This is a genomic window from Paenibacillus sp. JJ1683, from assembly GCF_053006485.1.
On record NZ_CM129820.1, the window covers coordinates 3,748,083 to 3,863,425 of the forward strand.

Below are 115,343 nucleotides of genomic sequence, written 5' to 3' on the forward strand. Positions count from 1 at the left end.
TCGTCCGACCAGTACGGAACCAAGCCGCAACCAAGTCGCTCCTTCTTCAACCGCCACTTCAAAATCATTGGACATCCCCATAGACAAGTGAACGATAGGTTCTCTAGTCAAAGCTTGTCCATTTAACCGATCACGCAGTTCACGTAATCCCCGAAACACAGGTCGAGTATGTTCTGGGTTTTCCTCATGAGGAGCCATGGTCATCAGGCCGATTACATCCACATGTTCCAACTCGCGAATTTGTTCCAGGAAAGGGGCAACTGCCTCGGAGGATAAGCCGTATTTTGAAATTTCCCCAGAAATATTGACTTGCACAAAAGCTTTGACTCGCAGTCCCAAAGCGGCTGCCTTCTTGTCCAATTCCTGAGCAAGCGATAAGCGATCAAGCGAATGTATAAATCTAAATTTTCCAATTACATCTTTAACCTTATTCGTTTGGAGATGACCAATAAAATGCCACGTTCCCCGATCACCCAACTTGCTCCATTTATCCGCAGCATCCTGCCAGCGATTTTCGCCCACATGCTCCAAGTCGTTATCCAATACGGATGCCATTGCCGCCGCCGAAACATATTTCGTGACAGCGATCACATTTACTTCATCACGCGAACGTCCGCTACGGGCACATGCCGCTTCGATACGGGCGTTAACTTCTTTAATTCGTTCCTCCAAAGACACGGGAGGACTCACCTCTCTTCCAGACCAATCCAACTCGCCATTCTTCCTGTAACGCCGCCTTCCTTGCGATATGAAAAAAATAAATCGCTGCGGCTACTCGTGCACAAGGTAGTACATTCGATATGGCTCGGCAATATTCCTGCTTTCATCATAATGTGTCGATTGCATTGTTTCAAGTCGAGTAGTGTTTTTCCACCAGTTAAGGGGAAATAAACAGAACCTTCCCATTTATCATTACCCGGGCAATCATGCTCTAAAACCCGGATTTGATTCATCACATGCTCATCTACCTCATAGGATTCAGGACCAATAGAAGGACCAATAGCTGCTAGTATATCGGACGGCTGAGATCCATATTCAGTTTGCATGGTCTGTACCATTTTCAACACAATCTCCGCAACTGTTCCCTTCCAGCCTGCATGCGCCAATCCAATCACACGATGCACGGGATCACAAAAATATAAGGGTACACAGTCCGCATAAAAGGACGTCAGCAAAATGCCTGGTATATTCGTCACAAGTCCATCTGTGTCCTGAAAAGCTGAGGCACGATCCATAAAGCCTCGCCCACGATCGGTAGCCTGGACAGCAGCAACATGATTACCGTGGACCTGCTCGCCGCACGTCCACGCTTCAGCAGCAAAACCAAGCTGCTCAGCAATCAGTCGGCGATTGCGAATGACTTTCACGGGGTCATCGCCTACATGAAACGCACAGTTCAAACTGTCGTATGGCGCTTCGCTGACACCGCCATGACGCCCTGTAAACCCCACTGTTAATCCCTGAACCTGCCGCTCCCAAGATTGGATATATAACAACTCTGGCACGGGACGTCCGCCATCTTGCATGGGCGTAGTCCCTCTAGCCTCGGTATTCACTATAAACGGTTCCATTTCGTTCTCACCTCTACTGCCCAGTGTACCAAAAAGCCGCCGCTGTGTCTTCACAACATACTAAATTACGTGTACCTGCTGTTCAAAAGCCCCGTCGGTCATTCCGTTCCTGACGTTCGATATAAGACTTTTCCTCCCTCTCATCCGGCGGCTCATGCAATCCCTCCAGTCGAACAAGCACAACATCCGAACCAATTTTCACAATGTTGCGCCACGGAATAACCAATTCGCTTCCCCCTCCAAACCAACCCATGAATCGGCTGCTGCCCGGAACCACAATAGCTTCAATTTTCCCTTGTCGTACGTCAATCTCCAGATCACTGATTTGTCCTAGACGTCGTCCATCTACAATGTTAATGACATCCTTGGTTTGAAACTCGGAAATTTTCATGGCTCTTACTGACGTTTCCGGTGCATTCACACGCATCACATCCTTTATTTCACTATATGAGTGGGAGAGCCCAAAAAATGTCCTGCAAACGCAAAAACGATCCGCACGGGATCGTTTTTATCACTGAATCATTCAAGCATTCATTTCATTAGGACTTTACATGTTTTTGCATTTGCTGTATAGCCGACTTCTCTAATCTCGAAACCTGGGCTTGAGAGATACCGATTTCGTCGGCAACCTCCATTTGCGTCTTTCCTTCATAAAAACGCATAGACAATATCATCTTTTCACGCTGGCCCAGGCGATGCATCGCTTCCCGGAGAGCGATTTCCTCAATCCATGAGACGTCTTTATTTCTGTCATCACTGATCTGATCCATCACATAGATTGGGTCGCCCCCGTCGTGATATATCGGCTCGAACAGCGAAACTGGATCCTGAATCGCATCCAATGCGAACACAACATCTTCTTTAGGCACGTTCAGCACCTCTGATATTTCAAAAATCGTTGGTTCCCGCGAGTTCAGATTTGTCAGACTGTCCCGCACCTGAAGCGCCTTATATGCAATATCCCGCAACGAACGGGACACACGGATCGGATTGTTATCCCGCAAATAACGGCGGATCTCTCCGATGATCATCGGCACCGCATAAGTGGAGAACTTTACGTTTTGCGAAAGGTCAAAATTATCAATCGCCTTCATCAGGCCGATGCATCCTACCTGGAACAAATCGTCCACAAACTCCCCCCGATTGTTAAAACGCTGAATCACACTCAGGACGAGCCGGAGATTGCCGTTGACCAATTTTTCTCTGGCTGATCGTTCATTATTTTGCTGAAGTGATGTGAACAGCTCGCGCATCTCTGCATTGGTTAATACCGGCAGTTTGGCGGTATCCACACCGCAAATTTCCACTTTGTTTCGGGTCATCGTGTCTTACCTCCCAAGGAGCAACATTAATGTACATTATCTCCTGAGGGCATTTTTTTATTCGCCGTTTCCATCGCTTCCGGATATCCCCAAGCATTATACCATTTTATTGAATTCTTTTCGTAAGCGCTTTATAATTCGTTTTTCCAGACGCGAAATATACGATTGCGATATACCCAGCAGGTCAGCAACATCCTTCTGTGTCTTCTCTTCTCCGTCTTGTAAGCCGAAGCGCAGTTCCATAATCAAACGCTCTCGATCCGTCAACTTATCCAGTGCCTTATGCAATAATTTACGATCTACTTGCTCCTCAATATTACGGTAAATGGTATCATTTTCCGTGCCCATCACATCGGAAAGCAACAACTCATTACCATCCCAATCGATATTCAGAGGCTCATCAAAAGAAACTTCTGTTCTCGTTTTGCTATTACGACGCAAATACATTAAAATCTCATTTTCAATGCATCGAGATGCATAGGTGGCAAGTTTGATTTTCTTCTCTGGATCAAAAGTGTTCACCGCTTTAATCAGCCCAATAGCACCGATGGATACGAGATCCTCAATGTTGATTCCCGTATTTTCAAATTTACGGGCGATATACACGACTAACCGCAAGTTTCTCTCAATTAGCATCGACCTTACTGCCGCATCTCCAGAAGAAAGCTTTCCAAGCAAATACTCTTCCTCGTCTCTTGTTAATGGAGGGGGGAGCGCCTCGCTACCGCCAATATAATAAATTTCTTCACTTTTCAGCCCGAATAAAAATAAAATACGATAATATTGCAGTTGCCATGCTAGCCTAAATTTCATCTTTAAATTCATTTGTTTCCTCATATCATTCTCCCCCTTTTGGAAATAGTACAAGTCTTACTGGCTCCGTCCAATTTCAGCATCGAATGTTTCTCCTCGTCTTTAAACCTTGTCCTGTACTCTTCTCCATTATCCTGATTCTGTAAAATGATCACTAGCATATGCTTCTCGTTTCAAGCTTGAATCGGCACCCCCCTCTTCGTGTGCCGTCACATCTGGATGGATGATGGCACGGTATTTGCCCTCTGCCGACAACTTTCCCCCGTCCAAGCCAATCAGCACTCGATGATGTACAAAATGAATCCCATTCATCACCACCTCTACTCGATCTGGTTTGAGTGCGAGCATAAAGGAATGACTTTTGTTAATTCCACGATAGGGAACGAGACGAACACGATCCTGCCAGTTGAACGGTTCCTCCCCCAGATCCATCACTAGTTGATCAGCATTACCCTCAGAACATTTTTGGAGCCAGGAAGCGGGTAAATACGATTCCCACAAAGCCGCCTCCATCACCATTACTGGGGTTCGGGTCAAAGGATCATGCAGTTGGTTACCTGTATCCAACAAGCCTGTACACTCAATATGATCCTGCCCAATCCACACCTGTACTTGCCCCAAAAAGCCACTCATCCTTTCTGTGCGCTGCTTCGAGGACTGCACAATACGAAAGAAAAGCATCACTCCGCCAAATGCGCATAAAATAAACCAGAATGCGATTTTCAATTCAAAAGACATTCCACCTGATGCGGTATACCAGATGCCATTAAACAATTCCCCCGTATTTTGGAGAAAATAATGCATCCCCAAAATGCCACCTGCTGCTACAAAATTGATCATGTAAAAGGCACCCATTGTACGAAGATACTTTTGCATGCTTCCAAAACCAAATGCCACCAGCAGCATGATGACCGATAAGGCCAGCTTGATTAGAAACGTAAATAAAAATGACAGTTCCGGCACAAACATCATGACTACATACATTGCGCCAATTCCAGCTGAAGTCATCAATCGCCACCACACTGGACGAATCTTTCTCATCCAGGCGGTGGCCATTAGCAACACAGCATCAATGAACAAATTGGCCAAGAAAATTAAATCGATATAAACAACCAAGGATTCACCCGCCCAGCATTTTGCAGGATAGGCTTAAGTATAGTAGTCATATGGTTCAAAGTCTGTCTAACGGTGGGGACGGTGTCCGACTAATTTTGTCGGAAAGAGGAGAAGCACTGGCCGTGCGGGATGCGGAGAAAACAGAAAGAAGCCCGCATCTCCAAGGAAGATGCGGGCTGTCTAGATATAAACTAGTTATCGTTATTATTATTGCGTGAACGGTTACGTAAGAATGTCGGAATATCCAATTGGTCACTGCTTTGAGTGTTACCGAATGGACGCAAGTTAGGAGAGGACTTTTCCGTTGCTTCGGAAGCCGCTGGGTTAGCTGCTGGTCTACGTCCCGGTGCTGGTTGGCTCGGCTTACCTTCAAAACCAGTGGCGATCACGGTAACCTTAATCTCTTCTTTCAAGTCTTCATCAATGATAGCACCGAAAATCATGTTCACTTCCGGATCGGAAGCTGATGTTACAATTTCAGCCGCCTCATTGACTTCGTATAGAGACAAATTGGTGCCGCCAGTGATGTTCATAATGACACCACGCGCACCTTCTATGGATGTCTCTAGCAACGGACTCATGATAGCCTTGCGCGCTGCTTCAGCCGCACGATTTTCACCCGTCGCTTCGCCAATCCCCATCAACGCGGAACCACGCTCCGTCATGATCGTTTTTACGTCAGCGAAGTCAAGATTGATCAGACCCGGTACAGCGATCAAATCCGAAATACCTTGTACGGCCTGACGCAGAACATTATCTGCTTCACGGAATGCTTCCAGCATTGGGGTTTTCTTATCCACAATCTCAAGCAAGCGATCATTCGGGATTACAATCAAGGTATCTACTTTTTCTTTCAATCCCTCAATGCCAAGTTCAGCTTGATTAGAGCGTTTACGCCCTTCAAATGTGAATGGTCGGGTTACCACGCCTACAGTCAGCGCACCGCACTCCTTAGCAATTTCAGCAATGACAGGGGCCGCTCCGGTTCCTGTACCGCCACCCATTCCCGCAGTTACGAATACCATATCCGCGCCTTTGAGCGTATTCATAATGAGCTCACGCGACTCTTCAGCCGCTTTTTTACCCACGTCAGGGTTAGCCCCGGCACCCAAACCACGAGTCAGCTTATCGCCAATTTGAAGCTTATGCTCAGACTTCGCCAAGTGAAGCGCCTGGGCATCTGTATTGACAGTAATAAACTCTACACCCTGAACTCCATTTTCGATCATTCGGTTAACTGCATTGCTGCCGCCGCCTCCGACGCCGATCACTTTAATTTGAGCCAAGCTCTCCATTTCAAAATCAAATTCCAACATACTATTCCATCTCCCCCTCAATGTGCATGGATGGCCCGTCCATGATTGGCATAATTAGCAATGAACGTTATATAAATTCACTGAACATATTTTTTAAGCGTTCAATCAACCCCTGCTTCTGCTCGCCTTCCGTAACGGGACTGCTGCTCTTGGTTCGGTTAGTCGGCTTCTTGGTACTACCGCCACTGTTGCTAACACTAGTCGATCTCCCGCGATAGTAACGAATAGCATTATGCAAGATACCAACTCCGCTCGTGTATCCCGGATCCCTTACACCGATAAAATCAGGTACAGCGATCCTTACGGAAGCGGCCAGTTCGCTTTGTGCCACCTGAAGTACACCAGGCATGGAGACGGTGCCTCCGGTAAGTATATAACCCCCCGGAAGCTCTGTGTAACCCAAGCGCTTAACTTCCGCCTGAATGAGTTGAAAAATTTCCTGTACTCTCGGCTCAATAATAGCAGCCAAATCCTGTTGGTTGAACTCCTTATCTACATTACTGCCGATACGGGTCACTTTAAAGACGACATCGGCTGCTGCATCATCATACCAAGCGCAGCCGTATTTGAGTTTAACTTTTTCGGCTTGATCGGTAAGGGTTCTCAGTCCGTAGGCAATATCATTGGTTACAAATTCTCCGCCGATTGGGAGTGTTGATGTAGCAACAATCGTTCCTTCCTGGAAAATGGCCACATTCGTAGAACCTGCACCAATATCCACCAGCACGGAACCCATCACCTTTTCATCCTTCGAAAGAGACAACTGTCCAGCTCCGAGAGGCAACAAGACGAGATCTTTAATCCTCAGGCCAGCTTTCTCAACGCAGCGCAACAGATTATGTATTGGGGTTTTGCCTCCAGTAACAATCGTAGCCTCTACTTCGAGACGAACACCGATCATACCACGAGGGTCCTGAATTCCTTCAAGGCCATCCACGACATACTGCTTGGCTACCACGTCAATGATTTCTCTCTCCGGTGGTACGGCAATTACTTCTGCTGCCTTCAGTACACGTTCAATGTCCTCCTCACCGATTTCACGGTCCTCGTTGGACACGGCTACTACGCCATGACTATTTTGCAGACCAATATGGTTGCCTGAGATCCCCACATACACTTCTGTTATTTGAATACCAACCATGCGTTCTGCGTGATCCACGGCGTTACGGATTGATTGCACGGTTTGATCAATGTCTACAATTGCACCTTTGCGAATCCCTTCCGAGTCGGCAGATCCAACTCCAATAATATTAAAGGTTCCATTATTCATTTCCCCAATAATAGCCCGAACTTTGGATGTACCGATGTCCAAACTAACAATGATGTCATTGTTGCTCAAGTCTGTGGCACCTCCTGACTCCAAAATGAATTTCGTTCTTTAAACACACTCTGTACATATTCAACATACTCCATGCTTTCCCTCTTTTTTCTACAAATTTTTTAGAAGCCAATTTATGGTTGCAGTCACATAAAAATTTGAAGAAAAAAGAAGGAGGCAAGTCTATTACCCATAAAATCAATTCTAGCATTTTTTCACATCACTGAGTAGTATCTTTTTCTTGGCCCTCTTCGCTCGTATCGGGTTTGAATGGAACGTAGGAATCCGCCTCCAGCATTGTGATCACACCAGGCTCTTCTGTTTCTAGCACTTGGTTCAGATAGCTGATTTTAGAGTTCAACAGTGAAACAGTTGTAATAACCTCAAACTGGGAACGCGTGTACATTTTTATACGGTCTGGAAAAGAAGGAATCGGCGCCGGAATGATTTCCGAAATATCAGCTGTCCATTCTCCCGGAATGCGTGATAAAGCATCACACAGCTTCGCTTTGTAGGGATCATCTGATTTCCATTTAGTCAAAATAGGCTTTTCAACCGCTATCCCACTGCTTCCTACGCCCACGCTTGTCCCATTTGCTAGAATAGCACGCAGGCTACCGTCACTTTGCAACTCGTAAGCTACTGTAGCAAACTCCTTAATGTGAATCGTAATGATGCCCGGAAACTGCTTGTCCACTGTGACTTGCTGAATCGACTGAATTTCCCGCAACTTCTCAGAGACGTCGGATGAACTGACTCCGAAATATTGATCTCCGACAGCGAGACCACTTCGATTGAGAAGTTGCTCCCGGGTCGAAAATACATTACCATCAAAACGAATTTCAGAAACCTGACTCAACGAAGAACGGAAAAAGAGAACAGCGAGCAGTACAATAAACAACAAAATGAGAAGAATAGCAATCTTCCGGCTTGTTCTTTTTTTCGTTCTGTTCTTTTTAAGAACAGGTATTTGAGCATTTGGCATAGCTTCTCTCCACAAAAGCCCTTTGTCCCCCCGTTAACGGAGGGACATTATAGGCATTAATTTACGAAATCCAGCTGCTCGGGCACCGGAGACTGACGGCTCATTCGGGCACCCAATCCCTGGAAAAGACGTTCGATCCGGTCATACCCTCTGTCAATGTGATGAACCTGCTCGACAATGGTACGTCCTTGAGCGGCTAGACCGGCTATAACCAGTGCAGCTCCTGCCCGCAGATCGGTAGCCTCTACTGTAGCCCCGTACAGACGAGAAACCCCTCTTATAAAAGCAGCATTCGCATCGACCGTAATATCAGCACCCATTACATTCAGTTCATCTACATGTTTAAATCGGCTTTCGAAGACAGTCTCTTTCATGACACTGAAGCCGTCCGCCAAAGATAATAGAACCATGACCTGAGATTGCAAATCCGTCGGAAATGACGGATAAGGTGAGGTAACGATCCTCTCCACTGCTTTGGGACGACTCATACAACTTACGGTCATTATATCATTCAAGATGCCAATTTGAACACCAGCCCGCCTGAGGACGTGAATCAGAGCAGACAAGTGGGAAGGATTGCAGTGTGTCAACGACACACTACCTCGTGTAGCTGCCGCTGCAATCATAACCGTTCCAGCTACTATGCGGTCAGGAATGACCTCATACGTACAAGGATTGAGTTGACTGACTCCCGTGATTGTAATTGTGTCTGTTCCAGCACCGATAATATGGGCTCCCATGGCATTCAGAAAGTTTTGAAGATCCTGAATCTCTGGTTCCCTCGCTGCATTGGTAATCGTTGTTCGTCCTTCGGCCAGCGCGGCAGCCATCATAATATTTTCTGTTGCGCCTACGCTCGGAAAATCCATGTGGATGTCCGAGCCGATCAGCTTGCGGGCTCGAAACGTAATTTGCTCGTCTTTCTCCTCGATCTCTGCGCCAAGAGCTTTTAAGCCCTCCAGATGAAGATCAATTTTGCGCTCGCCTATGGCGCAGCCTCCGGGCTGATAAATGGAAACTTCTCCGTATCTAGCGAGCAACGGTCCCATTAGAAAGATAGATGACCGCATTTGCTTCATCAAATCCTCAGGAATTTGGAACGTTCGGACGGACGATGTATCCACATATACCGTTTCCTCTTCATGTCGGCATGTGCAACCAAGTCTTTCTAGGATGTGCAGCATGACCTTAATGTCTAAAAGATGGGGGACATTCCGAATTTCCACCTTACCTTGTGCAAGCAAACTTGCTGCAAGAATAGGTAGTGCCGCATTTTTTGCCCCATGGATACGTATGGTGCCTGACAGGGGACGGCCTCCCTCAATCACCAATTTGTCCAATGTATCACCTCCGAGTTTACCGCTCACCCACTACGAAAACCTCCGGAATTAGCTTGATGCCGGTTTGAGATGATATTGTACTTTGAATATGCTTCATTAGGGTAAGCACGTCCTCTGCTGTCGCTTGACCGGTATTTACAATGAAATTAGCATGCTGTACTGATACCTCAGCGCCTCCCGCCTTCAAACCTTTGAGACCTGCGCTTTCAATAAGCCGGGCAGCATAGTCTCCTGGTGGATTACGGAACACGCTTCCTGCACAAGCTAACTGTAGCGGCTGGGTCAGCCTACGGCGGTCTTTAAAAGCCGCAAGCGCTGTTGAGATTTCCTCTCGGTCCCCCCGCTTCATCTGGAACACTGCCTCTGTCACCATTCCACGTTGCTCATGCAGCACGGAGTGACGATAGCTAAAGTGCATATCCTCGGCATTGTACACAGCCAATTCCCCTGTATCCAGCACAATCTCAGCGGACTGGAATATTCGTGACACATCAGACCCGTGGGCACCGGCGTTCATGTAGACAGCCCCACCGACCGATCCTGGAATACCACCAGCAAACTCAAGGCCTGACAGACCCTGCTTGCTAGCCATAACACATAGTTTAACCAGTGAAACGCCTCCACCAGCAACGATCTGTTCATCCTCAAAACGAACATAATCAAATCCTGGTCCAAGCTTGATCACCAGTCCCCGAATCCCTTTGTCAGAGACGAGCATGTTGGAGCCTCGCCCCAACTGCATCCAGGGAATTCCGTGCTCGCTAGCCAGCTTCAAAATCCTTGCCAACTGCTCTTTGGTATCCGGGATCACAAGAGCATCGGCAGGGCCTCCGATCTTCCAGGTCGTATATTTGGACAGCGGCTCATGCTCCAGCACTTTTCCGATATCATGCTCCGCTAATAATGGCATCCATTGCTGCATTGTACTGAAACCTCCTTGTTGCTTGCCCCGCATCGTTATAAGGCTCTCACCTAACAACCGGCAGCCTGGGTGATGGTCACAATCTATAGGGTATCCTATGTAAATACCGTCCAGTGTGTGACAACCGCCCAAATCTGCGCTGCGGACTACCTATTATGGGCAAGACGCTCCATTTCTTTTACTAAAATATCTGCTGAGTCAGGCTTGCCAAGCGCAGATGCCAGCTCCGCCATTCGGCTCCGCCTTGCCTCATCCTTCATAATTTCTGCTATAGATTGAAACAGAGCCGGGCCACTTAATTCCTTTTCTGTGATCATGACAGAAGCTCCTGCCTTTTCAAGTGTACGAGCATTAGCCTCCTGATGGTTATTCGTCACATTGGGTGATGGAATCAGAATGGACGGAATGCCGAGCGATGTAATCTCTGCCAAGAAGGACGCACCTGCACGATTAACAATTAAAGAGGTACAAGCCAGCACCTCAGGCATATTGTGAATATAGGGAAGCACATGTAGATGATTGGGCAATGAGCCGATCTGATTTCGTATGCTGTCCAGCGTTTGCTCATAATAAGATTCGCCGGTTACATATACAAAATGGACGTCTTTCAGTTGCGAAAGTTGCGGAACCATTGCAATCATGGCATCGTTAATGGCCTTTGCCCCTCTGCTGCCGCCAACCACCAGGACCACAGAGCTGTTCATAGGAACCCCTATAGTTGCAAATCCCCGATCCCGATTAGCCAGACGAACTGTTGTAGCACGTGGGTTCCCAGTGTATAGTACATTTTTAGCTTTGGGAAAAGCTCCTTCCGAGCCTTCAAAGCTAACAGCCACTGTATCCACATAGCGACTCAAAAATGCATTAGTCAATCCAGGAATTGCATTTTGTTCATGAATAATGCTGGGGATTCCCAACTTGGAAGCTGCATAAACGACAGGGCCGCATACATATCCCCCGGTGCCAATAACGATATCTGGCTTAAATTTCTTTAATAATGCTTTGGACCTGCGAACTCCTTTGAAAAAGCGCATGATCGTTTTTATATTTTCCACAGACAAGCTGCGACGAAATCCTGTGATATCAATAGCCTCAAATGGAATTTTTTCCTGAGGAACCAATTTACTTTCAAGTCCTCGTTGACCGCCAATGTATAAAAATTCAGCGTCCGGATCTATTTCTTCGCACTGTCTGGCTACGGCCAGTGCTGGATATATATGTCCTCCAGTACCGCCGCCGCTCAACACGACGCGCATAAACGTTCACCTCGCATAACGTGATAAATTTAATAAAATACCCAGAGCAGTTAACATTAAGGTCAGTGAAGAACCTCCATAGCTGATTAAGGGCAGTGTTATTCCTGTCACTGGCATTAAACCGATAACAACACCAATATTAATAACGACCTGTACCGCCACCATTCCGACAATACCGACTGCAAGCAAACTGCCATAGGTATCCGGGATGGTAATAGCGACACGCATCCCTCTCCAAACAAGGACCAAAAAAAGCCCCAGTACCGTCATTCCACCGATAAAACCAAGCTCCTCCGCCAGTATAGAGAAGATAAAGTCCGTCTGTGGCTCAGGAACGTAGCTGTATTTTTGCCGACTCATGCCGAGCCCCAGCCCCGCCAATCCGCCAGGACCAATAGCATATAGCGATTGAATAATTTGATAACCCGCGCCAAGCGGATCAGACCATGGGTCCAGAAACGCGGTAATACGCTGGAGTCGATAAGGGGCAGCCGCAATCAATGCAGCAAAACCCGCTGCCCCCGACAAGGCTAGTAGACCCAGATGCTTCAAACGCGCGCCTGCCGTAAATACGATAAGCATGGATGCTCCCATCATTACCGTGCCTGTGCCCAAATCGGGCTGGAGCATGATGAGCCCAAAGGCCAGTCCCATGAGCCCAAGCGGAGGCAACAGCCCGCGCGTAAAAGAGCTAATATCATAGCCAGGACGACTGAGCCATTGAGAGAGAAAAAGAATCATGCCCAGCTTCATAAACTCGGAAGGCTGAATGCCAAAAGAGCTAATACCGAGCCAGCTTCGTGCTCCTCCTCTTACTACACCAATGCCAGGAATTAAAACGGCAACCAGTAGAGCCAGACAGATCAACAATACGACCTTGGCATATTTCCGCCAAATCCGATAGTCCGTTCTGGCAGTAAAGTACATGGCTACAAGGCCGAGCCCCGCAAACAGCAATTGTCGTTTAACAAAATAGTAGGAGTCCCCGTACTCGTGAAAAGCGAGGACGGCGCCCGCGCTGTATACCATAACCATGCCGATGGCTAACAAACTTACAATACAGACGAAAAGCCATATATCTGGCGCCGGACGAGATTGCTTCATCAGGAGGCCACCCCTTGCATAAAAGTAGGGGCTTATCCAACCCCCCTACTTACAATTTATGCGCCGCCTCTTTAAAAATACGTCCACGCTCTTCATAGGATTGGAACATATCCCAACTTGCACAGGCGGGTGAGAGTAATACCACATCTCCCGTCTCAGCAAATTCAGCTGCCTTGTTTACAGCCTCCACGAGCGTAGCGGCGGCATCCTCCCCATTATCGACGACCTTGACATGCTCTATTCCAGCCTGACGGGCCCGATCTGCCAGCTTATGCCGTGTCTCACCCAAGAGCACAACGGCTTTCACACCATCCTGCAAGGACGGTACAAGCTCCGCATAATCAGAGCCACGATCCAATCCTCCGGCAATGAGTACGATGGGTTGCTTAAAGGAAGATAAGGCCATCATGGTCGCTTTGGAGTTGGTTGCTTTGGAATTGTTGTAATAAGCTACTCCACCGTGTTCTAAAACATATTCAAGCCGATGTTCTACACCGCGAAAAGAGCTTAATGGTTCCACCAATTTTGCTGGTTCTGCGCCTGCGGCTATGGCGATTGCGCAAGCAGCTAGAGCATTTTCTACGTTAAAACGACCCGGAAGCCCAATATCGGTCACGCCTATAATGGGTTGCAGTACCCCATTTCCATCACGGTATACGATGTTTCTTTCAATATCATCCGTCACATCCGGTATGTATGGCGGGTCAGCGAACACCCCTTCCTGCAAACGTTCCGTCATTGAGAAAGGAAGCAGCTTCGCTTGAATATAGGGCACAAGTTCCCGGCAGACGGGATCATCCCAGTTCACCACCGCGATATCCGATGCTGTTTGATTGGCAAATAGACGTGCCTTGGATGCAACATAGTCCTCCATGCCTCCGTGGTAGTCCAAATGGGTCTCAGCTACATTGAGCAAGCAGGCTACAGCGGGCTTGAAATCCTTTGTTCCTTTTAACTGAAAGCTGCTCAGCTCCACAACCATCCACTCGTCCGACTTGGCGTCCACAGCCGCCTCGCATAACGGCGTACCGATATTACCAGCCACGATCGGATTCATGCCGGATGCCTCCAACAACTTGCCCACCCAAGTAGTCGTGGTCGTCTTTCCGTTGGAGCCAGTAATTCCGATAATCGGAGCTTTACATAGATGGTAGGCGACCTCAACCTCGGTCACGACCTCAATGCCGAGCTCGACAGCTTTCTGTACGGGAGGGGCCGTGTAAGGAATTCCTGGATTTTTGACAACCAGTTTCACTCCAGGGTGAATCAGCCCTTCCGGGTGACCCCCGCATAAAACGGAAATTCCCAAAGCCTCTAATTCAGAAGCTTCGGGACATTGTTCCCTATCTTTTTTATCATTGACTGTGAGCTTTGCCCCGGCCTGATGTAGCACCTTGGCCACTTGTACGCCGCTTTTGGCCAGACCGATAATGACGACTTCCTGATCTCGGTATGCGTCTGGATGATTCATTTGTCTACAACCCCTTGTTGAGATAAAGTCCGAGTCCTGCCAACAGCAGTCCTACAGCCCAGAATGTGATAACTACGCGCCATTCGGACCAGCCGGACAGCTCGAAATGATGATGAATCGGGCTCATTTTGAAAATACGCTTGCCACGGGTTTTAAAGGAAGCTACCTGCAAGACCACGGACAGCATTTCAATCACGAAGACACCACCGATGATGAGGAACAAAATTTCGCTTTTCGTAACAATGGCAATGGCACCAATGGCTCCGCCGATTCCCAGCGAGCCTGTGTCTCCCATAAATACCTTGGCAGGATGAGCATTATATACGAGAAAACCAAGTACAGCACCAATCATGGCCGCTGCGCAAACGGCAGCCGGAAGCGAGGTTGCTTGAATCGCCACAATGGCATAAGCAGCAAATGCAATCGCACTTGTACCGGACAGCAGCCCGTCCAGCCCATCTGTAAAATTGACAGCGTTGCTGATCGCCAACATCATGATAATAATGAACGGATAATAGAACCAGCCGCCCCAATCAAATGACCATGAGGTGCCTGGGATACCGATCGCCGTGCTGTGATCATTGCTAATCAGAAGCCAGCACATAATCGCGCCAAACAATAACTGCCCGAACAGCTTTTGACGCGCCGTTAGACCGAGCGAGCGTTTGAATACGATTTTAATATAGTCGTCCAAAAAGCCGATCAGCCCAAAACCGAGCGTAGCAACCAGTAGAACGTAAAAGTCCGTATTTTTGATAGCTGAAAACTTAAGAAAGGTCAGCGTAAAAGCCAGCAAGATTACGATACCGCCCATTGTAGGCGTACCAATCTTTTTAAGATGGCTTTGTGGCCCGTCATCCCGGACCTGCTGGCCGAATTTCATTCGCCGCAGCAGCGGAATGAGCAGTGGAGCGGCAATGACCGCCAGTATAAACGATACGACGATCGTCAGCAGTAATAATTGAATATCCATGGGAGTCTCCCTCTCGTCAACATCAGTTCTGTAGCGGACCGTTTTTCAGCGCATCCACAATTTCTTCTAATCGCATCCCTCTGGATGCCTTAACCAACACAATATCATCGGCATGGAGATAAGACCGCAAATGCTGGATCAGCTTTTGCTTATCAGTATAAGCGTGTACGTTAGCAGTTGGCATTGTCCCTTGCGCACCCTGCGCAATCGAAGCGCCTAACGCACCATAGGTAAACAGTGCCTCTATGTTATGCTTTGCAGCAAAACGCCCAATTTCCTCATGAAATTGCTTTTCCTCAGCGCCCAGCTCCAGCATATCCCCAAGCACGGCAATTTTACGTCCACCCGTTTGATATGCAGACAACGTCTGAATAGCAGCCTTCATTGAAGCAGGACTGGCATTGTAAGCGTCATTTAGCACGGTAAGTCCATCCGAACACTTCACGACCTCAATGCGCATGCCCGTCAGCTTTAAAGACGACAATCCTTTACGTATATGGTCTGCATCCACATTGAAATGACGTGCTACCGCCAGCGCTGCCAATCCGTTTACAACATTGTGCTGTCCGAGCAAGGGAAGCCGGAAAGCCTCTTGGCCGGATTGGGCTGTTATGAATGAGCTACCTTCTTCATCCGAAGTGATTTCAATTGGATAATCATCATTGTCCGCAGCTAACCCGAACGTGAATAATTTTAATCCTTCAGGCTTGACCGTTTCAGGTTCTGCCAACACTTGTAGAAGTAGTGGTTCATCCCCATTATAAATAAGCAATCCACCAGGTTTAATCCCACTTGCAATTTCCAGCTTTGCACGAGCAATTTCAGCGCGAGAACCAAGCTGAAGTAAATGCGATTCGCCAATGTTAGTTATGACAGCTACATCTGGTTGGGCAATATTAGCCAACAGACGGATTTCCCCGCGTTCACTCATGCCCATCTCCAGAATCAGGATATCTGTATCCTGCGGCATGGACAGTACTGTTAAAGGCAACCCGATATGATTGTTATAATTTCCTTCGGTTTTGTGTACTTTAAAAGTCGTGCCCAATAGAGCATTTACAATATCTTTCGTCGTCGTCTTACCGTTGCTTCCCGTGATTCCGACGACAGAAACGTCAGTTTCGCGCAAGTATGCGGCCGCTAGATGCTGAAGGGCTTCTAACGTATCCTCGACCTCAATAGCATTTACGGACGGAGGTGTTCCATGATCCTTTTGCCATAAATATGCTGTTGCCCCTCCCTCGCTTACTATCTGCTGAACATAATGATGTCCATCAAATCGTTCACCCGCGAGTGGAACGAACAGTCCCAGACTCTGCGGCCTGCGTGAGTCTGTAAAAACGCCCTCAACCATCCGTTCAGCGTCCGCCTCTGCGTGAAGTGTTCCTCCACACATGGATGCAATCTGACCGATTGTTCTTTTCATCACTTGGATAAACCCCTTATCGCTTCTTTGGCTACGATGCGATCATCGAATTCATGCACCGTTTTTCCGATTAACTGGTAAGTCTCGTGACCTTTTCCCGCAATCAATACTACATCGTCAGGGCTTGCCATTTCAACAGCTTTATGAATTGCAGTTCTGCGATCCACGATCAGTTCATAACGTTCGGCAGGTACACCTTCATCAATCAACCCTTGTTCGATGTCTTTCAAAATCAATATCGGGTCTTCTGTTCGCGGATTGTCGGATGTAATAAACGAATGATCGCTGTATCGTGCAGCAATTTTCCCCATCAACGGACGTTTCGTACGATCCCGATCTCCGCCGCATCCAAATACACACCATACTTTACCAATCGCAAATTCCTTTACGGTACGAAGGACATTTTCCAATCCGTCTGGCGTATGGGCATAATCAACGATTACAGCAAAGGGTTGACCCGCATCAACAGGCTCTACGCGCCCATCTACGCCTGCGATAGATTCCAGACTCCGCTTGATATCCACCAACGAGATTTCTTCCAGCAAAGCAGCTGAAATGGCTGCTAGTGCGTTGTACACATTAAACTTGCCTACCATCCGAAGCTCAATATCAGTATCTCCTTTAAAAGTGGAGACATGGAAGGAGGTTCCCTTGGCACTTATAGTGATACGAGACGCTTGCACATCCGAATCCTTTTCCACGCCGTAGGTAATCACTTGGGCCGCAGTTTGAGCCTGCAAATAGGAAGAGGCCGGATCATCTGCATTCAGAACAGCATATTTACTATTGGATGCATCGCGCGAGAAGGCATTTCCCAGTCTGGAAAACAAAAGTCCCTTGGCAGCGCGGTACTCCTCCATCGTGTGGTGATAGTCCAAATGGTCCTGCGTTAGGTTTGTAAATATAGCGGTACGAAAATCTGTTCCTTTGACCCGGCCCTGCTCCAACGCATGTGAGGATACCTCCATGACACAGCATTGAACCCCTTGCTCTGCCATATTCCCGAGATAACGTTGCAGTTCTACTGCTTCAGGCGTTGTGCCGGACATAGGATAAGACTGGCCATTGTAACGCATTTGGATGGTACCAATCAGCCCGGTGTTCACCCCGGCGTCCTTCATAATTTTTTCAATCAGGTATGTTATCGTTGTTTTCCCGTTCGTTCCGGTTATGCCGATCATGCGCATGCGTCGGCTTGGTGAATCGAACATATAATCCGCCAAAACCGCCATGGCATGTCGCGCATCCTTAACAACAAGCTGCGGAACAGGCACATCCAGTTCTCTCTCTACGACCAAAGCCGCCGCCCCAGACGCAACGGCCTGCCCAGCATAGTCATGTCCGTCCACTGTAAAACCAGGCAAGCACAGAAATAAGTCTCCCGGCTGGACACGACGTGAATCCGCCCCGATTCCTCGGCAATCCACTGTACCGTCACCCACCACTCGGGAAACGGCCAGCAGTGAAGCCAATTGTTGAAGCTGCATCTTACATTCCTCCATTGCTCTCTCGTTATTCATAGTATGGTATAAAAAGAACCTATCAATCCCCCATATATATACGGATCGTTGATCCTCGTTCCAATCGAGAGCCTGGCTTCGGTGCCTGACTTACGACCGTCTTGCCTGACCCAGATTTCACGAGCATAAAGTTCATATTCATATCTTCATATAAATCAGCTGCAGTGGCACCTACCAGATCAGGTACCGTTTCAATCGGATTTTCGCCATACTTGTACTCTTTGGCAATTTGATTGGTACGAGGTGGTATTTTCAAGGCAATCAGTGCATCCTTTAAAATATTTTGCACGATTGGAGCAGCAACCACACCGCCGAATTGAATCCCTTTCGGATTATCGACAGCAGTATAGACGACGATTTGCGGATCATCCGCCGGAGCAAAACCAATAAAGGATACAATATGCTCCGAGGAAGAATAACGTCCGTTAATCACCTTTTGTGCTGTCCCCGTTTTACCTCCAACCCGGTAACCCTCAATAAAGGCAGGGCGACCTGTACCTTTAGCGACGACACTTTCCAGCGCTTCCCTTACCTGTCGAGAGGTATCCTCTGAAACAACTCTACGCACCAGTTCCGGCTCCACTTTTTCGAGAACCTTTCCAGTTCCGGGCTGAATCCAGCCTTTTGTAATGTGAGGCTTATAAAGATTGCCACCATTGATTGCTGCCGATACAGCCGTAACCTGCTGAATCGGAGTAACAGATACCCCTTGACCAAAGGCCGTAGTAGCCAGCTCTACAGGTCCGACCTGAGGTAGCTTGAACAAAATGCCATTGCCCTCACCAATCATGTCAATTCCTGTTTTGCTGCCAAAGCCGAAATTGCGAATGTACTTGAACAGTGTTTCTTTGCCCAGACGTTGTCCCAATGTTACAAAACCGGGATTGCATGAATTTTCCACCACTTGAAGAAAGGTTTGGCTGCCATGCCCGCCTTTTTTCCAACAACGCAGACGTGCTCCACCAACTTCAATATATCCCGGATCAAAGAAACGGTCATTTTTGAGATTGACCTTCTTTTCTTCCAAGGCAGCGGCAAGGGTAATAATTTTAAAAGTAGACCCAGGTTCATATGTCATCCAAATCGGCAGATTGCGATTATAAATTTCAGGCGCATATTGCTTGTAAAGCGCTGGCTCATAGCTTGGCCGTCCAGCCATGCCTAATATTTCACCCGTTTTGGGGTTCATCGCAATAGACAACGCGGACTTCGCCTGAAATTTGACCATGGCTTGGTCAAGCTCTCGTTCCATAATGGATTGCACCGATTTATCAATGGTTAATTGTAAATTCAGTCCATCCTTCGGTTCAATGTACTTTTCAGAAGAACCAGGCATCAGACGGCCACCTGCGTCTGATAAATACGCGATGCTTCCATCGATTCCCCGAAGCTTACTGTTTTGCTGCTTCTCTACGCCTGTCAGCCCTTGATTATCAATTCCGGTAAATCCAAGAATATGAGCCGCTAGATCACCATAAGGATAATAACGTTTGTTGTCTTCAGCAACAACGATACCCGGCAGCTTCAAATCACGAATTTTCTGGGCTTTCTCCATCGTAATTTTTCGTCCACCGGGCTGAAGTTTTTGGCTTGCTGTTCGTTTGGTAATCAGCTTGAGCACTTTATCCTCACTCATATCTAGCAACGGCGCCAGCCTGCGAGCCGTTTCTTCCGGCTCCTTAATCTGTACTGGTATCGCCATGACAGTCGGCGAACTGACATTATAGGTCAGCGCAGTACCCTGTCGATCCAAAATTTCGCCACGCTTGGCGGCAAAAGGAATATTGCGGCGCCACGAATCCTCAGCCTTGACTGAGAGCTCGCCTCCTTTACCCAATTGAACATAGGCGAGCCGGATCGACAAGGCCGCAAACAGTACAAACAATCCCAGTAGCCCCCATACCAGCCTACGCCGCATGGTCACGTTAGATTTTTTCAAACGCGCCCCCTCCGTTCCTCAAATACTCATGACATGTCTTACCTCATGAATATTCAAAAGAACGGACATTAGAACAAGCTATCAGTTATCTTCGCCTTTAATCGCGGCAGCACTTTTCTCATCTGCTACAGCAGATATTCCTCCCTTTGGAGTTCCCGCATTTGTTTCAGTATTCGCAGTAGTATCGGCTTTGGTTTTAGTATCGGCTTCCGTTTTCGTTGCATTGCCTGTCTCGTTAGCTGCAACTCCAGTGGTCGAGTCCTGTGTTTCCTCCGGCTTCACTCCGGTCACTGTTTCTTTGGCCGGCTGAAGCGTCACACTGACGACCCGCTTGCCATTTACCATTTGTGCCTTTTGAGAGACAACATACCCTTCCCCGCTTACCTGAACACCAACCTTCATAAGCGTCAGAACTTGAAGTGTGTCACGCAACGAGACACCTGTAAAATCGGGAATCGTCATGTTGGCACTATCCTCAGTCAGCAAATAGATGCGCTGTCCCGGTTTCATTTTGACGCCTGCTTCAGGATACTGACGAACAATTTTGGAGCCTTTACCTACCGTTTCGTAAGCAATCCCCTGTTTGAGCAATGCGTTTTGCGCATCCTTCTTCACTTGGCCTGTTAATTGTGGTACCGTTGGCAAATTCACCGTTTTCGCTGCAGCCCCACCTGATTTATTCGTTTTGGTTCCCGTTTTGGGAACCCCCATATATTGCAGCGATTGGGACACGATTTTTTTAAACACAGGTGCTGCTGCTGTACCGCCGCCTACCGATTTGTTAGGTTCATCCATAACTACCAAGACAGCTATTTTCGGATCATTTACTGGTGCAAAACCAATAAAAGACACGACATCCTTCGAATGATCGTAAACTTTTCCGACGACTTTCGTCGCTGTCCCTGTTTTACCAGCAACACGATATCCGTCAATATAAGCTAGACGTCCCGTACCAATTTCCTGGTCAGACACGACCTGCTCCAGATAGCTGCTTGTCTGAGTTGCCGATTCCTGAGTAATCACTTGGCGGACTTCCTTCGGTTGAATCGTCTGCACTTCGCCTGTATCTGGGTTTATAATTTCCTTCACCAGATGAGGCTGCATCAACTTCCCACCGTTAGCAATCGCCGAGATCGCTGCCACCTGCTGAATTGGCGTTACCTGGACCCGTCCGTGTCCATATGAAGCCGTTGCGACTTCGGATTTGTACTGGGTATGGAATGTGATAGCACCGGTAGACTCACTCGGAAGATCAATGCCTGTTTTGACACCAAACCCAAAGTTATTGATATACTTCTTCAGTCTCTCGCCACCCAGCTTATCCAGCCCCAAATGGACAAAACCGACGTTACTTGAACGCTTGACCCCTTGAAGATAGGTTAATGTTCCCCAGCTACGGCTTACGTCACGAATATCCCAGCCTCCGACACGAATCATACCAGATTGGTAGGTCTCATTCGGATTAAATACCTTTTCTTGAACCGCAGCAGCCAAGGTTACTATCTTAAACGTGGAGCCTGGTTCGTAGATAGACTGAGTAGCATTATTACGGAAATTTTCCAAAGGTGTACTCCCATATGTATTGGGATTAAAATTCGGATAAGTCGCCAAACCGAGAACATCCATCGTTTTGGGATCAGCCGCTACGACAGTCATCGTTTTGGGATTATACTTTGCGATAGCTTCCTGCATGGCATCCTCTATATAATACTGAATCGTATCATCAATCGTCAGCTTTAAATTTTTACCATTTTGTGCCGGCTCATAGACACTTTCCGATCCCTGAAGAGGAACTCCCTTTCGGTCCCGCTGATATAGAAGCTTTCCAGCCGTGCCGGAGAGCTCTTTATTGTAATAAGCTTCCAACCCCATACCTGCTGTACCATCTTTTCGCAAATAGCCAAGGACATGAGAAGCCAGCTTATTTTCTGGATAATAGCGTTTGGATTCCTGAACAGTGTCCACAGCTCCAACTACCTCATACTTATCCTTCAAATACTCTTTGAATGTATCCACCTGTGCCTTCACCTCAGGGTCTACCTTCCAGCCTCCATTACGAATCTCACGGTTTTTTAAATAGTTACCCTTTTTATCCTTTGCAGATAGATGTCTTCTCAGTTCATCCTCAGGCGTTTTGAGAAGCTGATGCAGCTTGGCTACAACCTCATTCTCCAGATCATACTCCTGTATGATGCTAGGGTTGACAACCACCGTGTAAGCCGGTGCATCCGTAGCTAGTACATTCCCTTTACGGTCCATTATAGTTCCACGCTTGGGCTGAATCACCTGGTCTCTTTCTATCTGTGCAACTACCTGATTATGCCAGTATTCCCCACTCACAACTTGAATCCAAAATACTTTAAGTAGCAGAACAAGAAAAAAGAGGGTAATACATCCCCCTATCAGCAGTGTGCGAAGCTTTATTCTTTTGACCATAGCTCAAACCTCTCTGCAAAAAAATATACGTCAGAGCATAGCTTGATGCTATGCTCTTAACTATTTGGCAGCCTGCTTTTCCACACGAATGGGCTCTCTTGTTGGTTCGATATATCCCTGTTCCTTTGCAGTAGGCACAATCTGATTCTCCAGACGTTCCTTCTGAATCTTCAATTGGGCGATATTGGTCTGTAATTTGGAAATGTCCTTGCTGGCTGTATTAATCGCATAATTAATTTGATAAATGTGCGCATATCTGCCAATCAACGTCCCCGCAATGACAATGCATGCTACAAGTGTCAATAGATACAGCAGCTTTTCTCGAATCGGCAGCTCTCTGCGGCGTGTAACGACTTTAGTGGTCTCACGATACCGTTGTTGCTGAACCTGTTCCTGACGGGCTCTTTCTTTTACAGCCAAATTACCGCGTGTATAAGCCATGTCGCCTCTCCTTCTCCATTAAATTTACAATTTTTCGGCAACTCTCAGCTTGGCTGACCGGGATCGTGGATTAAGCTCTAACTCTTCTTCTGATGCCACAATCGGCTTACGATTCACCAGCTTTAAATCGCCTACCATTTTGTCATCCAGAATCGGCAAGTCAGACGGATAGATGCTTTTCGCCAAATACTCCTTGAAAATATGCTTGCATATCCGATCCTCCAAGGAATGAAACGTAATAACCGAAATTCTGCCCCCTGGAGCCAGACATCTTACTGCCTGATGCAAAGTATCTTCCAGTGCACCCAACTCATCATTCACAGCAATCCGCAAAGCCTGAAAACTGCGTTTAGCCGGATGTCCCCCGGTTCTGCGTGCCGCAGCCGGAATTCCTTCTTTGATAATATCGACAAGTTCCCCCGTTGTGTGAATAGGCTTGTTCATTCTACGTTCAACCATGATCTTCGCGATCCGCCTGGAGAACTTCTCTTCTCCATATTGAAACAGAATACGTGCAATCTCCGCTTCCGGCCATTCATTAACAATTTCATATGCCGTAAGCGAACTGCTCTGATCCATCCGCATATCTAGCGGTGCATCATGATTGTAACTGAATCCCCGCTCCCCCTCATCGAACTGGGGCGAGGATACACCCAGGTCGAACAAAATACCCTGGACCTGCGGGACGCCGTCTTTTTCGGGCAATCCCAGTTCGGCCAGCTTGTCCTGCAAGTGGCGGAAGTTGGATTTCACTAATGAAATCTTTCCTTCATAGGCTGACAGCTTCTCTCGTGCATTGTTCAATGCCCAGTCGTCCTGATCAAAGGCAATAAGCCTCCCCTCAGGGCCAAGCTGTGATGCAATGACGGAACTGTGTCCTGCCCCTCCCAACGTGCAGTCCACATAAATCCCGTCCTGCCTGATGTTTAGTGCCTGTGTTGCTTCTTCCTTGAGTACGGTAATGTGGTGAAACAAACGGCTGACCTCCTAAATTACAATTCAAAGTTGAAATCAACCAATTTCTCAGCAATGTCGTTAAATGCTTCTTCTGATTGGTTGAAATATTGCTCCCAAGTGTGCTTACTCCAAATCTCTACCCGGGTGGACACTCCCAATACGACGCACTCTTTTGTAAGCTTGGCGTATTCGCACAAATTCCCCGGTAAATTTACCCTGCCCTGTTTGTCCAATTCGCATTCAGTCGCTCCCGAGAAAAAAAACCGGGTAAACGCACGCGCATCAGCCTTCATCAAAGGCAGTGCTTTAAGTTTTTTCTCCATGACAGCCCACTCATCCATAGGATACACGAAGAGGCATTGGTCCAGCCCGCGGGTAACCACGAACGAGGCACCGAGAAGTTCACGAAACTTGGCCGGGACAGTAAGCCGACCCTTCTCATCAATGCTATGTTGGAACTCCCCCATAAACATTGGTTTCGTCACCCCTTACCCCATTCTCCCACTTTGGCCCACTTTCCACCACCTAAGCATAATAGATTCGCTTTAAAAAATCAAAGACCTCTTTTTCATTACGAAAAAGTGATAAACCTAGAATTCGGGCATATGTCTGTTATTGTTGCCCCACGTCATAAGATGCCAAAAAGCCCCTTATCCCATGAAGTCGAACCCCCGACAATATGCATCAGGTTTCGAAACAACACGGAATAAAGGGCTTATTCTCTATCCATCATGTCAACCTATACAAGCACTTGCTTAAAAATGCACCATTTCTGCAGCGGACATCGTGACCGAAAATAGATTAGGCGTTCCAGCTGTCCAGATAGACCTTTTGGTCTTCTGTTAATGTATCAATCTTGATTCCCAGACTATCAAGCTTGAATCGAGCCACTTGCTCATCAATTTCATAAGGTACATTAATCACAGCTTTACCCAGCTCGTTGTAACGATCATTCACATATTTCAAGCCAAGTGCCTGAAGAGCAAATGTCGTATCCATAATCTCTGCTGGATGACCGTCAGCGGCAGCTAGATTCACGAGGCGCCCTTCTGCGAGCAAATACATTTTACGTCCATCTTTAAAGCGGTATTCTTCGATATTGCGACGCACTGTGCGAATGGATTCGGAGCGTTTAGCAAGCTCAGGCTTGCTAACCTCCACATCAAAATGCCCTGCGTTACACAGCACAGCTCCATCCTTCATAACATCAAAGTGTTCCCCTGTAATTACAGCTTTATTTCCAGTTACTGTAATGAAGAAGTCACCCAGTTTGGCAGCTTCCACCATTGGCAATACATGAAAACCATCCATATGGGCTTCTACAGCCTTGATTGGATCAACTTCCGTTACAACCACGTTGGCTCCCAGCCCTTTCGCACGCATTGCAACCCCCTTGCCGCACCATCCATAACCCACCACAACAACTGTACTTCCTGCCACAACCAGATTAGTCGTACGAATAATACCGTCGAAAGCTGACTGGCCTGTACCATAGCGATTGTCGAACAAATATTTACAGTAAGCATCATTTACAGCTACCATCGGAAAGTGAAGCTGCCCTTCTTTTTCCAAGGCCTTCAAACGAATAATCCCTGTAGTGGTCTCCTCTGCTCCTCCACGGATCGTAGAAATCAGATCAGGCCGTTCAGATTGCAACAGAGTAACCAGGTCACCACCGTCATCTATAATGAGATCTGGCTTAGTTTCCAGAGCCTTGATTTGCAAATTCTTGAATTCCTCTGGATCTGGATTGTATTTAGCTAATACCGTAACGCCATCTTCTACTAATGCAGCGCAAACATCATCTTGTGTCGACAAAGGATTACTACCCGTAATGGTGACCTGTGCTCCACCTGCTTGTACCACTTTAGCCAGGTAAGCAGTTTTGGCCTCCAGATGTAAACAAATCGTTACCTTCAGACCAGCAAAAGGCTGCTCTTGCTCGAATTGTTGACGTATACGGTTCAATACCGGCATATGGGCTTCTACCCAATCAATTTTCAAATGACCTTCAGGGGCCAAGTTAAGATCGTGAATAATGCTATTTTGCAGGGAATGGGAAGTCATTTGTTATTTCCTCCTAAATATTAGTTAAATTCGTTTATGATCATTATACATAAATCACACGATGCGTTCCCGACAGATCCAATGGTACGTTCATAATCATATTCATCAGGTCGAGACCATAACGATTCAGAAAATGATAGATCGTATATGCACGCTCCTGCGGCTGTCCAAATGGGAAAAGCGACCACTCGATATGATCCCAGTGGCGAAGTGCTGTTCCATTTTGCCGAAGCAGCGCTTCCTGCACCTTTGCCTCCAGATAGGAAATCTGCCCCAGAATTTTCTCACAGTTGGTTTCTCCGAGCTGTAGCAAACCTTTCTCTATCATCCCTGTCTGCTGTATAAGCGGTTTATAGATGCGGACAAAAGCATCCTTAGCCTCGGAAAACTGATCCTGCATTCCAAGCTGATCTTGAGTGGCGATCCATTGCTTTTTCCGTTCCTCAAGCCCGTCTCTAACTTGACCAAAAGTTAGCTCGTACTTAAGCATATGCTTCTCCACACCTGGCTCCATCAATGTAAAAGACATACGCGGCAGCAGTATTGGCATCTGCATCTCCAACACTTCGAAAGCATCCCGTGTAATTGCCCAGTAGGCAATTTCTCCTAGACCCAGCACAGATGCCAGTACGGGGAACAGTGAATCCTGCATGAGAGGACGGGTTAGTACATTGTTACTAAAACGTTCGGGGTGTCTATCTATCTCTTCAAGCAGTTCATCCGCTGTAAACGCCACTAAACCGCGTCGATCTGTGAATAATCCAGCTTTTTTGAAAAGCAGTAGGCGTTCCTCTTCATGAATGTAAAAAAGGTTCGCACCACCTTCATGCACATCCGCTTGTAAATGATAACCATAGTCCACGATCCGCGTAGCGGTTGTCCTATACGCTGTCTCCAACTCATCATTGTGCTGAACCAACTGTCTAAAAACGGATGTCTCTAGCTTGCGCAGCAAAGGATCTGCAGAATCCATGAGCACCAATCCATAGGTACCAAACAAACGACCCATCAGCTTGGCAAAGGCATCACTTAGTCCATATGACTCTGTCAAACCCTGCTCAATCATGTGCATAATATCGGTCTTATGTTCTGAATCTGGCAAGCATTGCTCTATATCCGCCATAGCTTGCTTCCACTCAACCGTATCGACTTTAATAGCACTAACTGAAGAACGACGTTCAGGCTGCTTATTCAGCTTGATTTTAACTGCTTGCGGGTCTTTTGCCATTACGTATGTATGATTGACCTCGTCCCAGTCATGATCTTCACCAGCAATCCAGAAAATTGGAATAACCGGACGTCCAAGCCGTTCTTCAGCTTCTCTAGCTGCTTTAATAATCGTAGCGGCTTTATAAATGACCAGCATCGGGCCTGTGAACAGGCCACTTTGCTGTCCGCCAACTACTACTAAAGCATCTGGGCTTTCCAAACGGTCCAATGAAGTATGAACCGCCTCATGCGAATTGTGTTGCTCATTGTATATACGAAGACATGCTACGACATCCTTACGGTTTAATCGCAGATGCTCCGTCTTATCCAGCCACTTCGCCCGTTGGGCATAAGCATCGGCGTGCAGAATATCATATTCATACAAATCGCTTGCGCGTCCTGTACCCTGTATATAGTCTTCTGCCAAAGCCGACCCTCCGCGAAGCGTTTCCGGAACTATTTTCATGGGTCTGCCTCCTGTCTCCACCAAAACCTTACTGCTTGATTGTACCGAAAGCCCATGTCCACGTCAAAGCTTCCTACAAAAAAACCGCCGAATAACTCGGCGGTTGGTGTATAGAACAAAATCAAGCGTAAGGTTCAGCTACAAAATGTCCTTTAGACACTTCGATAAGCGTGGCATTTTCCAGATTATAAGCCCCTGCCTTATTATCGGACGCGTTATGAATCGGTCCGCCTTGATCATCAGGCATAATAATTCGCTTTTTGTTGGCTTCAACTTCCGGATCAGGAAGTGGAATCGCCGACAAAAGCATTTTCGTATACGGATGAATCGGATTGGCATATAATTCAGAGCTTTCAGCAAGCTCCACCATTCTGCCTCTATACATTACAGCTACCCGATCACTGATGTGCTTGACCATCGACAGATCATGCGCAATGAACAGGTACGTCAGACCAAGACGTTCTTGAAGCTCTTTCAACAGGTTGACAACTTGAGCCTGAATAGATACGTCAAGCGCTGAAATCGGCTCATCACAAATGATGAACTTAGGATTAACAGCCAATGCACGGGCAATACCAATCCGCTGACGTTGACCACCAGAAAACTCATGCGGATAGCGTGTTGCATGGTCAGGGTTCAAACCAACCAGATCGAGTAATTCCTCAATCCGTTTCTTACGTTCTGCACGGCTACCTGCCATATTGTGAATATCCAGTGCCTCACCAATAATATCAGACACGGTAAAACGTGGGTTCAATGATGCATACGGATCTTGAAAGATCATCTGCATATCACGACGCATTGCTTTCATTTTCCCCGGTGATAATTTGTAAATATCTGTGCCGTTAAAACGTACGCTACCTGCTGTAGGCTCATACAAGCGCAAAATAGTACGACCCGCTGTAGACTTACCACAACCGGATTCGCCAACCATACCCAGCGTTTCACCCTCACGAATATAGAAATTCAGGTTATCCACCGCTTTGAGCACACGGTTTTTGCCAACATTAAAATACTTTTTAAGGCCTTCAACTTCAATTAAATTGTTGCTACTCACCATGATCTCACCTCCTATTTCTTCAACTTCGGATCAAGCGCATCACGCAAGCCGTCGCCAAAAAGGTTGAACGCAAGCATAATCAAACTGATCAAACCTGCTGGGAAAAGCATCCGCCAAGGGTAATACATCCACCCTGTCAGAGCTGATTCAATCATTGAACCCAGCGATGCCTGAGGAGCCTGTACCCCTAATCCAAGGAAGCTCAGGAATGCCTCGGAGAAAATAGCACTTGGAACCGTCAAGGTCAATGTGACAATGATTGGTCCTACCGCGTTAGGCAACAAGTGACGGAACAACAAACGACCTGCACCAGCACCCATTGAACGGGAAGCAAGTACGAATTCTCGGTTTTTAAGTTGCAGCATTTCACCACGTACAATCCACGACATGTTAATCCACCCTGTTACACAGAGCGCAATAATAATGGTGGTGATACTTGGCTCCAGTACAACCAGCAACAGAATTGTAACAAGCAAGTAAGGAATGGAATACAAGATTTCAGAAAATTTATTCATGATTTCATCAACGCGGCCACCAAAGTAACCCATAATTCCACCATAAATTACACCAATCATCAAGTCAATCATTGCAGCAGCCAAACCAATAATCAATGAAATCCGAGCGCCCATCCAAGTACGTACAAACATATCACGCCCCAGATCATCTGTTCCGAACCAATGTTCCGCCGATGGAGGAAGATTGGTGCTCAACAAATCATTCGTGCGGTCATCGTATGGCGACAGCATCGGACCAATAATTGAAGCAAGCACTATGAGAACCAAAACGCTTAAGCTCGTCATAGCCAATTTATTTTTACGAAGACGCTCCCAAGCATCTCGCCAAGCGGATAAGCTTTCACGCTGAATAACTTCAGACTGCTTTTCATCCGCTCCGACCCTCTGGAAATCTTCCGGTTTCACCTGAAGTTTATCCAAGTTCACAGCATTATCTTTAACAGACATAAAGTTATCCCTCCTTCCCGCCAGTAAGCTTAATCCGCGGATCAATAAATCCATATGCAATATCCGTAATAAAACGTGCCACCATCAACAAAATACCGTAAAAAATAGTAACTCCCATAATCATCGTATAATCACGGGTTGTAATACTATCTACGAACACCTTACCGATACCGCCAATCCCGAAGATTCGTTCAATAACAACCGAACCCGTAATAATATTGGCTGTCATTGGTCCTACATAGGTAACAACTGGAAGAATGGCATTACGTATAACGTGTTTGAACATAATTGTAATGGATTTCAAACCTTTAGCCTTGGCAGTCTTAATGTAATCTGCATGGAGTACTTCCAGCATGCTGGAACGCGTTAGTCGAGCGATAAACGCAATCGGTGAAGCAGATAGAGCCGCAACTGGCAAGAAGTAATCCATCGGGCCTTCAAAGCCCATAACATTAAACCAGCCTAACTGTTGAGCAAAGAAAAATTGAATTAACGATGCCAGAACGAAGCTGGGAACCGCAATCCCCATGATAGCTAATACCATAGCGACGTTATCTATGAGCCTACGATGATACAAAGCTGCTAGCATTCCTAGCAAGATACCGACAATTATCGACACGATTATGGCAACAAAACCGAGTTTGAGGGAAACCGTAAACGTTTGTCCGATAATGTCAGTTACACTTTGATTCAGCTTTTTCATAGAAATACCAAAATCACCTGAAGCAATATCACCTAAGTATTTAAAATATTGGACATATACAGGCTTATCCAGCCCATATTGCTCCATTAACCGGGCTTGAATCTCAGGAGAAGTCGCTTTTTCACTCATGAAGGGGTTACCCGGAATTGCTTTCATGAGAAAAAACGTCGCAGAGATCAGAATGAACAAAGACAGCAACATATAAAAGAATTTACTGATCAAATAACGCGTCATTGCCCGTTTACACCCCCCATAAATTATTTTCGACACCATTCGATTTTATCGAAATAGAATTGGACTGTCCAATCTACTTATTTGCATGGTTACATGATGATGGAAAAGACTAGGACACACAAAAAAAACGGGATATATATGGTTCAATCCACATATATATCCCGAAGTAACTATCAAACTTCAGAATTAAGCTTCAGTTACTGTGTAATATACGCTCTTGTGAAATCAATTGCTCCACTAAAGTCAAGTCCAATGTCTTTTACATTCTGTTTCGTTAAAGAAACATTTGAATAGTAATAGATCGGAAGCATTACCATATCATCTTGAACCAGAATTTTCTCTGCTTTCGCAAAATCTTCCATGCGTTTAGCTGGATCAGTTTCTGTTTTAGCAGCTTTAATCAATTCATCATACGCAGGGTTAGCATAACCTGAGTTGTTGTTACCATTGCCTGTTGTCCACATATCCAGGAATGTCATTGGATCATTATAGTCAGCAGACCAACCACCACGAGCGATTTGGAAATTCAGCTTGTTACGTGTTTGGATAAATACGCCCCACTCTTGGTTTTGAGTTTTAACATCTACACCAAGATTTTTCTTCCACATATCAGCTACTGCCAAAGCAATTTTTTGGTGACTTTCACTGGAGTTGTACAGCATAGTTATTGTAGGAAGCGTAGTCATGCCTTCTTCTTTCATACCTTCTTGAAGCAATTTTTTCGCTTCAGTGAAATCTTCTTTGAAGAAATCATCTTTATGCTCACTACGGAATTCTTGAGAAACTCCTTTGATACCTGGAGGTACAAAGCCGTAAGCAGGAATTTGACCGCCCATTGTTACACGTTCAACGATCGGTTGGCGTTGAATAGCCATCGCAAACGCTTTACGGATTTTAGCATTGTTAAATGGTTTTTCTGTTACATTAAACAGATAGTAGTACGTACTTGCAATTCCTTTAGCCTTAAATTCATTAGGCAATTCGTTTTTCACAGCCGTAATTTGGTCAGTAGGAATTTCACCTGTTGGCATACCTGAATAATCAAGTTGTCCACTTCTGTACGAAGCCAGTTCAGTTGCACCACTGTTTACAAGGGACATTGTGATTTTGCTCAACTTGATCTCGTCTTTACCCCAGTAGTTTTCGTTCTTGGAAACTTCGATCTTTTGACCGCTATCCCAAGTCGTCAATGTGAAAGGTCCGTTAGTAATCATGCTATCTTTCTGAACTGCCCACTTATCATTACCTTTAATAGAAGGGTTTACAGGATAGAAAGTGTAGAAAGAAGTCAATCCCAAGAAGTAAGGAGTTGGATGTTCCAGCTCTACTTGCAATGTATGGTCATCAACAGCTTTGACACCTACATCTTTAAAGTCTGTAACTTTTGTTCCTTTATAAGATTTCGAAGTGCTCAGGTTGTAGCCCTCAGCATTCTTGATATAGTACAATTGGTAAGCATATGGAGGTGCAGGAGCCGTTGAAGGATCCAATACCCGTTGCCAAGCGAATACGAAGTCGCTTGCTTTGACTGGGTCGCCATTACTCCATTTTGCAGTATCACGAAGTTTGAACGTGTAGGTTTTGCCGTCATCGGAAATTTTCCAAGATTCAGCAACGCCAGGGATTTCTTTGCCGTCAGGACCCATACGTACGAGACCTTCATACAAAGTTTTCAGAACCGCGTTGGTTTGACTATCCTGAGCTTGTGCCGGATCGAAGGTTGGCGGCTCGGAAGAAAGGTTAACGCGCAAAATTTGCTTGTCGGCCGGGGCCGGCGTAGTCGAGGTGTTTTCTTGTGCGCCCTTACCATTGGTATCATTCTTGCCGCCGCAACCTGCGAGCAGTGCGCCAACTGCAAGAACGAGTGTCAAAAGGACTAAAAAGCTTTTCCTTTTCATCTAGCGTTTTCCCCCTAGTTCTAAAGTGGTATATGTTTATAGATTATACAACCAGCGGTCAAAAAAATCTACATTACATTTCTTCAAATTGAGCTTTTTTTTCAAAAAAACATGATTAATTCATATTTTTTCATCATTTCATGTCATATTTCATCACATAGAGTTGAATATATTTTTAAATATACCAACAACAGTCAACAAAGTATACGCCAATGTCATCGCCATAAAAGTTAATCTCCAGACCGCTCTACATAATCTTTTACCATCAACCTTTCCTTTTATTCGGTTTTGAGCTCCTCCAATTAAACCCAATGCCAGTAACAAGAGCAGTAGAATCAAATAAAAACCGAATCGGGATGTAAATAGGACATTAAAGAGTGCTGCGACGGAAAATATCAGAAAAAAAGTGGTAATATCCATAGAAGTAAGCAATGATTTCTTCTTTTCCATTTTAAGAATGTAGCGACAAACCGCAAACACGATCAAAAACGGAAAAAAGGGAAGAATACTGAAAGTGATAATAGTACCTTGTATAAGACTCAACTGATCACCCCTCTTTTAGCCGCATTCCTTCAATTAATTGCCACAATACCTCATGAGTTGGCGCACTAATCCCAGCTCGCTTTGCCATCTGCACCAGTTGCCCGTTAATGGAAGCAACTTCGGTCATGGAATGTGCAAGTACATCAGCTAGCATAGACGAGTGATTCTCTGCCGTTGCCTGGCAAACATCCATAATTTGATCCCACCATGCGCTTTCCCAGCGGATACCATGAGCTTCATATACTTGAATGCCTTCATCATACAGCTTACGCATCATATGTATTCGAACAGGCTCCGATAGCAGCTCGCCATTCCGAACTCGCCATACGGCTGTCAGTGGATTGATCACAGCGTTAATCAACAACTTGCGATAAATCCCTTTCTCGATTTCTTTCGACAAGCAAACGTCAAATCCTGCTGCAAGCAGCCGATTTAGCACATATTGTTTGAAATCAGTGTTATGCTCTCCCTCTACTTCCTCCGAATATCCAATTTCAGTCACGCCCAATCCTGCATGCACAATGGATGCTGCGCCTTGTTTCTTGGCTCCTTCGGTTGTCACAGCAGGATATACTACAGCTTTAGGCCACGCCTGCCTGATGCGTTCTATATGACCGATTCCATTCTGCAAACAAATAATCCCTGTACCTGTTTCCGTTTGAGCCGCAGGCTGGATCTGCTCTAATACTTCTTCTATCGCCCCCTGTTTGGTCAAAAACATGATCCACCGTGCCGAAGTCTGTGAATTTAACCGTTGCCAATCTGCCAATGGCGCTACCTTTAATTGGTCCCCCGATACATGAACAGCTACCTGCCCCTCCTTATCAAGCACAGTAATCCCTTCACGAGCAATGATGTGTGCCTGTTCAAGTGTTCGTGTCCACAGCCTTACTGTAGCACCCGAGGCCGATAATCTCCCGGCAAACAGCAATCCCAGCGAACCCGCTCCAATAATATCAATCACTTTGTATCGTCTCGCTTCCATCTTTTTTTCTACTATATCATATGCACTCCAATGTAATAACAAAAAACGCCAACTACGGCCAAGCGATAGTTGACGTTTTATTTAGATAGCTATTGTAATCTTGCTACTCAATGCGTTCCAGATTCCCATTAGCATCCATTTTGAACCTGGATTTAAGCTCTTCCTCATCTTCAGTGATTAAAGCCAAACGCCGGGCACGGTCCATAATCTGAATCAGAGCTTTATAATCATCATTTACAACACGATAGTCGGTCTGCACATCATTCACTTCTTTGGACAGCCGGTCATTAATGGAGCGAAGCTGATTTAATTCTTCTTCCTTTTCCCGCAAATCTTTCTCCAGCATCTTAATCTGCCGATTAGTCTCCTGCACAGATCCCTTCCATTGACGCAAGAAGCGAATTACGGCATCAATAGATAACGTATCTTCACTCGTGCCATCGGTTCTGTATCCCCCTTCGACTGTATCGAGCGTGGCAAAGGCCGCTACCTGCGATACACCTACTGGGCTCTGCTTGCGAATATAACTGCGCTTCTGGCGCTGCGCTTTGGCAATGCTAATCGCTTCATCGTAACGTTTGCGCACGCAGCTATTCCAACGAAAGCCGCATGCCGCAGAGGTTCTACCTATTTTTTGTCCAACCTCCTCAAACGCAGCGAGCTGTGTTCCACCTTCCCGGATATGCCGCAATGTCACCTCCGCCAATATCAAGTCATCTTCCGCACTCCATGCATCTTGTCTTATTGCAGTCATGCCTCTAGCCCTCCTAACAACATCCTGAAATAACCGTCTTCATGAACCGATCTTGCCGGTATTTGAATAGGGTATAAAAGCTGTTTATTCATTCCTATGCCTCTCGTAGAGTTCATAGAATCTATTTGATACTAAATTGTATTTCCATTTCTGCCAGAACTCATACGTGAAGTAAACAGTTTCGGGTTTCACGCATGCTCTGACTGCTGTACAATAAAATGAATGGTTAAAGAATAAAAAAGGATCATATACATTACCATTAGTCTTTTTCTGGAATACATAAAAGGGGAAACTAAATGAATAAACGAATAAAAATCACGATCTGCACCCTGCTGGTCCTCATAATGATGCTGACTTCCATATATGTACGTCCTACTTTGGCCGCTCCCTCTCCTGAAGAAAATCAGATTTTACAAGATAGCCTGTCTATCGTGGAGATCGACCATGAAATCGAGCGGATTAGTCAGGAACAGCAGGCTCTTTTACAGCGTCAGCAGGAACTGCGTAGTAGTCTAGCTGATCAACAGGATCAAATGAACCTACAACGTAAGCGTGCAGGTTCTGTGCTGCGATCTTACTATATGGGAGAAAGGGACAAGCTGCTGAGTGTAGTGCTAGGGGCTAAAAGTATAAAGCAACTTCTCTCTTTGTACGATTATTACTTATTATTGATCAGTCACGATCAGGATGTGCTTCAGGAATACGAAGCCAATTATCAATTTATGCGAAAAACAGAGCAGCAAGTCGCCCAAGCCACGACGGAATTGGGGACGGTTAAAACAAACCTACTGGCACAACGTAAACGGATTCTCCAACTTCAGTCGCGTGTAGATGACGGCGTTAACGCCAGCGATAATCCTGATACTCTACGCAAGTTAATTGGCGAAATGACAGCTTATTGGGAGAATGTAGGGGTATACGAGGTAAATAAACACTTTAAAGCATTAGCTCAAGCAATGCAGGATTTACCCCAATTCATTCAACAACAGCAAGGTGCTATGATTACAAATGGAAAAATCATTACGATAAGCATTCGTGAAGAAGAATTTAACCGTTTTTTAAAGTCAGAGAATGAATTGTTTAATCACTTCAACTTTTCCTTCGTGCAGGATCAGATTGTGGTAGAAGGTCAGCAAGGAACGATGAAATTGAGGGTAGAAGGTCACTATACAGTAGAGAATGAACCCAAAAATGCCATTCTATTTCATGTAGATCGACTGGTATTTAACGGACTGGAATTGCCGGACACGACTCGCAACAAACTGGAAGAAGATTTTGATCTCGGCTTCTATCCACAGCAGCTTATATCATACGTCAAAGCTACAGAAGTACATGCTTTAAAAGGTATTCTTGAAGTTAAGCTCGAATTAAGTTTTAAGTAAGTTTTTGCTCACCTACATTGTTCTGATTTTTGATATGAACAAAACAAAAGACCTCGGGATGTTCCCGAGGTCTTTTGTTTTGTAACAACGATCAGGGGTTATAACAGATCAGCTGCCAACTGCGCGAGCTTGGAGCGTTCTCCTTTTTCCAACATAATATGTCCGCTAATCCCTTCTTGCTTAAACCGCTCCACCACATAGGTCAAGCCATTACTGGCTGCATCTAGGTAAGGATGATCAATTTGCTCCGGATCTCCCATCAGAATGATTTTACTTCCCTCACCTACCCGAGACACAATCGTTTTGATCTCATGTCGGGATAAATTTTGCGCCTCATCGATAATAATAAATTGCCCAGGTATCGAACGTCCGCGAATATAAGTGAGCGCCTCCACCTGAATACTGCCCAAGCCCATCAAAATTTTGTCGATATCCCCAGATTTTTTGGCATCAAACAGATACTCCAGATTGTCGTAGATTGGCTGCATCCAGGGGCGAAGCTTTTCTTCCTTTTCTCCCGGTAAATAACCGATATCCTTGCCCATAGGAACAACAGGCCGAGCAATTAACAGTTTCTTGAAGCGATGCTCATCCTCTACTTTAAGCAGCCCCGCCGCCAGTGCCAGTAGCGTTTTGCCTGTACCTGCTTTTCCAGTAATCGTCACAAGAGGGATATCATCATTAAGCAAAAGCTCCAATGCCATCCGTTGTTGAGCATTACGCGCGCTGATTCCCCACACCGATTCGTTACTTAAGTACAAAGGTTCTAATCGCTCTGCCTCCTGGTTTACTTTCAGCAATGCTGATTTTCCAGTGCCCATTTCATCTTTCAAAATAACAAATTCATGTGGATACAGTGTATAAGGTAGTTTCAGTGGTTTGATTGGTAAGAAACGGTTAGAGTAAAATTCATCTATGATGGACGGATGCACCTGTATCGCTGAGTATCCGGGGTACAACTCACTTGGATCGCCCGTTCTATCGGATAGGTAGTCTTCAGTCAGCAGCCCCAATACATCTGCCTTGATTCTGACTAATACGTCTTTACTAACCAACACCACCGAACGCGGATCAGATCGCTCCTGTTCTTCCAAATGATAATTTAAGGCAACTGCCAAAATCCGGTTATCGTTCGAAACCTCCCCGAACATCTCCTGAACTTTCAAAAAACTCCGGTGGTTTAACTCAACCTTAAGCCTTCCCCCTTGGGGAAGTGGAACTCCACTGTGAAGATGCCCCACTTCTCTCAACCCGTCCAACAATCGCGATACATTACGGGCATTCCGTCCAATCTCATCCGCGTTGCGTTTTTTGGAGTCGATTTCTTCCAGAACAACAGCTGGAATAACAACTTCATGTTCTTTGAAGGTAAAAATGGCTTTCGGATCATGCAGTAGCACATTCGTATCCAGCACAAAAATTTTCTTCATTAAATCCCCTCCAAAGCGGCGTGGACAATCTCATGTTTCATACCTATACCTATTCACTGGCTACCCAATACTTGCTGATTCCCTGAAAAAAGAACCCCAAAACAGCATAATGCAACGAAAAGTGTAGCTGAAGATAGCCTCAGAGCCTGTACATTTTTAAAATTAGACACAAAAGGCCCAGTGATTGCTCACTGGACCTAGACTGGGTTCACTTTAAATTTAGACATACCTCAACCCCCTTATGCTATATAAGAGCTTTACTCGCTGCGAGTATAACATAAGCGGGGAAAAAGATACATACTCAGGAATTGGAAGAAGCTTCAGTGCTGTCGCTTGCTTTTTTGGCTAATTCCTCTTGTAGCGCTTGTTTGGCCAAATCGAGCTGTTGCTCATCAATGTACACATAAGGGCTACGCCACGTTCCTAGTACAGGATTGTATTTTACATTTTGCTTGGAAATATTCCAATAGGTTTGTACGATATTTTTCATTTGCTGTGACTCGATATCAGTCATCATATTCTTATCAACCGATTTAATAATTGCACTAAACTTGGTCAAAGCATTAAAGGATTGCATTTGGTCAATTAGGGAATGAAGCACCTGATTTTGTCGACGATTGCGATCAAAGTCGTCAGATTCAGCCGTTCTCGGACGACAATTCGACTTGCGGTAGCGAACAAAATCAAGAGCTTGGTCACCGTTCAAATGCTTGGCCCCAGCTGTCAAGTTAATATCGGTGCCATCAGCACGGTCTCGATAACACATATTTTTATCAACCGTTACATCTACGCCACCTAGATTATCTACAACATCTCTAAAGCCCTGGAAGTTAATAACCGTTACATAATCAATATTAATGTTTAAATATTTGCCGATCATCTTCTTCATTTGCTCTTCAGCAACTTCACCAGAGTCTTTCTCTCTAGCCTTAAACACCGGATAATACTCATTCAGCTTGCGTGGTTTATACCCATCCATTTCTAGACGCGTATCACGAGGCAAGGACACAATGGTAGACGATTTTGTACTAGGGTTCAATGTAGCTACCATAATAACATCTGACAAATACGTCGGATGGTCAGGGCGATAGTCGGTTCCAAGCAATAAAATAGTCAAAGGCTTAGCCTCAGCTAATTGCGTTTTGGGCACTTCCTTGTTGATTCCAGTATCCAAAACTTCCTCTACCTGATTGTAAATATAGTAGGTATAACCACCTGCTGCCAAGATACCTATAATGAGTAGAAATAAGACAAACTTCATAAACGATCTGAAAAAGCTTTTTTTCTTTTTCGTTTTTTTCGGTTTGGCGGATTTTTTCCCGCTTTGTGTCCGGGGAGGCAATCCATTCGAAAGATTACTCATGCTTCAACACCTTTTCCTGCGTTTTGAGAAATATAGCTTTCTCCAAGTTTACAATCCTAAAACACATACAGCGGCGCATCCCATTTCCGGGCGTCGCCGCTGTGGCCAAAGACCAATCCTATGAATTAACTATTTGCTTGTGCTGTTTTACGTTGTTTCTCCGCACGCTCGCGCTCACCTTTGTTCAAGATCTTTTTACGCAAACGAATGGATTTAGGAGTGATTTCACAATACTCATCATCATTCAGGTATTCAAGCGCCTGCTCCAGAGAGAAGATAACAGGTGTTTTTAATTTAACTGTATCATCTTTTGTTGCGGAGCGAACGTTTGTCAATTGTTTTTCCTTACAGATGTTAACGACAATGTCGTTATCACGGGTATGCTCACCAACGATCATACCCTCATAAATTTCAGTCCCTGGCTCCAAGAACAAAATACCACGATCTTCTACGCCCAGCATACCATAAAATGTAGAGGTGCCGTTTTCCGTGGATACGAGTACACCTTGATGACGTCCACCTACTTGACCGCCAACAAATGGTCCATAGCTGTCAAATGCATGGTTCATTACACCGTAGCCACGAGTCAAAGTCAGGAAGTTTGTAGTGTAACCGATCAAACCACGTGCAGGGATCAGGAATTCCAAGCGAACCTGTCCAGTACCGTTATTAATCATGTTGACCATTTCGGCTTTACGGGAGCCCAAGCTTTCCATAACTGCACCCATGCTTTCTTCCGGAATATCAATGAGGAGACGTTCGATTGGCTCCATTTTTTTACCGTCAATTTCCTTAACGATAACTTCCGGTTTGGACACTTGCAGTTCGTAACCTTCACGACGCATGTTTTCAATCAGGATTCCCAAATGCAATTCACCACGTCCAGATACAATAAAGGCATCCGGGCTATCGGTTTCATCAACACGCAAGCTGACATCTGTTTCGAGTTCTTTCAGAAGACGCTCACGCAATTTACGAGATGTTACCCACTTACCATCGCGACCTGCGAATGGACTGTTGTTAACCAAGAAGGTCATTTGCAGTGTAGGTTCATCAATTTTCAGTACAGGCAACGCTTCAGGATGATTTGGATCGGCAATGGTTTCACCAATGTTGATGTCCTTAATCCCCGCGATCGCCACAATGTCACCAGCGCCTGCTTGATCGGTTTCAATCCGTTTCAGTCCTTGGAAGCCGAACAACTTCTCAATACGCGCTGATTTACTGCTGCCATCACGTTGGATAACTGTGACCGCTTGTCCCTGCTTGATGATACCGCGGTTCACCCGACCTACTGCAATTCGGCCAAGGTATTCGTTATAGTCCATCAGTGTTACGAGGAATTGAAGAGGCTCATCTACTTTCTCAGTTGGAGATGGAATATGCTCTACCACTGTTTCGTACAATGCTTGCATGTTGTCATCTTGCTTTTCAGCATCCAAGCTGGAGGTTCCGTTCAGTGCCGAAGCGTACACAACAGGGAATTCTAATTGATCGTCATTCGCACCCAGCTCGATGAACAGATCCAGTACTTCGTCAATGACTTCTGCTGGACGAGCTGCCGGACGGTCAATTTTATTGACTACAACGATAGGCGTCAGATTTTGTTCCAGCGCTTTACGCAGTACGAATTTCGTTTGCGGCATGCAGCCTTCGTAAGCATCAACGACGAGCAAAACGCCGTCAACCATTTTCATGATCCGTTCCACTTCACCACCAAAGTCGGCGTGTCCCGGTGTATCTACAATGTTAATCAGGTAATCTTTGTAAGTGATAGCTGTATTTTTAGCCAAAATCGTAATACCGCGTTCACGTTCCAGATCGTTGGAGTCCATGGCGCGCTCCTGAACAGCCTCGTGTTCTCTAAATGTTCCAGACTGTTGAAGCAACTTATCGACAAGTGTCGTTTTTCCGTGGTCGACGTGGGCAATAATCGCAATATTGCGAATGTTCTCTCTTGCATGCATGGTTTGTATCCATATCCTTTCCGTATATCAAAATAGTGTCTCTATCCTGAAGCAATGCTCATTCAAGGCTAACAATCGTTCTTTAGGCCCACTCCCTGCCAGCCTTCTATATGTTTCAGGCTTTATACAGACAGCTTCTCTCTCCGATTCGCGTGAAAACCTTAAAATAAGCGTCAGAAATCATTCCGACGCTCTTTTCATATCCATTATATTATAGTAGAAATATGTCATAAAGCAAGACATTATTGCCTGTTCCGTAATTTACCGCCATGAAATCTGCACAGCTTGTCGGTTTACCAGTTGCGTTTGCTACGGTTGTTTATGACCAACCAGATTCCAGCTCCAATCAGCAAAACGGCAATAATATACATGATGCCTGTACTTAGCAAGGTAATAATTAATAATAGCACCGATATCAAGCCTAATAGCACGCTCCCTGTGTATACATTGCGAGATAGCGAAATATCATTAATGGCATACTCCCATAATCCAATCGCCACACCTAGAAGGAACATAGGCCATAAGTAGACCATTAAATGCCATCCCCAAGTATTGCAGAGAAAAAAGAGGAAGCCGTATACCGACAAAATCCCTGCCGGCAGCAACATAAAGGGTGATACCTTGCGCATCATATACATTGCATGCAGCACGATTCCAGGTATTAAAATCAGCAAGGGCCAAAGGTTGCGTCCCAAGAAGGAGAACGTCCCCAATTTCCCCAACAAAATAATCAGTCCTACGGCAACAATGCCTACTCCGATCATACGCTCTTTTCCGGAATTCATCGTGGTCTCCTTTGTTTGCTGGATTTGTTTTTGAGTCATTAAATGTAGTTATTTTTAAGTACACTTTTATGAATATAGAGTTTTTACAAAAACCGAGCAAACTCCCCGGCATCTGCAAAACCCTATGTCTAGTTTAGCCGATGTTTTCCAAAAAAACCACGTTCAAATATGACGGGGCCGTAGCTGTCGATATATTCCTGCAATGACAACTGCTACGGCCAGCAAGAGCGGTAACCATGCATGTATAACCTCACCCATGACTGCTAACCATATGCCCAATTTGGGATCACGCAATAGCATTTCTCCTGCCGTAAAGGCCAGAATGGCAGATCCCAGCAGAACAAGGATCGGGAATCGATGAAGCCAGATTGCTATCACATTGCTGCCCCAGACGACAATCGGAATACTAATTGCGATACCAATGACTATAATAGCAATGTCCCCATTGGCTAGAGCTGCAATAGCTAATACGTTATCTAGACTCATCACAAAGTCTGCTACTAATATCACTTGTATTGCCTTCCAAATGGTTGTTTCCGCTCTTACTCCTACATGATCATCATTCTCATACAGCAACTTGAATGCAATCCATAACAGAAGTAAACCGCCCGCTGCCTGAATAAAAGGTATGCCCAGCAAAATAACAGCTACAAAAGTCAACACACAGCGCAGAAGGACCGCACCGACTGCCCCCCACCATATTGCTTGACTTCGCTGCCTTGCAGGCAAGTTTTTGCTCGCCATGGCTATAACAACTGCATTATCACCGCTTAGCACCAAATTAATCATTAATATTTTCAATAGCAAAATGATATGCTCCATATGTACAAACACCCCCATCCTACATGTATGCGAAATTGGACGAGGCTATGCTTGCAGGCATTTCAAATAAGTCATCATTTATTAATAACTGATATCCAATTTGTTGAGTATATACCTTGAATTCAATAACAAACAGCAATATAATGAATCGTATTTCCGAAAAACGGGTATTAACATAAACAACATGCAATGTTTTTGATGATGTTTAATCAGGGAGATGAGAACGATTGACATGTCTGTACTTCAGTTCTTTTGGCTATTGCTTAATGTAATATTTATTGACCTTCTACTCGCAGGAGATAACGCGATTGTAATTGGGCTTGCCGCCAGAAAGCTGCCTCCTGCAATGCAAAAAAAAGCGATTCTATACGGCACCGGGGGTGCCCTGCTCATCCGCATAGCAGCCACTATTGTGGTACTCTGGTTGCTCCAAGTACCGTGGTTGTTACTCATTGGGGGTGTGATGCTAGTCTGGATCGCGTATAAGTTGCTCGTGGACCAAGAGGATCATGCTGAAGTTAAAGCAGGCACAACGCTATGGGGTGCTATCCGCACCATTATTATCGCCGATGCGGCAATGGGTCTGGACAACGTGATTGCTGTTGCTGGCGCGGCCCAGCAGCATTTGATACTTGTAGTGCTGGGCCTGTTAATCAGTGTGCCGATCGTTGTATGGGGAAGCACTCTTTTTATCAAGCTGATCAACAAATTCCCCTGGATCATCTATTTAGGATCGGCTGTGCTTGGTTATACGGCCTCTAATATGATCACTGAAGAACGTAAGCTGGCACCATACTTTACGGAGCATCCGGCGCTGCGTATCTTGTTTATTGCCACCGTTATGGCTGGCATTTTGCTCACAGGGTATCTTCAAAATCGCAGAGCAGTATCCCGTCGAGAAAAAGCCATCTGAAAGAGGTTCAAAAGAACCTCACCCAAATAAAAACAGACCCCAACATTGTTGCGGGTCTGCCTTTTTTATTAAAACCAATCTTCCTGTATAACTTCCTCTTTACGCCCCTCTACAGCTCCACCTGCCTCAAGGACAACCGTCTCCGTTGTAGCTACAGCCTGATCGATCAAAGCATTTAAATCCCGAATAGAGGCTTCAATCTTCTGCACTACCCACAAATTCGGATTGGTCGTGGGAGATTTGGGAACAAACAATGTACAGCAATCCTCATACGGGAGAATGGATAAATCGTAGGTGCCAATTTGCTTAGCGATTTCTGTGATCTCCTGCTTATCCATCATGACGAGAGGTCGCAGCAAGGGGAGTTCCGTCGAACGACCAATCACATTCATGCTGGATAGCGTTTGACTAGCAACTTGACCCAGACTGTCGCCTGTCACGAGTGCCAATGCTCCTTCACGCTCTGCCAGCATTGTTGCAATTCGCAGCATAGACCGCCTCATTAGCGTAATAATCAAATTATCCTGCCCAGTGCGAGTAAAGACCGTCTGCACCTCTGTAAACGGCACAAGGTGGATTTTGATTCGGCCCGCGTATCCTGCTAATACTTTTGCCAAATCAATAACCTTTTCTTTCGCACGCTCACTTGTAAATGGATAGCTATAAAAATGTACACATTCGATTTCCAAGCCTCTACGCATGGATGACCATCCTGCTACCGGACTGTCAATTCCACCGGACAGCAGCAGCATAGCTTTGCCGTTCGTCCCTAACGGAAAGCCCCCTACAGCCATAATAACATCACTAAAAATATATGCCGCCTGCTCTCTTACCTCCACACGCAGCTCAATATTAGGTTGACGTACATCGACCCTCAGCGCCGGAAAATTCCGCAATATAGGAGAACCAATTAAATGATTCATCTCTTGTGAAGAATGGGGAAACTCCTTCCATACTCTGCGGGCATTTACCTTGAATGTCGTTCCCTCGTCTACGTTCAGCTCATGCATTAAAGCTACAGCCGTCTCAATGATAGCATCCAACTCAACAGGAGCCATTTTGACAGGACTAATCGTCGTGATGCCAAACACCTTTTGCAATACTTGAATGATCTGTTCATAAGGCTCTCCCCCGAGAACCACATAAATCCGTCCAAATTCCTTGCGCAAAGAGGCACCTGGAAAAGGCTTAAGCAGCAGTTTTACGTGTTTCAGTACAGCCTTTTCAAAACGAGCACGATTCTTCCCTTTTAATGTAAATTCGCCGAAGCGAAGTAACAGCATATCATAGTGCATTTTAACGTTTCCACCTTTCAAGGGATTCCAGCTTGGCTACAGCCTGTCGAAGTGCGAGTATGAGCTCGTCGATATCCTGTTCCGTATGTTCATCACCAAAGCTGATACGAATGCCGCCGGCTGCTTCTGCCTCATTGCGGCCCATCGCCAGCAGTACCCGGCTGGGCTCGGCTAATTTTGAAGAGCAAGCCGATTTGGTGGACACTGCCACACCCAATTGCTCCAGCGTATGCAGCAGTACCTCGGCCTTCATGCCCGGATACGAAAAGTGGACAATATGCGGCGCTTCTTTCCCACTGTTCAGCCGCAGTTGTGGGATTGTTTTCAATTCTGCAGCCACTCGTTCTCTCCACTCAATCATGCGCTGTGCTGTCTCTGCTTGTCGTTCGCCCGCCAGCCGTACCGCCTTGGACATACCGACAAGCGATGGTACATTTTCGGTACCCGCACGAACCCCTTGCTCCTGAGAGCCGCCACTAAGCAGTGGGAAAAGCTCTACACCTTCTCGAACGAATAGCAACCCCACACCTTTGGGTCCACGTAGCTTATGCGCTGAAAGGCTATACAGATCAGCTTGCCACCCCCGGATATCAACCGGCAGCTTTCCAAACCCCTGTACACCGTCAATATGAAATAGGACACGAGGGAACTGTTTCTTCAGCGCAGCTCCGATATCATTCAACGGTTGCACTCTTCCCGTCTCATTATTGACATGCATGATACTAACTAAAATCGTATCTTTACGAACAGCTGCACAAACCTGTTCGGCAGTCACATGACCTTCCTCATCCACAGGTAAAAAAGTAACCTCAAAACCCAAATTTGTTAGCTGTTTGCATGCTTCATACACAGACGGATGCTCTGTCGATACAGTAACGATATGTTTGCCTCTAGTCTGATACTGCAAAGCTGCTCCCTTAACGGCAAGATTATTACTTTCCGTTGCCCCGGATGTGAAGACAATCTCTGAAGGAGATACTCCCAAAGCTGCAGCGCATACTTCGCGCGAGCGCTTAATCAACTTATCCGCGTCCTCTCCATACCGATGCATGGAAGATGGATTGCCATAATGGCGTCTCATTACCTCGGCAACGGTTGTAATCACCTCTTCAAAAGGCGGAGTTGTCGCGGCATAATCAAAATATTTCATCAAACTCCCCTTTCTGCCCCACAACTGCTACAACAAAAAAAGACCAAAACAGGGAAAGGCCGCTTCATTACAGCGACACCCTTTCCCCATATTGATCCTGTCTGCGGACCTAATCGAATTGAAATTACGCACTTTTATGCTATAAGCTATAGGGCTTAGATGGTATATTTTTCACGTGCATTCTGAATTTTGGAAATATATCTTTGCGTTTCTACCGGAAGCTTGTCCAGTACAGACATCAACTGCTCATCACTACTTACTCCAAGCCGCTGCACCCGTCCGGGACCTGCATTGTACGCAGCCAGCGCCATATTTTCCTGTCCGTTAAAACGTTTAATCTGGTAAGACAAATAGCGTACGCCAGCATCAATATTTTGTGCAGGATCATAGGGGTCACTAACTCCCAGACCTTGAGCTGTAGCATCCATCAACTGCATAAGTCCTTTGGCTCCGGCCGAAGAAGTAACCGATGGATTAAATGAAGATTCCGTATCAATAACTGCTTTAATCAAAGCTACCGGAACGCCGTATTTCTGACTTGCCTCATTAATCAAACTATCATACGCTGTAGCTTTTGTAGGTCCATCCGTTGCCGCATTGGAAGAAGCCGGATAGACTGCCAATGGCGAAGCCGTTCCCCTCGAAGGTCCCAGTTGTAGCCAGAGCAAGCCGTTTTCATCTCTGGTAACATCGCCTGAATTTTCTTGGGTGACAGCATCATCTGTTTCCAGCTGACCTACTTGTTCCAGCAATCCAGAAAAAGCATCCGCTGTACCCGTCTGGGTCGTAGCACTCATATTATTTAACAGCTGCATGTCTAACATAGATTTGGACACGCGCGGATCAATTTGCATGTGGTGTTCCCAACTTTCTATAGTTGTTATATCCCAAATAGCTTGTCGTTATTGCTATGATACAACTTTTTACTATGTACTTCCATACTTTTTAATGAAAAAAAGCTCCGTTTCTGTCGAAAAGACAGCGGAGCTAAGATATCGGAACCTTTACCCAACAGGGTTAGCGCACAAACGGGATAAAAGCAAAATAACTCAAGGTTGCCAATGCGCCAAGACCAATCGACCAAATACCAGTTGTTTTACTGCCATTTACATAAGCAAAAAATCCTAAAACTGCCGCAATGGGTCCCAGCACAATAGACCACATAAACAATGATGCGATACCAGCAGCCAGCCCAATATAACCGGAAATACGACCACTATTGTTTATAACCTGCTCTTCACCCTTGTTCTCATGTTTGGTCACAACTGGCGAGCCAGGAGCAACCTCTGCGGCATATTCCTCACGATGATGGCGGCGCTTGGCAGAGCGCTCCTGAACGTGACGAGGATAATCTACACGTTCACGGCTAACATGCTCTTCATTCTTATGCTTATCGTTTTCATGATCTTCCATAATTCCTGCACCTCCAAATGGAAATGAATCGCGTAATAAATCTACAGAGACTTCGGCTTAAAGGTGTGGCAACAGGTTGCAGCAGACGTTGCAGCCTTATCACGTTCTTCTGAACTAAAGCTTTCCCCCGCATATTCTTCTTTAAATTTTTTCCCGGCCTGACCATCTACTTCAATCATGATCAAATCTGCCTTGCAAAAGTTGTTTTCTCCCCAATAATGGCAATTGGCTACACTGCACTTTACGATTGGCTTGGCCTCTTGGCTCATGATCATCACCTCGGATTCATTGTCCCCCCGCTCGTCTGCACCTATGCGTTCATGGCATATGGCAGTTGGTGACATACGAAAAAAGCCGCTTCCCTTCGTCTCCTCCAAACTGGCAGGAAACAAGTAGAAAACGGCTTGCTTGTCTTGTTTTAGTTTTTGATTAGAAATGAATTTCTGGATTGAATGCTTTAGGCATGAGTACGACGAGTCTGCATCCGGCGCTGTGTCAAATAATCACTTTCATAATAAGTCAGATCATCACGCAATTCTTCAAAATTTTTCGTAATGTCCATGATCACTTCGCGTGCGGCTGGCACTGGCGTTTTACGGAAGCGGATAGCATCTTGTCCCGTATAAGCATAGCGTCCGTCCTCTGCGTAAGATTCATTTTTGGGATAAAAAAAGCTGTTCACGCAGTCATGGTATACGTTATACAATGCCTTTTCCGCAAAATCGACGTCAAAGTTGGCACGGCGCAAAGCCACACCCAGCTTTTCATAGGATACTTCGGAAAAAACAAGGACATGGCGGAGATCCGACAAAAAACCTTTGTAAAAAAGTACGGACTCCTCATTGCCATCCACAGCCAGTTGCGGCAGAGCATGCTCATTGAGAAATGTTTCCACACGTTTTACGACAGTTTTCAGTCTCTCCTGCGCCGACTCACATAATTTTTGTACGTTGACTGCTGACATCAAGGCAGCTCCCCCTTATTTGTTGCTTGTTCATCAATTTGGTTACCCGAAAATAGTCCCTTCTAACCGAAAGAGCTGTAATTTTCAGTATTTATCCTACCACAAATAAGCATTGAAAGGTATAAAAACATGCCAACCTCCTCACGCTAAACCATAAATTTATGAATACTTAAGGAGGACGGTTCATGTCTCGGCGAAAATGGTTAAAACCCCTGCTTGGAGCAGCTGCCGGGGTGCTTCTGATCACACTGATGCTGCCTTCACGCGATCACCGCCACACACCACAGCCCGAATATACGACCAAGATGGTACCACAGCAGGAGAAGCAGCTTAAAAAAGGAATGTTGGCTTTGGACCTGTCCGCTACAGATACCCTCACACGGATGGACGCAAGACAGGATATTCAATACGTAATGCGGGAGCTGAATGGTAAAACTGGCGATCAGAAAAGACAGTTCACCCACACATTGCAGCAATCACACAGTCATCTTCATACGCTCCAGTGGATTCACATTAGGGACGGAAAGACTAACACCTATACAGGTAGCAAAGCACAGACAAGTCTGCTAAGCCATCCTCAAATTCAAAGCAGCTTGGCTGCAGCTCGTCGTTCTGTCACGCAAAATAAATCCTATGAATCGGCTGCTTTTCAGGTTGAAGGCGGTAAATATTTCGTCATGGCTGAACCATCGGCTGATGGAACATGCGGCGTTGCTGCTCTAGTCAGTCAGCAAGTATTACGTGATGTGGAGAAGCATCAGCGCAAAAATTTGCGTTTGATTCCCTATCCAAAAGAAGGTAGCTACAAAATCGAATCCGTACACCCTGACACACTGCACGATATCACTGTCAAAACGGGTCACGACAACGAAAATGCAAGCCATTATTTTGAAAACGAAATTGTCGTTCGCTTCCGTCACAATCCCGATTCACGACAACTGCAGGAAATTGCAGCAGACTTACACTGTGAGCCAGGTCGCAAGCTTGGTTATACTTATGTATTTCATTCGGATAAGATGAACTTTAAAGAGCTAAAGCAATACTTTTCACGAAAGTGGAATCCACTTTATGCTGAGCCTCACTATATGTATCTGACTAATGAGAAAGCACCTATCAAAGCGGACAGCTCTATTCCTAATGATCTGCTTTTTTCTCGCTATCAATGGAACCTGCCTGCTACCGAAACCAACAGAGGTTGGAAACTAAGCAAAGGCAGCAAGGATGTAATTGTCGCGGTTGTAGATACAGGAGTGGATTTGGATCATCCTGATCTAAAAGGTCAAATTCTTTCAGGGCATAACGTGGTCAACCCGTCCGAAAAGCCTTATGATGACGTCGGTCACGGAACGCATGTCGCGGGCATCATTTCTGCGCTCGTAAATAATGGTGAGGGAGTCGCCGGTATGACGTGGTACAACAAGGTCATGCCGATCAAGGTACTTGACCAATCTGGCTCCGGTACGACTTACTCGGTTGCAGAAGGTATTATATGGGCAGCTGATCACGGGGCCAAGGTCATCAATTTGAGTCTCGGCAACTATGCACAAGCTTCATTTTTGCATGATGCAATCAAATACGCTTATGACAAAGATGTTGTATTAGTTGCAGCCACAGGCAATGATAATACGGAGCGACCTGGTTATCCAGCAGCATACCCTGAAGTATTTGCCGTTTCTGCTACAGATTCTTCTATGCACCGCGCATCCTTTTCTAACTACGGCGATTACGTGGACGTCATGGCTCCAGGTGCAAGTATTGCCAGTACGTATCCAGGGAATCAATATGCTGCGCTGTCGGGTACTTCAATGGCCAGTCCACATGTATCAGCGCTAGCTGCTCTGATTCGATCCATTAACCCTGATCTAACCAATAAAGAGGTAATGGATTTAATGAGAGACAGCGTAATTGATTTGGGCACACCAGGACATGACAAATATTTTGGGTATGGTCAAATCGACGTGTATAAAGCATTGAAAGCAGCACAACGTCCGTATGTTCCCCTGCAATTCTATCCACAGCATTTCAGTGACAAGTTAAAATCCCTATTGAGGAAACTGGAAGCCTAGGATACCCCAGAAAAAGCAGCCATGTTGCTCCATGGCTGCTTTTTTAAGCTTTCTTAACGCTTAGAACTGGTACGGACAGGCCGCTTTCCATGACTGCGAGTATGACAGCATGGGTCACCAGGATCCTTGACAACCACCGGAAATACGTGGTGGGGCACAGGTATAACATGCGCCTGATTGATAATTTCAATCGGATGAACAACAGGCACCACCTGTGGGTAAAATTGATGATTTACAAATTGGATCGGCGGGCACACAACCGGGTCGTAATGGCAATGACTCATAATGTGCAACTCCTTTCGGTGAATTAGTACAGCATATTAAGAAGGCGTATGCTGTGCTTGGATGTTTACCCCCTAATACATTTATCCCTTATAAAATAGGCTTTCGTTCCACAATGACCGAATGATCAAGAATTTCGCCCAACATACGACATAGCTTGCGCAGACCTGATTTAAGTGTTTCCTTGTCCGCATACGAAAAAGAAATACGGATATGATTACTATCCATACCACCTGCATAGCACACCGCACCAGGCAAAAAGGAAATGCCTTCACGGTCAGCTACCCGCTCCAATTCTGAAATATCCACCATAGAGGGAAGTTTAATCCATAGATTGAGACCACCTTCAGGAGCATACCAGGCAACCTCTGGCGGAGCATAGCGCTGGAGCGTATTCAATGCGACAGTTAGACGATCACGAATTTGTTCTCGCAATGAAACAAAATGCTGATCAAGTCGATTTCTGATAAAGGGTAGCAGTGCTTTTTGCGTTAATAGAGGGCTTCCCAAATCCGTAGTTGACTTGGCAGCCACTAAACGATCCATTACGCTCCCAGTTGCCGCTACACAAGCTATACGGCAACCGGGAGCAACAGTTTTACTGAAGCTTTTGATATAGACAACATGCCCGGATTGATCATGCGCCTTGATAGAGAGTGGCGGTTTAGTTTTGTAATAGAGATCGGAAAATGGATCATCCTCAACAATGAGACAGTGATAACTTTGAGCCAGATCCAGTAATTGCGTGCGTCTGGCCACCGTCAAAGTTACGCCAGTAGGATTGTGGAAGGTAGGTATCGTATAGATCAATTTTGGGGGATGGGTATCACAGAGACGTGTCAAAATATCAATCCGCATCCCCTGCTCGTCCATCGGAATCATAATTACTTTGGCACCACGACTAGTGAACACATCAATGGCCCCAGTATAGGTAGGAGCTTCCATGTAGACCACATCTCCCGGGCCAACAAACGTACGCGCCACTAGGTCAATCCCCTGTTGAGCTCCGCTGGTCACAAGCAGTTGCTCTGCCACTGTAGGTATACCACGTTCACTCAAGTGGTCTGCAAACACTTCTCTTAGTTCTAAATCACCTTCAAAAGTCCCATATGCAGCCATTACATCGGAATTTTCAGAGGATAAACGTTGAGTATCTGCTATGATTTCGCGCGTGGGAAGAAGCTCCGGTTGTATTGCGGCTATATGAAAAGAATAGGTAGCCTTTCGGCTGTGGTTAAAGTTTCTCCATAATTGTGCGCGCGGCAAATAATCGATGAGCGACATCTGCCAAGACAAATCCTGCGCCCCCTCACGATAAATCGGGACTGAAGCTTCCGCCACATAGCAACCTTTTCCCTGTGTGCACGTAACCAAATTCATGGACTCTAGCTCGGCATACGCCTTGCTTACAGTTACAGGACTCACCGCAAGCAGACTGGACAGATGACGGATAGAGGGAAGCTTCGTACCCTGAGGTAGTAGCCCTGACTGAATGCGATCCGCTAATGTTTTGGTAATCTGTAAATATAATTTGACACTGCTGTTGCGGCTGAGATCAATATGCATCGGAACCCTTCCCTCCAAAAATCAACTGTTACATTTAGACGTTTACTGTTATACTTCATTATCGATATAATACAACAAATTTCTTAGCACAGTATAGAACACAGGAGATGATTGGATTGGAATACAAATTTTCGGGTATGGCTCGTACTCAGGGCTCGTCCATGGTAAGGGACATTTTGAAGCTGACACAGGGAACAGATGTATTATCTCTCGCAGGTGGCCTTCCGGCCGATGCCTTCTTTCCCGTCGAAGCGGTTGCTAAAGCCTATGAGCGGGTATTCCGCCTCGGCGGTACTACCGCACTTCAATACGGCCTAACCGAGGGATACATTCCTCTACGGGAACGTCTGGCAGCAATCATGTCATCCCAAGGCATCTCCGTCACCAGAGATAACATCCTCATGACAACAGGCTCGCAGCAGACCATTGATCTAGTTTCACGTGTGTTGCTTGATCCGCAGGATACTGTATTGGTGGAGTCCCCTACTTATTTAGCAGCTCTTCAGGTATTCAATTCCTATGGCGCTAACATTGTAAGTGTAAATACAGACGCTAACGGTATGCAATTAGATGATCTTGAGGCCAAAATCAAACTGCATCAGCCAAAATTTGTGTATGTCATCCCTACCTTCTCCAACCCAGCAGGAAGTGTATGGAGTATGGAACGCAGAACAGGCGTTGTTGAGCTATGCCGTAAATACGGAACTTTAATTTTTGAAGACGATCCTTACGGGCGACTCAAATTTGATGAGAACCTTAACTTCCCATCCCTATTTTCTATTGATCAACAGCTAGGTGGCGACGGTCATGTAATGTACACTTCTACATTCTCTAAAACTGTCGCTCCAGGTGTTCGCTCTGGATGGTTGGTGGCCGATCAAGCGATCGTCGTTAAGACCGCGAATGCCAAACAATCTGCTGATTTGCACTCCAGCAGTATTGACCAGCGTGCTTTGAATGAACTGTTGGACTTCTTTGATTTGGAGGGACATATACGTACCGTGTCCGCTGAGTATCACACTCGTATGCTGCGTCTTACATCGTTAATGAAAGAACGCCAATGGGAAGGAATCACTTGGAATGATGCACTTGGTGGCATGTTTATGTGGGTTACCTTACCTGAAGGCTTCCGTTCTGAGCAGTTGCTGCAACTCGCGATTCAGGAAGGAGTCGCATTTGTGCCTGGACAAGTTTTCTATGCTGACCTGAGCGGCAGCAACCATATGCGAATCAACTTCACGCATACCGATCCAAGCCTACTTCCAAAAGCAGTTGACCGATTGGATCGGGCGTTGAAGATGTATATGGAGGAAAATGTAGTAAGAAACGCGCGTTAATAGAGTGCTGATTGCAAGTCTCATCCTCGCACGTTTATACGACACAGGATTTGTAAGTCAAAAAAAACAGAATGAAGCCTCCAGTGCTATGCTGGGGGCTTTATTCTATAAATGTACGGATTTTGCGCAATCCGGCTGTACATTAAAAAGGGTGCTTCATCATTCCCACAGGAATATGACGCACCCTTTTTAATGTAATAAATACATTTGGATTAAAGATTTCTCATGCAAACAGGTCATTCATTAATAAAATAGATTCATACATTTTAAGGTGTTGCAGTGGGGAAAGTTTTCCGTAAGCCGGGTTCTGTGCTATTCGTGGTACAGACGGGAACTACCCTCCCACTAAAAGCGACAATCATCTATCTAGGCCGAACATTGCTATCCAGCTCCAGCGACCAACCTAGACACACCTCGGGCTAAGGCTGCTTCGCGAAGAAGCTGTGTCCCTTTAGGTCTTGCTCCAGATGGGGTTTACCAGGAACGAAGTCACCAGCGTTCCTCGGGGTCTCTTACACCTCGGTTCCATCCTTGCCTGTGCCGCAAGCGGCCATCGGCGGTCCATTTCTGTGGCACTATCCTTCAACTCGCGCTGACTGGACGTTATCCAGCATCCTGCCCTATGGAGCCCGGACTTTCCTCTCGTGGCTTACGCCACCAGCGATTGTCTGTTAAACTTTCCGAACAACATTACATAGTATACAGGGAACGCGTGCATGATACAACCCTGAAAATATTGTAAATTATAGAGCACTCTTTTTACTTGCTCAAATAAAACGGATGTACCTTTCTCTGTAATGAATCATCTGCCACGTAATAAGCAGATCTTCCCACGTATAACGGAATTGAAAGCTTACTAAAATCAGGAACGTCCTCATCTAGGAATAGTTCATCATCCCGGTAGGTCTGCTGTATTTCGCCGACAATCCAGTCATGATCTCCGTAGGTATGAATATCCACTACTTTACACTCATAAGCGAGATACGCTTCCAGCAATATAGGCACATCCACTGAAATTCCGTCTTCATATGCAATCCCAAACTGCTGAAACTTATCTACATCTCTACCACTAAAGGTACCTACAGCCTGAATCCATTCCGATCTGTGCGCAGGCAGAAACTGAACACCAAAGCCTCCGCTTTTCTTAATCAGTCCGTAAGAATACGTTTCCTTCCTCAATGAAATGCCATACATGCCCGGTGATGATCCGATATATGTATGCCAGCCTGAGGCCATTACATTATTTACTCCCTCATAACGGGAAGTAACAATTGCAACCATGCCTGGATAGGCATGAATCGCAGAATCGGCTATCATCTTTCGCATACAACCTCTCCCTACGAAAAAATGTAATAGTACCCCTTTATTTTCTCATAGATGTGAAGGTTTTACAAAAATTGAAAAGGTTCGGTGTCCACTTCTGATACATATACTTCCGTTGAGTATCGACCTTCTGCCAAGCGTTTGCGCATCCATTCTGCGGTTTTAGGCTTCATAATCTTTTCTGCGTTATGTCCAGGGTCAATAATAGCAATGCCTGCCATCAGGGCATCGTGAGCCGTGTGATAGTCGATATCCCCCGTCACTAATACGTCAGCGCCTTTAAAAAGCGACTTATTTACATAGCGACTGCCAGAGCCTCCAAGCACGGCTGCTTTTTTGATCCAACGGTCCAAGTCACCCACCACACGTACATGCTCAACGTTGAGACCGTTTTTAACAACATCTACAAACTCCCGCAACGTGCGGGCTTCCTTGAGCTTGCCCACTCGTCCCAATCCAAAGGTACGGCCTTTCAAATCCATAGAGTAAAGGTCATAAGCCACCTCTTCATAAGGATGAGCCTTCAGCATCGCTTGGACAACTTTATTGCGTACACCCTGCGGTACAATAGTCTCAATACGAACCTCTTCACTACGTTCCATTTTACCTGGCTCACCCAAAAACGGCTGTGTGCCTTTACCCGGTACAAAAGTTCCATAACCATCGATGTTAAAGCTGCAATGGCTGTAGTTACCGATATGTCCAGCTCCCGCATTCAGTACGGCATCCAGTACACGTTGATGATGTGTTTTGGGTACGAAAACGACAAGCTTAAATAATTGCTCGGTGTGAACATCCTCCAGCGTACCTTCACTTTGAATACCCAGTGCTTCTGCCATCCAATCATTCATGCCATCCTCTGCCGTATCCAGATTCGTATGACTGATGTAGACAGCAATATCATTCTTGATCAGCTTTTCATACAATCTGCCTGCAGGCTGGTCCGTGTTCAAAGCTTTAAGTGGGCGGAATATAATCGCATGATGCGCAATAATGAGATCAGCTTTTATGCGGATCGCCTCTTCAACAACCTCATCATTGACATCCAGGGCTACTAATATGCTTTTGATTTCCTTTTGCAGGCTACCCAGTTGAAGACCAATTTTATCGTCTGGAACTGCCAAGTATTTCGGAGCCAGCTGCTCCATATAGCTAATTACTGTCTGTCCTTTGGCAAACATGCAAGTACCTCCTTCAGCTGTTCAATTTGCTTGCGCAATTGCTCCTGCTTATGCTGCGCGGATGCCTGATCTGACCGTGCCACTTGCGCCAGCACATCCTGAAGCTTGCGAATCTCCAAATGCCATTTAGAAAAAAAGATTTCATTGGGTGCTTTGACCAATAACGGTCCGAGTAGTATCAACAAATCCTCTGTCAGCACCAGCGAACTACCAGGAAGTTCCCACGGCCGATACAGCTCGTCCTGTTTCAGTGCGCTTTCGGAAGCAGGCACTGCTGTCAGAACTTCATATATTTTACCATCTTTTTCCATAATATGTTCGTTTATTAATACCCATTGATGCTTGATTAGCCAGCGTCGTAAAATATCCTCGCCTACGTTGGGCTGTAAAACAAGCTGTTTCACTGAATCAAGCTTGTCTTTCCCTTGCTCCAAAATGGAAGCGATCAAGGCACCACCCATGCCCGCTATCGTAATAACATCTACCTCATTGACCTTAACTACAGCCAAGCCATCCCCTTTTCTAACCGCAATGCGATCTGTAAGGCCTGCTTCAGCTACCTGCTTTTGAGCCGCACGCAATGGTCCATCGTTGACCTCACCCGCTACGGCTTGTGATACTCTGCCAGAGCGCACTGCAGCCACAGGGAGTAATCCGTGATCCGAGCCAATATCAGCCAGTCTGCTACCGGCAGGAATTTGTTCCAAAATATATTGTAATCGCTGAGAAAGTTTCATGACGTCACCCACGTAATCCATTTTTTTCGAGTCCAAAATAAAATCCCTACGACAAAAGCCAACTTCAGTATGCTAAAAAACATCACTTCCCCTGCTGCTTGATGGCGCAGGACGACCGTGTCTGCTTCCGCCATAAACACAAGGGTCAGTCCTATAGTAAAATAAACCAACGCGAGACGGGGAAAGCGGCGATGTACCCACCAGCTTAATCCAATCAACAATACTGCGTGTAAAATCCAAAATACCTCAAGCATCACTAAAGTAGCTGTAGGCCAATAGCGGCCTATAAGCACCGCATACACTAAAAGCAGCCCAGCAAGACCACAGTAATGAAGCAAGCTGATGCGCAAAGTTAATCCTACGAGACACCATATCAAACCGCACAGGCCCACCAGCACTAGAAACCAAACCTTAGCTTCACCTTGATGAAGCTGAATGATCCATACACCTGAACCCAGCATAATTGCACTGCCTAAAGTGCTCAACATTGCACTCATACTCTTTTCGGAAGACCGCCAAACCGCGGCCATTCCATAGCAAATGGCAGTAACTGCACTTGCCGAGCATATTTGCATTGCCAACGGAAAAGCGGTAAAATAAAAACCGATCAAACAAATGCAGGAAATAATGACAAAACCAAGAAGCCAGGCGATCCCATGCCCGTGTCTAAGATATGTAAGCAGCCCAGTGTTGTTACGGTTCTGGCTTTGTGCCGGATTTTCATCGTCCCGATACAGGTTGGATAGAAAATCGCAATATTGCTCAGGGAGCAGTCGACTCTGCCGCCAATGCTCAATTTCATGTAACAGTATTGTCCGTTTTTTCTCCTGGTCCAAGCTTCTTCCCCTCCACCAAGGCTGCCATGAGATAAAAAAAGACCTTCTGCGCGCTTCAAGCCGCAGAAGGTCCGCAATGTTACGCTTCTATTCGAGGAAATCCTTCAGTCGCTTACTGCGGCTTGGATGGCGCAACTTACGCAGCGCTTTGGCCTCAATCTGACGAATACGTTCACGTGTAACACCGAACACTTTACCCACTTCTTCAAGAGTTCTGGTTCTTCCGTCGTCCAAACCAAAACGGAGACGCAAAACATTCTCTTCCCGTTCGGTCAACGTATCCAGTACATCCTCGAGTTGTTCCTTCAGAAGCTCATAGGCAGCTGCATCTGCAGGCGCCAATGCTTCCTGATCCTCAATGAAATCCCCCAGATGTGAGTCATCCTCTTCACCAATTGGTGTTTCCAATGAAACCGGTTCTTGGGCAATTTTCATGATTTCCCGTACTTTTTCCACGCTTAGCTCCATCTCGGCAGCCACTTCTTCCGGCGTAGGTTCGCGCCCCAGCTCTTGCAACAGTTGACGCGATACACGAATTAGCTTGTTGATCGTTTCCACCATATGCACCGGAATACGGATCGTTCTAGCCTGATCGGCAATTGCGCGCGTAATCGCCTGACGAATCCACCAGGTTGCGTACGTACTGAATTTAAAGCCTTTTTCGTAATCAAATTTTTCTACTGCCTTAATCAAACCCATATTACCTTCTTGAATTAGATCCAGGAAAAGCATGCCACGACCAACATAACGTTTGGCAATACTTACAACCAGACGCAAGTTTGCTTCAGCCAACCGACGCTTAGCTTCTTCATCGCCGTTATTGATCCGTTTGGCAAGCTCCACCTCATCATCAGCAGAAAGCAGCGGTACACGACCGATTTCCTTCAAGTACATCCGGACTGGGTCATTAATTTTAATACCGGGAGGCAGGCTCAGATCGTCATCGAAATTAAAATCATCCCCGTCATTGTTTTCCGGGTCGTCATTTTGACGCAATCTGGTAACTTCTTCGTCGTTGTCATTTACAACCTCAATCCCCAAGTCACCCAGCTGCTCATAAAACTCATCCATTTGCTCGGGGTCCTGATCAAACGGCGACAGTTTTTCCATGATATCTTTGTAGTTCAGAGAGGAACTTTTTTTACCCAACTCAATCAGTTGATCTTTGACCTGATCCAGTGTTAATTCCGTCTCCAGTTCAGTATGCTGATCATTCGCCATCTTTCGACTCCCTCCTCCTAGAAACATCCGACCTCTGTGTGTTCATTGTCTCTCTAGGGCTATAATCTCACTTGCAATTTGTGCTGCACGCAAAAAATCACCTAAGCGCTCAGCGGTTCTCATTTCTTCCCTTTTCAAATCCAGTTGCTCCTGCAATGGAAATTTTCGCACTTGACGAATATAATCATCCAAAATGTGCGGTGCCCATACGCCTGGAGCATCCATCATCATGATCGAACTTACGTTCTTCTCCAGTCGGTCGTCTTGCAAAGATGAAATAAAACGGCTTGTATCCGGTAACTTCCCTTGCGCGTAATAGGCATATAGATAAGCAGCAATTGCTGCATGATCCTCAATATTAAAGGCGTCCCCCAGATGCTTCTCTACATACTCTGCAGCTTCTAAATCCTGCATCATCCAGTGAAGCAGCCTACGTTCAGCCACATGGTAAGCCGGCAACAGATTGGGCGTTGAAACCTGCCCTTTTTTATGCCTACCATTATTCCACCCATTTTCGTTATTATCCCCAAAGTTCTGTTTTTTTTGCAGGGTTTGGCGGAGTAAATTGCATTCTTGCTTTAAGGTTTCAAAATCAACCTTGACTTCGGCTGAAACTTCGCGCAGATACACTTCCCGCTCAGTCGGGGATGACAGAGGTGCAATGACATTTAATGCTTCGCGGGAATACGCGATTCTTCCTTCTTCCTCTTGCAGTATATGGTTTTTTTTCAGATATATAAGCTTAAATTTCACCGTTGAAACAGCACTTTCGATAATTTGGCGCTGAAATCGTTCGGCGCCGTATTGCCGGATAAAATCATCCGGGTCCATACCGTCGCTGACCAACGCTACTTTTACGTGAAGTCCCGCATTTTCCAACAGCGGAAAATTTTTAAGCGCTGCCGCTTGTCCTGCCCGGTCACCATCATAACAAATAATAACCTCGTCGCACAGTCCCTTTAACATCGTAGCATGATGCTCCGTTAGAGCAGTCCCCATAGCGGCCACTCCATTTTGTACGCCAGCTTCCCATGCCGAGATCACATCGCCATAACCTTCAAAAAGAACACTTTGACGAAGCTTGCGAATTGAGGTTTTAGCATGATGGAGATTGTACAGCGTTCGGCTTTTGTTAAATAGCTTGGTCTCCGGTGAGTTCAAATACTTCGGCTGCCCCTCGCCAAGTATACGGCCCGCAAAGGCAATAACTTTTCCGTTTCGATTCCAAATGGGAAACATGATACGATCTCTGAATCGATCTACATATCCGTCACCCTCATGTCGGGGAGAAATAAGCCCTCCCTTCTCCATCTCGACAGGATCAAAAGAACGCTTCTCTAGAAACTGAACGATCGTATCCCATCGGTTGGGTGCATAGCCAATTTGGAATTGGTCAATGATCTTGTCACTGAATCCCCGTGAACGCAAATATTCCATGGCTGGTTTGCCGTGCTCCGTATTTTTAAGCAAAAAATGGTACATCTTAGATGTTAGTTCATACGCTTGCAACAGCCTGTCCAACTCAGGATGCTGATGCGATGAATCACGTCCCTGCCATTCGCCGAGCGGAATATGACTTTCTTCTGCCATTGTCCTGACAGCTTCGGGAAAGGATAGTCCTTCGATTTCCATCATGAACTTGATGGCATTGCCTCCCGCGCCGCAGCCGTAGCAGTAAAAAATCTGACGATCCGGTGTCACGGTGAATGAAGGGGTTTTTTCGGAATGAAAAGGACAGAGGCCTTTCATATATTTCCCCTGTTTGGTCAAATGCACGTACTTGCTTACCGTATCTACAATATCATGATGTTGTAAAACTGACTCGATGATATCGTCCGGTATGTTACCTTGTCCGGCACTCATATTAACCACCTTCATCTCTTTAGCACGTAAATATAATTCGATACCGTTATTCATTCTCCTGCAAGCGAAGTAAAAGTTTTGTCAGTTTATGTTGAAAAACTTCACGATCCTCTAATGTAAACGGTTTAGGACCTTTTCCATAACGTCCTTTTTTCCGTTCTTTGGCAGAAGTGTGGCGTCGGTCCAGCATGAAGTCTATCGAATCGTTTCGATACATCGTTCCGCGAAAAGACATCACTTCACACCCTTTTGCCAAGGCAAGTGCAGCAAGACCATAGTCGTTGGTTGTTACAATATCTCCGCGGCGGATATGATTGGCAATATAGAGATCGGCACTCTGGTCGCTTCGGTCTACTTTAACAACGCTTACGCCTTTGCTGCCCTGAATGAGATGATCATATGAAGATACCATAATAACGTCAATATGAAAACGGGAAGCTGTCTCTGCTATTTCACTTTTAACCGGACAAGCGTCCCCGTCAACAACGATCCGTATATCCGGGAAATTTCCGGACCCTCCCATGAACATCCCCCATCTCGCATCCGCATTCGAGTAAAATACGGAACGGCTGCAAGATCACTCTTACACCGTTCCGTATATTTATACCCATTTTTTCAAGTTGTTCATACTACCACAACCGACGTTTAAACTACAAGCTTGGAAAAATCAGCAAAACGCTTCAATTCTGAGTCAATAGCAGCCAGCAATGCCAAACGATTATTACGTACAGCATCATCCTCAGCCATAACCATAACGGAATCAAAGAACGCCGTCACCGCAGGAGTAATGGATGAAGCAAGCGTCAATGCTTGTGTCGCATCACCTTCCTGTAAAGCTGTACAATAAGACTCATAGGCGCCATACCATGCTTCATATAGGTTTTTCTCGCCCTGTTCCGTAAATTCACCCGTATTCACTGACTTATGAACTGCTTTAGCAGCCAAATTACCTACGCGATTAAAAGACTCGACTGTTGCCTTGAAGGCATCCCCTGTTTGTACAGCAGTCATTAACGCAGCTCCGCGGTTAACAACGGAAGCAACATCGTCATATCCAGCTGAAAGCACAGCATCCACAACGTCATAACGAAGTGTCTCGGACAATAGTTTCTTCACGCGTAATCCGAAAAACTCATGTAATTCTTTACGTATTTCATCTGCGGAACGTTTCATATTTCCAAAGTTGCTGTGCACATCAAGCGCGATATTGAACACATCAGACAACGTAGCCGAAAGCTTACGATCTAACAGGATCTGCACGATACCCGCTGCCTGGCGACGAAGCGCGTAAGGGTCCTGTGAACCTGTCGGAATAATGCCGATGGAGAAGCAGCCTGTAATGGTATCTATCTTGTCTGCGATACTTACAATCGCTCCAGCGTTCGTTGAAGGAACCGTTTCACCTGCGAATCGCGGCTGGTAATGCTCAAACACCGCTCTTGCCACTTCTTCCTTCTCTCCAGCCTTACGAGCATAATCTTCGCCCATAACCCCTTGCAGTTCCGGAAATTCATAGACCATTTGTGTTACAAGGTCAAATTTACAAATATCTGCTGCTCGGCTAACCGATTCCTGTGTATCTTGGGAAACACGTAGCTTCTCTGCCAGAGCATCGGCAATGCGGCGAATCCGGCGCACTTTGTCTCCAACCGTTCCGAGCTCTTCGTGGAAAACGATGCTTTCCAGCTTGGAGAGTGCATCCTTAATTTCCAGCTTCTGATCTTCTTCATAGAAGAATTTGGCATCAGACAGCCGCGCACGCAATACTTTTTCGTTTCCTTTTGCAATGACTTCCAGTGATTGACTGCCACCATTACGTACCGTAACAAAGTATGGCAGCAGCTTTCCTGTGCGATCCAGCACTGGGAAATAGCGTTGATGTTCACGCATGGAAGTAATCAATACATCCTTCGGAATGTTCAGGAACGCAGGGTCAAAGCCTCCGAACAACACTGTTGGAGTTTCCACCAGATACAGCACTTCTTCCAGCAAATCGTCCTTGACCGCAATCGTCCAGTCTTTTTCGGCTGCAAGTGCTTCAATCTGCTTCACAATAAGCGATTGACGTTCCTCAATGTCCACAATGACATGCTGCTTGCGAAGTACTTCGACATAGTCCGCCGGGCTTTCTACAATGGCCTCCTGTCCAAGGAAACGATGTCCTCTTGTCACATTCCCTGACTGTACGCCAGCAATCTCCAAATTAACAATATCGTTGCCAAACAAGGCTACCAACCAGCGGATTGGACGAACAAATTTAAAGTCATAACTCGCCCAGCGCATAAATTTAGGGAATGTCATGGCATGTAAAATGTGTAGTAAACCTTCAGACAGCACATCTGCCGTCGGTACACCTATGCTGCTCTTGGTCGCGTAAATATATTCCACGCCTCCAAGCTCTTTGAACGTGAACTGTTCAGGATCAACACCTTGGCTACGGGCAAAGCCTAGAGCAGCCTTACTCCAGTTACCGGCTTCATCAAGTGCGATTTTGCGGGAAGGTCCTTTAACTTCTTCGTTAATATCTTCTTGCTTCTCTGCCACTTCCTTAACAAGTACTGCCAAACGACGAGGTGTAGCATAAGCCTCTACAGCACTGTAAGCAATACGCGAGCTGTCGAGCCACGCTGTCATACGTTCCTTCAACTGCTGAATCGCATTCGGGATAAAACGTGCAGGCACTTCTTCCAGCCCGATTTCAAACAATAAATCCTTAGACATTTGCCGCACCTCCTTTCTTCAACAGCGGGAAGCCCAGCTTCTCGCGCTCCTCTAGATAGGTCGCAGCGACCTGGCGCGCCAAATTGCGTACTCGTATAATAAAGCCAGTCCGTTCCGTTACACTGATTGCTCCGCGAGCGTCCAGCAAGTTGAACGTGTGAGAACATTTCAGCACATAATCATAGGCTGGGAATACAAGATGCTGCGCCATCGCTTTATTCGCCTCTTCTTCATACATATTAAAAAGAGTAAATAGCATTTTGACATCAGATACTTCAAACGTATACTTGGAATGCTCAAATTCTGGTTGATGGAAAACATCACCGTACGAGATTCCATTGACCCATTCCAAATCGAACACATTTTCCTTGTCCTGGATGTAGGAAGCAAGACGCTCCATACCGTAGGTAATTTCAACCGCAACCGGACTGGCATCAATACCACCCACTTGCTGGAAGTACGTGAATTGGGTAATTTCCATACCGTCCAGCCATACTTCCCAACCTAACCCCCAGGCTCCCAGCGTCGGTGCTTCCCAGTTGTCTTCCACGAAACGAATATCATGCTCCAGTGGGTTAATCCCCAAACGGTTCAAACTCTCCAAATACAATTCCTGAATATTATCAGGTGAAGGCTTCAAAACCACTTGAAACTGATGATGCTGATACAGGCGGTTCGGGTTCTCACCATAACGTCCGTCAGACGGACGGCGAGAAGGCTCAACGTAAGCTACGTTCCACGGCTCAGGTCCAATTGAACGTAAATACGTCATCGGGTTCATCGTACCTGCCCCTTTTTCCGTATCATAAGGCTGTACAATAATACAGTTGTGTTCAGACCAAAATTGTTGCAGCGTTAAAATCATCTGCTGAAAATTCATGGGCACACGCTTCCTTTCCAATTCCCTAAAATGTTGGTGATTTCTAAACATTAAGCTCATATGTACAGGGCTAATTTATCCCATAAGCCTTGCTAGAGACAGCAAAAAGCCCCCGCCTCTACGCCTGTACAGACGTAGGGACGAGAGCTGACTCCCGCGGTTCCACCCTACTTGATTGCGATCCTACATCACCAGTCAGATCGTAATCCTCTTTTCCGTGTCCATTCAGACGCTCCCGAGTGCCATGTTCACGAACAATTCCCACTGGGCTTACACCGTCCCCAACTCGCTAACTACAGAGAATACGTCTCGTTACTTTCTCGTTCAATGCATCTGCTCCCAAAGGAGATATATAGTAGGATATTACACTTTTTCAGGGATACAGTCAAGAGAACACCGTATTTCACATATCGTACTTGTCAAGCTGATCCAGGAAATTACGGGATTTCAGTTTAACCTCCAACTGCATATCCATGAACTGACGCATGACATGTTTGATCTCCAGCTTGGTGGAGTCCTTCACGTCGATATTGCCGAGTCGATTTAGATCCATTCGGGCGAACAAGCGCAGCAACTTCAACGTACGTGGAGCAACACTCAACGCAGCTGGATCAAAATGCTTGTAGCCCCGACACAAAACCCCACCTAACCTCGGACTGATAAACATATCCTCATCAGCACATTGTTGACCGCTTGAAATACAAGCATCAAGCTGAGGTGCATATCCGGCCGCCTGCAATATTTTAAATTCATAAATACTCATGACGATCAGCGGATCCTTGCCACTCTCCAATGCCTCCAAACAGGCTTTGAGCTGCTTAAACCAAAATGCACCTGTTTCCTCATCCTGTAATACCCGATCAAGCAGTTCACAAGCATAGGAAGCGTAAGCAGCCTTTGTAATATCCTCGCGCAGTGTATGGTGGGATTGGATAATTTCACCGGCATTCAGTGTGCCTAAGCCTGTGTTACGAAAAAAAACAAATTCACCGTACGTAAACGGCTGCGTTAAAGCAGCATGACGGCTTTTGGATTTTTTCGCGCCTCTGACCAGCACTCCTACTTTGCCTCCGCTTTCGGTGCAAAGCGTAATAATTTTGTTCCCCTCACCGTAATCCATGCTGCGGATGACGATTCCTTCCATCCTGTAAAGCATGCTTCTTCCCCCAAACATTCGCGAAGAAGCCAGTGGTTCGCTCTATTCACGGGCTTCTTCATGCTCGTCCGACTCTCCTTCATCCGTGTCTTGCTCCCTTGTCACGGCGCTCTCCCTGTATAACAGATACGCACCGACATCTCCAGTCATCGCAAAATACTTCCACGAAAAATCTCGCATTCGTATTCATCCTTTCTTCGGAAATGACGTCTGCATCTCAAAAATAGGATGATGCGAAGAGGGAAGAAGTATGCGATGAAATTAATGGATTACGTTGAAAAAGGCTACTGTGTACGGTCTGGTCACCGCTTCGCGAATGATTTGATCTTACGAACGCTGACGCTTCTTCAGATTCAAATTCTTCGCTCCGCTACAACGTGCATACAGTTACAATAACTCTTTTAAAAAGCACTCCTTATTTCATCGCTGGAAGAAAAGAGTAAAAGAGCAAGAAGTTAAGCGCCGCTTATGCGCGGCGCTCGTAGAGGTCGAGACGGCTTTTTTATGATACTTACAACAGCTATATATATTATTTAATATCAATTTTAGCCTCAATAGACCTTTGATGACCAAAGTGATGGTAGATATCGATATCTGCTTTTAAGCGTCGCGATGGAAGCCCAGGTCACGAAGGACACGTTCCTGATTACGCCAGTCTTTTTTGACTTTAACCCAAAGTTCCAAGAAAATTTTGGAGCCTAGCAAATTTTGGATATCCTGGCGAGCTTGTTTGCCCACCTCTTTGAGCATGGCTCCCTGTTTGCCGATAATGATCCCCTTCTGGGAATCACGCTCTACAAAAATAACCGCCATAATATGCACTACACCATTATCCTGTACTTTCATGTCTTCAATCATAACCGCAATAGAATGGGGTACTTCCTCACGTGTCATGTGCAAAATCTTTTCCCGAACCAGCTCGGCAATGACAAACTGCTCTGGATGGTCGGTAATTTGGTCATCAGGATAATATTGCGGACCTTCTGGCAAGTATTTTTGAATCTGGTCCAACAGAGTGTTTACATTATTGCCCATTTTGGCCGAGATCGGCACAATTTCCGCAAAGTCATACAACTTGCGATACTGCTCAATCAGGGGCAACAATGCCTCCGGCTCAATGCGGTCAATTTTATTCAACACCAATATAACTGGTGTTTTGACTTGTTTAAGCTGTTCCGCAATAAAACGGTCGCCTCCGCCCAAACCTTCAGCAGCGTCAATCAAAAAAAGTACCGCTTCTACCTCACCCAATGTATTAAAAGCGGTCTGATTCATATAATCGCCCAGTTTTGACTGGCGCTTGTGAATCCCCGGTGTATCCAAAAATACAATTTGTGTGTCCTCTGTGGTGTATACACCGTGAATTTTATTCCGTGTCGTTTGGGGTTTGTCTGACATGATGGCAATCTTCTGCCCAATGACATGGTTCATCAATGTTGATTTTCCGACATTGGGTCTGCCAACAATTGCGACAAAGCCGGATTTAAACTGTTTCTTAGCCATTTTTTTTATTTCCTCCAGCGCGATTAAGCACCTAATTTTTATTTTTGTTTTTTTCATTAAAGCAGCTGACTCATTAACGTCAACAAAGGTCTATAAAATACAAATATGCCAATAATTACAGCAAAAACCGCTGCCAGGAGCACGGCTCCGGCGGCGGTGTCTTTAGCCGCTTTGGCCAGCGGATGAATATCAGGTGAGATTAGATCCACCGCTGCTTCAACAGCGGTGTTGATCAGTTCGGCTACCATGACTATGGCAATGGCCATGCACACGAATAACCAGTCGAGCCGGGAGATGCGCAGAGTTAACCCTGCCACAATGACAAGGAGCGCCACGACCGCATGTATCCGCATATTTACTTGCGTACGCAGAGCGTATACCACGCCTTCTGCGGCATAGCGAAAGGTCATTCTCCAAGGCTGACGTCTCATTACCGTGTCAACCCCACTTGAGCCAGCACAGCTTCCTGCTTACCCATCATTTCCGCTTCACTTGCATCGTCTTGATGATCATAGCCTAACAGATGCAGAAAACCGTGAACAAACAAAAAACCGATTTCACGCTCAATCGAATGTCCATATTCTTCGCTTTGAGCTTGGGCTGTCTGTACAGAAATAATAATATCTCCTAGAACATCCGGTACATCGTTTAAAGGATTTTCTTCCGTCGGTTCGTAAATTATTTCAAGCTCTTCATCTAGTGTTTCCTTCATAGCAAAAGACAACACATCAGTAGGACGATCAATTCCGCGATAATCCCTGTTCAACTCATGTATTTGATCATCATTCACGAAAGTAAGGGCAACCTCACCGTCCATAACCCCTTCCGCTTTGCCAGCCTCCTCTAATAAGGTGTTCAGCAGCGTGATCAACGATTCGTTAATTACCATATCGTTTTGTTCATTATTCCAAGCTAATTGAAGGCCCATGCCGACCGCTCCTTTTAATTCTAATGCTTTAGCTGTGCTTCATGCACAAGTAATATTAAGCTTTTCCACTTTCGGGCTTAGGTCTTTCCTCTGGATATTCAATACGGGAATGAAAAATTCCCATTACTGTTTCCTTGAGCGTTTGGGCCACGATATCAAGCTCCCTCATGGTCAGTTCACAGTCGTTAAACTGGTGATCATCAAGACGGCTCTTAATAATTTTTTCAATCATGGATTCTACCTGCTCCACCGTAGGTTTTCGCAAGGATCGAACTGCTGCTTCCACACTATCAGCAATTCCTACTACAGCAGCCTCTTTCGACTGAGCCTTCGGTCCCGGATAACGGAAATCATCCTCTGTGAAGTCAGGCTCCACCCCCCGTTCTTCCGCCTCACGCAATGCCTTGTGGTAAAAATAGTGCAGGAATGTCGTTCCGTGGTGTTGTTCGGCTATATCACGAATCGGCTTGGGTAGCTTGTAATCCAATTGCATTTCCACACCATCACGGGCATGGGCTATAATGATGGATTTACTTAGCTTGGGCTCTATTGTATCATGCGGATTTTCCATCCCATTTTGATTTTCAATGAAGTACGAAGGCCTTTTGGTTTTACCAATGTCATGATAATACGAACCAACCCGGCACAACAATCCATTTGCTCCTATAGCCTCCGCTGCGGCCTCCGACAGATTACCTACCATTACACTATGATGATATGTTCCGGGAGTCTCGGTAAGTAGCTTGCGGAGCAATGGATGATTGGGATTTGACAATTCGACAAGCTTCAGTGCCGACAAGATGCCAAAGGTAGATTCAAAAAATGGCATTAGCCCTATAACAAGGATCGCTGTAACCAGACCGCCTGCAAAAGCAAAGGCTACCCCATAGAGTGTCGTTGTTTGAGTCCAGTTTCCTTGGTCAATCAGCGCCAGAGAAAAAACAGCCAGAGCCCCGAACAGGCATACCATAATAGATCCCTTGAACAGCGTTGAACGCTGGCTGGCCCGGTGGGTAGAAAAAATCGACGCCAGACAGACCACAAGGGCAAAAAACCCAAAATTAAAATCAAAAATTTGTCCCTGACGAACATTCAAAATAACACTTGCCAATATACTGAATATAACGGCACATACGAATGCCAGCGACATATCAAGCAACAACGTTACAAGCATAGCTCCAAGTGCGATAGGTGCCAGATAGCCGAGGTAGGATCGTTCACTAGTCTGCAGTATAGAAATTAACAGCATAGCTCCCACTGTAATCACAAAGATTAACACCAGCATGAGCAACTGTGCATTATTATACTTGAAGTTTCGTGTTCGTGATTGAAATTGACGAATATACATAAACAGACCCAATGCCAGCATCATAGACAGTAACAGCAGGCCAAATTGTGGCCAATAGTTGATTTTATCCTTGAGCAGTTCATTCTCATCAAGCAGTGTATAGATTTCCTGGGTAATAATCTCACCCTTTTTAACAAGTACTTCACCCTGTTTAATGTAAACTGTCGGTGTATCTTCACGAGCCTGTACTTTAGCGTCCTTCGTAGCTGTATCATCATAAAACTTGTTGGCTGTAATCACAAGCCTTGCAAGTTCCTGAACAACCTCCCGAGAGGTACGTTTAGTAAGAGAGCTTGTACTCACCCGTTCAGCTACCTTGGCTCGAGCCGTCTGGGCATCCGTAATTTGATCATTCATCAATCCTGTTACAATCTCACGGGCTACGGGCCGCATTTCGGCAATATCCTCAGATGTAAGTCGCGGAATTTTGATGTACGTCTCCTCTGGGATTCGGTACGTTTGCTCTTTCGTTTTTTCCAGTACCTCATCCAGCAATTTATCTGGGTAGGCATCCGCATTACGGCTGTTGTTCACAAAATTTTGCACGAATTCCCGTGCACGTTGAGGAATCTCATCCTTATAAATCGAAATCTTGTCCGCTCTGGAGACCTGATCATCCTGATTGAGCCGTTCAATTCGATCCAAAATACCGGTAATCAGGTTATCGTTACGGATCGGTACAATAGTATACATGGGCTGCACGCGCTCAGCAGATTCCTCTTGGGCCTTCAAAGTCGCCTTACTGTTAGGAAGCTGCATTGGAGCGACAATTTCCTTTTCACTCGGTTGATTCACCCGGATGTCATAGCGTTCGGGAAGCAGCTTGGACGCAAAACCCACATAAAAAAGAACCACCAAAAATAAAAACAGAAGATAGCGTGTCGCCACGCTATACTTCCATCCATTCATTCTATGCTGGAACGTTTTTCCTTTAGATAATTCCTTCGAGGTCATCTAAAACAATCCCTCTCCATCATCTTTTTCAAGGCAGCTATGCTGCTCATTTTGTTCGTTTTCTGATCATACCCACTATACTCGTGCTCAAGGGCTTATGCTTGATTTTCAGCAACACGGTCATAAGCGACGATGATTTTTTGAACCAGGGAATGACGGACAACATCCTCTTCCGCAAACTGGACAAAGCCTATTTCCTCAATCCCTTTTAAAATCGCATTTGCTTCAATTAGACCGGATTTTTTGCCACGAGGTAAATCAATTTGTGTAACATCGCCGGTAATAACCATTTTGGAACCGAAGCCAAGTCGAGTCAAAAACATTTTCATTTGTTCTGGTGTGGTATTTTGGGCTTCATCCAAAATAATAAATGAGTCATCCAGCGTACGACCCCGCATATAAGCCAGTGGCGCAATTTCTATCAACCCGCGCTCCAACGCTTTTGCCGTCTGCTCAGGACCCATCACATCGTATAGGGCATCATACAACGGGCGTAAATACGGATCAACCTTTTCCTGTAAATCCCCGGGCAAAAAACCCAAGTTCTCACCAGCTTCTACCGCAGGACGAGTCAGTACAATACGCTTGACTGAACCTTCCTTTAGAGCAGCTACGGCCAGCACTACAGCCAGATAGGTTTTACCAGTACCCGCTGGGCCAATCCCAAATACAATATCGCGTTTTTTAATCGTGGTTACATAGTGCTTCTGTCCAATCGTTTTGACACGAATCGGTTTGCCCCGAAACGTTGTCGTAATTTCTCCCTTGAACAAATCAAGCAACTGATCGGCGCGCAGATCTTTTGCCAGCTCAATCGCATAATGGACATCCCTTTCGGTCAGTATATACCCATTACGAATTAACTGGAGCAAAACATCGAACAATTGTTCGAGCACTTCCACTTCGTGAGCATCTCCAAAAACATTAATTTCCGCCTCACGAGATGCTATTTTTGCAGGAATAGCTGCTTCGATCAATTTTAAAAAGGAATCCTGCGGGCCGAATAACGCCTGACCTTCTCCCGCACTGTTCAATGCAATTTGTATGCTGCGTTGTTGTTCTGCCAAATAGCCTCATTCTCCTTGGTTATGAACTAACGGAAGTTCTTCCGCAATATCCTGTTCCACTTCAAAAAGTACTTTCATATAAACTTTACCATTCTCTCTCTTCTCATGCAAAATTTTTTGGCTCATTATTTTCGTTCCTTTGCCGTATTTAGCTAAAATATCCGCGCGTGCGCCTTCTATTCCTGACATTTTGGCTTCTGTTTCCGTTAACTTCTGCTCTTGTATCTTGGTCTCCCTCACACTTTCATTCATCCAACCCATCGGAAGTTTGTAAGAACGCCATGTTAGCGGATCATGTTCAACGGTTGTTTTATGTGTAGAATAAGGTATTTTCCCATATCCCCACAATTGTATCGCACGGTTGCCTAGCACCAGATACAAGCGATCGTGGCTATTCCCCGTATATGTGCTGCTGCGTCGTACCATGGGACTACTAATTTCATATTCATGCCACACAAGCCCCTTAATCTCTCCTTTGGCTACGACCTGTTGCTGATTCTCCTCATCTCCAAGCGTTCCTGAAATGAGAATAGCTCCTTTTTTGACCCGTGTATTTTTATGCACAACAGGACGTCCCTGCTCGGCAAAAATTTCAGTGACTACCGCGTCCGCCTTACTGATGAGATGACGTGGACTGTAGAGCGGCGGGGGAGTAGGCTGTGAAGCTTCAACGACCTGAATTGTCACCAAGGTTCCCTGCCTTTCCACACCGATCCAGGATGCCTCTGGAAGCTTCTGCATGAGTGCGCGCGAAAGCTTGTCCTGGCTGGAAAGGCGAAAACTCCATTGAAACGGATAAAGCCCCTCCTGTCGGGCTGCTTTGAGAACAGCTTCCGTTGGGAGCTTGTCATTCCCCTTCACTTCAATGTCCCAGATGAGCGATGACATCAGCAGGAGTCCTATCCAGAACAAGGCCAGTCCTGCGAGAAAAAATTTACGTTTGGCGAGTCGTACAGCAGTAAAAGGAAGTCCTTGACGTTTGAGAACATGCATTTTGCAGCCTGTCCTTCTCAAAAGCGGACGCAACAGGAAGACGTGCGGCAGCAGAAGGTTCATTTCTGCAAGTCTAGTACCCATCGGCCGCACGTTCCAAACAGGTATATGGTGATCAGTGAGTAAATTAATGAAAGCTTCCACACTTTCGCCCTCGACAGCTAGGGTAACCGTGCCACGCAGCTTTGCTAAAGCGGGATGTTTCACGAGCCTTCCTCCGTTCCTTCCAATTGAATATCCGTAATATGTCCCTCTACACTTACCTGGTCTGGCAGGATAGACGTAATGATTAGATCATGGCCTGACACTCTTAGCCTGCCTTGCGCAAGTGCAAGTACGAGCTGGTCTGGTGTAAAATCCACCACACCCCGGTGATTTTCTACATAAAGCTGGCGGCTGCCGATGAGGGTTAACCGCGGCAGATCAAATAGAATATCCTGCGGAAGCTCCAACGTCTCGCTGGCCCACTTTCGCAGTTTGCGGCTCATCCGGCTCATACGGCGAAATCTCCTTTCCTGTCATCAGAACAACTGTTATCCAACGGCTAATAGTTGTTTTGATGGCAGCTATGCTGCTTTTTTTATAATCTTTTGTTATTACCATTAGCACTCCACAGTTGTTTGACGGCAGCTATGCTGCTTTTTTAATCGCTTGTTATGACTATTCGGTTTATCCTATGTCTCAATCATCACTGGACACTGTTACACCAGCGTCACAGATATCTGTACTGTACATTTTATGATCCAGTCATCGCATTTATGAGGCTAAACTTACAATTCGTAGCAACTGCAATATTAAAGAGGAAAAAGACCATGCTTTATAAAAATTCACATAAAAAAAGACAACCTCGTTTTCATATCAAAACAAGGCTGTCTTTTTAGTTTCACAGTATGAAATGGTTAGTTTTCAGAATCCTGATTCAAAAGAGAGTTTTTTCGGGAGTATAAAAAGTAAATAACCATACCAATAACAAGCCAAATGATAAAACGAATAAACGTTTGACCATTCAGATTAAGAATAAGCACCCCACATGAAATGATAGCCAGAATAGGAATAAATGGAACCCCAGGACATCGGAAGGCTCTTGGCAAATCAGGTTGTGTTTTTCTCATCACTATGACAGCGACTGAAATCAGAATAAATGCTGATAAGGTTCCAATGTTCACCAAGCTTGCTAACTCATCCAGCGGGATCAACCCACCCATTAATGCAGATAAAGTACCAAAAAACAACGTGTTAATATAGGGTGTTTTATATTTGGAATGAACCTTTGACAATACTTTAGGTACTAAGCCATCACGTGACATCGCAAACATAATACGGGTTTGACCATATAACATTACCAGCATGACCGTTGTCATCCCCAAGATGGCTCCGATATCCACAATACCCGCCACCCAATTCTGACCGGAAACCTGCAAAACTAATGACACCGGATGGGAGATACCTTCAAATTGCATAAACGGCACAATACCTGTCATAATCGCGCTAACGATCACATACAAAAGCGTACAAATAGCAAGCGAGAAAATAATGCCACGTGGTAAATCACGAGCTGGATTTTTGGTTTCTTCAGCAGCTGATGAAACAGCATCAAAGCCAATGAAAGCAAAAAACACAAGGGCTGCGGCTCCAAACACCCCACTGAACCCAAACGGCATAAATGGTGTCCAGTTGTCTGGCTTCACATATTTAACAGCAACAATAATAAACAATAAAACGACAACAATTTTTACAATAACCATGATGTTGTTAATTCGTTTGGATTCTTTTATTCCAAAATAAAGCAAGAATGTGATAGCCATCAAAATTAAAAAAGCTGGAAGGTTAAAATAAGTAGTTTGGTCTTTTAAAGCTCCTGGCGCAGCAGTGAATTCAACCGGGATATGAAGACCAATTCCTTTCAAAAAGGATACAAAATAACCCGACCAACCTGCTGAAACAGCGCTGGCAGCCAACATATATTCCAAAATTAAATCCCATCCGATAATAAAAGCCAATAGCTCTCCCATCGTAGCATATGTAAAAGTGTAAACAGAACCGGATACTGGAACGGTGGAAGCAAACTCAGCATAAGCCAATGCTGCGAACAAACAAGCGAGCCCCGCAATCACAAAAGACATTACCAAACCCGGACCAGCCGTAACTGCTCCCGTACCTGTCAAAACAAAAATTCCCGTTCCGATAATGGCTCCAATCCCAAGCATTGTTAAATCAAACGCACCCAATTCCCTTTTAAGTGCTTTTTCCCCACGTGTAGCAGCGATCAGTTGATCAATGTTCTTCTTTCTGAACAAGCTATTCCCCATCCATCCCATCCTCCTAAACATAAATTTTTACTTTTTGTATAACCCTGTGACATCACCTCGATATAAATCAAATTTTAGCTAAATATGGGGTAAATTTTCATAAGTTCTATCGTTGAGAACATTATATATAAAAAAGAAAAAATGAAAACGACTTTTGGAAGGCTTCGTTCATATTGTTACATTTGATCATTTTTTACATAAGTATTTTCACAAATGAGATTCTAAATTAGACAAAATGCCGTCTTTTTAGATGACAGTAAATGTGAGAAGAATGTAGCATATATGAGATCATCACATTCGTTGTTAGGTAATTTGAGCATTTGTCGTTAGGTCTTTTTTTATTCTAGCAAGTTTATGTATTGCTAAAAACATCGCAAAAAAAAAGATCCGCTACAGCCAAAGCCGTGACGGATCACTATCATTTTAACGTCTTCCTCCACCCATGTAACGCTTGGAACGCGGAGGGCCTAATATCTCTGCCCAAATTACACCTCTGCGTAGGTCAGCTGCATTCACGGTACCCCGCTCTTGAGAAGTTTGCTCTAGCCCATCTGTAATTTCCTCCGAATCACTCGCATTGGATATACGATCGAGTCGGGCTAAAACCATCCTTCGCTCTTCTTCCATAATACGAATCCGATCCTCTAAAGTCGTACCGTTATCTAATGAATCTTGGTCCATCTGTTCTTCCTTTTTCAGCCCGTCTCCCACTTCTTCTATAGGACGAGCTTCCATCACCGCCCGTCGCTCATTAGGAAATTGACGTTGCAGCTCTCCAGTAACATCTTGCTGACGTCGCTCTATCTCAGGTTCCGTTGTGAAAGGTCTGGACGACGTCGAGGACCCGCGCGAACCATGATCACCACCAAAGGTAGGCATACCTTGCCGCGGGGAAGATTTCCGATCTCCACCTTGAATGCTTTTCCCCAAAAAGGACACCAGTGCAAAGCCAATCACGATCAAGATATACAAATGGTCAAAGATCCAGCTGATAAAATTCATTACTCACCGCCTAACTGCTATAGTTCATCGGCCCGTCCGTTAGTTAATCCCGGTTCTTGTTATCATTCCCCGAGTTCTCATTCGGTTTGCCTAAGGAACTACGCATTTGCGTATCTGCCTCAATATTTTTTAAATTCATATAGTCCATGACGCCAAGTTTACCGCTACGTAGCGCTTCAGCCATTGCCAGAGGCACTTCGGATTCGGATTCCACCACGCGTGCTCTCATTTCTACAACACGCGCCTTCATTTCCTGCTCCTGCGCTACAGCCATCGCACGCCGCTCTTCGGCTTTTGCCTGCGCAATACGTTTGTCTGCTTCCGCCTGCTCTGTTTGCAGGAAGGCACCGATATTTTTACCTACATCAACATCTGCAATATCAATCGACAGAATCTCAAATGCTGTCCCTGCATCCAAACCTTTGGACAATACGGTTCTCGAAATGGAATCTGGATTTTCCAGCACGTCTTTATGCGAGTTACTTGAACCAACCGTTGTTACGATACCTTCACCAACCCGAGCAATAATCGTTTCTTCTCCGGCACCGCCGACGAGTCGATCAATGTTGGCACGCACCGTAACACGAGCTTTAACCTTCACTTCGATACCATCCTTGGCGACCGCAGCAACAATAGGCGTCTCAATAACACGCGGATTAACGCTCATTTGGACCGCTTGCAGAACATCCCGTCCCGCAAGATCAATCGCAGCCGCACGTTCAAATTCAAGCGGAATGTTAGCGCGCTGCGCGGCAATCAACGCATTGATCACTCGGTCTACATTCCCCCCTGCGAGAAAATGACTTTCCAGCTGATTGATATTCAAGCCCAGACCAGCTTTGGTAGCCTTAATGAGGGGATTGACAATTCGGCTTGGCGTGACGCGCCGCAACCGCATAGCTACTAGCGTAATGATACCGATCCGCACACCCGAAGCCAGCGCCGAAATCCACAGCATCACCGGGAAGAAACTAAAAAACACACTCAATACAATAATCACTACTACGGCAATCAGCAAAATACTGACAATACCCGATTCGAACACTCGCATCATCCTCCATTAATCTAATTCTTCGTTGTTAGCCTGCTAGACGCTCGCGTCTGCCTTGACTACAATCCGCCCGCCTTCTACTTTGGATACGATAATCGGCATATCCGGGGCGATAAACTCCCCATTCGTTACGACATCCACTCGCTCGTCAGCGATTAGCACCGTTCCAGCTGGACGTAATGGGGTCAGACTGACACCCCTCTGACCTAGTAACGTTTCCCGATTCACAACCGAAGAAAACCCTTGGTCAGCCGTTAAACGTTCCTGAAGTATAAAACGGTTCCATATCCCTCGGTCCTTAAAGACAACCGCGATGATCGCCACCACGGCAACAGCCGCTGCAAAAGCAATCCCCAAAGATATAAACGCATGCTGCATGTTGTATGCTGCACGGACTACACCCGCGACAAGGCTGATGGAACCCAAAATACCCAGAATGCCAAAGCTTGGAATGAACATTTCAAGTATAAGCAGTGCCAGACCGATAATGAACAACAGCCACGTCTCCGAACCTGCAAAGCCAGCGATATAATTACCAAAGAAATACAAACCAAATCCAAGTACACCTAAAATTCCCGGTACACCAAAGCCAGGTACAAGCAGTTCAATAACTACACCCGCGATACCAACAAATAAAAGCAATGTCTGCACGATCGGGTTGGTCAATATCTCGGCTGCTTTTTCAGCCCATGTGCGCTCCACATGGATTACATCATCTGTACTGTAGCCCATCCATTGGATAACTTCTTGTTCCGAAGACGCGATGTGATCCGCGTACCCCAATTTCAGCGCTTCCTCACTGGTTAAAGAAATGATCTGGCCATTTTCCTTATTAAAGTTCATCTCCGGGATAGATACAGTCGATTTGGAGTCGACCATGCCTCTAGCAATATCGGGATTGCGCCCGCCAGCTTCTGCGGCAGATGCCATGCTACTCTTCCACCAAGCTATCGTTTTTGGGTCTGTAATAGCATTCCCCCTGCCGTCTACTAACGCTGCTGCTCCGATAATACTCCCCGGTTTCATAGCAATCTTGTTAGCACTCAACGCAATATAGCTACCCGCTGAGGCCGCTTCTCCCTTTATATAGGCTACGGTCGGTATGGGACTGTCTTTAATCAGTTTGCCCAGCTTCTCCGCTGTATCTACCCGTCCGCCGGGAGTGTTAATATCCAGTAAAATCAGACCTGCTTTGGAATCAACCGCTTCTGCAAATCCACGCTCCATAAATTTGCCCAGACCCTGTTCAATTTCCTGATCAACTGGTATAACAAACACAGCTCCACCCTTTGTTTGAGCTGCCGCTGATCCAGAATGAACTAAGGGTAACAACAGAACGGATATCATAATCCACAACGTTAAAAAGACCAATTTGCGGCTGGAGTGGTGATGTTCTCTATGCATTTCTTTCCCCCCTTTCGATCTTTCCTTGTTACAGCATACCAAACTTTGTTAGACAAACTATACAGTTTTCAGGATTTAATGTGAAATTATTGGGTATATTGCTAATCCTGACGCCTGTCAAATACTTTACGCCCCTAATGGACATCACGTTTCACACAATTACAGGAAGCGCTTTCATAAAGGCGTTTTCCACCATTCTCTTTTATGACAGGCGTCACACATATAGAAATAACACCCTCTGTAAACAGAGGGTGTTGTGTTTTCCTGTTTGTCGCAGGGTTTATTGCAGAAATTGCTGAACCGCCTGGTTCACGAGCTTACCGTCAGCACGACCTTTTACCTTAGGCATTAAGGCCGTCATTACTTTCCCCATCTCGGCTTTCGAAGAAGCACCGGTTTCCTGGATGGTCTGCTGTACAATAACTTTAATTTCTTCTTCAGAAAGTTGTTCAGGAAGGTACTGAGCGATGATCTCTATTTCTGCTTTAGTGCTTGTCGCAAGTTCATCACGACCGGCTTTTTCAAACTCATGGAGGGCATCTTTTCGCTGTTTGATCTCACGACTCAGAATATCAAGCACTTCGTTGTCGTCCAAATTCCGTTTCAAATCTATTTCAAGATTTTTAATCGTAGAACGAACCATTCGAATGGTGGAGAGTTTGAACTTGTCCTTACTCTTCATTGCTTGCTTCATATCTTCGTTCAATCGTTCGCTCAAATTCATGATTACTTAGATCCTCCTAGAACTTTCTCTTACGAGCAGCCTCGGACTTTTTCTTGCGCTTTACGCTTGGCTTTTCATAATGCTTGCGTTTCTTCACCTCAGCCAATACGCCATCCTTAGCAATGGAGCGTTTAAAGCGACGAAGTGCAGCATCAATTGTCTCGTTTTTGCGAACTTTAGTTTCAGACACCAGTTTTCCCTCCCTCCGACCAGACCGTCCAAGAGCAATAACACGGTTCATCAAATTTTATTATAGGTGAAACGGAAACCAGGTGTCAACCTATAAGAAAAAATGAGTACATAGAAGGAACTTTTTTTCCCGTCACTTCCGCATTACTGAAAAGACTAGCTCTGTCATTTTTAAGAATGCGAGTCCGAAATACCTGTCAGGGCACCTAATTTGGCGCCGCCCAGCAAGTGATAATGCAGATGGCCTACCGCTTGTCCACTATCCGGTCCACAGTTGTTAATCAACCGATAACCAGACTCAGCGATTCCCAACTTTTTCGCAACCTCAACCGCAACACGATGAATCTCCGCGATAAGAGGAAGATCCTCCTCCGTTACAGCATTCATTGAAGGAATGTATTTTTTTGGAATAATGAGCACGTGTACTGGCGCCGCAGGCTGGATGTCATGAAATGCGAGCACATTGTCGGTTTCCAACACCTTTTTGCTGGGGATGCTTCCATCCACAATTTTCAAAAACAGATCGTCCATTCAAAACCCTCCTTTGGCAGTGAGCCGATCATAAGCAATTAAACATCAGCAGTCCTTGCTCTCGGCATTCAAAGTTATGTATTTTCCACACCAAACAGAAACATAACCAATCATGATTGGTTATGCCTTTGTTTCTATATGTATCATAACGGAAAATGGGGCTTAATACCAGTTTCCCTTACTAACTTCCTCTACTATAGATTTAACTCCTTTATCAATTAGATCCGGCTGTGCACGCGAAATACTTATGCGCAAAAATTTTTCTTGTTCCCTGTAGCTTGATAAATAAAAGCCTTTTCCAGCTACAACTTGGATGCTTCTCGCGTTAAGACTGTGCACCAAACGTTCCAAATTCACCGTCCTCGGCAGCTTAAACTGCGTATAAACACCTGAGGTTACAGCTGGAGTTTGAATGTACCCGGACTGATTGTATCGTTCCACCGCCTTGTTCAGAATACGAACGCGCTCCGAATACAGTTTGGATATCGTGTGTTTATGGCGTTCATACATTCCATTTTTAATATAGATATCAAGTGCTGCCTGAGACAAAATGGATGTGTCAACATATCTTTTATAGGTACTGAACGTCTTTAATAAGTTTTCTGGCAGTACCGCAACCCCTAATCGCAAGCCAGGAAAAATGATTTTTGAGAAGCTTTTCAAGTAAATAGTGTGTTCTGTCTGATCGTATGCATAAATGGGATCAACAAGATGATCAACTCCCAAATCAGCCAAATAGTCATCTTCTACGATGTACACATCATATTTCGCAGCCAAGGCAGCTATCGTTTTTCGTTCCTCCGTGTTATATGAGATACCAAGAGGATTATGATGCCTTGACATGGTATAAAAAAATTTGATGTTACCCTGCTTAAATTGGTTCTCCAACTCATAAAAATCTAGACCTTCCGCTGTCCGTGCAATCGCATTGACGGGTATGCTCTCTTCCTCCAAAAAACGCAAATAAATATCGTAGCTGGGCTGCTCGACCAAAATCTTTTCTTTGCCATTGGGAAACGGCATTTTCGCGAGTATTTCTAATGCTTGTTGAACACCTGAAGTAACGATAATCCGATCTGTTTTTGCAAACACCTGAGTATCAGCCAAATGAGAGACGAGCGTATGTCGCAATGTTTCCAATCCTTGCGAATCCCCATATGTGAACAGATGATATTTGTAAGTGTCAATAGCCTGATTTAGACAATGCTGAAAATCTAGATATGGAAATACATTCAAATCTGGGGATGCTGAAGCAAAATCAACGTAGTCGGAAATATGGCTGTGGTGTACGTCACTGGGGTTTTCCACTACATAGTATCCGCTTTGCGGTATGGAATAAATGGCATGCTTCCTTTCAAGTTCAGCATAGGCTCGCAGAATTGTGCTTTTGCTGCACTTGTATAGCTCCGAAGCATCACGGACCGATGGTAGCTTGTAACCAGATCTATATTGTCCCTCGCGAATTTTAAGCTCTATATCTAATAAAACCGAAACATATTTTTTCACGATATCCTCCTGCCTGTTCAGTACATCCTCTTTATATGCTTATTCCTTCTTATGTTTCTGTACATGCTTGATGTTAACATGGTTTTTAGATAAACAGGATACCTCTTTTCACTAAACTGTACCCATACAGTTTCCATTCATAAATCATTTTAACCTCGCTAAAGGCTGTAAGCGTTATAGCTCATTAACATATTGAGACGGTAGATGTGAAAAAGAGGCTGTTTCTTCATGCTGGAAGAAACAGCCTTACTTAGTGATGATGTATGGATACGCCTATATAGCCACTTGTACTGTACAAGGGCTGTAGGCGGGAGAGAGTAGAACGATGGTCAGGCAACGAAGAAGATCAGATTAGTAGTAAGGCAGTAAACTAATCGCTGTCAACGCAGCAAGTGGCAGAATCAAACGATTAAAGCGGCGACGGCCGTATGGGAATCCATACGCATAGGCGGGTACTGGGACCGGGTAAGGGTACGGATAAGGGTACGGAGGATAAGATGCATAGCCACCATAAGCACGGGAGCCGCATCCACAATTGTTGGGCGGATAGGGGAGATTAACATTCTCCATTTCTTCTCCACCCATAGGAACGGCTAAGTATATCTTTTCCTCATCCACATGCTCTACTATTCCGTCATACATTGTCCCGTCCTTTACCCATACGCATACATAACGATGCATATGCTGTTGACATAGTGTTTTAGCATCCATCTGATGCGATGCTGTAACATTTTCGGTTATCATGCTTTTTTCCATGGTTGTTTCCTCCTAGACTCTTGCATGTATACCGTATGTTATTCAAAAACGGGCTATGTGCTACATCAAATTGGGCGAATTCCGGCTACAAAAAAAAAAGAAGCACCCCGGGAGCTCTTGGCAGAGCCCCTCTGAACGGACGTATGACGGGAAGACTTCTTCCGCAGCATACGTCCGCCGGGGTGCTGTATGATTAACTTGTCGGCTTAGCTGTATTATAACAACAGTTTGAAACTGTATCTGTGATCCGTATCACATTGTTTCAAAATGTTTCCATAACTACACGAGAGCCTCCACCAGCCTGCTCTGCGGGAAGAACAACCAGCTTGCGTGGGAGCCGGGCCCGCAATTCAGGCACATGGCTAATCACACCAACAGATAATTGATCGTGATGCAGCTTTTCTAGCGAGGTAATTACTGTGTCAAGCAGTTCGGGATCCAACGTTCCAAATCCTTCATCCAGAAAGAAAAATTGTAGAGGGTATTGGCCCCGCAATTGAATTTGAGCCGACAGCGCAAGCGCAAGCGACAAAGAGGTCAGGAACGTTTCACCGCCGGACAAGGTCGATACCGGACGTTTGACCCCACCGTTGGCATCATCACTAATGACAAAACCACCGCTGGAATCTACTTCTAGCGCATAACGCTGCTTAGTCAGAAAACGCAGGCGGCGTGAAGCGGATTGGCTGACCTGCATGAGCTGCTCTTCGGCAATATATTCAACGAAAGCATTGCCTCGAAAAACAGACTGGAGCTTGGACATTTTTTCCGCCTCGCTACGCAGATGTAAACGATTGGACTCCAGCTCCATCCAGCGGACGTGCCGACGCTGCAAGTCCTCTAAATCACGTTCGGCCTTGGCGCGATTCTGAAGCGCCTCTTCGTCGCGTGCACGGCAATCACGCAGCCTCGCAGTGGTCGTTTCCCACTGTCCCTCTGTTATTGTTGCTCCATTCAACTGCTCTTCGACATGTTTTAAACGGGAAGACAGCTCCTTCTCCCGTTCTCGGTGCAAATTCACTTCACGCTCATAGCGTGTGGCTTCTTCCGGTCCCAAGCAGCATTCCAAGACCTCTGCTTCCGTAGCAAAAGAGGAAGCTTCCAGACGGATGCCCCAACGGGATGCTGCCGTCTGCCGTCTTTCTTCTGCCGAGTCGGAGGCCTGCCGCGCTATCAGTGAAGCATGAACAGCCTGCTGCTTGCGTTCTTCCGCTTCGGTACGGCGGCGTGCAGCGGCTTCGGCTCCGTTTTTCAGTCCCAACAAGCGTGAGGTCGCTTCTTCCAGCAATGAGGCTGCTTGGCCTTCTCCAACCCACTTACGGAGCTGTTCTTGCTTTTCACGCAGCAAATCATCTTTACTTTGCAGCCCTGTACGACGGGCAATAATGATTTTGTCCTCCTCGATGATGCTTTGCTGTATCTGCTGTACACGCGCTGCCTTTTCTTCGAGGAAAGTCACGCTCGTCTCCAGTCGGGATCGCAGCTCCTCCGCACGCCGGTCGCGCTCCTGCATGGCGCGATAACGCTCCGCAGCTTGGTCGGGGCCGACATCCGGCAGCTGCGCTGCCCATTCGGCGCGCAGCCCCTCGCTGCGCGTGGTACATGCCTCGCGCTTGCTCCGCGCCTGCGTCAGGGCTGCAACCGCCGCTTCCTGCTCGGCGGCTGCACGGATACGCTGCTGCTGTCCGGCGGCGTCCGCCTCACGCAGTGCCTGTGCCTCGGCAGGCAGCGTATGCGCACGCGCTGCCAGCTCAGCCGCTGTACGCTCCAGCGCTGCACAGCGCTCCGCCCATACGGCGACACCACGAGGCACAGCAGCCGCAGGCGTAAAAGGCTCGCCCGTGGCGGCAGCGCCGCTGTCTGCGGCGGCGGGCTGCGTCAGCAGGCTGCGTTGCTCGTGCAACTGCTGGCGCAGTGTGAGACGCAGCTCCTGTAAGCCGAGCCGCAGGCGGTGCAGCTCATCCGGCGCAGCGGAATCCGCGCCATGGGCCGCAACAGCGGCAGGCGCGGGGTGATGCAGAGAGCCACACACTGCGCATGGCTCTCCTTCGCGCAGCTCGGCAGCGAGATGCTGCGCGAGACGTCCGAGCTCCTCCGCACGGAGTTCGTGACGCAGCTGCTCCTCTTCGGCAGCCAGTGCCGACACGTCGGCTGTAATTTCCGCATCCAGCGCCAGCAACGCCTCAATGCCTTCAGCCACCTGTGCAGCAAGGACAGAACGCCGTGCCTCCGTCTCCTGTGTCTCCTGCTCCATTAGCTTTAGACGTTCGTCTGCTAGTGTAAGCCGTTTCTCCTGAGCTAAATACTCCTGTTCAGCTTCACGCCATTGCTCATGCGCTGTCTCCAGCTGTTGTAGCCGCTGCACAGCCTCTTGCAGCATACGCCGCTCATCTGCCCGCACTTCATTTTGCTTCAACTCCTGCTGAAGCTCCTGCTGCCGCTTTAAACCTCGTGTCTGTAACTCTTGTTCCTTTGCGAGACCTGCAGCATGCTCCGCAAGGGTTTGTTCGCTATGCACCAATTCGGCTGCCAAACGTTCTCTTTCGGTCCGCAGCACCTCCGTATCACGTTCCAGTTGAAGCGCCTGCTCCAGTTGGTCGATCCGAAGCAATAGCTTTGGTTCTTCGGCACTGAGTGCTTGCCGCGCCTGCTCATCTGCTTGCACAGATACAAGCGCCGCCTCCGCTGCGGAGGTAGCCAGGACTGCCATTTGTTCAGCATTCTTTTGCCGTTTTTCTGCTTCGGCAACGGCTTCCTTCCAATCTGTCAGTGCAGGCAGCAACGCCTCCGCTGCAGATGCTTGTCGCAGCTTGCGCTCCAGCAAAGCAATGCCTGGTTCCTGTCTTGCCATATCCTCCAGCTCATTCACTCTTTGGCTAAGCTCGATGACCAGTTCCCGTGTTTTGTTCAGCGCCTCCGCTTCCCGTGAAACACGCTCTAGTTCGCGGCGTGAAGCCTCTGCATGGTCAATCGCTTCTTGGAGGCGCAGCTTTACAAGCTCAAGCGCTTCAGCACTCGCATCCCCCAGCCCTTGCTGCTCCGCTTCCAACGACTTCAAGGCGATGTCGTTATCCTTCACACGACGGCTCAGCTTCTGAGCAAGTTGATCTCCGTACTTCTCCAGATGGAACAAACGCTGAAGCATCTGTCTACGTTCACTGCCCTTTAAGGATAAAAATTCCGCAAACTTCCCCTGCGGCAATACGACAGCGCGCGTAAAATCGTCCATTTTCAGGCCGATGTACTCCTCCACACAGCGTGTCACATCCTGTACTTTGTCAGCAAGTACTTCCTCGCCGTCTTCTGTATATGCAATAAAACGGCTAAGCGTATTATTAACCGATACGCCTCCTGCACGTTTGAAACGTCGTTCTACACGGTAACGGCGAGGTCCTTGAGCTGACATTAATTCAAATGTAAATGCTACAGACAGCGTATCCTCGGCATGATTCATGATGCCTTGTGTACCATTCACCGCCCGCTCCACTTTACCGTACATGGCCAACGTAATGGCATCCAGCAATGTTGATTTACCACTACCCGTTGGACCAAAAATTCCGAACAGCCCCGTTTCGGTCAAATCGTCAAAGCGAATTTCCTGCGACTCCCGGTAGCTTTGCAACCCCGCCAGTTTCAGAAGGATCGGCTTCATACCTCATCCTCCTCAGCGTGGTCTCTTGTATCATCCTGTTCTACCAATTCTAGAAACAACTGTACTAATCCTTCATCCGGCTGTGCTCCGCCCGTCTGTCGTTGGTAAAACGCCCGGAACAGCTCATGAACCGGCAGTTCTGAACGTTGCTGTTCCAACTGTGCCGCAGCCATTTCTGGGTACACGGGGCGAATATGAATGATGCCTTCACGGCTTTTGCGCAACCGTTGAATATCTCCCATTGACATCGCTTCATCCAGCGTAATTTCCAGGTCAATAAAGGCATCAGCATCCAGTCCTTCATCCAGCCAGCGATATACTTCCTCCAGACCTCCCCGTGCTCGCCACCTCACTAATGGGCGTCCACTGGTAATATACAGTTCCTCAACCTGTGCTGGCTTGCCGGCAATCACGTCAATTAACGTAACTGATTTGGCTTGTCCAGCTTCGGAAAAGCTATAAGCCAGCGGAGAACCACTATAACGCATCAGTCCATCGCCCTTCACATATTGGGGACGATGCAAATGCCCCAGAGCTGTATACTGCGCTCCAATGCTCAAAGCAGACGGATCTACGGTATAGGCTCCCCCGACCTGAATCGGACGTTCCGAATCCGACTCCAGCCCGCCAAGCACATATATATGGCTCATCGACAAATTAACAGTATCGGGCCGAAACGCTGTACCCAGCTGCGACATCAGCATCCCTACACGGCGGCTATATGCCTCGCGTAATATGGTTTCGTCCCCGTCTTCAGACAATAACTCATTCAGACGAGACTCGGAGGGATATGGCAAGGCCGCAATACATGCCATTTCGCCCGTTCGCGGTGTGAGAACGCGCACTGCTTCCCCATGAGGCAGTCCCAGCAATGTAATTCCACGCCCGCTCACCAGCGGGGTGACCGAGGATACTCTTTCCGGCTGATCATGATTGCCGGCAATGACGACTAGCGGTCTTCCTCCAGCCGTAAGACGAGCAGATGCTTCATAAAACAATTGCTCTGCGGCGGCCGAAGGATTGACTGAGTCGTACACATCCCCAGCCATCATAATCAAATCAGCCTGCTGGTCGTCAGCCATTTTCACCAATTCTTCCAAAAACGCCTCCTGCTCCTTCAGACGGCTTCGACCTTCCAATGTGCGACCCAAATGCCAATCCCCTGTATGTAAAATCCGCATGCTATTCCCCCTCTCCCTATCTATATCACTACAGCTGCACACTCTCTCCAGCTTCTATAAAATACAACCATTTCTCAGCAACCTTTTTGCCTGTAATCTCTTCAATCACACGGGCATACAGCTCCAATTGAAAACGATATTGGTCTGTTAAATGTGACAGCGTACGATATTCGGTTATCCGGTCTGTTTTATAATCCAGCAGCACAAGCCCTTCGGGAGTTTCAAACAAACAGTCAATGATCCCGTTCATCAGCACTTTATCGTCCCGCCCGCTTTCCGTAACTGTCTTCTGTTCTGGCAACACCGCAGGCAAACTGTGGTTCCAGTAATCGGTTGCCCGCATGGTATAAGTAAACGGAAGCTCACGCTGAATACGGGATGAACCCAGCATTCTCTCCCCTAGCTCACTAGAGAAAAACCGTAATATTTTATTCGTATCCAGCGCCTTTGCATGAACATCCAGTAAGATACGTTGATTCAGCAAACGAGCTTTGGTTTCCTCAATAACCTCAGCGCTCAAGACTCCATCTAGGGGCACATGCAGCATCAACGTATGATAGACCGTCCCTCGTTCTGTAGGAGTCAGTCGCTGATTCCCCATAAACTTAGGTCTGCGCAAGTGTAATTGACTGCCCCTAGTGTCAGAATCTTCGCGATCCTCCGGTAAGTCTGCTTGTTGGGAGATAGAAGATAGATTCAGCCAATCGTCAGATCCTATCTCCTGCATCTCCAGCCATCTTTTCATCTCTGTGACCGATGTATTGGCTGCTGTCTTGCCCGCCCGTTCATACGGGTAGGTCCAGGAAAGAGCCGCAGCAATATCCGTTTCACTTTCTTCGTCTAATTCGATTAGCTCAACATTTCTCAGTGCTTCTGTTTTTTTTTGGCGTTCTTCGGCCGATACCTCTTCTCCACGATCCGGGTTCACACGAGAGCCAGAAAGTGTTTCTGAGGCTACAATTTTAAATAACCAGTCTGCCCCCGGCATGTGTTCCAGTCTGTGATAGTACCCCTCCTGATCCCCTGCCGCTTCCCTCAGCGAAGTTGCAGAAGGATGACGAATCAATGCAGGACCTACCCAGTCCAGATAGCTGCGACCTGCCGCCAGCATATAGTCTGGTAGTACTGTTTCCGCATGTTCCTTGGCACGTGCCCAACCTGCTGCGCGGGAAGCGAGATCCTTCACGGTTCCGGTCATAATCAGCTTTTCACGCGGACGCGTAAGCGCTACGTATAGCACACGCATTTCTTCAGCCAAAAGCTCCAGCTGTGAGCGTCGACGGATCGCTAAATTAGGCAGCGTAGGGTAGCTAACGCGGTTTTGTTCCTCCACATATTTAGGACCAAATCCCAACTCCTTGTGCATAAGAAACGGCGCATTCAGATCCTGCTGATTGAACATTTTTGCCGTCCCGGCAATAAACACGACAGGAAATTCAAGTCCTTTACTTTTATGAATAGTCATAATGCGGACAGCTTGATCGGGTTCAGTCCCCCCGCTGATGGATCCTAAATCACCGCCTCGCTCCCGCAGACGGGAAATAAAGGTCAGGAATCGAAACAAGCCTCGGTTGGACGTAGAAGTCTCATACTGTCTCGCTCGGTCATATAAAGCCCGTAGGTTGCTTTGACGCTGTGAGCCGCCAGGGAGTCCACCCACCCAATCCAGATATCCTGTTTCCTCCAGCACATTCCAAATCAATACACTTAAGCTGCCTTGTCTGGCTTCCTGCCGCCATGCGTCCAAATTACGCAAAAATGAACGTAGTCGGGTAGACAACGTATTCCCGTCATTCCTATGGACTGGGTCAGGTGAAGATAGCGGGTCCTCACTGAAAAGATCCATCTCCATAACATCAGCAGAGGTCTCTTTTAAACTCTCCTCAACTTGTTCAGTCTGTGCCGCCGCCAGCAATGCATCATAAAACATTCCATCCGGCTTCTCTAGACGAATTTGTGCCAGTTCATCTTCGGTCAAGCCGACAATTGGCGAACGAAGCACGGATGCAAGCGGGATGTCCTGCTGCGGATTATCAATAATGTGCAGCAGGGACAACATTACCTCAACTTCCGTTGCTTTAAAAAAGCCTGTCGTCTGCTCTCCAGAGGCTGGGATGCCCTCAAGCCGCAATTCTTCCACAATTAAGGGAGCCCATACGCTTGCTGAACGAAGCAATATGACAATATCACCGTAGACTGCTGGACGCATCGCTTTTAATCCCCTGTCATAAATCAACAGTGGCTGTCCAGTATCTCCAGTCAGCTCCTTAATCCGTTGAGCGATTGCACGAGCCTCCAACTGAGCCGTTTCAAGCTCCGCAAGCTCGGCCAGCTCACTTTCCTGTAAAGCCGATTCGTTCCCCGTTTCAGACAACTCCGAAACCTCAGAAAGACCACGCCCGCCTTTATCAACTAACAGCAGTTCAGGCGCGTATGCAGAAGCAGCGTCCTCCTCTGTCTTCTCGGGATAGGACGCGCCGTGTACGAGCCAGGCTCGTTCATCATACTCAATTTCCGCCACATCCACACTCATAATCTGGCGGAACACCAAATTCACCGCATCAACAACTTCCTCCCGACTGCGGAAATTACGCGCCAGATCAATCAAAAAGCCATCTTCCTGTTCCTGCATGCCGTATCGTTGATACTTATTCAAAAACAGCCCTGGCTCTGCCAGCCGAAACCGATAAATACTCTGTTTCACGTCTCCCACCATAAAACGGTTACCCGGTTCCTCGCGCGATACCAGTCTAACGATATCTTCCTGTACGGTATTCGTATCTTGATACTCATCCAGCAGTACCTCGTCGAACTGCGCCTTGTATTCAAGTGCAGCATCGGAAGGTAACAGCTTGTACGGAGTAGAGTCGGGGTGTCTTAATATTTTCAAACAATAATGCTCCAAATCCCCGAAATCCACCAGTCCTTTTGACTGCTTGTGCTGTTGAAATCGTTCCCCGAAAGCAATCACAGTCTCCACCAGTTCGTCCATCAGAGGAGCGGTCGCATGCAGTTCCTCCAAATAAGCTTCTGCTCTCCGACCGAACAGGGAAGCCTTCATATCCGTAATCATTTTTTTGGCAGCCTCGCGCAGCGTCTTAACCCGTTCCTGCAATGCAGGCTCGGTTTGATCTTTTTTGACTGGCTTGAGCTTGCCAAAGGATGCTGCCTGAAATTGATCATACAAGGATGCCCACGGCTGTGTCTCGAGCTCTTGCAGTAATTCCTTCACCATCGCCGTATCCTCTTGCAATGTCATGGCATAGGGTGCAGGACCGCCAGGCTGCATAGCTGTTTCATGCGCCTGTTCCAGCAAACTCGCTGCTCCGCGCAACGAAAGGGCAGCATCCGTCAAAATACTACGAACCCAGGGAGTCTCCCCCAAAGCTGCTACATCCTGTACACGAAATGCTGCTGCCGTCTCGCGCAGCCAATGCTCCGGCCAAGGATGACTTTGAGAAAAATCATACAAACGCTGAACAAGCACATACATGGCATCATCGGTGCGTTCTCCACTAAACCAGTCGACCAGTCTGCGGAATGTGCTGCCTTCATCATGAAGCTCATATTTCTCCTCAAACAGTTCTTCTAAAAGCTCTTGGCGCAGCAATTCTGTTTCATGCTCATTCATAATCCGAAAGCCGGGATCAAGAGGAATGGCCTGATAATGCCTGCGGATGACCTCCATACAAAAAGAGTGAAGCGTCGTAATCGAGGCTCGATTCAACAACGATAGCTGGCGACGTACATGTTCACTTTCCGGTTCCTGTTCCAGCACACGTTCCAGCGCTTCGCGTATCCGTTGACGCATTTCTGCGGCTGCAGCCTTCGTAAAGGTCGCCACCAGTAACCGATCTACACTGAAGCCGAGCTGAGGATCAACAATTTTGCGAATAATACGCTCTACGAGCACCGCTGTTTTACCAGACCCCGCCGCTGCCGCAACCAGCATGTTGTTACCGGATTGCGAAATGGCACGCCACTGATCATCGCTCCACATGCTTCCTTCCGGCTTCGGCAAGCCTTTAGCATTTGACGTGCTTATCATTGCTTCATTCCTCCTTTCCCTTCCTGTGTATGACCCAGCAGATCCCAGACCTGATCCTTACCCGGTTTCCCCCATTGGTTGTAACCACTGCCTTCCAGACTGTCGTCAAATTGACAAACAGGCTTAAAAGAACAGAAGGTACATGCCGTTTCTTGCTGGATGCGATAAGGTTCAATGGCAACATCGCCTTCCGTCATCCGTGTGCCAATCGTCCGAATATTGTTGCGCACCGACGCTAACAGGCTATCCCACTGTTCAGGCGAAGCAACGGAAGCACTGCTATAAAAACTGCCGTCTGCTTTCACTGCAACAGGTAAAATAGAGGAATATCCTTTGTCCAATGCTGTATCCATTTGCCCAACTACATCCCGATCCGCGAGCAATAATCCCTTCATCTTAAAACGTTTCAAGAGCTCCTGACGCGCCTGTTCTGCGCTAAGACCGTTAGGCGATTGCAGCATCGGATTGTGGACGTGAAAATACAGTGTACCCGCCGGATAAGCAGTCTCGCCCAACCATTCCTCCGCCGCATTCAGCAGCACGTCCAGGTATGTGAGCATTTGCAGGGATAAGCCATAATACACCTCATGCAGCTTAAGATCCTTTTGGCTAGACTTGTAATCAATGACACGCAAAAGCAATCCTTTTTCTCCTTCTGCCACATCCACACGGTCAATCCGTCCGACAATTTCCATCACCACGCCGTTATCTAACCGGAAGCTTAAGGGAGGAAGCGGCTGACCCGGTCCGAAGTCCAACTCCAGCCCAATCGGCTCAAAGCTACCTCTCCGTGCATGTTCACCCAAAATTAATGAAGCACGGCTCACAATGTCTTTTAACTTGCGCAAAATATAGCCATACCGCTTGGAGCTCATTAAAATCTCGCCTTGCAGTCGAGGAGCAAGACGCTCCACCGTACTTTCCGCCTCTTGGCGGCATTCCTCGGTAGTGAGGCTTCCCCAGCTGACATTGCGTTCACGCAGATTGATCGCCATCTCACCAAGCGCTGCGTGGAACAATTGTCCGATATCCGGAGCCTTCAGACGATACATCTGACGTTCCTTCAAACGAAGACCATGAGAGGCAAAGTGAGAAAATGGACATGCGACAAAACGTTCCATCCGAGATACACTGGTACGCAGCTTGTTGCCATACAGACGGCGGCTCGTTTCCTTCTGCATTTCGGCATGATTCTCGTAAAAAAGTGAGGTCAACAGCTGACGCAACTTGTCCTTCTCACGTCCCTGCTGGCTGGCATACCAGTTATATACCTCCCACCAGGGAGATAAAATATCACCGCCACGCCGCCAATGCCGTAATTGCGCAATGAGCTGCGGCAATGCCTCTGACGGATGGGAAGCATACTCCCATTGCGTCGTCCAAGCGTCTTCAGGCAGAGGGTATCCAGCCAGTGGACGTTCGTTCAGGCCAGGAAACAGTTGCCGCACATGTCGCACTAGCTCTGACGGCAGCAATGGCTTGCCTTCTTCATCAGTCACTGCATAGCTCATCCACAGGCTTTTACCAGCAGAGGTCAGGGCTGTATAAGCGAGAAACCGTTCGTCCAACAGACGTCTTGTCATATCTGGCGCCAGGTCTACGCCTTGTTCGTTTAATGCCGTACGTTCCTGCTCGTTCAGCACCCCATCCTCATGGAACACAGCCGGCATTACACCTTCGTTCATACCTAGCACAAAGGCATGTTGAATACCGGATACACGCGTACGGTCCGTGTTTCCGACCAGTACCTGATCCAGAGCCGGCGGAACAAGTCCCATACGGAACTCAGCTAATCCCGTTTCCAGCACTCCCGCAAACAAAGCAGTATCCAGTCGCTCATCACCCATCATTTCGACGATTTGATCCAGCAGTTCAAGCACCGCCTCCCATACCTGACGGTGCTCCTTCGCCTGCTCGGGATTTCCAGCTTCTTCTGCCTGATGAATGAAGGCGTCCAGCTTGTGACCGATTTCTGCATCCTCCAGCAACAGATATACGGCTTCGCTCTTCTCAAGCGCCGTTCGTGCCTTCCCTATACGCTTCTCAAACGCATGTATAGGTGTCACAATCACATCTCGGCACAGCTCCATCAAATCCAGCGTTTCATCCCGTTGACGGTTCCGTTCCTGTTCCTCCAGCTCGAGCGACAAACTGGGCACAGCCTGCCATGCCCGGCCATCTGTCCAACGGCTACCTTGTATTCCGCAGGCCAGCACATAGTTTTCCAGACGGTCCATCTGCTCGCGGCTCACTCGACCGTCCAGCGGCAATAGAAGGTCTGTTTTGACCGCACGAAATACATCCTCGTATCGCCAGCGTCGCTGCACGATATCCAGTGAAGCCCGAACCAATTCCACCAAGGGATGATGAAGTATACTTCTCCGCTGATCCAAAAATACTGGAACTTCATATTGCTTGAATATCGGTTCCACCCATGGCTCGTAATCTTCAATATGACGCACAAACAGAGCCATCTCCCGATAACGCGCGCCCTCTTCGCGGGCCAGGCGGCGCATTTCGCGTACGGCTCCTTCCAGCTCGGCGCGGCGATTTGCCGCAGCATACAGTTTTATGCCCTCCGGTTGTGTATCTGTCCGTTGTTCTCGCAGTTGCTGTAGCCGCAGCCGTTGTTCCTGATTCCGCAGCCCTGTGCGATGTTCGAAATTAGCCTCCAAATACGCCAACGCTGGACGTTCCTTAAACCTAGGCATTGGATCGGGGCGTAATAACTGTGTCTGCGTTTCAATCATCAGCTCCTCTGCCATTCCTTTAAGCTTGACGTAGGTAGCCGCTGAAGGATGAAACAAATCCAGCTCATGCGGAAGCTGTCCACTTTCGTAGCTTCGGTTACAGGTCAGCGCCACTGTCAGCGAAGAGGCGTGCAGCATAAGCTGCTCCACCACCTTGTATTCATGTGGTGTAAACCTCCGGTAGCCATCCATCCAAATGTCTGCTCCGCGCACGAGGGAAGACTGTGCAATCTGTTCTGTCAGCATGCGAAGCGTATCTTCACCATCGATATATTTAAGCGTCAGCTCCCGTTCAAAATCCTCATAGATTAGACTGATATCCTTGAGCTTGCCTCTTAATATCGGAGTGGACTCCCCCGCAGCATGCATTCTATCCAGTTGCTCCGGTACAGACCGAGCATCATTTCCGTACTGCTTTAGCTCTGTGAACAACGTATTCAACCGATCCACAAAACCGAGTTGGTCTCCCGAATCTTTAAATAAACTCAGTTCATCCTTGCGACGACGAATAATTTTATATAAAAGCATCTTCTTGCCTTCTTCTGTTACAGGCACCAGTGCTGAACCCCCTGTTTCCTGCATGACTAAATAGGCAAGACGATGGAATCCCATCACTTGGGCGCGCACCGACCCCTGAATACCGTTTCCGACTTCGGTGAGCAACGCATGCTCTGAAGCAAATGACGATTGCTCAGGCACAAGTAACAGCATAGGCTTACCTAGCGGCTCCTCGCGTAACATAGAGGTCATTTCATTACGGATTAACGTGCTTTTACCACTACCAGAGCGGCCAATCAATAAGCGGACCGACATGATGCCGCCTCCTTTCTAACCAACAACATTCTATTAAACAGTATAGCATATCAGGCAAAGGAGAAAAGAACGTACGTTTGCCATGTTGTAGCAATTGGGCTCTTCTCAAAAACAAACAGTCCCGCAGGATGGCTTGGTGCAAGCCTTCTCTACAGGACTGATGTATACTAAAAATGAGTTTGTTTTCACCTATTTATCTTTATCGCCTAATAGTAGTTTAACTTTGACAAGGGTATGAAATCTACAGCTGTGTCCGGCTGCGCACCTCAAAGATGGCAAATTTCAAATAATGACCTTCCTCCACACCTAAAATTTGGGGATGGTCCTTCCCTGCCGCTCTCCAATCTACCAGTCGGAGGATTTTGCCAGCATCTGCAGCCGCTTCCTTAATCGTGTCCAAAAACAGCTCCGGCCGCATATGGAACGAACAACTCGCTGTTACCAAATAACCGCCCTCATTGACGAGCTTCATTCCGTGAAGGTTGATATCTTTATATCCACGTGTAGCTCCTTTGACAGCACTCTTCGTTTTGGCAAAAGCCGGCGGATCCAGAATAACGACGTCAAAGGTACGTCCGCCACCCGCAGTCAGCGGCTTAGATGTATCTCCTTTGCCGCCCGCTCGCGCGGTGCGTTCCTCTACACCTTTAACCTGATTACGTAAATATTGAAAAGCATCGTCGACGACAAACTCGACGCGATCCTCAAAACCGTTCAGCTTCACATTATCCCGAGCACTTTCAATCGCATGTTCAGAAATATCCAGACAAGTTACTTTTTTCGCACCATGTTTACACGCATTGAGCGTAAAGCTACCTGTATGTGAAAAACATTCCAATACAGTTGCACCGTCCCAGAATGGGAATTCAACAACCTTACCACTTTTATTCACAGGCTTTATGACCGTTGTGCCGTCATCCCCTGGGTTTGCAGCTACTTCTTGCAACGTAATTCCGCTACGCGCTCCCCAACCTGTCATCAACGGCGCGATGGCTGCACGATTTTCACGCTGGTCAAAGAAATACCCCGTCTTTTGTCCCTCTTCGATATCGACCTTGATTTGTAAGCCATTTTCCGTCACCACCACATGGCGCGGGCAATCGCCGTACAAAGGACCCTTCGTCTGTTCCAACCCTTCCAGCTCACGGATGGATACATCACTACGCTCATATATACCAACTGGCCCCATTACTTCAACAAGTGCATCTCTGATTTCTTCCCTGCGCCGATCCATGCCAAGCGTTAACAGCTGAACGACCAATACATCACCAAAACGGTCTACAATCAGCCCAGGCAAAAAATCAGCCTCGCCGTACACCAAACGATAAGCGTTTCCTCCGGTCACAAAGCGTTCGCGGTGCTCCAAGCAATTGCGGAAACGTTGGGCAAAGAAGCTTTGGTCCATCACTTCTAGCGGCTCATAGGACATCACACGCACTGTAATTTGTGAAGCAGGATTATAGTAACCTGTCGCCAAATAACGCCCCTGATGGTTCAGGATGCTGACCAAATCACCGGCTTCTGGATCACCCTCAATCTTGGCTATTTCATTTTTAAACACCCAAGGGTGTGCTTGCTCCAGCCTTTTTTTACGGCTACGCTCTAATATTACTGAAGGCAAAATCCTTCACTCCTATTCTTGGATTACTCAAAGTGTTAAAACATTTTGTTCGATAGGGGCGCGGCTCCGCCGATTCATTTGGTCTTACGATCGCTGGCGCTTCTCCAGCTTCAAATGAACCGCTTCGCTACTGCCCGCCTGTATGTCGACGTCACGCTTTAAAAGCTTGTGAAGATACTACAAAATGTTCGTTCCATAAAAAACTGCTCGGCCATGCTTGTCATGGCTGTCCTAGGTAGATCATAGGCTGTTACATAAGTATTCTCATTTTCACCTAGAAAAGGGGGGGCTAAAGCCGTGTTTATACATGTTATATTGCCGCTGTGCGGTGGGCTGCTTATTTTTTTAGGTGGAATGAAGCTGATGGAAGCTGCCCTCCGGCATTTGGCAGGCCCCTTCCTTACTCGCTGGCTAAACCGGGCTACGGTTTCCCCTTGGCGGGGTATGTTGTTTAGCTCAGGCATTACCGCCCTACTGCAAAGCAGCACCGCCGTAACGGTGCTGACGATCGGACTGGTCAATGCCGGGCTGTTGACCTACGGCCGCACGCTCGGCATCATTCTTGGTACCAATATTGGTACCTGCCTGACGACCGAGCTGATGGGCCTCCAGCTCGGCAAGCTGGCTGCTCCACTGCTATGTGGATCACTGCTATGCTGGGGCACTGCTGTTCTGTGGGGGGAAACGGTCGCTGGCCGTCAGTATGCAGCTGCCGGAGCTTCAGCCACCTCCAATGGGCTTAGCCGCCCACAGGCTGTACAATTTATCAGCCTCGTCTTTGCCGGATTTTCGCTGATTCTCGCAGGTATCCGCGTGATGCAAGCCGTTGGCCCCTGGATTGAGCAAGCCGGACTATTCCGCTGGTTTCTTGATCATGCTGCAGCCAACATGTGGTGGGCCTTCGCTGCTGGAGCCTGCCTAACCGCACTGGTTCACAGCAGCGCAGCTGTCATTGGTATGGCGATTAGCCTGGCTGCTGCGGGTGCCCTGCCAGCTGATGTAGGGATCGCCATCGTCATCGGCTCCAATGTGGGCACCTGCGTGACTGCCCTGATTGCCGCTGTTGGCGGCAGCGTGTCCGGCAAATTTGTGGCCTGGTCCCACGTGCTGCTGAACGTAGGCGGGGCATTGCTCTTTATGCCGTTAATCCCCGGGCTGGATATGGCCGCTTCTTGGATATCTACTGAGCCCGGAGCCAAGGTAGCGCATGCCCAAACCCTGTTTAACGTCATCAGTTCTCTGCTTGCCTTGCCCCTCTGCTATTTACCTGTATGGACTCGTATAGAGGAGCAAGTGTCTTCCCATAGGATTAAACGTTAACTCCTAGCATAGACAGCGCCTTGCTCAGAATGACATCATTGTTGTCATATCCACCCTGACGCTGGAGACGCCATGCTTCTTCGGGCGTATGCCACGCGACGCCTTTGATTTCTTCTATCTGTGCCTGCAAATTCCCATCCAGTGCCTCTACGAGATAATAATGAACTTCCTTGTCCACTTCCCCATATTCAGGGTGCTGGTACGTATAAGCAATCATATCCACATGCTGAATAATCCGCCCGTTCAGCCCTGTTTCCTCACGAATTTCACGTAGAGCGGTTTGTTCGATTGTTTCACCTGGCTCCATTTTGCCTTTAGCCAGAGATGTCTTGCCATATCGGTCGGTAATCAGCTGAATTTCAAGCTGCTCCCCCTGTTTGCGAAACACTACGCCACCTGCGGAAATTTCCTTTTTTGCTGCCATCCTGTAATCTCCTTTCCTTGCGCAACAAGGATTCCGTCCTCTCTGTAGGGAAAGGCGAAATCCTTGTTGACCATCGCTATTGCCTGTTCAGGCTCTTTTTATTTTACAAAGCTGTTTGCAGCCCGTTCTCCAATACGCGGACCAATTGGCCTTCACTTTCATTAACGCCCGCCTTCGTCAGCTTCACGCGGCACACCTTGCCAACTAGATCCTTATTACCTTCAAACACCAGTTGAATGTAATTGTCACTATAACCATAAAGTATACCGCTATCTTCCGTCCCTTTAGGGGCTACTTCAGGAATAACCTCCAGCACCTGACCAACAAACTTTTCAGCATATGCCAGCTGCATTTGCTCTGACAATGCAATCAGGTCACGCACACGCGCATTTTTCACGTCCTCGTCCACCTGATCCTCCATACGTGCCGCAGGCGTGCCAGTACGCTTGGAATACGGAAACACGTGCATTTCCGAGAAGCCGATTTTTTTCATCAGCTCATAGCCATTACGGAACATTTCGTCCGTTTCTCCAGGGAAGCCGACAATTACGTCTGTTGTAATTGCTACATCTGGCATCGCTTTACGAATCATGAGCATTTTGTTATAAAACTCTTCTGTCGTGTACTTGCGGCGCATCCGTTTCAGCACGGTATCGTCCCCTGCTTGAAGCGGTATGTGGAAATGGCGAACCAGCTTATTGGAGCGTTTCAGTACATCCAGCATTTTTTCATCAATCTGACTGGCTTCAATCGAGCTGATACGGATACGTTCCAGCCCTTCCACTTTCTCCAGATCCCACAGCAGATCGGACAGGTCATAATTATCCATATCGTCGCCATAACCACCAGTATGGATACCCGTGAGTACGATTTCCTTGTAGCCTGCGTGCACCAGTTGACGCGCCTGTGTAATAATGCTCGCGGCATCACGGCTGCGGGATAAGCCCCGCGACCACGGGATAATGCAGAAGGTACAGAAGTTATTGCAGCCATCCTGAATTTTTAGAAACGCACGGGTATGATGAGCAAAATCAGGCACATCCATTTCCTCAAACACACGCGTCTTCATTATATTACGCACAGCGTTTACAGGTTGACGCGACTCTTGGATCTCCTTCACAAACGGAATAATCTTATCTCGATCCTGCGTACCAATAACAAGATCAACACCTGGAATATCCATAATTTCGGCCGGAGAAGTTTGAGCGTAACAGCCCGTCACTGCCACAATGGCATCTGGATTTCGGCGAATCGCACGACGAATGATCTGACGGCTCTTCTTATCACCGGTATTCGTAACCGTACATGTATTAATTAAATAGACATCAGCAGTCTGCTCGTCAAAATCCACCTGCTCATAACCTTCTTTTTTGAACAGCTGCCAGATCGCTTCTGTATCATAAAAGTTTACTTTACAACCTAATGTGTAAAATGCCACTGATGGCATATTAAACCCCTCCCATTTCTCCTGTCTCATATAAAATGCATGCCAATGCAACCATACCTGCGGTTTCCGCACGTAAAATACGTCTTCCCAGTCCTGTAGACTGTGCCCCAGCCTGCTCAGCCTCTAGGCTTTCCACTTCAGTAAAGCCGCCTTCCGGGCCCACCACCACCAGCACACGCGGCTTGTCTGTGGACACCCATTGTCCTGCGAAAGGCTGGATTACATCCCGTAGCTGCCGCCCCTGCTCTTTTTCATAACAATAACATATCAAATCATACCCAGCAAAAGAAGCCAGAAGTTCTTTCCACGTCAGGGGTGCGCTAATTTCCGGAATCCGATTGCGATGGCTTTGCTCAGCCGCTTCCTTCACAATCTTGCGCCAACGCTCCAGTCGCTTGCCTTCCTTTTTGGCATCATACTGTACGACCGTACGCTCGGATAAAAACGGTACGAACCCGGTGGCTCCGATTTCCGTACATTTTTGCATCACCGTCTCCATCTTGTCCCCTTTAGGAAGACTCTGCGCGATGGTGATCTGAACATGCGGTTCAGAGGTCATCTCCAGCGGTTCGATAATCGTCGCCTTCACATGGTCCTGCTCAATCGTATCCAATGCAGCTAGCGCTTCCCTGGATACCCCGTCACTGACTATAATTTTGTCACCACTACGGCCTCGCATGACTTTGGCGATATGTCGCGCGTCCTCACCCGTAACAATTACGTGATCTTCTAGAAATTGCTCTGCCGGAATAAAATAACGCTGCATTCTCTCACACCTATTCTAAAAATAACTATTATCCACTAACGTTCCGTACAAAATCCGATGAAATCACCAAGCACCATCATATCATCTTTTGCGCCTGTATGACCAGTCTGTTCCCTTTTCCGTTTATGTTATACCAATTCTCGTAAAAAAAAGGAGCCCTTAGGCTCCAAACAATCCGGTAATGTAAAAAGAGAACTGTAAAAACTGTATATAAATCATCTGAGACAGCGTGTAAAGAGGTTCAATCGTTACAGCTCGTACTTGCGGAATTACCAGTATAAGCAGAAAAATAAAGATCGACCATTGCTCAAAGTGCTGAAGCTTGCGGCGCACAGGAGTCGGAGCCACGTCCTCCACAATCCGGTAGCCATCGAGTGGAGGCAGTGGGATCAGATTAAAGATAAACAAAAACAAATTTAAATTGATTAGCGCATTGATAAACAAATAGATTGCCTGAGCCACCCGCTGGTTCTCCATTCCCGGCAATACCTGAAAATGAAGAAGCACAGCATAGATCAGTGTAGTCACAAATGCAAGCAGCAGATTGCTCAGCGGACCAGCAGCCGATACAATAATGCCCATAAGGCGTGGGCGGCTAAAATTGTCACGATTGACCGGGACTGGCTTGGCCCAACCAAAGCCTCCGATCAACAGTAACAGCGTACCCAGCAGATCAATATGCACTGCCGGATTTAAAGTCACGCGCCCCAGTAGCTTGGCCGTAGGGTCGCCAAATTTATTGGCATAATACGCATGCGCAAATTCATGCACCGTAAACGATATGATCACAGCCAACAAGTAAAATGGAAGGACATTTAAATTTACACGAAAAATACTTTGTAAAAAATCCATGCTTACCTCTTTCTCGCCACAAACGCCAGCCAATCTTCATCCCGGTTGATTTCGGTAATCTCAAAGCCAGCAGCTTTCAATGCGGTTTCGACAGCCTCTTCTTTGTTCTTCCAAATTCCTGATGCAATATAAATACCGCCTGGCTGTAGGGCATTATATACATCATCAATGAACAACAAAATGATCTCGGCTAAAATATTAGCTACCACCAGCTTGACTGGCAGTTGAATACCCAGCGTTGGATCGCTTGCATTAAGCACGGAGAGCAAATCGCTTTCTTTAATGGTGATGCGTTCCTCCAGTCCGTTCAAACGCGTATTTTCACGCGCACTCGATACCGCCACCGGGTCGAGATCCAAGGCAAGTACATGCTTTGCTCCCAGCTTGACTGCTCCAATCGCTAAGATACCGGAGCCCGTACCAACATCAATCACTTCTTCTCCACCCTGAATCACGGATTCCAGCGTTCTCAGACAAAGGGACGTCGTCGGATGTGTTCCAGTGCCGAAGGCCATACCCGGATCAAGCTCAATAATTTTTTCATCTTCACTCGCAGGCTCATACTCTTCCCAAGTCGGTTTGATGGTCAAACGATCCGATACACGTAAAGGCTTAAAATATTGCTTCCAGGCATTAGCCCAATCATCCTCGTTGACCGTTTTCAGCTCATACTGAACCTCGCCAGGGTCAATATCAAAAGTTCTCAATTGTTCAACCCGCGGCTCAATTTGTGCACGCACGCTGTCCATGTCTACTTTTTCGGCAAAATAGCCCTTGATGATCGCTTGTCCTTCAGGAATGTCGTTCAAAGGACGATCGTACCATTGTCCATAAGACGTGTCCCGGGGCTTATTAAGCGAACCGGATTCTTCAATGGAAACCCCTCCCGCACCTGCTTCGTGCAGAAAATTCGAAATCATTTCGACGGCTTCTTCACTTGTATGTATTGTAATTTCATTCCACAACATGGTTTACATTTCCTCCTCATTTCACATGCATACATTACATTGTACTATATACTCGCATAGGAGTTCAAAAAAGCCAGTATGACAAAGACAATATTAGATTATAATGCTAGTTATTGTTACACCTATCATCTGGTATAAGTCCACTAATGAATAGAACAAAGGAGAAACATAAATAAGACGGGCTATCCCACAAATCACCTTTAATAGGTGGGATACCCGCCTTATTGTATTCTACTCGTTGTCGTTTATGATCCGTTGCTGACGGCGGTCAGCTACTTCACTACGTCGGATCGCTTCCAGATCCTCAGCATCTGCCTGCTCTGCGGAGAACTCAACATCTTCGTTTTTGGCAGATTGCATGCGTTTGATTTTCTCGGTTTTGGTCAGCACTTTATCGAACCGTTTGTTTTTAGACATCGGCCACTGCTCCTTCCAAACTTGTCACAGCATTCCACCCGCTTGTTCCACAATCGACATCGCCTGATGATGAATGGATTCGTCCACCACCGCAGTCAACAAAATATCGCGGCCTGTCGGTCCACCTTGTCCTCCATCACTCATGCCACTGGCAGCAGGATCAGCCGCAGCCAATATCGCTGGAGAAGCATCTGTAAAATCCACGCCCTGTGTGAGTGAGGACAAGCTGCTAATCTGTCCCGAAAACACAGGCAATCCGGCGTTGCCTGTAGACTGCCGCGGATACCGGCTAAAACGATCTATCGACATATCCGTTACCCGGAGAGCCTCCAGTTTTCTCGCGGCTCCCTGTGCTTCCTCAGGACTTTTGAAATACGCCAAAATATTTTTTTCGCCCATCCCAAAATCTCCCTGTGTAGTATTGAGCGCAACTCGTGTTTGAGAACATAGATCGTTACGCTTTGTTATATCCTGCTCATTGGCAAGACTTTATATTCTCCACGAAAGCTTAACGGATACAGACATTGCATTGTCATGAACAGCAGGGCAAGACGGTGAACTAAAGTTTGTGAAGAACATAACTTTTACGGACGTAAAGTAGCAGCCGGAGCTTCACCTGACATGGCTACTCCTGTCTCCCAGGCTGCGTGAATAACAGCATCCCGTACCTTTTGCACCACCTTTGGATTAAAAACATCCGGTATGATATAAGTTTCACTTAGCTCCTCAGGGCAAATTGCATCAGCGATGGCAAGCCCGGCAGCCAGTTTCATCTCCTCGTTAATCGTCTTCGCATGGCAATCCAGAGCGCCTCGGAAAATTCCCGGAAAGCACAACACGTTATTAATCTGATTAGGAAAATCGGAGCGACCGGTAGCAAGCACACGAACATAAGGTGAAGCTATTGCCGGATCAATTTCTGGCTTCGGATTCGCCATGGCGAACACTATAGGATCAGTTGCCATGCTCTGTATGTCTTCCACAGTCAGTATATCTGGACCCGACACACCGATGAACACATCAGCTCCCACAATTACCTCAGATAAGCTTCCACTTAGATTATGCGGGTTAGTCATGTTCGCATACTCTGTCCAATGCGGGTTACTGTATTCCACATCGCGGTGAATGGCTCCTTGCCGATCGACCCCAATCAGATTGCGTACTCCTGCCTTGAGCAGCATGCGCGAGCAAGCCATACCCGCCGCACCGATACCGGCAAAAACTACTTTGACATCTTCCATTTTTTTGCCGCATACCTTTAATGCATTGACCAAACCCGCTAATACCACGACTGCCGTACCATGCTGATCATCATGAAATACTGGAATGTCGAGTTCCTGCTCCAACCGTCTCTCGATCTCAAAACAGCGTGGTGAAGATATATCTTCCAAGTTAATGCCGCCAAAGGCAGGAGCGATCATTTTGACAATTTGAACAATCTCATCAGGGTCCTTCGTATTGAGACAGATTGGGAATGCGTCGACACCTGCAAATTGTTTGAACAGTACTGCCTTCCCCTCCATCACAGGCATAGCTGCCTCCGGCCCGATATCTCCTAATCCAAGTACCGCTGTTCCATCTGAAACGACTGCTACTGTATTTTTTTTGATCGTTAATTGAAACGCTTTGGCTGGATCATTGGCAATTTCCATGCAAATTTGAGCCACACCTGGCGTATAAACTTTGGACAACCCCTCCATCGTTTCAATTCGCTTCTTGGGTAAGGTCTCCATTTTGCCACCTTCGTGTAATTCTCTGATTTCATCTCTTAAACTGCCCATATATTTCTCCATCCTTTCATGACTGTATATGATATGAATTTTATAGCTTGGTCTAAAACTCATCAGCTCCATAATTGTAGTAACAAGGTTGCTAAAATGACGGTGCCTGCTCCACCAATCCGTGTTGCAATTTGGGCAAAAGGCATCAGTTCCATCCGATTGGATGCAGACAGAATGGCTACATCGCCCGTGCCCCCCAATCCGCCGCGACAACTGGTCACCAAGGCAGCTTCTACGGGATACATATGAATCCATTTTCCTGTGAAGTATCCAGTAACAATCAATGCAACCACTACAGATGCACAGGTGATCGCATAAGGAACCGTTAGAATCCCAACTACACTATCTAATGGCACATACAAAATGCCTAACCCCACCATCAAGGGCCACGTCAAACTAGCGGTTATACATTTGTACAAATGAAAAGCTCCCTGCTCCAATGTGTTCGGCATGATCTGAATACACTTTATTAATGCGGCCGCCAGAATCATGAGAATCGGCCCTGGAATATGGAGATACGGCTCTAGCAGCTTACCCACAATAAAGAAAGTACAGGCCAACAGCAGACCACCACCCATTAATGGAAAAGAAACGGATTGCCCCAAATTTACCGGAGCTAACTTGTCTTCGTCCTTTTCTAGTTTCAACAACCTTCCGTTACCAGAAGTTTTTGGTTTTTTCTCCGCTAATCTCTTCAAGACGCCTGCACCTATAATTGCAACAATGTTACCGATAATGGCAGCCGGGATAAACTGGGATACGAATTCCGCAGAATCCTTGCCCAGTACCATTCCATACGAAATGGACAACGGTAAAATACCTTCTCCAATCCCACCTGAAATAATCGGAATGATGATGAAAAAAAATGTATGATAAGCACTGTAGCCAAAAGCCATACCCACCACCATACCGACAGCAACAGCAGCAATAGATCCTATGATAATGGGGGCAAAAATTTTGACAATTCCATTCATCAGCATTTTGCGATCCATGCCAAGAATGCTTCCTGTTACTAGACATGCGATGTAAAAATAAAGGAAATTTGAGGTTTTCATAAGCGTGTGCACAGCCCCCATTGCAGATGGACTGAACATATTCCAAAATACCATTAACGATGGAACCATAAGGGATAAAATGGCTGGCCCGCCTATATGTTTGAGCAGTGGAAGTTTGGCCCCTAGATCACTGAGCAGTATACCTAAAATCATGATGACGGCAAACCCGCCCAATAGATCGTTCGGAAGTCTTTCTGTAATTGCAGCCGCATAAACAATTAGCGCAATCACGGCATATAGTGGAAGAGGAATAACTCCCACCTTTATCCTGCCCAGCATCCTAAACCCATCTACAGTATTTTTACTCCATCTTTGCCCCTTTTGAATGACAGGCTGGTTCGTAGCATTTTCCATAAATCTCCCTCCATAAAGTGAAGAATGATGATCATGTTCCCATTCTACACCTTGGAAAACGCTTTATTTGGTTTTAAAACTAAGAACTAACTTTAGTAACTAAAGTAATCAGAAATAGGGCTAAATATAACTATTCATGATTCCTTCTGCCTGCGGCAACACCCGGTATTGGTAAACAGGACGTCCAATGGTACCATATATAGTTTCCATAGAAAGCACTTCAATCTCTGTCATAAAAGCCAGATACTTGCGCATAGACACCCTGGAGATCCCTGCACTCTCCGCAATATCCTCGGTGGAAAACAGAACCTTATGATGCTGCTGGATACAATTCCATATCATAGCCAGCGTGGATTTCGTTATCCCCTTAGGCAACCGTGCCAAGTCTTTAGTCAAGCTTTTATGATAAATCAGTCGGTCCAGCTCCTCCTGCGACAGTAGACTACGCTCACGAACAATACTAATGTGCTCTCGGTACCCGGTAAGGGCCTCTAAAAAACGGTTAAAGTGGAAAGGCTTGATTAAATAATCCACCGCGCCAAAGTTCATCGCTTTTTTGATGCTACTCATGTCACTTGCAGCTGAGATGACAATAACGTCCACATTCACTCCAGCCTCCCGTATAAATGACAGTAAATCGAGGCCATTACTTTCTTGCATATACACATCCAGCAATATCAGATCAATGGCTTGTTCAGCTATATATTTCTTAGCCTCTTCCACCGAAGAAGCCCAACCACCACATAGGAAACCCTCTACCTGCTCCGTATATTTGCGGTTGAATTCCGCAACCATCGGATCATCTTCTACAATCAGGACATTAATCATGTTCATCATTCCCCGCTATAATGTATGGAATCTTAATCTGAAAACAGCACCCCTGCTCGACTGGGATCAACTTTACACTACCTTGTAGCCTTTTCACGCTTTGCGACACTAGGTAAAGTCCCATCCCTCGCGACTCTCCCTTGGTCGAAAAACCTTTTTCAAAAATGGCCTTCCCAAGGCCCTCCGGTATACCTGGACCATTGTCGCACATGATACAGGTCAGACAGCCATTTTTCTGGTTTTCTTCATAATAAAGTGAAAGGGTAATCCGCTTGTGCTCCAGAGATTCCATCGCCTCCACTGCATTATCAAACAGATTGCCAAGAATAGTAATCAGTTCATGAGTCGTTTGAGTTTGACTGGATTCAGGCAAGTAACTACCCGGAGTCAGTTCAAAATTTACCCCTGCCTCTCTGGCCCGGCTTAATTTCCCTAACACAAACCCCGCCATCACTGGGTCCTTAAGCTGCCGAGTAATGGAGCCAATCTCTACTTGATGATGCTCGACAGCATCCATAATATAGTGCTCCAGTTTATCATACATTCGCAAATGCACCATCCCCATAATGACATGCAACTTGTTCATAAATTCATGAGCCTGCGCGCGTAGTGCTTCCGTGTACAGAGAAACTCCTGTCAAACGTTCAGCAAGCTGTTTCATCTCCGTCTTATCCCGAAAGGTTACAATGGCTCCGACAATTTTTCCTTTGACCCGTATCGGAACACTGGTGGTCAGCAAGGTGATCCCACCCAGCTCCATTTCCTCATCCATCAGTGGAGTGCTTACTTCCAAGACCTCTTGTAATCGGAAAGCAGATAAATACACAGTAATTTCCTGTCCAGAGAATGAGAAATCTTCAATCCCCGCTTGCCTCAGTAGACGGATCGCTTCTGCATTCATCAGCATGATACGACCGCATTCATCCACCGCAATGACGCCTTCCTTGATGGACTGTAACATCGCGCTGCGTTCCTCCAGCAAACGTGCGATTTCCGGCGGCTCCAGACCGACCAGCATATTTTTGATTTTACGAGCCAGCACAACCGCTCCTCCTGTGCCAATCAACATTCCGATCCCAATGGCGATAGCAATAAGACGGGTGTTGCCTTCCTGGGCCCGCTGTACATCCTGCATGGATATACCGACAACAATCGCACCTACCTGTTTTCCCGTCACACTAAACACGGGGGAGAAGGCCCGCATGGACATGCCCAATGTCCCCTTTGCAACGGACACGCTCTCCTGACCATGAAGTGCAGTATACTCGTCCCCTCCGACAAAGGCTTTGCCGATCCTCCTAGCATCCGGGTGCGTTTTACGAATTCCCTTCATATCCATAACCACGACAAATTGGATATGATTCGCCGTTGAGACCTTCTTCACATACTCCTGCATGGAAGGAGAAGAACCTGTCTGTTGCAATTGCTCAATAATAAGCGGTGTATGGGCTAGTGTACGCGCAATGGACATTGCCTTTTCCTCGAGTCCCTTCTCCGTTTCATGCTCAACTCTCTCGGCAAATAACAGTGTTACTGGCAGGAGCACAAGTGCCATAACCAGACATACGAGCAGCGTTATTAGACCTCTAAGCTTTAATAGCGGCTTACCTCGACGCAGACTTGCCCGTATTTTTTCGATGGAACTCACCCCTTTCTAGTTGATAGAAGCTCAATTGTTAACTCTGGTTATACAAAAATGGCTATGTATGTGTTTACGTGAATATAAAAAAAGGGACTATCCCGCAATTGCGGAATAGTCCCTCGGATTCATAATTGAAGCTCCGCGATTTCGACCTTGGCTTAGTCGCCTCGGAAAGCCCGCTTCACACGGTCAAAAAAGGACTGCTCATTCTCATGTGTCTGCTCTCCACTAAGCGAAGAGAACTGACGCAGCAAATCCTTCTGTTCCTCACTCAGCTTACTAGGCGTTACCACAACTACCTTAATATGCTGGTCACCTTGACCTACGCCGCGCAGTTTTGGCACACCCTTTCCTTTAAGACGGAAATAAGTCCCTGTTTGCGTGCCTGCTGGAACTTTCAGCTTCACTTTCTCGGTTAACGTTGGGATCTCAACTTCATCTCCCAAGGCTGCCTGTGAGAACGTCAGCGGAATTTCACAGTAGATATCGTCTCCCTCACGCTCAAAGAAGTCGTGCGACTTCACGCGGAATACGACGTACAGGTCACCTGCCGGTCCTCCGTTGACACCGCCTTCGCCTTCACCGTTGATACGCATTTGTGCGCCGTCGTCCACACCCGCTGGAATGCGGATATGAATTTTACGTTTCTTGCGGACACGGCCTGATCCGCTACAAGTCGTACATTTTTCTTTGATGATTTTACCGGAACCGCCGCAATTGGAGCAGGCGCGTCGGTTAACCATGCGGCCAAACGGTGTATTCTGCACCACTTCTTCCTGTCCACTGCCGTGGCAGACGGAACAGGTCTGTGGTTCAGTGCCCGCTTTGGCTCCTGTACCATGACACGTATCACATGTTTCCGTACGTTCAATTTGAATGTCGGTTTCTTTACCAAACACCGCTTCTTTGAATTCAATCGTCATCGTATATTGAAGATCGTTCCCTCGTTGCGGTGCATTCGGGTCACGTCGACCATTACCGCCACCAAAGAACATATCAAAAATATCACCAAATCCGCCACCGAAGTCGGCACCACCGAAGCCGCCTCCCATGCCCTGATTCGGGTCTACATGACCGTATTGGTCGTATCTTGCCCGCTTCTGACCATCACTGAGGACATCGTAAGCTTCTTTAACTTCTTTGAATTTAGTTTCTGCGTCCGCAGCCTTGTTCACGTCCGGATGATACTGACGCGCAAGCTTACGGTAAGCCTTTTTGACTTCTTCATCCGAAGCGCCTTTTGCGACACCCAGCACCTCATAATAATCACGCTTATCAGCCAATGTTCCACCCCCATGCCTACAACGTGTCTGCACTACATATAAAAGGAAAGCCAAAGGCGCGGGATGACCCGGCTTTGACCTTCCCATCATTTCAAGGCAGTACAACCCGTAATATGCTTATTTATCTTGGAAATAACAGTTACCCTTAGGCTAATTGTTATTTATCAAGGCAGCTACGCTGCTAATTATTGTTCAGTATATCATAACGTACCGGTATACCGTAAAGTTGCCACTATCCGATCCGTTGCTTAGTCTTTCTTCTGGTCTTCATCAACAACTTCATAGTCCGCATCAACTACATTGTCACGGCCTTTGCTGTCTGCTGCTCCGTCTTGAGCTTGTGCTGCTTGAGCAGCTTGCTCATACAATTTCACAGACAATTGCTGAACAATCTCAGTCAGCTCTTCAGTAGCTTTTTTGATGTCTTCCAGGTTATCGGATTCCAGCGTTTTTTGCAGATTTTCTTTAGCTGCATTTGCTTTTTCGACTTCACCTGCATCCGCTTTTTCGCCCAGATCTTTAATCGTTTTGTCTACGGAGTAGATCAGTTGGTCTGCAGCGTTTTTCGCTTCTACCAACTCTTTACGTTTCTTATCTTCTTCCGCATGCAACTCGGCATCCTTCATCATACGTTCTACTTCTTCGTCACTCAAGCCGCTAGAAGAAGTGATCGTAATTTTTTGGCTTTTGCCTGTGCCTTTATCTGTAGCAGATACGTTCACGATACCGTTCGCATCCAGATCAAAAGTAACTTCGATTTGCGGTACACCACGTGGTGCTGGAGGGATATCTCCCAATTGGAAACGGCCCAGTGTTTTGTTGCCTGCTGCCATTTCGCGCTCACCTTGCAGCACGTGAATTTCTACGCTAGGCTGATTGTCGGCATACGTCGAGAATACCTGCGATTTGCTCGTAGGGATTGTCGTGTTACGATCAATCATTTTAGTGAATACGCCACCTGCGGTTTCAATACCGAGGGACAGTGGAGTTACGTCAAGGAGAACGACGTCTTTCACATCACCTGTCAATACACCTGCTTGAACTGCCGCGCCCAAAGCTACCACTTCATCAGGGTTTACGCCTTTGTGAGGCTCTTTACCTGTCAGTTTTTTGATTGCTTCTTGTACAGCTGGAATACGTGTGGAGCCGCCGACCAAAACGATTTTATCGATGTCGCTAGCACTCATGCCTGCATCTTTCATCGCTTGACGAGTAGGTCCCAAAGTACGTTCTACCAGACCTGCGGACAATTCTTCAAACTTCGCACGAGTCAGGTTCAACTCCAAATGCTGTGGAACGCCATCAGCTACTGTGATAAACGGCAAGGAAATTGTCGTTGTCAGCACGCCGGACAGTTCTTTTTTCGCTTTTTCTGCTGCATCTTTCAGACGTTGTACAGCTGCTTTATCTTTGCTCAGGTCAATACCTTGATCTTTCTTGAACTCATTTACGAGGTAATCAATAATCACTTGGTCAAAGTCATCGCCACCCAGCTTGTTGTCGCCGCTTGTTGCTTTAACTTCGAAGAAACCATCGCCCAGTTCCAAAATGGATACGTCGAATGTACCGCCGCCCAAGTCATATACGAGGATGGTTTGGTCTTCGGATTTTTCCATACCATATGCTAATGCAGCTGCTGTTGGCTCATTGACAATCCGCAGAACTTCCAGACCGGCAATTTTACCTGCATCCTTAGTTGCTTGACGTTGACCATCATTGAAGTATGCTGGAACAGTGATAACCGCTTGAGAAACCGTTTGGCCCAGGTAAGCTTCAGCGTCAGCTTTCAGCTTTTGCAAAATCATAGCGGAAATTTCCTGTGCGGAATATTCCTTACCGTCAATGTTTTCTTTATGATTTGTACCCATGTGGCGCTTGATGGACATGATTGTACGATCCGGGTTCGTAATTGCTTGGCGTTTTGCCGTTTCCCCTACAGTACGCTCCCCATCTTTTTTGAAACCGACAACGGAAGGGGTTGTGCGCGCGCCTTCCGGATTTGGAATAACGACGGCTTCGCCGCCCTCCATAACAGCCACACAAGAGTTGGTTGTACCTAAGTCAATACCGATTACTTTGCTCATCGGACAATTCCTCCTTCTGTATATACGAGGCCCTCAGGCCAGAATGGTTGAATCAAAAATGATGTAATTCTAATGTATATAGAAAAAGTTACATGCTAACTTTTACCATCGCTGGACGAAGCACCTTGTCCTTCAGCATGTATCCTTTTTGTACCTCTTCAACGACGATGCCTTCATCATGCTCTTCGCTCTCCACCTGCATAATAGCCTGATGGAAATCAGGATTAAACGGTTGTCCCACTGCATTCATGGCCGTCACTCCCTCTGCCTGAAGCACACTCTCAAACTGGCGGAAAATCATTTCCACGCCTTTGGTGAATGACTCAGACTCCGCTCCTTGCGATGCTGTTGCCAGCGCTCGCTCGAAGTTATCCAGAACAGGCACCAACTCGGTAACAAGCTTCATAGACGCATATTTAGCAAGGTCTTCCTTTTCTTTCAGCGTACGGCGGCGAAAATTATCAAAATCCGCCTGTGCGCGCAAAAACCGTTGCTGATGCTCCTCAGCCTCTGCACGAAGTTTTGCCACCTCTGTGTTTTCTTCCTCGGCTTCCAGTGCTGCCGCTTCATTCACCAGCTCGTCCTGCTGGCTCGTTTCGGCTGCTTCCTCTGTGCTTACATTTTGTTGTTTGTCATCTTGGAACGCTTGTTCTTCCTTCAAAATGTTTCACCTCCTTCAAGTTGTAACTCCCCTTATAAAAGCACGCAACAATGCACCCGCGCAGGATACAAACCGTATCCCAGCGCGGAACATGTAGGACCGCAACCCATGCGATCTTATTTTATTTAAACCGTTGCGTTAGCATTGCGGTCAAATCCTTAGACAGGATACCCAAAATATTAATAACTCTCGCATACTCCATCCGCGTCGGACCCAATATACCTATAGTACCCAACGCTTCTCCGTCTACTGCATATGTAGCAGTAATCAGGCTGCAATTGGCAAATGCTTCATGATCATTTTCTGTGCCGATGCGGACTTGAATTTCAGGTGCTCCGGCTACAGGAGTCATCAGTTTAAGTAGCGTTGGTGTTTCCTCCAGCAGATCGAGAATATGTTTAACCTTTTCTACATCTTTAAATTCAGGCTGATTCAGCATGTTCGTCGCACCGCTTAAATATAGGCGCTGATCTGATTCATTATCGAGTGCTTTATCCAGCACCTTCATAGCGTCCTCAAAATGAGATACATGCTTCTCCATTTCCTGACCCAGCGCGGTGTAAAGGCGTGATTTAAGCTGATAAATCGGTACACCGACCAGCTTGCTGTTCAGTAAATTCACAACCTTTTCCATCTCGGAGATTGAAATTCCAGGCGGAATATCCACCGTTTTATTCTCCACCTGACCGGTATTGGTCACGATAATCGCCACAGCCGTCGTTTCGTTGAGCGGCAACAGCTGAAAATGACGCAACGAAGTATGAAAAACCTCCGGCCCAAGCAGGATAGAAGTATAATTGGTCATATGGGACAAAATGCCTGATGCATGCTGGATCACTTGCTCCATTACATTCAGCTTTTCGGCGTAAAAGGCTTTTAGTTCCCGCATTTCCATAGGCTTCAGTGTATTTAGCGGCACCAAATGGTCCACATAATAACGATAGCCTTTATGAGACGGGATGCGTCCCGCAGAAGTATGGGGTTGCTCCAGATAGCCCTGTTCCTCCAAATCCGACATTTCGTTACGGATTGTGGCTGGGCTGAATCCGACATCCTGCCTTTTGGATATGCTGCGGGAACCCACTGGCTCAGCCGAACGAATGTAGTCATCAATAATCGCATTCAAAATGAGTCTCTGACGTTCGGTTAACAAGCGAATCCCCCCTTGTCATTTATCCATAATAGCATGATTGTTAAATGGAATCATTAGCACTCGTTCGCGATGAGTGCTAACTGATAATACAAAAATACCAAACCGACCTGATCATTGTCAAGTCAGATCAGTATTTTCAATAAACGATATTTATTATATCCATTTTAATTACTATGGCAAAACAGAGGGTTTGCATTTTTTCATGGAAAACCTCTGTTTTACCATATCCAAACCGTATTTATGTATAGGATGCAGAAAACTGAAAAATTTGAGACTGTGCCTACAAACTGTATAACTTTATTGCCTTTAAGGAGGAATGGGATCTGAGAAGCAAGCGCCGCAACCTTTTATACGCATTAATCGCTCTTTTACCTACAATTTGTATGTTTTACATTTTAATCGAATTGTTTCCGTACACAGGACTAGGAAGAATACTTGCTTTGCCACTAGTTTTTATTCTGAACGCTGCCCTTATCATTTCGGTGATCCACTTAATTCGTAAATTAAGACCCCTATGGTGTGCCTTAATTTTGGTCCCTACAATTCTGTTAAGCATGTGGAATACCATTTTATTTTACCCACAAGAATTCAGTCCAAGCATTCCCAAGCAAATCAAATATAGTGTGGCAGCTATACTGCATTATGATGATGTAACACCAGCCGACTGGGAAGGATACACATATCGTCCAAGCCGAACCGGAGAATCTGAAAAATATGTTGTCGCCTTGTATAAATACAAACGTCAGGTTCCGTTAGATGGCACTACATACTTTTATAATGATACGGATTACCATAAGGACCATCCCATAAGAAGCTTGAATGATATACCTTCGGAACTGGAGCCTCATCATCAATTCATTTGGTGGTTACTCCAAACATTTGAGAAATAAACAGGGGCACAATAATGTAAGCTGTAACACATACACACGACTACGTCCTGATAAAAAAACACTGAACTGACCTCATTATTGACAGGTCAGTTCAGTACTTTCAACACTGCGATTTCATCACAATTGTTTTGCTTACTGCAGTGAATGCAGTCGGTCCATACCTTCTCAGGAAAAATCTCTTTGCTAACTACATCAAAACCGTTTTTTATAAAAAAGGATACCTCGTAGGTCAGTGCCATAATTTTAGGAATACGTTGCCGCCGTGCTTCTATAATAAGGCCTTCCACAAGCTTGGAGCCTATTCCCATTCCTTTATGCCCCTCAGAGATGCCAAGGGAGCGAATCTCTACCAAATCAGCCCCCAATTTGCATAAAGAACCACAGCCAACGACTTGGCCGTCCACCTCTGCAACAATAAACAGCTCCAGTTGGCGCGTAAGCACTTCCCTTGAACGTGGCAGCATAATCCCCCGCTCTGCATAGCCACTAATCATTTGATATAAAGGCTCCACATCCTCAGGAACCGCACTTCTGCACAATACATCTTTACACACTGAAGCCATCTTGCTCTCCTCCTGCCGCTTGCCGCATATAATGAATAAATATACAACATAACGCATAGAATCGCAATACTCCATTTACCCTGCTGTGGCAGAATGGTGTAATAAAATGATAGCCCAGCTTACGATGTCAAAATGTATTGTATTGAAACCTGCAACTTATGAATTTACCGTGATAGAACCGATGAACTCTGCAAATACGTCATTTCCGAATAAAATACCGCGTTCGCTCAAACGATACCCATCCTCGATTGATTCAATTAATCCCGCATTCAGCATTTTTCTGAGAGGAACTGTAAACGTGTCTTCCAATGTCTGACCAAATTGAGCTTCAAAGCGGGATTTAGACACACCTTCCAGCATTCTCAAACCGACCATGAGGAAATCCTCCATGGCTTCCGCCGTCGGCACCTCAAAACTGTCCAAACGCGGTAAACCATTCCGAGTAGCCTCCACATAAGGGTTAATGCCCTTAATGTTCATATGACGCTCTCTGCCAACATAACCATGTGCCCCAGCGCCAAGACCGTAATAATCCTCATTACGCCAATAAGTCATATTGTGCTTACTTCCCAAACCTGGTTTTGCGAAATTGCTAATTTCATACTGTTCATAACCCGCTTCTTTCATGCGACGCATGAGGAGCAAATACATTTCCAACTCGTCATCTTCATGTGGAAGCGGCAGCTGATTTTTCTGGTACAACGTGTGGAAGAGCGTATTCTCTTCAACCTTCAAACTGTAGATAGAGTAATGAGGAAGTCCCAA

The 115,343-nt window shown here is 46.5% G+C and carries 100 protein-coding genes and 1 other RNA gene (2 of these 101 cut by a window edge); 6 read left to right on the forward strand and 95 right to left on the reverse strand.

What is annotated here, in order from left to right; translation table 11 throughout:
- From ACUC6J_RS15990 to ACUC6J_RS16140, 31 genes are all read right to left on the reverse strand, one after another.
- Positions 1-678 carry the 5' portion of a YggS family pyridoxal phosphate-dependent enzyme gene (locus ACUC6J_RS15990; protein ID WP_193189755.1) on the reverse strand. The gene continues 24 nt to the left of window position 1, outside the view, so only the first 678 of its 702 coding nucleotides appear in the window; the start codon lies at positions 676-678; its stop codon lies beyond the left edge, outside the window.
- Between the two features lie 8 nt (positions 679-686).
- The gene (pgeF, locus tag ACUC6J_RS15995) at positions 687-1,571 is read right to left on the reverse strand and encodes a peptidoglycan editing factor PgeF (protein ID WP_318301148.1); all 885 of its coding nucleotides are present in this window, start codon (positions 1,569-1,571) and stop codon (positions 687-689) included.
- Between the two features lie 82 nt (positions 1,572-1,653).
- Complete coding sequence (locus ACUC6J_RS16000) at positions 1,654-1,998, reverse strand: YlmC/YmxH family sporulation protein (RefSeq protein WP_173426158.1); 345 nt, start codon at positions 1,996-1,998, stop codon at positions 1,654-1,656.
- A gap of 112 nt (positions 1,999-2,110) precedes the next feature.
- Positions 2,111-2,893 (reverse strand): RNA polymerase sporulation sigma factor SigG, encoded by a 783-nt coding sequence (sigG, locus tag ACUC6J_RS16005; protein WP_013372080.1) that lies wholly within the window; start codon positions 2,891-2,893, stop codon positions 2,111-2,113.
- Between the two features lie 96 nt (positions 2,894-2,989).
- Positions 2,990-3,730: an RNA polymerase sporulation sigma factor SigE gene (sigE, locus tag ACUC6J_RS16010; protein ID WP_290409427.1), complete on the reverse strand. Its 741-nt coding sequence runs from the start codon at positions 3,728-3,730 to the stop codon at positions 2,990-2,992.
- A 105-nt stretch (positions 3,731-3,835) separates the two neighbouring features.
- Positions 3,836-4,822, reverse strand: coding sequence for a sigma-E processing peptidase SpoIIGA (gene spoIIGA, locus ACUC6J_RS16015; RefSeq protein WP_025365342.1), 987 nt, complete (start codon positions 4,820-4,822; stop codon positions 3,836-3,838).
- Between the two features lie 191 nt (positions 4,823-5,013).
- Positions 5,014-6,138 (reverse strand): cell division protein FtsZ, encoded by a 1,125-nt coding sequence (gene ftsZ / locus ACUC6J_RS16020; protein ID WP_013372084.1) that lies wholly within the window; start codon positions 6,136-6,138, stop codon positions 5,014-5,016.
- Between the two features lie 67 nt (positions 6,139-6,205).
- Entirely contained in the window at positions 6,206-7,477 is a 1,272-nt protein-coding gene (gene ftsA / locus ACUC6J_RS16025; RefSeq protein ID WP_031461774.1) for a cell division protein FtsA, read from the reverse strand.
- A 199-nt stretch (positions 7,478-7,676) separates the two neighbouring features.
- Positions 7,677-8,441 (reverse strand): cell division protein FtsQ/DivIB, encoded by a 765-nt coding sequence (locus ACUC6J_RS16030; protein ID WP_016821541.1) that lies wholly within the window; start codon positions 8,439-8,441, stop codon positions 7,677-7,679.
- Between the two features lie 56 nt (positions 8,442-8,497).
- Positions 8,498-9,808 (reverse strand): UDP-N-acetylglucosamine 1-carboxyvinyltransferase, encoded by a 1,311-nt coding sequence (murA, locus tag ACUC6J_RS16035; RefSeq protein WP_013372087.1) that lies wholly within the window; start codon positions 9,806-9,808, stop codon positions 8,498-8,500.
- Positions 9,798-10,703 carry a UDP-N-acetylmuramate dehydrogenase gene (gene murB, locus ACUC6J_RS16040; protein ID WP_016821542.1) on the reverse strand — a complete coding sequence of 302 codons (906 nt, stop codon included), beginning with the start codon at positions 10,701-10,703 and terminating at the stop codon, positions 9,798-9,800. Before murB ends, murA begins: the two co-directional genes overlap by 11 nt.
- Positions 10,704-10,849: 146 nt before the next feature.
- The gene (gene murG, locus ACUC6J_RS16045; RefSeq protein ID WP_430212445.1) at positions 10,850-11,959 is read right to left on the reverse strand and encodes an undecaprenyldiphospho-muramoylpentapeptide beta-N-acetylglucosaminyltransferase; all 1,110 of its coding nucleotides are present in this window, start codon (positions 11,957-11,959) and stop codon (positions 10,850-10,852) included.
- A 6-nt stretch (positions 11,960-11,965) separates the two neighbouring features.
- Positions 11,966-13,063, reverse strand: coding sequence for a stage V sporulation protein E (spoVE, locus tag ACUC6J_RS16050; RefSeq protein WP_447249090.1), 1,098 nt, complete (start codon positions 13,061-13,063; stop codon positions 11,966-11,968).
- A gap of 49 nt (positions 13,064-13,112) precedes the next feature.
- On the reverse strand, positions 13,113-14,534 hold the full coding sequence (gene murD / locus ACUC6J_RS16055) for a UDP-N-acetylmuramoyl-L-alanine--D-glutamate ligase (RefSeq protein ID WP_447249091.1): 1,422 nt from the start codon (positions 14,532-14,534) through the stop codon (positions 13,113-13,115).
- 4 nt (positions 14,535-14,538) lie between these two features.
- Positions 14,539-15,507: a phospho-N-acetylmuramoyl-pentapeptide-transferase gene (gene mraY, locus ACUC6J_RS16060; RefSeq protein ID WP_013372092.1), complete on the reverse strand. Its 969-nt coding sequence runs from the start codon at positions 15,505-15,507 to the stop codon at positions 14,539-14,541.
- 22 nt (positions 15,508-15,529) lie between these two features.
- A complete protein-coding gene (locus ACUC6J_RS16065; protein WP_447250302.1) occupies positions 15,530-16,933 on the reverse strand; it encodes a UDP-N-acetylmuramoyl-tripeptide--D-alanyl-D-alanine ligase in 1,404 nt (467 codons plus the stop codon).
- The gene (locus ACUC6J_RS16070) at positions 16,933-18,420 is read right to left on the reverse strand and encodes a UDP-N-acetylmuramoyl-L-alanyl-D-glutamate--2,6-diaminopimelate ligase (protein ID WP_447249092.1); all 1,488 of its coding nucleotides are present in this window, start codon (positions 18,418-18,420) and stop codon (positions 16,933-16,935) included. Before ACUC6J_RS16070 ends, ACUC6J_RS16065 begins: the two co-directional genes overlap by 1 nt.
- A 55-nt stretch (positions 18,421-18,475) precedes the next feature.
- Positions 18,476-20,392, reverse strand: a complete 1,917-nt coding sequence (locus ACUC6J_RS16075; RefSeq protein WP_447249093.1) for a stage V sporulation protein D — start codon at positions 20,390-20,392, stop codon at positions 18,476-18,478.
- A gap of 81 nt (positions 20,393-20,473) precedes the next feature.
- Positions 20,474-22,828 (reverse strand): penicillin-binding transpeptidase domain-containing protein, encoded by a 2,355-nt coding sequence (locus ACUC6J_RS16080; protein WP_090889367.1) that lies wholly within the window; start codon positions 22,826-22,828, stop codon positions 20,474-20,476.
- Between the two features lie 60 nt (positions 22,829-22,888).
- A complete protein-coding gene (locus ACUC6J_RS16085; protein ID WP_013372097.1) occupies positions 22,889-23,269 on the reverse strand; it encodes a hypothetical protein in 381 nt (126 codons plus the stop codon).
- 24 nt (positions 23,270-23,293) lie between these two features.
- Positions 23,294-24,244, reverse strand: coding sequence for a 16S rRNA (cytosine(1402)-N(4))-methyltransferase RsmH (gene rsmH, locus ACUC6J_RS16090; protein WP_025365345.1), 951 nt, complete (start codon positions 24,242-24,244; stop codon positions 23,294-23,296).
- A 17-nt stretch (positions 24,245-24,261) separates the two neighbouring features.
- Entirely contained in the window at positions 24,262-24,699 is a 438-nt protein-coding gene (mraZ, locus tag ACUC6J_RS16095; protein WP_013311099.1) for a division/cell wall cluster transcriptional repressor MraZ, read from the reverse strand.
- 328 nt (positions 24,700-25,027) lie between these two features.
- Positions 25,028-26,293, reverse strand: coding sequence for an adenosylhomocysteinase (locus ACUC6J_RS16100; RefSeq protein ID WP_017428137.1), 1,266 nt, complete (start codon positions 26,291-26,293; stop codon positions 25,028-25,030).
- Positions 26,294-26,336: 43 nt separating this feature from the next.
- Positions 26,337-27,968: a bacillithiol biosynthesis cysteine-adding enzyme BshC gene (gene bshC / locus ACUC6J_RS16105; protein WP_025365346.1), complete on the reverse strand. Its 1,632-nt coding sequence runs from the start codon at positions 27,966-27,968 to the stop codon at positions 26,337-26,339.
- 121 nt (positions 27,969-28,089) lie between these two features.
- Positions 28,090-29,028, reverse strand: a complete 939-nt coding sequence (locus ACUC6J_RS16110; protein WP_016821552.1) for an ABC transporter ATP-binding protein — start codon at positions 29,026-29,028, stop codon at positions 28,090-28,092.
- Positions 29,029-29,039: 11 nt separating this feature from the next.
- Entirely contained in the window at positions 29,040-29,990 is a 951-nt protein-coding gene (locus tag ACUC6J_RS16115) for an ABC transporter permease (RefSeq protein WP_016821553.1), read from the reverse strand.
- A gap of 4 nt (positions 29,991-29,994) precedes the next feature.
- Positions 29,995-30,927 carry an ABC transporter permease gene (locus tag ACUC6J_RS16120; protein ID WP_016821554.1) on the reverse strand — a complete coding sequence of 311 codons (933 nt, stop codon included), beginning with the start codon at positions 30,925-30,927 and terminating at the stop codon, positions 29,995-29,997.
- 197 nt (positions 30,928-31,124) lie between these two features.
- Positions 31,125-32,825, reverse strand: a complete 1,701-nt coding sequence (locus tag ACUC6J_RS16125) for a peptide ABC transporter substrate-binding protein (protein ID WP_222822135.1) — start codon at positions 32,823-32,825, stop codon at positions 31,125-31,127.
- Positions 32,826-32,978: 153 nt separating this feature from the next.
- On the reverse strand, positions 32,979-33,368 hold the full coding sequence (locus ACUC6J_RS16130; protein ID WP_013372105.1) for a DUF3397 domain-containing protein: 390 nt from the start codon (positions 33,366-33,368) through the stop codon (positions 32,979-32,981).
- Positions 33,369-33,372: 4 nt separating this feature from the next.
- Positions 33,373-34,353 (reverse strand): ketopantoate reductase family protein, encoded by a 981-nt coding sequence (locus tag ACUC6J_RS16135; protein ID WP_025365347.1) that lies wholly within the window; start codon positions 34,351-34,353, stop codon positions 33,373-33,375.
- Between the two features lie 103 nt (positions 34,354-34,456).
- On the reverse strand, positions 34,457-35,107 hold the full coding sequence (locus ACUC6J_RS16140) for an RsfA family transcriptional regulator (protein WP_016821557.1): 651 nt from the start codon (positions 35,105-35,107) through the stop codon (positions 34,457-34,459).
- Between the two features lie 296 nt (positions 35,108-35,403).
- Between ACUC6J_RS16140 and ACUC6J_RS16145 the strand changes: the two genes are divergently transcribed.
- On the forward strand, positions 35,404-36,489 hold the full coding sequence (locus ACUC6J_RS16145) for a coiled-coil domain-containing protein (RefSeq protein WP_447249094.1): 1,086 nt from the start codon (positions 35,404-35,406) through the stop codon (positions 36,487-36,489).
- Positions 36,490-36,587: 98 nt separating this feature from the next.
- Here the strand turns inward: ACUC6J_RS16145 and ACUC6J_RS16150 are convergent, their stop codons facing one another.
- The 5 genes from ACUC6J_RS16150 to ACUC6J_RS16170 all read right to left on the reverse strand — a co-directional run bounded on the left by ACUC6J_RS16150 (position 36,588) and on the right by ACUC6J_RS16170 (position 42,856).
- Complete coding sequence (locus ACUC6J_RS16150; RefSeq protein WP_017428139.1) at positions 36,588-37,919, reverse strand: PhoH family protein; 1,332 nt, start codon at positions 37,917-37,919, stop codon at positions 36,588-36,590.
- A gap of 301 nt (positions 37,920-38,220) precedes the next feature.
- On the reverse strand, positions 38,221-39,282 hold the full coding sequence (locus ACUC6J_RS16155; protein ID WP_447249095.1) for an LCP family protein: 1,062 nt from the start codon (positions 39,280-39,282) through the stop codon (positions 38,221-38,223).
- Positions 39,283-39,407: 125 nt separating this feature from the next.
- Positions 39,408-41,249, reverse strand: coding sequence for a translational GTPase TypA (gene typA / locus ACUC6J_RS16160; RefSeq protein WP_016821562.1), 1,842 nt, complete (start codon positions 41,247-41,249; stop codon positions 39,408-39,410).
- A gap of 293 nt (positions 41,250-41,542) precedes the next feature.
- Complete coding sequence (locus ACUC6J_RS16165) at positions 41,543-42,034, reverse strand: hypothetical protein (protein WP_016821563.1); 492 nt, start codon at positions 42,032-42,034, stop codon at positions 41,543-41,545.
- A 162-nt stretch (positions 42,035-42,196) separates the two neighbouring features.
- Positions 42,197-42,856: a TerC family protein gene (locus ACUC6J_RS16170; RefSeq protein WP_290409420.1), complete on the reverse strand. Its 660-nt coding sequence runs from the start codon at positions 42,854-42,856 to the stop codon at positions 42,197-42,199.
- 217 nt (positions 42,857-43,073) lie between these two features.
- Between ACUC6J_RS16170 and ACUC6J_RS16175 the strand changes: the two genes are divergently transcribed.
- Positions 43,074-43,769 (forward strand): TerC family protein, encoded by a 696-nt coding sequence (locus ACUC6J_RS16175; RefSeq protein ID WP_044785349.1) that lies wholly within the window; start codon positions 43,074-43,076, stop codon positions 43,767-43,769.
- 68 nt (positions 43,770-43,837) lie between these two features.
- On the opposite strand, the gene thiI is transcribed toward ACUC6J_RS16175, so the two are convergent.
- The 6 genes from thiI to ACUC6J_RS16205 all read right to left on the reverse strand — a co-directional run bounded on the left by thiI (position 43,838) and on the right by ACUC6J_RS16205 (position 48,591).
- Entirely contained in the window at positions 43,838-45,064 is a 1,227-nt protein-coding gene (gene thiI, locus ACUC6J_RS16180; protein ID WP_447249096.1) for a tRNA uracil 4-sulfurtransferase ThiI, read from the reverse strand.
- Between the two features lies 1 nt (position 45,065).
- On the reverse strand, positions 45,066-46,214 hold the full coding sequence (locus tag ACUC6J_RS16185) for a cysteine desulfurase family protein (RefSeq protein ID WP_447249097.1): 1,149 nt from the start codon (positions 46,212-46,214) through the stop codon (positions 45,066-45,068).
- A gap of 155 nt (positions 46,215-46,369) precedes the next feature.
- Positions 46,370-47,068 carry a lytic transglycosylase domain-containing protein gene (locus tag ACUC6J_RS16190; RefSeq protein WP_016821568.1) on the reverse strand — a complete coding sequence of 233 codons (699 nt, stop codon included), beginning with the start codon at positions 47,066-47,068 and terminating at the stop codon, positions 46,370-46,372.
- A 163-nt stretch (positions 47,069-47,231) separates the two neighbouring features.
- Positions 47,232-47,627: a hypothetical protein gene (locus tag ACUC6J_RS16195; protein WP_016821569.1), complete on the reverse strand. Its 396-nt coding sequence runs from the start codon at positions 47,625-47,627 to the stop codon at positions 47,232-47,234.
- A gap of 41 nt (positions 47,628-47,668) precedes the next feature.
- Complete coding sequence (locus tag ACUC6J_RS16200; RefSeq protein ID WP_447250303.1) at positions 47,669-47,896, reverse strand: DUF1540 domain-containing protein; 228 nt, start codon at positions 47,894-47,896, stop codon at positions 47,669-47,671.
- Positions 47,897-48,084: 188 nt separating this feature from the next.
- Complete coding sequence (locus ACUC6J_RS16205) at positions 48,085-48,591, reverse strand: YpuI family protein (protein ID WP_430185004.1); 507 nt, start codon at positions 48,589-48,591, stop codon at positions 48,085-48,087.
- A gap of 185 nt (positions 48,592-48,776) precedes the next feature.
- Between ACUC6J_RS16205 and ACUC6J_RS16210 the strand changes: the two genes are divergently transcribed.
- Complete coding sequence (locus tag ACUC6J_RS16210) at positions 48,777-50,657, forward strand: S8 family peptidase (protein ID WP_447249098.1); 1,881 nt, start codon at positions 48,777-48,779, stop codon at positions 50,655-50,657.
- Between the two features lie 53 nt (positions 50,658-50,710).
- Here the strand turns inward: ACUC6J_RS16210 and ACUC6J_RS16215 are convergent, their stop codons facing one another.
- Together ACUC6J_RS16215 and pdxR are read right to left on the reverse strand one after the other, a co-directional pair.
- Positions 50,711-50,941, reverse strand: a complete 231-nt coding sequence (locus ACUC6J_RS16215) for a hypothetical protein (protein WP_013372124.1) — start codon at positions 50,939-50,941, stop codon at positions 50,711-50,713.
- A gap of 88 nt (positions 50,942-51,029) precedes the next feature.
- A complete protein-coding gene (gene pdxR, locus ACUC6J_RS16220; RefSeq protein WP_167438394.1) occupies positions 51,030-52,505 on the reverse strand; it encodes a MocR-like pyridoxine biosynthesis transcription factor PdxR in 1,476 nt (491 codons plus the stop codon).
- A gap of 116 nt (positions 52,506-52,621) precedes the next feature.
- Here pdxR and ACUC6J_RS16225 point away from each other — a divergent pair, with 116 nt between their 5' ends.
- The gene (locus tag ACUC6J_RS16225) at positions 52,622-53,842 is read left to right on the forward strand and encodes an aminotransferase-like domain-containing protein (RefSeq protein WP_019688045.1); all 1,221 of its coding nucleotides are present in this window, start codon (positions 52,622-52,624) and stop codon (positions 53,840-53,842) included.
- 281 nt (positions 53,843-54,123) lie between these two features.
- On the opposite strand, the gene rnpB is transcribed toward ACUC6J_RS16225, so the two are convergent.
- The 34 genes from rnpB to ACUC6J_RS16395 form a co-directional block, all read right to left on the reverse strand.
- An RNA gene (gene rnpB / locus ACUC6J_RS16230) (RNase P RNA component class A) lies at positions 54,124-54,522 on the reverse strand.
- Positions 54,523-54,601: 79 nt separating this feature from the next.
- Entirely contained in the window at positions 54,602-55,168 is a 567-nt protein-coding gene (locus ACUC6J_RS16235) for a flavin reductase family protein (RefSeq protein WP_447249099.1), read from the reverse strand.
- A gap of 62 nt (positions 55,169-55,230) precedes the next feature.
- The gene (locus ACUC6J_RS16240) at positions 55,231-56,346 is read right to left on the reverse strand and encodes a Nif3-like dinuclear metal center hexameric protein (protein WP_016821576.1); all 1,116 of its coding nucleotides are present in this window, start codon (positions 56,344-56,346) and stop codon (positions 55,231-55,233) included.
- Complete coding sequence (locus ACUC6J_RS16245; RefSeq protein ID WP_447249100.1) at positions 56,322-57,083, reverse strand: tRNA (adenine(22)-N(1))-methyltransferase; 762 nt, start codon at positions 57,081-57,083, stop codon at positions 56,322-56,324. Before ACUC6J_RS16245 ends, ACUC6J_RS16240 begins: the two co-directional genes overlap by 25 nt.
- Complete coding sequence (locus ACUC6J_RS16250; RefSeq protein WP_016821578.1) at positions 57,080-57,919, reverse strand: hypothetical protein; 840 nt, start codon at positions 57,917-57,919, stop codon at positions 57,080-57,082. Before ACUC6J_RS16250 ends, ACUC6J_RS16245 begins: the two co-directional genes overlap by 4 nt.
- Positions 57,920-58,006: 87 nt before the next feature.
- Complete coding sequence (gene rpoD, locus ACUC6J_RS16255; protein ID WP_007431230.1) at positions 58,007-59,140, reverse strand: RNA polymerase sigma factor RpoD; 1,134 nt, start codon at positions 59,138-59,140, stop codon at positions 58,007-58,009.
- Between the two features lie 42 nt (positions 59,141-59,182).
- Positions 59,183-61,057 (reverse strand): DNA primase, encoded by a 1,875-nt coding sequence (gene dnaG, locus ACUC6J_RS16260; RefSeq protein WP_017428152.1) that lies wholly within the window; start codon positions 61,055-61,057, stop codon positions 59,183-59,185.
- Entirely contained in the window at positions 61,050-61,526 is a 477-nt protein-coding gene (locus tag ACUC6J_RS16265; protein WP_017428153.1) for a YaiI/YqxD family protein, read from the reverse strand. The genes dnaG and ACUC6J_RS16265 overlap by 8 nt, the downstream gene beginning before the upstream one ends.
- Before the next feature lie 122 nt (positions 61,527-61,648).
- Positions 61,649-63,724, reverse strand: a complete 2,076-nt coding sequence (glyS, locus tag ACUC6J_RS16270; RefSeq protein WP_025365356.1) for a glycine--tRNA ligase subunit beta — start codon at positions 63,722-63,724, stop codon at positions 61,649-61,651.
- Positions 63,717-64,604 carry a glycine--tRNA ligase subunit alpha gene (gene glyQ, locus ACUC6J_RS16275; RefSeq protein WP_016821582.1) on the reverse strand — a complete coding sequence of 296 codons (888 nt, stop codon included), beginning with the start codon at positions 64,602-64,604 and terminating at the stop codon, positions 63,717-63,719. Before glyQ ends, glyS begins: the two co-directional genes overlap by 8 nt.
- A gap of 118 nt (positions 64,605-64,722) precedes the next feature.
- A complete protein-coding gene (locus ACUC6J_RS16280; RefSeq protein ID WP_153794953.1) occupies positions 64,723-64,869 on the reverse strand; it encodes a hypothetical protein in 147 nt (48 codons plus the stop codon).
- A 138-nt stretch (positions 64,870-65,007) separates the two neighbouring features.
- Entirely contained in the window at positions 65,008-65,760 is a 753-nt protein-coding gene (recO, locus tag ACUC6J_RS16285; protein ID WP_031461796.1) for a DNA repair protein RecO, read from the reverse strand.
- Positions 65,761-65,802: 42 nt separating this feature from the next.
- Positions 65,803-65,940 carry a YqzL family protein gene (locus ACUC6J_RS16290; RefSeq protein ID WP_013372137.1) on the reverse strand — a complete coding sequence of 46 codons (138 nt, stop codon included), beginning with the start codon at positions 65,938-65,940 and terminating at the stop codon, positions 65,803-65,805.
- A gap of 420 nt (positions 65,941-66,360) precedes the next feature.
- A complete protein-coding gene (gene era, locus ACUC6J_RS16295; protein ID WP_016821584.1) occupies positions 66,361-67,263 on the reverse strand; it encodes a GTPase Era in 903 nt (300 codons plus the stop codon).
- 56 nt (positions 67,264-67,319) lie between these two features.
- A complete protein-coding gene (locus tag ACUC6J_RS16300; protein ID WP_016821585.1) occupies positions 67,320-67,694 on the reverse strand; it encodes a diacylglycerol kinase family protein in 375 nt (124 codons plus the stop codon).
- Positions 67,694-68,191: an rRNA maturation RNase YbeY gene (gene ybeY / locus ACUC6J_RS16305; protein WP_016821586.1), complete on the reverse strand. Its 498-nt coding sequence runs from the start codon at positions 68,189-68,191 to the stop codon at positions 67,694-67,696. The genes ACUC6J_RS16300 and ybeY overlap by 1 nt, the downstream gene beginning before the upstream one ends.
- A 55-nt stretch (positions 68,192-68,246) precedes the next feature.
- Positions 68,247-70,493 (reverse strand): HD family phosphohydrolase, encoded by a 2,247-nt coding sequence (locus ACUC6J_RS16310; protein WP_016821587.1) that lies wholly within the window; start codon positions 70,491-70,493, stop codon positions 68,247-68,249.
- Positions 70,494-70,588: 95 nt separating this feature from the next.
- Complete coding sequence (locus ACUC6J_RS16315; RefSeq protein WP_016821588.1) at positions 70,589-71,560, reverse strand: PhoH family protein; 972 nt, start codon at positions 71,558-71,560, stop codon at positions 70,589-70,591.
- A gap of 6 nt (positions 71,561-71,566) precedes the next feature.
- Positions 71,567-72,760 carry a sporulation protein YqfD gene (gene yqfD / locus ACUC6J_RS16320; protein WP_017428158.1) on the reverse strand — a complete coding sequence of 398 codons (1,194 nt, stop codon included), beginning with the start codon at positions 72,758-72,760 and terminating at the stop codon, positions 71,567-71,569.
- A complete protein-coding gene (gene yqfC, locus ACUC6J_RS16325; protein ID WP_016821590.1) occupies positions 72,757-73,050 on the reverse strand; it encodes a sporulation protein YqfC in 294 nt (97 codons plus the stop codon). The genes yqfD and yqfC overlap by 4 nt, the downstream gene beginning before the upstream one ends.
- A 402-nt stretch (positions 73,051-73,452) precedes the next feature.
- A complete protein-coding gene (locus ACUC6J_RS16330; protein WP_447249101.1) occupies positions 73,453-74,862 on the reverse strand; it encodes an amino acid permease in 1,410 nt (469 codons plus the stop codon).
- Positions 74,863-75,285: 423 nt separating this feature from the next.
- Positions 75,286-75,864 carry a hypothetical protein gene (locus ACUC6J_RS16335; protein WP_017428160.1) on the reverse strand — a complete coding sequence of 193 codons (579 nt, stop codon included), beginning with the start codon at positions 75,862-75,864 and terminating at the stop codon, positions 75,286-75,288.
- A 43-nt stretch (positions 75,865-75,907) separates the two neighbouring features.
- Complete coding sequence (gene floA, locus ACUC6J_RS16340) at positions 75,908-76,909, reverse strand: flotillin-like protein FloA (protein WP_016821594.1); 1,002 nt, start codon at positions 76,907-76,909, stop codon at positions 75,908-75,910.
- Between the two features lie 42 nt (positions 76,910-76,951).
- Positions 76,952-78,319, reverse strand: coding sequence for an NfeD family protein (locus ACUC6J_RS16345; RefSeq protein ID WP_031461801.1), 1,368 nt, complete (start codon positions 78,317-78,319; stop codon positions 76,952-76,954).
- Positions 78,320-78,599: 280 nt separating this feature from the next.
- On the reverse strand, positions 78,600-79,043 hold the full coding sequence (locus tag ACUC6J_RS16350; RefSeq protein WP_013372151.1) for a GatB/YqeY domain-containing protein: 444 nt from the start codon (positions 79,041-79,043) through the stop codon (positions 78,600-78,602).
- 16 nt (positions 79,044-79,059) lie between these two features.
- On the reverse strand, positions 79,060-79,233 hold the full coding sequence (rpsU, locus tag ACUC6J_RS16355; protein ID WP_005547957.1) for a 30S ribosomal protein S21: 174 nt from the start codon (positions 79,231-79,233) through the stop codon (positions 79,060-79,062).
- Positions 79,234-79,403: 170 nt separating this feature from the next.
- Positions 79,404-79,763 (reverse strand): histidine triad nucleotide-binding protein, encoded by a 360-nt coding sequence (locus ACUC6J_RS16360; RefSeq protein ID WP_013372152.1) that lies wholly within the window; start codon positions 79,761-79,763, stop codon positions 79,404-79,406.
- A 162-nt stretch (positions 79,764-79,925) separates the two neighbouring features.
- Complete coding sequence (locus ACUC6J_RS16365) at positions 79,926-81,269, reverse strand: aminotransferase-like domain-containing protein (protein WP_447249102.1); 1,344 nt, start codon at positions 81,267-81,269, stop codon at positions 79,926-79,928.
- Between the two features lie 351 nt (positions 81,270-81,620).
- On the reverse strand, positions 81,621-82,025 hold the full coding sequence (locus ACUC6J_RS16370) for a hypothetical protein (protein WP_447249103.1): 405 nt from the start codon (positions 82,023-82,025) through the stop codon (positions 81,621-81,623).
- 262 nt (positions 82,026-82,287) lie between these two features.
- Complete coding sequence (locus ACUC6J_RS16375; RefSeq protein ID WP_447249104.1) at positions 82,288-85,677, reverse strand: AAA family ATPase; 3,390 nt, start codon at positions 85,675-85,677, stop codon at positions 82,288-82,290.
- Complete coding sequence (locus tag ACUC6J_RS16380) at positions 85,674-86,858, reverse strand: exonuclease SbcCD subunit D (RefSeq protein ID WP_447249105.1); 1,185 nt, start codon at positions 86,856-86,858, stop codon at positions 85,674-85,676. Before ACUC6J_RS16380 ends, ACUC6J_RS16375 begins: the two co-directional genes overlap by 4 nt.
- A gap of 28 nt (positions 86,859-86,886) precedes the next feature.
- On the reverse strand, positions 86,887-90,906 hold the full coding sequence (gene addA / locus ACUC6J_RS16385; protein WP_447249106.1) for a helicase-exonuclease AddAB subunit AddA: 4,020 nt from the start codon (positions 90,904-90,906) through the stop codon (positions 86,887-86,889).
- On the reverse strand, positions 90,903-94,469 hold the full coding sequence (gene addB, locus ACUC6J_RS16390) for a helicase-exonuclease AddAB subunit AddB (RefSeq protein ID WP_447249107.1): 3,567 nt from the start codon (positions 94,467-94,469) through the stop codon (positions 90,903-90,905). The genes addA and addB overlap by 4 nt, the downstream gene beginning before the upstream one ends.
- A 241-nt stretch (positions 94,470-94,710) precedes the next feature.
- Positions 94,711-96,090: a class I SAM-dependent rRNA methyltransferase gene (locus ACUC6J_RS16395; RefSeq protein WP_016821602.1), complete on the reverse strand. Its 1,380-nt coding sequence runs from the start codon at positions 96,088-96,090 to the stop codon at positions 94,711-94,713.
- Positions 96,091-96,387: 297 nt separating this feature from the next.
- On the opposite strand from ACUC6J_RS16395, the gene ACUC6J_RS16400 reads away from it, so the two are divergent.
- Entirely contained in the window at positions 96,388-97,410 is a 1,023-nt protein-coding gene (locus tag ACUC6J_RS16400) for a Na/Pi cotransporter family protein (protein ID WP_447249108.1), read from the forward strand.
- Here ACUC6J_RS16400 and ACUC6J_RS16405 read toward each other — a convergent pair.
- From ACUC6J_RS16405 to hrcA, 15 genes are all read right to left on the reverse strand, one after another.
- Entirely contained in the window at positions 97,400-97,834 is a 435-nt protein-coding gene (locus ACUC6J_RS16405; protein ID WP_420539046.1) for an NUDIX hydrolase, read from the reverse strand. The two genes, ACUC6J_RS16400 and ACUC6J_RS16405, sit on opposite strands and share 11 nt — an antisense overlap.
- A 103-nt stretch (positions 97,835-97,937) precedes the next feature.
- Positions 97,938-99,281, reverse strand: coding sequence for a tRNA (N(6)-L-threonylcarbamoyladenosine(37)-C(2))-methylthiotransferase MtaB (gene mtaB, locus ACUC6J_RS16410; protein ID WP_016821605.1), 1,344 nt, complete (start codon positions 99,279-99,281; stop codon positions 97,938-97,940).
- Between the two features lies 1 nt (position 99,282).
- The gene (locus ACUC6J_RS16415) at positions 99,283-100,047 is read right to left on the reverse strand and encodes a 16S rRNA (uracil(1498)-N(3))-methyltransferase (protein ID WP_447249109.1); all 765 of its coding nucleotides are present in this window, start codon (positions 100,045-100,047) and stop codon (positions 99,283-99,285) included.
- 159 nt (positions 100,048-100,206) lie between these two features.
- Positions 100,207-100,899, reverse strand: coding sequence for a site-2 protease family protein (locus tag ACUC6J_RS16420; protein ID WP_016821607.1), 693 nt, complete (start codon positions 100,897-100,899; stop codon positions 100,207-100,209).
- 2 nt (positions 100,900-100,901) lie between these two features.
- On the reverse strand, positions 100,902-101,867 hold the full coding sequence (gene prmA, locus ACUC6J_RS16425) for a 50S ribosomal protein L11 methyltransferase (RefSeq protein ID WP_447249110.1): 966 nt from the start codon (positions 101,865-101,867) through the stop codon (positions 100,902-100,904).
- 231 nt (positions 101,868-102,098) lie between these two features.
- Positions 102,099-102,284 carry a YfhD family protein gene (locus ACUC6J_RS16430; protein WP_016821609.1) on the reverse strand — a complete coding sequence of 62 codons (186 nt, stop codon included), beginning with the start codon at positions 102,282-102,284 and terminating at the stop codon, positions 102,099-102,101.
- A 24-nt stretch (positions 102,285-102,308) separates the two neighbouring features.
- Positions 102,309-102,683 (reverse strand): hypothetical protein, encoded by a 375-nt coding sequence (locus ACUC6J_RS16435; protein WP_016821610.1) that lies wholly within the window; start codon positions 102,681-102,683, stop codon positions 102,309-102,311.
- Between the two features lie 185 nt (positions 102,684-102,868).
- Positions 102,869-104,065, reverse strand: a complete 1,197-nt coding sequence (locus ACUC6J_RS16440; protein ID WP_447249111.1) for an NAD(P)-dependent malic enzyme — start codon at positions 104,063-104,065, stop codon at positions 102,869-102,871.
- Positions 104,066-104,127: 62 nt separating this feature from the next.
- On the reverse strand, positions 104,128-105,474 hold the full coding sequence (locus tag ACUC6J_RS16445; RefSeq protein WP_151255422.1) for a 2-hydroxycarboxylate transporter family protein: 1,347 nt from the start codon (positions 105,472-105,474) through the stop codon (positions 104,128-104,130).
- A gap of 120 nt (positions 105,475-105,594) precedes the next feature.
- Positions 105,595-106,302 (reverse strand): two-component system response regulator DcuR, encoded by a 708-nt coding sequence (gene dcuR, locus ACUC6J_RS16450; RefSeq protein ID WP_017428173.1) that lies wholly within the window; start codon positions 106,300-106,302, stop codon positions 105,595-105,597.
- Positions 106,295-107,950 carry a DcuS/MalK family sensor histidine kinase gene (dcuS, locus tag ACUC6J_RS16455; RefSeq protein ID WP_080902254.1) on the reverse strand — a complete coding sequence of 552 codons (1,656 nt, stop codon included), beginning with the start codon at positions 107,948-107,950 and terminating at the stop codon, positions 106,295-106,297. Before dcuS ends, dcuR begins: the two co-directional genes overlap by 8 nt.
- A gap of 152 nt (positions 107,951-108,102) precedes the next feature.
- Entirely contained in the window at positions 108,103-109,227 is a 1,125-nt protein-coding gene (gene dnaJ / locus ACUC6J_RS16460) for a molecular chaperone DnaJ (protein ID WP_447249112.1), read from the reverse strand.
- A gap of 248 nt (positions 109,228-109,475) precedes the next feature.
- Positions 109,476-111,311, reverse strand: coding sequence for a molecular chaperone DnaK (gene dnaK, locus ACUC6J_RS16465; protein ID WP_013372176.1), 1,836 nt, complete (start codon positions 111,309-111,311; stop codon positions 109,476-109,478).
- Positions 111,312-111,399: 88 nt separating this feature from the next.
- Positions 111,400-111,972 (reverse strand): nucleotide exchange factor GrpE, encoded by a 573-nt coding sequence (gene grpE, locus ACUC6J_RS16470; RefSeq protein ID WP_019688072.1) that lies wholly within the window; start codon positions 111,970-111,972, stop codon positions 111,400-111,402.
- 121 nt (positions 111,973-112,093) lie between these two features.
- Positions 112,094-113,125, reverse strand: a complete 1,032-nt coding sequence (gene hrcA, locus ACUC6J_RS16475; protein ID WP_013372178.1) for a heat-inducible transcriptional repressor HrcA — start codon at positions 113,123-113,125, stop codon at positions 112,094-112,096.
- A gap of 440 nt (positions 113,126-113,565) precedes the next feature.
- Between hrcA and ACUC6J_RS16480 the strand changes: the two genes are divergently transcribed.
- Positions 113,566-114,015, forward strand: coding sequence for a hypothetical protein (locus ACUC6J_RS16480; RefSeq protein ID WP_017428175.1), 450 nt, complete (start codon positions 113,566-113,568; stop codon positions 114,013-114,015).
- 86 nt (positions 114,016-114,101) lie between these two features.
- Here the strand turns inward: ACUC6J_RS16480 and ACUC6J_RS16485 are convergent, their stop codons facing one another.
- Together ACUC6J_RS16485 and hemW are read right to left on the reverse strand one after the other, a co-directional pair.
- Positions 114,102-114,578, reverse strand: a complete 477-nt coding sequence (locus tag ACUC6J_RS16485) for an N-acetyltransferase (RefSeq protein WP_017428176.1) — start codon at positions 114,576-114,578, stop codon at positions 114,102-114,104.
- Positions 114,579-114,734: 156 nt separating this feature from the next.
- On the reverse strand, positions 114,735-115,343 hold the 3' portion of the coding sequence (gene hemW / locus ACUC6J_RS16490) for a radical SAM family heme chaperone HemW (RefSeq protein ID WP_016821619.1). Its footprint extends 579 nt past the window's final position; 609 of the gene's 1,188 nt are visible here — the last part of the coding sequence; its start codon lies off the right edge, out of view — the gene reads right to left on this strand; the stop codon is at positions 114,735-114,737.

Coding starts and splice junctions, on each gene's coding strand:
- pgeF (WP_318301148.1), bottom strand. CDS start 1,571: ATGGAACCGTTTATAGTGAATACCGAGGCTAGAGGGACTACGCCCATG.
- ACUC6J_RS16000 (WP_173426158.1), bottom strand. CDS start 1,998: ATGCGTGTGAATGCACCGGAAACGTCAGTAAGAGCCATGAAAATTTCC.
- sigG (WP_013372080.1), bottom strand. CDS start 2,893: ATGACCCGAAACAAAGTGGAAATTTGCGGTGTGGATACCGCCAAACTG.
- sigE (WP_290409427.1), bottom strand. CDS start 3,730: ATGAGGAAACAAATGAATTTAAAGATGAAATTTAGGCTAGCATGGCAA.
- ftsZ (WP_013372084.1), bottom strand. CDS start 6,138: ATGTTGGAATTTGATTTTGAAATGGAGAGCTTGGCTCAAATTAAAGTG.
- ACUC6J_RS16030 (WP_016821541.1), bottom strand. CDS start 8,441: ATGCCAAATGCTCAAATACCTGTTCTTAAAAAGAACAGAACGAAAAAA.
- murB (WP_016821542.1), bottom strand. CDS start 10,703: ATGCAGCAATGGATGCCATTATTAGCGGAGCATGATATCGGAAAAGTG.
- murG (WP_430212445.1), bottom strand. CDS start 11,959: ATGCGCGTCGTGTTGAGCGGCGGCGGTACTGGAGGACATATATATCCA.
- spoVE (WP_447249090.1), bottom strand. CDS start 13,063: ATGAAGCAATCTCGTCCGGCGCCAGATATATGGCTTTTCGTCTGTATT.
- murD (WP_447249091.1), bottom strand. CDS start 14,534: ATGAATCATCCAGACGCATACCGAGATCAGGAAGTCGTCATTATCGGT.
- mraY (WP_013372092.1), bottom strand. CDS start 15,507: ATGGATATTCAATTATTACTGCTGACGATCGTCGTATCGTTTATACTG.
- ACUC6J_RS16065 (WP_447250302.1), bottom strand. CDS start 16,933: ATGAAAAGAACAATCGGTCAGATTGCATCCATGTGTGGAGGAACACTT.
- ACUC6J_RS16070 (WP_447249092.1), bottom strand. CDS start 18,420: ATGCAGCTTCAACAATTGGCTTCACTGCTGGCCGTTTCCCGAGTGGTG.
- ACUC6J_RS16080 (WP_090889367.1), bottom strand. CDS start 22,828: ATGGTCAAAAGAATAAAGCTTCGCACACTGCTGATAGGGGGATGTATT.
- ACUC6J_RS16085 (WP_013372097.1), bottom strand. CDS start 23,269: ATGGCTTATACACGCGGTAATTTGGCTGTAAAAGAAAGAGCCCGTCAG.
- mraZ (WP_013311099.1), bottom strand. CDS start 24,699: ATGTTTATGGGGGAGTTCCAACATAGCATTGATGAGAAGGGTCGGCTT.
- ACUC6J_RS16100 (WP_017428137.1), bottom strand. CDS start 26,293: ATGACTTCCCATTCCCTGCAAAATAGCATTATTCACGATCTTAACTTG.
- bshC (WP_025365346.1), bottom strand. CDS start 27,968: ATGAAAATAGTTCCGGAAACGCTTCGCGGAGGGTCGGCTTTGGCAGAA.
- ACUC6J_RS16110 (WP_016821552.1), bottom strand. CDS start 29,028: ATGGTGAGTAGCAACAATTTAATTGAAGTTGAAGGCCTTAAAAAGTAT.
- ACUC6J_RS16115 (WP_016821553.1), bottom strand. CDS start 29,990: ATGTCTGTTAAAGATAATGCTGTGAACTTGGATAAACTTCAGGTGAAA.
- ACUC6J_RS16120 (WP_016821554.1), bottom strand. CDS start 30,927: ATGACGCGTTATTTGATCAGTAAATTCTTTTATATGTTGCTGTCTTTG.
- ACUC6J_RS16125 (WP_222822135.1), bottom strand. CDS start 32,825: ATGAAAAGGAAAAGCTTTTTAGTCCTTTTGACACTCGTTCTTGCAGTT.
- ACUC6J_RS16135 (WP_025365347.1), bottom strand. CDS start 34,353: ATGGAAGCGAGACGATACAAAGTGATTGATATTATTGGAGCGGGTTCG.
- ACUC6J_RS16140 (WP_016821557.1), bottom strand. CDS start 35,107: ATGACTGCAATAAGACAAGATGCATGGAGTGCGGAAGATGACTTGATA.
- ACUC6J_RS16145 (WP_447249094.1), top strand. CDS start 35,404: ATGAATAAACGAATAAAAATCACGATCTGCACCCTGCTGGTCCTCATA.
- ACUC6J_RS16150 (WP_017428139.1), bottom strand. CDS start 37,919: ATGAAGAAAATTTTTGTGCTGGATACGAATGTGCTACTGCATGATCCG.
- ACUC6J_RS16155 (WP_447249095.1), bottom strand. CDS start 39,282: ATGAGTAATCTTTCGAATGGATTGCCTCCCCGGACACAAAGCGGGAAA.
- typA (WP_016821562.1), bottom strand. CDS start 41,249: ATGCATGCAAGAGAGAACATTCGCAATATTGCGATTATTGCCCACGTC.
- ACUC6J_RS16165 (WP_016821563.1), bottom strand. CDS start 42,034: ATGAATTCCGGAAAAGAGCGTATGATCGGAGTAGGCATTGTTGCCGTA.
- ACUC6J_RS16170 (WP_290409420.1), bottom strand. CDS start 42,856: ATGGAGCATATCATTTTGCTATTGAAAATATTAATGATTAATTTGGTG.
- ACUC6J_RS16175 (WP_044785349.1), top strand. CDS start 43,074: ATGAGAACGATTGACATGTCTGTACTTCAGTTCTTTTGGCTATTGCTT.
- thiI (WP_447249096.1), bottom strand. CDS start 45,064: ATGCACTATGATATGCTGTTACTTCGCTTCGGCGAATTTACATTAAAA.
- ACUC6J_RS16185 (WP_447249097.1), bottom strand. CDS start 46,214: ATGAAATATTTTGATTATGCCGCGACAACTCCGCCTTTTGAAGAGGTG.
- ACUC6J_RS16190 (WP_016821568.1), bottom strand. CDS start 47,068: ATGCAAATTGATCCGCGCGTGTCCAAATCTATGTTAGACATGCAGCTG.
- ACUC6J_RS16195 (WP_016821569.1), bottom strand. CDS start 47,627: ATGGAAGATCATGAAAACGATAAGCATAAGAATGAAGAGCATGTTAGC.
- ACUC6J_RS16200 (WP_447250303.1), bottom strand. CDS start 47,896: ATGAGCCAAGAGGCCAAGCCAATCGTAAAGTGCAGTGTAGCCAATTGC.
- ACUC6J_RS16205 (WP_430185004.1), bottom strand. CDS start 48,591: ATGTCAGCAGTCAACGTACAAAAATTATGTGAGTCGGCGCAGGAGAGA.
- ACUC6J_RS16210 (WP_447249098.1), top strand. CDS start 48,777: ATGTCTCGGCGAAAATGGTTAAAACCCCTGCTTGGAGCAGCTGCCGGG.
- ACUC6J_RS16215 (WP_013372124.1), bottom strand. CDS start 50,941: ATGAGTCATTGCCATTACGACCCGGTTGTGTGCCCGCCGATCCAATTT.
- pdxR (WP_167438394.1), bottom strand. CDS start 52,505: ATGCATATTGATCTCAGCCGCAACAGCAGTGTCAAATTATATTTACAG.
- ACUC6J_RS16235 (WP_447249099.1), bottom strand. CDS start 55,168: ATGCGAAAGATGATAGCCGATTCTGCGATTCATGCCTATCCAGGCATG.
- ACUC6J_RS16240 (WP_016821576.1), bottom strand. CDS start 56,346: ATGTTTGCCAAAGGACAGACAGTAATTAGCTATATGGAGCAGCTGGCT.
- ACUC6J_RS16245 (WP_447249100.1), bottom strand. CDS start 57,083: ATGAAACTTTCTCAGCGATTACAATATATTTTGGAACAAATTCCTGCC.
- rpoD (WP_007431230.1), bottom strand. CDS start 59,140: ATGGCGAATGATCAGCATACTGAACTGGAGACGGAATTAACACTGGAT.
- dnaG (WP_017428152.1), bottom strand. CDS start 61,057: ATGAATAACGGTATCGAATTATATTTACGTGCTAAAGAGATGAAGGTG.
- ACUC6J_RS16265 (WP_017428153.1), bottom strand. CDS start 61,526: ATGGGAGGGTCCGGAAATTTCCCGGATATACGGATCGTTGTTGACGGG.
- glyS (WP_025365356.1), bottom strand. CDS start 63,724: ATGTCTAAGGATTTATTGTTTGAAATCGGGCTGGAAGAAGTGCCTGCA.
- glyQ (WP_016821582.1), bottom strand. CDS start 64,604: ATGAATTTTCAGCAGATGATTTTAACGCTGCAACAATTTTGGTCTGAA.
- recO (WP_031461796.1), bottom strand. CDS start 65,760: ATGCTTTACAGGATGGAAGGAATCGTCATCCGCAGCATGGATTACGGT.
- ACUC6J_RS16290 (WP_013372137.1), bottom strand. CDS start 65,940: ATGCGAGATTTTTCGTGGAAGTATTTTGCGATGACTGGAGATGTCGGT.
- era (WP_016821584.1), bottom strand. CDS start 67,263: ATGGCTAAGAAACAGTTTAAATCCGGCTTTGTCGCAATTGTTGGCAGA.
- ACUC6J_RS16300 (WP_016821585.1), bottom strand. CDS start 67,694: ATGAGACGTCAGCCTTGGAGAATGACCTTTCGCTATGCCGCAGAAGGC.
- ybeY (WP_016821586.1), bottom strand. CDS start 68,191: ATGGGCCTTCAATTAGCTTGGAATAATGAACAAAACGATATGGTAATT.
- ACUC6J_RS16310 (WP_016821587.1), bottom strand. CDS start 70,493: ATGACCTCGAAGGAATTATCTAAAGGAAAAACGTTCCAGCATAGAATG.
- yqfC (WP_016821590.1), bottom strand. CDS start 73,050: ATGAGCCGGATGAGCCGCAAACTGCGAAAGTGGGCCAGCGAGACGTTG.
- ACUC6J_RS16330 (WP_447249101.1), bottom strand. CDS start 74,862: ATGGGGAATAGCTTGTTCAGAAAGAAGAACATTGATCAACTGATCGCT.
- ACUC6J_RS16335 (WP_017428160.1), bottom strand. CDS start 75,864: ATGAATTTTATCAGCTGGATCTTTGACCATTTGTATATCTTGATCGTG.
- ACUC6J_RS16345 (WP_031461801.1), bottom strand. CDS start 78,319: ATGCATAGAGAACATCACCACTCCAGCCGCAAATTGGTCTTTTTAACG.
- ACUC6J_RS16350 (WP_013372151.1), bottom strand. CDS start 79,043: ATGAATTTGAGCGAACGATTGAACGAAGATATGAAGCAAGCAATGAAG.
- ACUC6J_RS16360 (WP_013372152.1), bottom strand. CDS start 79,763: ATGGACGATCTGTTTTTGAAAATTGTGGATGGAAGCATCCCCAGCAAA.
- ACUC6J_RS16370 (WP_447249103.1), bottom strand. CDS start 82,025: ATGGAAAAAAGCATGATAACCGAAAATGTTACAGCATCGCATCAGATG.
- ACUC6J_RS16375 (WP_447249104.1), bottom strand. CDS start 85,677: ATGAAGCCGATCCTTCTGAAACTGGCGGGGTTGCAAAGCTACCGGGAG.
- ACUC6J_RS16380 (WP_447249105.1), bottom strand. CDS start 86,858: ATGCGGATTTTACATACAGGGGATTGGCATTTGGGTCGCACATTGGAA.
- addA (WP_447249106.1), bottom strand. CDS start 90,906: ATGATAAGCACGTCAAATGCTAAAGGCTTGCCGAAGCCGGAAGGAAGC.
- addB (WP_447249107.1), bottom strand. CDS start 94,469: ATGTCGGTCCGCTTATTGATTGGCCGCTCTGGTAGTGGTAAAAGCACG.
- ACUC6J_RS16405 (WP_420539046.1), bottom strand. CDS start 97,834: ATGGCAGCAAAAAAGGAAATTTCCGCAGGTGGCGTAGTGTTTCGCAAA.
- mtaB (WP_016821605.1), bottom strand. CDS start 99,281: ATGCCATCAGTGGCATTTTACACATTAGGTTGTAAAGTAAACTTTTAT.
- ACUC6J_RS16415 (WP_447249109.1), bottom strand. CDS start 100,047: ATGCAGCGTTATTTTATTCCGGCAGAGCAATTTCTAGAAGATCACGTA.
- ACUC6J_RS16420 (WP_016821607.1), bottom strand. CDS start 100,899: ATGGATTTTTTACAAAGTATTTTTCGTGTAAATTTAAATGTCCTTCCA.
- prmA (WP_447249110.1), bottom strand. CDS start 101,867: ATGTTGTGGAATGAAATTACAATACATACAAGTGAAGAAGCCGTCGAA.
- ACUC6J_RS16430 (WP_016821609.1), bottom strand. CDS start 102,284: ATGTCTAAAAACAAACGGTTCGATAAAGTGCTGACCAAAACCGAGAAA.
- ACUC6J_RS16435 (WP_016821610.1), bottom strand. CDS start 102,683: ATGGGCGAAAAAAATATTTTGGCGTATTTCAAAAGTCCTGAGGAAGCA.
- ACUC6J_RS16440 (WP_447249111.1), bottom strand. CDS start 104,065: ATGGGCAGTTTAAGAGATGAAATCAGAGAATTACACGAAGGTGGCAAA.
- ACUC6J_RS16445 (WP_151255422.1), bottom strand. CDS start 105,474: ATGGAAAATGCTACGAACCAGCCTGTCATTCAAAAGGGGCAAAGATGG.
- dcuR (WP_017428173.1), bottom strand. CDS start 106,302: ATGATTAATGTCCTGATTGTAGAAGATGATCCGATGGTTGCGGAATTC.
- dnaK (WP_013372176.1), bottom strand. CDS start 111,311: ATGAGCAAAGTAATCGGTATTGACTTAGGTACAACCAACTCTTGTGTG.
- ACUC6J_RS16485 (WP_017428176.1), bottom strand. CDS start 114,578: ATGGCTTCAGTGTGTAAAGATGTATTGTGCAGAAGTGCGGTTCCTGAG.